The organism is Pseudomonas sp. R38(2017) (assembly GCF_002112395.1).
Classification (GTDB): Bacteria; Pseudomonadota; Gammaproteobacteria; order Pseudomonadales; family Pseudomonadaceae; genus Aquipseudomonas.
The window spans coordinates 56,073-169,106 of the sequence record NZ_NEHN01000008.1 but is presented as its reverse complement, the minus strand read 5'-3'; the positions used below and the strand labels follow the sequence as shown (position 1 = coordinate 169,106).

General features: G+C 60.9%; 107 protein-coding genes and 1 pseudogene (1 of these 108 cut by a window edge). 64 read left to right on the top strand and 44 right to left on the bottom strand.

What is annotated here, in order from left to right; genetic code table 11:
- From CAF87_RS21140 to CAF87_RS21130, 3 genes are all read left to right on the top strand, one after another.
- Window positions 1-674 carry the 3' end of an acyl-CoA dehydrogenase family protein gene (locus CAF87_RS21140; RefSeq protein WP_085732935.1) on the top strand. The gene continues 976 nt to the left of window position 1, outside the view, so the window shows 674 of its 1,650 coding nt (coding positions 977-1,650); its start codon lies off the left edge, out of view; the stop codon is at window positions 672-674.
- 129 nt (window positions 675-803) lie between these two features.
- Window positions 804-2,303, top strand: coding sequence for an AMP nucleosidase (gene amn / locus CAF87_RS21135; RefSeq protein WP_170929638.1), 1,500 nt, complete (start codon window positions 804-806; stop codon window positions 2,301-2,303).
- 72 nt (window positions 2,304-2,375) lie between these two features.
- On the top strand, window positions 2,376-3,011 hold the full coding sequence (locus tag CAF87_RS21130) for a pseudouridine synthase (protein ID WP_085732933.1): 636 nt from the start codon (window positions 2,376-2,378) through the stop codon (window positions 3,009-3,011).
- Here the strand turns inward: CAF87_RS21130 and CAF87_RS21125 are convergent.
- Window positions 3,006-3,215: a DUF2788 domain-containing protein gene (locus tag CAF87_RS21125; RefSeq protein ID WP_003228500.1), complete on the bottom strand. Its 210-nt coding sequence runs from the start codon at window positions 3,213-3,215 to the stop codon at window positions 3,006-3,008. The two genes, CAF87_RS21130 and CAF87_RS21125, sit on opposite strands and share 6 nt — an antisense overlap.
- Before the next feature lie 106 nt (window positions 3,216-3,321).
- Entirely contained in the window at window positions 3,322-3,801 is a 480-nt protein-coding gene (locus CAF87_RS21120) for an Lrp/AsnC family transcriptional regulator (protein ID WP_007909658.1), read from the bottom strand.
- Between the two features lie 456 nt (window positions 3,802-4,257).
- On the opposite strand from CAF87_RS21120, the gene CAF87_RS21115 reads away from it, so the two are divergent.
- A complete protein-coding gene (locus CAF87_RS21115) occupies window positions 4,258-5,310 on the top strand; it encodes a DUF6515 family protein (protein ID WP_085732931.1) in 1,053 nt (350 codons plus the stop codon).
- On the opposite strand, the gene CAF87_RS21110 is transcribed toward CAF87_RS21115, so the two are convergent.
- Window positions 5,304-6,200: a cation diffusion facilitator family transporter gene (locus CAF87_RS21110; protein WP_085732929.1), complete on the bottom strand. Its 897-nt coding sequence runs from the start codon at window positions 6,198-6,200 to the stop codon at window positions 5,304-5,306. The two genes, CAF87_RS21115 and CAF87_RS21110, sit on opposite strands and share 7 nt — an antisense overlap.
- Window positions 6,201-6,215: 15 nt before the next feature.
- Window positions 6,216-6,635, bottom strand: coding sequence for a polyribonucleotide nucleotidyltransferase (locus CAF87_RS21105; protein ID WP_085732928.1), 420 nt, complete (start codon window positions 6,633-6,635; stop codon window positions 6,216-6,218).
- A gap of 108 nt (window positions 6,636-6,743) precedes the next feature.
- On the opposite strand from CAF87_RS21105, the gene hrpB reads away from it, so the two are divergent.
- A complete protein-coding gene (hrpB, locus tag CAF87_RS21100; protein WP_085732926.1) occupies window positions 6,744-9,263 on the top strand; it encodes an ATP-dependent helicase HrpB in 2,520 nt (839 codons plus the stop codon).
- A 3-nt stretch (window positions 9,264-9,266) separates the two neighbouring features.
- Here the strand turns inward: hrpB and CAF87_RS21095 are convergent, their stop codons facing one another.
- Window positions 9,267-10,181: a LysR family transcriptional regulator gene (locus CAF87_RS21095; RefSeq protein ID WP_085732924.1), complete on the bottom strand. Its 915-nt coding sequence runs from the start codon at window positions 10,179-10,181 to the stop codon at window positions 9,267-9,269.
- 238 nt (window positions 10,182-10,419) lie between these two features.
- Between CAF87_RS21095 and CAF87_RS21090 the strand changes: the two genes are divergently transcribed.
- The 5 genes from CAF87_RS21090 to CAF87_RS21070 all read left to right on the top strand — a co-directional run bounded on the left by CAF87_RS21090 (window position 10,420) and on the right by CAF87_RS21070 (window position 16,230).
- Entirely contained in the window at window positions 10,420-11,913 is a 1,494-nt protein-coding gene (locus tag CAF87_RS21090; RefSeq protein WP_085732923.1) for an aldehyde dehydrogenase, read from the top strand.
- Between the two features lie 32 nt (window positions 11,914-11,945).
- On the top strand, window positions 11,946-13,316 hold the full coding sequence (locus tag CAF87_RS21085; protein ID WP_085703122.1) for an aspartate aminotransferase family protein: 1,371 nt from the start codon (window positions 11,946-11,948) through the stop codon (window positions 13,314-13,316).
- Between the two features lie 298 nt (window positions 13,317-13,614).
- Window positions 13,615-14,592 (top strand): ABC transporter substrate-binding protein, encoded by a 978-nt coding sequence (locus CAF87_RS21080; RefSeq protein WP_085732921.1) that lies wholly within the window; start codon window positions 13,615-13,617, stop codon window positions 14,590-14,592.
- Between the two features lie 10 nt (window positions 14,593-14,602).
- Complete coding sequence (locus tag CAF87_RS21075) at window positions 14,603-15,406, top strand: ABC transporter permease (RefSeq protein ID WP_085732919.1); 804 nt, start codon at window positions 14,603-14,605, stop codon at window positions 15,404-15,406.
- Window positions 15,394-16,230 carry an ABC transporter ATP-binding protein gene (locus tag CAF87_RS21070; RefSeq protein WP_085687896.1) on the top strand — a complete coding sequence of 279 codons (837 nt, stop codon included), beginning with the start codon at window positions 15,394-15,396 and terminating at the stop codon, window positions 16,228-16,230. Before CAF87_RS21075 ends, CAF87_RS21070 begins: the two co-directional genes overlap by 13 nt.
- 13 nt (window positions 16,231-16,243) lie before the next feature.
- Here the strand turns inward: CAF87_RS21070 and CAF87_RS21065 are convergent, their stop codons facing one another.
- Together CAF87_RS21065 and CAF87_RS21060 are read right to left on the bottom strand one after the other, a co-directional pair.
- Window positions 16,244-17,320 (bottom strand): endonuclease/exonuclease/phosphatase family protein, encoded by a 1,077-nt coding sequence (locus CAF87_RS21065; RefSeq protein WP_085732918.1) that lies wholly within the window; start codon window positions 17,318-17,320, stop codon window positions 16,244-16,246.
- Window positions 17,321-17,393: 73 nt separating this feature from the next.
- Window positions 17,394-18,068, bottom strand: coding sequence for a YciC family protein (locus CAF87_RS21060; RefSeq protein WP_085733022.1), 675 nt, complete (start codon window positions 18,066-18,068; stop codon window positions 17,394-17,396).
- A 178-nt stretch (window positions 18,069-18,246) separates the two neighbouring features.
- On the opposite strand from CAF87_RS21060, the gene CAF87_RS21055 reads away from it, so the two are divergent.
- The 3 genes from CAF87_RS21055 to CAF87_RS21045 all read left to right on the top strand — a co-directional run bounded on the left by CAF87_RS21055 (window position 18,247) and on the right by CAF87_RS21045 (window position 20,268).
- A complete protein-coding gene (locus CAF87_RS21055; protein WP_085732917.1) occupies window positions 18,247-19,005 on the top strand; it encodes a DUF2076 domain-containing protein in 759 nt (252 codons plus the stop codon).
- Window positions 19,006-19,142: 137 nt separating this feature from the next.
- Complete coding sequence (locus tag CAF87_RS21050) at window positions 19,143-19,622, top strand: NYN domain-containing protein (protein ID WP_007958730.1); 480 nt, start codon at window positions 19,143-19,145, stop codon at window positions 19,620-19,622.
- Between the two features lie 40 nt (window positions 19,623-19,662).
- Window positions 19,663-20,268: a PolC-type DNA polymerase III gene (locus tag CAF87_RS21045; protein ID WP_085732916.1), complete on the top strand. Its 606-nt coding sequence runs from the start codon at window positions 19,663-19,665 to the stop codon at window positions 20,266-20,268.
- 40 nt (window positions 20,269-20,308) lie between these two features.
- Here CAF87_RS21045 and CAF87_RS21040 read toward each other — a convergent pair whose 3' ends face one another.
- Window positions 20,309-20,764, bottom strand: a complete 456-nt coding sequence (locus tag CAF87_RS21040) for an Lrp/AsnC family transcriptional regulator (protein WP_085732914.1) — start codon at window positions 20,762-20,764, stop codon at window positions 20,309-20,311.
- 163 nt (window positions 20,765-20,927) lie between these two features.
- Between CAF87_RS21040 and yedA the strand changes: the two genes are divergently transcribed.
- Window positions 20,928-21,866 (top strand): drug/metabolite exporter YedA, encoded by a 939-nt coding sequence (gene yedA, locus CAF87_RS21035; protein WP_085732912.1) that lies wholly within the window; start codon window positions 20,928-20,930, stop codon window positions 21,864-21,866.
- A gap of 66 nt (window positions 21,867-21,932) precedes the next feature.
- Window positions 21,933-23,273 carry a DEAD/DEAH box helicase gene (locus CAF87_RS21030; protein WP_085732910.1) on the top strand — a complete coding sequence of 447 codons (1,341 nt, stop codon included), beginning with the start codon at window positions 21,933-21,935 and terminating at the stop codon, window positions 23,271-23,273.
- 38 nt (window positions 23,274-23,311) lie between these two features.
- Here the strand turns inward: CAF87_RS21030 and CAF87_RS21025 are convergent, their stop codons facing one another.
- Together CAF87_RS21025 and CAF87_RS21020 are read right to left on the bottom strand one after the other, a co-directional pair.
- Window positions 23,312-24,553 carry a TIGR03862 family flavoprotein gene (locus CAF87_RS21025; protein WP_085732909.1) on the bottom strand — a complete coding sequence of 414 codons (1,242 nt, stop codon included), beginning with the start codon at window positions 24,551-24,553 and terminating at the stop codon, window positions 23,312-23,314.
- A gap of 175 nt (window positions 24,554-24,728) precedes the next feature.
- Window positions 24,729-25,649 carry a histone deacetylase gene (locus tag CAF87_RS21020; RefSeq protein ID WP_085732908.1) on the bottom strand — a complete coding sequence of 307 codons (921 nt, stop codon included), beginning with the start codon at window positions 25,647-25,649 and terminating at the stop codon, window positions 24,729-24,731.
- Window positions 25,650-25,732: 83 nt separating this feature from the next.
- Here CAF87_RS21020 and CAF87_RS21015 point away from each other — a divergent pair.
- The 3 genes and pseudogenes from CAF87_RS21015 to CAF87_RS21005 all read left to right on the top strand — a co-directional run bounded on the left by CAF87_RS21015 (window position 25,733) and on the right by CAF87_RS21005 (window position 27,865).
- Window positions 25,733-26,300, top strand: a pseudogene (locus CAF87_RS21015) (GNAT family N-acetyltransferase).
- A gap of 105 nt (window positions 26,301-26,405) precedes the next feature.
- Window positions 26,406-27,275, top strand: a complete 870-nt coding sequence (gene tesB / locus CAF87_RS21010) for an acyl-CoA thioesterase II (protein WP_085712241.1) — start codon at window positions 26,406-26,408, stop codon at window positions 27,273-27,275.
- Window positions 27,272-27,865 (top strand): HAD family hydrolase, encoded by a 594-nt coding sequence (locus tag CAF87_RS21005; RefSeq protein ID WP_085732906.1) that lies wholly within the window; start codon window positions 27,272-27,274, stop codon window positions 27,863-27,865. The genes tesB and CAF87_RS21005 overlap by 4 nt, the downstream gene beginning before the upstream one ends.
- 28 nt (window positions 27,866-27,893) lie before the next feature.
- Here CAF87_RS21005 and CAF87_RS21000 read toward each other — a convergent pair whose 3' ends face one another.
- The 4 genes from CAF87_RS21000 to CAF87_RS20985 form a co-directional block, all read right to left on the bottom strand.
- Window positions 27,894-28,847 carry a hypothetical protein gene (locus CAF87_RS21000; RefSeq protein WP_085732904.1) on the bottom strand — a complete coding sequence of 318 codons (954 nt, stop codon included), beginning with the start codon at window positions 28,845-28,847 and terminating at the stop codon, window positions 27,894-27,896.
- Window positions 28,848-29,732, bottom strand: coding sequence for a neutral zinc metallopeptidase (locus CAF87_RS20995; RefSeq protein ID WP_085732902.1), 885 nt, complete (start codon window positions 29,730-29,732; stop codon window positions 28,848-28,850).
- Between the two features lie 202 nt (window positions 29,733-29,934).
- Window positions 29,935-30,768, bottom strand: coding sequence for an aldo/keto reductase (locus CAF87_RS20990; RefSeq protein WP_085732901.1), 834 nt, complete (start codon window positions 30,766-30,768; stop codon window positions 29,935-29,937).
- Window positions 30,752-32,488 carry an FAD-dependent oxidoreductase gene (locus CAF87_RS20985; protein WP_085732900.1) on the bottom strand — a complete coding sequence of 579 codons (1,737 nt, stop codon included), beginning with the start codon at window positions 32,486-32,488 and terminating at the stop codon, window positions 30,752-30,754. The genes CAF87_RS20990 and CAF87_RS20985 overlap by 17 nt, the downstream gene beginning before the upstream one ends.
- A 177-nt stretch (window positions 32,489-32,665) precedes the next feature.
- Between CAF87_RS20985 and CAF87_RS20980 the strand changes: the two genes are divergently transcribed.
- From CAF87_RS20980 to CAF87_RS20965, 4 genes are all read left to right on the top strand, one after another.
- On the top strand, window positions 32,666-33,442 hold the full coding sequence (locus tag CAF87_RS20980) for an IclR family transcriptional regulator (RefSeq protein ID WP_085732899.1): 777 nt from the start codon (window positions 32,666-32,668) through the stop codon (window positions 33,440-33,442).
- Between the two features lie 116 nt (window positions 33,443-33,558).
- Window positions 33,559-34,620: a Gfo/Idh/MocA family protein gene (locus CAF87_RS20975; RefSeq protein ID WP_085732897.1), complete on the top strand. Its 1,062-nt coding sequence runs from the start codon at window positions 33,559-33,561 to the stop codon at window positions 34,618-34,620.
- Window positions 34,621-34,622: 2 nt separating this feature from the next.
- A complete protein-coding gene (locus tag CAF87_RS20970; protein ID WP_085732895.1) occupies window positions 34,623-35,438 on the top strand; it encodes a sugar phosphate isomerase/epimerase in 816 nt (271 codons plus the stop codon).
- A gap of 66 nt (window positions 35,439-35,504) precedes the next feature.
- Complete coding sequence (locus tag CAF87_RS20965) at window positions 35,505-36,383, top strand: DMT family transporter (protein WP_085732893.1); 879 nt, start codon at window positions 35,505-35,507, stop codon at window positions 36,381-36,383.
- Between the two features lie 42 nt (window positions 36,384-36,425).
- Here CAF87_RS20965 and CAF87_RS20960 read toward each other — a convergent pair whose 3' ends face one another.
- Window positions 36,426-37,763 carry an MFS transporter gene (locus CAF87_RS20960; protein WP_085687864.1) on the bottom strand — a complete coding sequence of 446 codons (1,338 nt, stop codon included), beginning with the start codon at window positions 37,761-37,763 and terminating at the stop codon, window positions 36,426-36,428.
- 274 nt (window positions 37,764-38,037) lie between these two features.
- Here CAF87_RS20960 and quiC point away from each other — a divergent pair, with 274 nt between their 5' ends.
- Window positions 38,038-39,939 carry a 3-dehydroshikimate dehydratase QuiC gene (gene quiC / locus CAF87_RS20955; protein ID WP_085732891.1) on the top strand — a complete coding sequence of 634 codons (1,902 nt, stop codon included), beginning with the start codon at window positions 38,038-38,040 and terminating at the stop codon, window positions 39,937-39,939.
- Between the two features lie 102 nt (window positions 39,940-40,041).
- Window positions 40,042-40,719 (top strand): TetR family transcriptional regulator, encoded by a 678-nt coding sequence (locus tag CAF87_RS20950; RefSeq protein ID WP_085732890.1) that lies wholly within the window; start codon window positions 40,042-40,044, stop codon window positions 40,717-40,719.
- A 33-nt stretch (window positions 40,720-40,752) separates the two neighbouring features.
- On the opposite strand, the gene CAF87_RS20945 is transcribed toward CAF87_RS20950, so the two are convergent.
- The 3 genes from CAF87_RS20945 to CAF87_RS20935 form a co-directional block, all read right to left on the bottom strand.
- The gene (locus CAF87_RS20945; RefSeq protein ID WP_085732889.1) at window positions 40,753-41,607 is read right to left on the bottom strand and encodes a shikimate dehydrogenase; all 855 of its coding nucleotides are present in this window, start codon (window positions 41,605-41,607) and stop codon (window positions 40,753-40,755) included.
- 5 nt (window positions 41,608-41,612) lie between these two features.
- The gene (aroQ, locus tag CAF87_RS20940) at window positions 41,613-42,053 is read right to left on the bottom strand and encodes a type II 3-dehydroquinate dehydratase (protein ID WP_085732888.1); all 441 of its coding nucleotides are present in this window, start codon (window positions 42,051-42,053) and stop codon (window positions 41,613-41,615) included.
- 140 nt (window positions 42,054-42,193) lie between these two features.
- Window positions 42,194-43,105, bottom strand: a complete 912-nt coding sequence (locus CAF87_RS20935) for a LysR family transcriptional regulator (RefSeq protein WP_085732886.1) — start codon at window positions 43,103-43,105, stop codon at window positions 42,194-42,196.
- 204 nt (window positions 43,106-43,309) lie between these two features.
- On the opposite strand from CAF87_RS20935, the gene CAF87_RS20930 reads away from it, so the two are divergent.
- Window positions 43,310-43,738: a DUF4160 domain-containing protein gene (locus tag CAF87_RS20930; protein WP_085732884.1), complete on the top strand. Its 429-nt coding sequence runs from the start codon at window positions 43,310-43,312 to the stop codon at window positions 43,736-43,738.
- The gene (locus CAF87_RS20925) at window positions 43,735-44,181 is read left to right on the top strand and encodes a hypothetical protein (protein WP_085732883.1); all 447 of its coding nucleotides are present in this window, start codon (window positions 43,735-43,737) and stop codon (window positions 44,179-44,181) included. Before CAF87_RS20930 ends, CAF87_RS20925 begins: the two co-directional genes overlap by 4 nt.
- Window positions 44,182-44,236: 55 nt before the next feature.
- On the opposite strand, the gene trmA is transcribed toward CAF87_RS20925, so the two are convergent.
- Together trmA and CAF87_RS20915 are read right to left on the bottom strand one after the other, a co-directional pair.
- Window positions 44,237-45,316, bottom strand: a complete 1,080-nt coding sequence (trmA, locus tag CAF87_RS20920) for a tRNA (uridine(54)-C5)-methyltransferase TrmA (RefSeq protein ID WP_085732882.1) — start codon at window positions 45,314-45,316, stop codon at window positions 44,237-44,239.
- A complete protein-coding gene (locus CAF87_RS20915; protein WP_085697559.1) occupies window positions 45,313-46,608 on the bottom strand; it encodes an NCS2 family permease in 1,296 nt (431 codons plus the stop codon). The genes trmA and CAF87_RS20915 overlap by 4 nt, the downstream gene beginning before the upstream one ends.
- Window positions 46,609-46,828: 220 nt before the next feature.
- Here CAF87_RS20915 and CAF87_RS20910 point away from each other — a divergent pair, with 220 nt between their 5' ends.
- Window positions 46,829-47,278: a DUF4879 domain-containing protein gene (locus CAF87_RS20910; RefSeq protein WP_085732881.1), complete on the top strand. Its 450-nt coding sequence runs from the start codon at window positions 46,829-46,831 to the stop codon at window positions 47,276-47,278.
- Window positions 47,279-47,345: 67 nt separating this feature from the next.
- The gene (locus CAF87_RS20905) at window positions 47,346-47,897 is read left to right on the top strand and encodes a DJ-1 family glyoxalase III (protein ID WP_085733021.1); all 552 of its coding nucleotides are present in this window, start codon (window positions 47,346-47,348) and stop codon (window positions 47,895-47,897) included.
- A gap of 5 nt (window positions 47,898-47,902) precedes the next feature.
- Here the strand turns inward: CAF87_RS20905 and CAF87_RS20900 are convergent, their stop codons facing one another.
- On the bottom strand, window positions 47,903-49,141 hold the full coding sequence (locus tag CAF87_RS20900; protein WP_085732880.1) for an MFS transporter: 1,239 nt from the start codon (window positions 49,139-49,141) through the stop codon (window positions 47,903-47,905).
- A gap of 400 nt (window positions 49,142-49,541) precedes the next feature.
- On the opposite strand from CAF87_RS20900, the gene CAF87_RS20895 reads away from it, so the two are divergent.
- From CAF87_RS20895 to CAF87_RS20885, 3 genes are read left to right on the top strand one after another with little or no spacing between them, the layout of a single operon-like run.
- A complete protein-coding gene (locus tag CAF87_RS20895) occupies window positions 49,542-50,978 on the top strand; it encodes a cytochrome ubiquinol oxidase subunit I (protein ID WP_085732879.1) in 1,437 nt (478 codons plus the stop codon).
- A 3-nt stretch (window positions 50,979-50,981) separates the two neighbouring features.
- A complete protein-coding gene (gene cydB / locus CAF87_RS20890; RefSeq protein WP_085732878.1) occupies window positions 50,982-51,989 on the top strand; it encodes a cytochrome d ubiquinol oxidase subunit II in 1,008 nt (335 codons plus the stop codon).
- A 57-nt stretch (window positions 51,990-52,046) separates the two neighbouring features.
- On the top strand, window positions 52,047-52,214 hold the full coding sequence (locus CAF87_RS20885; protein ID WP_007950992.1) for a DUF2474 domain-containing protein: 168 nt from the start codon (window positions 52,047-52,049) through the stop codon (window positions 52,212-52,214).
- 69 nt (window positions 52,215-52,283) lie between these two features.
- On the opposite strand, the gene CAF87_RS20880 is transcribed toward CAF87_RS20885, so the two are convergent.
- Both CAF87_RS20880 and CAF87_RS20875 read right to left on the bottom strand, forming a co-directional pair.
- Complete coding sequence (locus CAF87_RS20880) at window positions 52,284-53,408, bottom strand: class I SAM-dependent methyltransferase (RefSeq protein WP_085732877.1); 1,125 nt, start codon at window positions 53,406-53,408, stop codon at window positions 52,284-52,286.
- Between the two features lie 173 nt (window positions 53,409-53,581).
- Window positions 53,582-54,289, bottom strand: a complete 708-nt coding sequence (locus tag CAF87_RS20875) for a LuxR C-terminal-related transcriptional regulator (protein ID WP_085732876.1) — start codon at window positions 54,287-54,289, stop codon at window positions 53,582-53,584.
- Window positions 54,290-54,596: 307 nt separating this feature from the next.
- Here CAF87_RS20875 and CAF87_RS20870 point away from each other — a divergent pair, with 307 nt between their 5' ends.
- Complete coding sequence (locus CAF87_RS20870) at window positions 54,597-55,373, top strand: ferredoxin--NADP reductase (protein ID WP_085732875.1); 777 nt, start codon at window positions 54,597-54,599, stop codon at window positions 55,371-55,373.
- Between the two features lie 32 nt (window positions 55,374-55,405).
- On the opposite strand, the gene mscL is transcribed toward CAF87_RS20870, so the two are convergent.
- Window positions 55,406-55,819, bottom strand: coding sequence for a large-conductance mechanosensitive channel protein MscL (gene mscL, locus CAF87_RS20865; protein WP_085712217.1), 414 nt, complete (start codon window positions 55,817-55,819; stop codon window positions 55,406-55,408).
- 284 nt (window positions 55,820-56,103) lie between these two features.
- On the opposite strand from mscL, the gene katB reads away from it, so the two are divergent.
- Window positions 56,104-57,645 (top strand): catalase KatB, encoded by a 1,542-nt coding sequence (katB, locus tag CAF87_RS20860; protein WP_085732874.1) that lies wholly within the window; start codon window positions 56,104-56,106, stop codon window positions 57,643-57,645.
- Window positions 57,646-57,788: 143 nt separating this feature from the next.
- Entirely contained in the window at window positions 57,789-59,156 is a 1,368-nt protein-coding gene (radA, locus tag CAF87_RS20855) for a DNA repair protein RadA (RefSeq protein ID WP_085732873.1), read from the top strand.
- Here the strand turns inward: radA and CAF87_RS20850 are convergent, their stop codons facing one another.
- On the bottom strand, window positions 59,157-59,525 hold the full coding sequence (locus CAF87_RS20850) for a PilZ domain-containing protein (RefSeq protein WP_085732872.1): 369 nt from the start codon (window positions 59,523-59,525) through the stop codon (window positions 59,157-59,159).
- 159 nt (window positions 59,526-59,684) lie between these two features.
- On the opposite strand from CAF87_RS20850, the gene CAF87_RS20845 reads away from it, so the two are divergent.
- From CAF87_RS20845 to yjiA, 3 genes are all read left to right on the top strand, one after another.
- A complete protein-coding gene (locus CAF87_RS20845) occupies window positions 59,685-61,751 on the top strand; it encodes a carbon starvation CstA family protein (RefSeq protein ID WP_085732871.1) in 2,067 nt (688 codons plus the stop codon).
- A gap of 15 nt (window positions 61,752-61,766) precedes the next feature.
- The gene (locus CAF87_RS20840; RefSeq protein WP_003228401.1) at window positions 61,767-61,964 is read left to right on the top strand and encodes a YbdD/YjiX family protein; all 198 of its coding nucleotides are present in this window, start codon (window positions 61,767-61,769) and stop codon (window positions 61,962-61,964) included.
- An 89-nt stretch (window positions 61,965-62,053) separates the two neighbouring features.
- Entirely contained in the window at window positions 62,054-63,025 is a 972-nt protein-coding gene (yjiA, locus tag CAF87_RS20835) for a GTPase (protein ID WP_085732870.1), read from the top strand.
- Between the two features lie 13 nt (window positions 63,026-63,038).
- Here the strand turns inward: yjiA and CAF87_RS20830 are convergent, their stop codons facing one another.
- The 5 genes from CAF87_RS20830 to CAF87_RS20810 all read right to left on the bottom strand — a co-directional run bounded on the left by CAF87_RS20830 (window position 63,039) and on the right by CAF87_RS20810 (window position 71,444).
- Window positions 63,039-63,734, bottom strand: coding sequence for a GntR family transcriptional regulator (locus tag CAF87_RS20830; protein WP_085732869.1), 696 nt, complete (start codon window positions 63,732-63,734; stop codon window positions 63,039-63,041).
- 24 nt (window positions 63,735-63,758) lie between these two features.
- A complete protein-coding gene (locus tag CAF87_RS20825; protein WP_085732868.1) occupies window positions 63,759-64,463 on the bottom strand; it encodes a FadR/GntR family transcriptional regulator in 705 nt (234 codons plus the stop codon).
- Between the two features lie 49 nt (window positions 64,464-64,512).
- The gene (locus CAF87_RS20820; protein ID WP_085732867.1) at window positions 64,513-65,826 is read right to left on the bottom strand and encodes a C4-dicarboxylate transporter DctA; all 1,314 of its coding nucleotides are present in this window, start codon (window positions 65,824-65,826) and stop codon (window positions 64,513-64,515) included.
- A 276-nt stretch (window positions 65,827-66,102) separates the two neighbouring features.
- Window positions 66,103-67,356 (bottom strand): serine hydroxymethyltransferase, encoded by a 1,254-nt coding sequence (glyA, locus tag CAF87_RS20815; RefSeq protein ID WP_085655048.1) that lies wholly within the window; start codon window positions 67,354-67,356, stop codon window positions 66,103-66,105.
- A 239-nt stretch (window positions 67,357-67,595) separates the two neighbouring features.
- On the bottom strand, window positions 67,596-71,444 hold the full coding sequence (locus CAF87_RS20810; protein WP_085732866.1) for a bifunctional diguanylate cyclase/phosphodiesterase: 3,849 nt from the start codon (window positions 71,442-71,444) through the stop codon (window positions 67,596-67,598).
- 276 nt (window positions 71,445-71,720) lie between these two features.
- Here CAF87_RS20810 and ettA point away from each other — a divergent pair, with 276 nt between their 5' ends.
- Window positions 71,721-73,385 (top strand): energy-dependent translational throttle protein EttA, encoded by a 1,665-nt coding sequence (ettA, locus tag CAF87_RS20805; RefSeq protein WP_085689706.1) that lies wholly within the window; start codon window positions 71,721-71,723, stop codon window positions 73,383-73,385.
- A 193-nt stretch (window positions 73,386-73,578) separates the two neighbouring features.
- Window positions 73,579-74,913 (top strand): NADP-specific glutamate dehydrogenase, encoded by a 1,335-nt coding sequence (gdhA, locus tag CAF87_RS20800; RefSeq protein ID WP_085732865.1) that lies wholly within the window; start codon window positions 73,579-73,581, stop codon window positions 74,911-74,913.
- Here gdhA and CAF87_RS20795 read toward each other — a convergent pair.
- From CAF87_RS20795 to CAF87_RS20780, 4 genes are all read right to left on the bottom strand, one after another.
- A complete protein-coding gene (locus CAF87_RS20795) occupies window positions 74,910-75,404 on the bottom strand; it encodes a GreA/GreB family elongation factor (RefSeq protein WP_085732864.1) in 495 nt (164 codons plus the stop codon). The genes gdhA and CAF87_RS20795 overlap by 4 nt on opposite strands.
- Before the next feature lie 70 nt (window positions 75,405-75,474).
- A complete protein-coding gene (locus CAF87_RS20790) occupies window positions 75,475-75,831 on the bottom strand; it encodes a hypothetical protein (protein WP_085732863.1) in 357 nt (118 codons plus the stop codon).
- Between the two features lie 84 nt (window positions 75,832-75,915).
- Window positions 75,916-77,769, bottom strand: coding sequence for a DUF4105 domain-containing protein (locus CAF87_RS20785; RefSeq protein ID WP_085732862.1), 1,854 nt, complete (start codon window positions 77,767-77,769; stop codon window positions 75,916-75,918).
- A gap of 95 nt (window positions 77,770-77,864) precedes the next feature.
- Window positions 77,865-78,353: a DUF3015 domain-containing protein gene (locus CAF87_RS20780; RefSeq protein ID WP_007950971.1), complete on the bottom strand. Its 489-nt coding sequence runs from the start codon at window positions 78,351-78,353 to the stop codon at window positions 77,865-77,867.
- Window positions 78,354-78,674: 321 nt separating this feature from the next.
- Between CAF87_RS20780 and CAF87_RS20775 the strand changes: the two genes are divergently transcribed.
- Together CAF87_RS20775 and CAF87_RS20770 are read left to right on the top strand one after the other, a co-directional pair.
- Window positions 78,675-81,113 carry a Lon protease family protein gene (locus CAF87_RS20775; RefSeq protein WP_085732861.1) on the top strand — a complete coding sequence of 813 codons (2,439 nt, stop codon included), beginning with the start codon at window positions 78,675-78,677 and terminating at the stop codon, window positions 81,111-81,113.
- A gap of 242 nt (window positions 81,114-81,355) precedes the next feature.
- Window positions 81,356-81,685: a hypothetical protein gene (locus CAF87_RS20770; RefSeq protein WP_085732860.1), complete on the top strand. Its 330-nt coding sequence runs from the start codon at window positions 81,356-81,358 to the stop codon at window positions 81,683-81,685.
- Between the two features lie 6 nt (window positions 81,686-81,691).
- On the opposite strand, the gene CAF87_RS20765 is transcribed toward CAF87_RS20770, so the two are convergent.
- Entirely contained in the window at window positions 81,692-83,521 is a 1,830-nt protein-coding gene (locus CAF87_RS20765; RefSeq protein WP_085732859.1) for a hypothetical protein, read from the bottom strand.
- 162 nt (window positions 83,522-83,683) lie between these two features.
- Here CAF87_RS20765 and CAF87_RS20760 point away from each other — a divergent pair, with 162 nt between their 5' ends.
- From CAF87_RS20760 to CAF87_RS20750, 3 genes are all read left to right on the top strand, one after another.
- The gene (locus CAF87_RS20760; RefSeq protein WP_065257512.1) at window positions 83,684-84,172 is read left to right on the top strand and encodes a TIGR00645 family protein; all 489 of its coding nucleotides are present in this window, start codon (window positions 83,684-83,686) and stop codon (window positions 84,170-84,172) included.
- A gap of 135 nt (window positions 84,173-84,307) precedes the next feature.
- Window positions 84,308-84,613, top strand: a complete 306-nt coding sequence (locus tag CAF87_RS20755) for a DUF6482 family protein (protein ID WP_085732858.1) — start codon at window positions 84,308-84,310, stop codon at window positions 84,611-84,613.
- A gap of 126 nt (window positions 84,614-84,739) precedes the next feature.
- The gene (locus CAF87_RS20750) at window positions 84,740-85,357 is read left to right on the top strand and encodes an FKBP-type peptidyl-prolyl cis-trans isomerase (RefSeq protein ID WP_085689724.1); all 618 of its coding nucleotides are present in this window, start codon (window positions 84,740-84,742) and stop codon (window positions 85,355-85,357) included.
- Window positions 85,358-85,406: 49 nt separating this feature from the next.
- On the opposite strand, the gene CAF87_RS20745 is transcribed toward CAF87_RS20750, so the two are convergent.
- The 3 genes from CAF87_RS20745 to CAF87_RS20735 form a co-directional block, all read right to left on the bottom strand.
- The gene (locus CAF87_RS20745) at window positions 85,407-85,664 is read right to left on the bottom strand and encodes a hypothetical protein (RefSeq protein WP_039771721.1); all 258 of its coding nucleotides are present in this window, start codon (window positions 85,662-85,664) and stop codon (window positions 85,407-85,409) included.
- 206 nt (window positions 85,665-85,870) lie between these two features.
- On the bottom strand, window positions 85,871-86,212 hold the full coding sequence (locus CAF87_RS20740) for a zinc ribbon domain-containing protein YjdM (RefSeq protein WP_007950963.1): 342 nt from the start codon (window positions 86,210-86,212) through the stop codon (window positions 85,871-85,873).
- Between the two features lie 125 nt (window positions 86,213-86,337).
- On the bottom strand, window positions 86,338-87,306 hold the full coding sequence (locus tag CAF87_RS20735) for a polyprenyl synthetase family protein (RefSeq protein ID WP_007950962.1): 969 nt from the start codon (window positions 87,304-87,306) through the stop codon (window positions 86,338-86,340).
- 241 nt (window positions 87,307-87,547) lie between these two features.
- Between CAF87_RS20735 and rplU the strand changes: the two genes are divergently transcribed.
- The 5 genes from rplU (at window position 87,548) to CAF87_RS20710 (ending at window position 91,299) form a co-directional block, all read left to right on the top strand.
- Window positions 87,548-87,859 (top strand): 50S ribosomal protein L21, encoded by a 312-nt coding sequence (gene rplU, locus CAF87_RS20730; RefSeq protein WP_003228361.1) that lies wholly within the window; start codon window positions 87,548-87,550, stop codon window positions 87,857-87,859.
- A gap of 34 nt (window positions 87,860-87,893) precedes the next feature.
- Window positions 87,894-88,151 (top strand): 50S ribosomal protein L27, encoded by a 258-nt coding sequence (gene rpmA / locus CAF87_RS20725; protein WP_003228360.1) that lies wholly within the window; start codon window positions 87,894-87,896, stop codon window positions 88,149-88,151.
- 193 nt (window positions 88,152-88,344) lie between these two features.
- Complete coding sequence (cgtA, locus tag CAF87_RS20720; RefSeq protein WP_085732857.1) at window positions 88,345-89,568, top strand: Obg family GTPase CgtA; 1,224 nt, start codon at window positions 88,345-88,347, stop codon at window positions 89,566-89,568.
- Window positions 89,569-89,705: 137 nt separating this feature from the next.
- The gene (proB, locus tag CAF87_RS20715; protein WP_085732856.1) at window positions 89,706-90,824 is read left to right on the top strand and encodes a glutamate 5-kinase; all 1,119 of its coding nucleotides are present in this window, start codon (window positions 89,706-89,708) and stop codon (window positions 90,822-90,824) included.
- A 10-nt stretch (window positions 90,825-90,834) separates the two neighbouring features.
- A complete protein-coding gene (locus tag CAF87_RS20710; protein WP_085712193.1) occupies window positions 90,835-91,299 on the top strand; it encodes a CreA family protein in 465 nt (154 codons plus the stop codon).
- Window positions 91,300-91,414: 115 nt separating this feature from the next.
- Here CAF87_RS20710 and rpsT read toward each other — a convergent pair whose 3' ends face one another.
- A complete protein-coding gene (gene rpsT / locus CAF87_RS20705) occupies window positions 91,415-91,687 on the bottom strand; it encodes a 30S ribosomal protein S20 (RefSeq protein WP_003228351.1) in 273 nt (90 codons plus the stop codon).
- A 252-nt stretch (window positions 91,688-91,939) separates the two neighbouring features.
- Here rpsT and murJ point away from each other — a divergent pair, with 252 nt between their 5' ends.
- The 6 genes from murJ (at window position 91,940) to ispH (ending at window position 99,358) form a co-directional block, all read left to right on the top strand.
- Window positions 91,940-93,478 (top strand): murein biosynthesis integral membrane protein MurJ, encoded by a 1,539-nt coding sequence (murJ, locus tag CAF87_RS20695; RefSeq protein WP_085732855.1) that lies wholly within the window; start codon window positions 91,940-91,942, stop codon window positions 93,476-93,478.
- Between the two features lie 129 nt (window positions 93,479-93,607).
- Window positions 93,608-94,546 (top strand): bifunctional riboflavin kinase/FAD synthetase, encoded by a 939-nt coding sequence (gene ribF, locus CAF87_RS20690; protein WP_007959537.1) that lies wholly within the window; start codon window positions 93,608-93,610, stop codon window positions 94,544-94,546.
- 13 nt (window positions 94,547-94,559) lie between these two features.
- Window positions 94,560-97,391, top strand: coding sequence for an isoleucine--tRNA ligase (ileS, locus tag CAF87_RS20685; protein WP_085732854.1), 2,832 nt, complete (start codon window positions 94,560-94,562; stop codon window positions 97,389-97,391).
- Window positions 97,384-97,896, top strand: a complete 513-nt coding sequence (lspA, locus tag CAF87_RS20680; RefSeq protein ID WP_085732853.1) for a signal peptidase II — start codon at window positions 97,384-97,386, stop codon at window positions 97,894-97,896. The genes ileS and lspA overlap by 8 nt, the downstream gene beginning before the upstream one ends.
- 7 nt (window positions 97,897-97,903) lie before the next feature.
- Complete coding sequence (fkpB, locus tag CAF87_RS20675; protein ID WP_170929641.1) at window positions 97,904-98,341, top strand: FKBP-type peptidyl-prolyl cis-trans isomerase; 438 nt, start codon at window positions 97,904-97,906, stop codon at window positions 98,339-98,341.
- 72 nt (window positions 98,342-98,413) lie between these two features.
- The gene (gene ispH / locus CAF87_RS20670) at window positions 98,414-99,358 is read left to right on the top strand and encodes a 4-hydroxy-3-methylbut-2-enyl diphosphate reductase (RefSeq protein ID WP_038361699.1); all 945 of its coding nucleotides are present in this window, start codon (window positions 98,414-98,416) and stop codon (window positions 99,356-99,358) included.
- On the opposite strand, the gene CAF87_RS20665 is transcribed toward ispH, so the two are convergent.
- Window positions 99,330-99,884 carry a GspH/FimT family protein gene (locus CAF87_RS20665; protein ID WP_085732851.1) on the bottom strand — a complete coding sequence of 185 codons (555 nt, stop codon included), beginning with the start codon at window positions 99,882-99,884 and terminating at the stop codon, window positions 99,330-99,332. The two genes, ispH and CAF87_RS20665, sit on opposite strands and share 29 nt — an antisense overlap.
- Window positions 99,885-100,014: 130 nt before the next feature.
- Here CAF87_RS20665 and CAF87_RS20660 point away from each other — a divergent pair, with 130 nt between their 5' ends.
- From CAF87_RS20660 to thiO, 7 genes are read left to right on the top strand one after another with little or no spacing between them, the layout of a single operon-like run.
- Entirely contained in the window at window positions 100,015-100,488 is a 474-nt protein-coding gene (locus tag CAF87_RS20660) for a GspH/FimT family pseudopilin (protein ID WP_085732850.1), read from the top strand.
- Entirely contained in the window at window positions 100,485-100,934 is a 450-nt protein-coding gene (pilV, locus tag CAF87_RS20655) for a type IV pilus modification protein PilV (RefSeq protein WP_085732849.1), read from the top strand. Before CAF87_RS20660 ends, pilV begins: the two co-directional genes overlap by 4 nt.
- Window positions 100,931-101,644 carry a PilW family protein gene (locus CAF87_RS20650; RefSeq protein WP_085732848.1) on the top strand — a complete coding sequence of 238 codons (714 nt, stop codon included), beginning with the start codon at window positions 100,931-100,933 and terminating at the stop codon, window positions 101,642-101,644. Before pilV ends, CAF87_RS20650 begins: the two co-directional genes overlap by 4 nt.
- A 10-nt stretch (window positions 101,645-101,654) precedes the next feature.
- Window positions 101,655-102,134 carry a PilX N-terminal domain-containing pilus assembly protein gene (locus CAF87_RS20645; RefSeq protein WP_085732847.1) on the top strand — a complete coding sequence of 160 codons (480 nt, stop codon included), beginning with the start codon at window positions 101,655-101,657 and terminating at the stop codon, window positions 102,132-102,134.
- Window positions 102,121-105,213: a pilus assembly protein gene (locus CAF87_RS20640; protein WP_085732846.1), complete on the top strand. Its 3,093-nt coding sequence runs from the start codon at window positions 102,121-102,123 to the stop codon at window positions 105,211-105,213. Before CAF87_RS20645 ends, CAF87_RS20640 begins: the two co-directional genes overlap by 14 nt.
- Window positions 105,214-105,227: 14 nt before the next feature.
- Window positions 105,228-105,629, top strand: a complete 402-nt coding sequence (locus CAF87_RS20635) for a type IV pilin protein (protein ID WP_085732845.1) — start codon at window positions 105,228-105,230, stop codon at window positions 105,627-105,629.
- 57 nt (window positions 105,630-105,686) lie between these two features.
- A complete protein-coding gene (thiO, locus tag CAF87_RS20630; RefSeq protein ID WP_085732844.1) occupies window positions 105,687-106,787 on the top strand; it encodes a glycine oxidase ThiO in 1,101 nt (366 codons plus the stop codon).
- Here the strand turns inward: thiO and CAF87_RS20625 are convergent.
- The 4 genes from CAF87_RS20625 to CAF87_RS20610 all read right to left on the bottom strand — a co-directional run bounded on the left by CAF87_RS20625 (window position 106,784) and on the right by CAF87_RS20610 (window position 111,082).
- Window positions 106,784-108,130 carry a sigma-54 dependent transcriptional regulator gene (locus tag CAF87_RS20625; RefSeq protein ID WP_085732843.1) on the bottom strand — a complete coding sequence of 449 codons (1,347 nt, stop codon included), beginning with the start codon at window positions 108,128-108,130 and terminating at the stop codon, window positions 106,784-106,786. The genes thiO and CAF87_RS20625 overlap by 4 nt on opposite strands.
- A complete protein-coding gene (locus tag CAF87_RS20620) occupies window positions 108,127-109,716 on the bottom strand; it encodes a PAS domain-containing sensor histidine kinase (protein WP_085732842.1) in 1,590 nt (529 codons plus the stop codon). The genes CAF87_RS20625 and CAF87_RS20620 overlap by 4 nt, the downstream gene beginning before the upstream one ends.
- Window positions 109,706-109,939, bottom strand: a complete 234-nt coding sequence (locus CAF87_RS20615; RefSeq protein ID WP_085712176.1) for a PP0621 family protein — start codon at window positions 109,937-109,939, stop codon at window positions 109,706-109,708. Before CAF87_RS20615 ends, CAF87_RS20620 begins: the two co-directional genes overlap by 11 nt.
- 126 nt (window positions 109,940-110,065) lie before the next feature.
- The gene (locus CAF87_RS20610) at window positions 110,066-111,082 is read right to left on the bottom strand and encodes an outer membrane protein assembly factor BamD (protein WP_085732841.1); all 1,017 of its coding nucleotides are present in this window, start codon (window positions 111,080-111,082) and stop codon (window positions 110,066-110,068) included.
- Between the two features lie 152 nt (window positions 111,083-111,234).
- Here CAF87_RS20610 and rluD point away from each other — a divergent pair, with 152 nt between their 5' ends.
- Window positions 111,235-112,197, top strand: a complete 963-nt coding sequence (gene rluD, locus CAF87_RS20605; protein ID WP_085712174.1) for a 23S rRNA pseudouridine(1911/1915/1917) synthase RluD — start codon at window positions 111,235-111,237, stop codon at window positions 112,195-112,197.
- Window positions 112,194-112,928 (top strand): peptidoglycan editing factor PgeF, encoded by a 735-nt coding sequence (pgeF, locus tag CAF87_RS20600; RefSeq protein ID WP_085732840.1) that lies wholly within the window; start codon window positions 112,194-112,196, stop codon window positions 112,926-112,928. Before rluD ends, pgeF begins: the two co-directional genes overlap by 4 nt.
- The last annotated feature ends 106 nt before the right edge of the window (window positions 112,929-113,034 follow it).

Below are 113,034 nucleotides of genomic sequence, written 5' to 3'. Positions count from 1 at the left end.
GCGCCCATCGCAAGGTTGGCGGCAAACTGCTCAGCGAACAACCGCTGATGCAAAACGTGCTGGCCGATCTGGCGCTTGAAAGCGAAGCCGCGCTGGCCCTGAGCCTGCGCATGGGCAAGGCGCTGGATCATCTGGATGATCGTCATGAAGCGCAATTCGCCCGACTGGTGACGGCGGTGGGCAAATACTGGATCTGCAAGCGTGCGCCGGCAATGATCAACGAAGCCGCCGAATGCATGGGCGGCGCGGGATATGTCGAAGAGAGCATCCTGCCGCGGCTGTACCGCGAAGCGCCGGTGAACTCGACGTGGGAAGGCTCCGGCAACGTGCAATGCCTCGACGTGCTGCGAGCGTTGTCGAAAGAGCCGGGCGTGCTGGATGTGCTGTTCAACGAACTGGGCGACGGCCATGGCGACAAACGGTTGGCCGCGCATATCCAGCAGTTGCAGGCGTCGTTCAAGGACACGGGCGACATTCAGTACCGGGCTCGGCAACTGACCGAAGACATCGCTCTGGGGTTGCAAGCGAAGCTGTTGCTGGAGGCCGGGAATGCGGCGGTCAGTGATGCGTTTATCGCCAGTCGCCTGAACGGAGGCGGGCGGGTCTACGGCGCGTTGCCGCGCGGGCTGGATGTCGAAGCCATCGTCACCCGCTCGACGCCGCAAGGTTTCTGACTGCAATTTCCAAGCACCGAAAGGCCTTGTGGGAGCTGGCAAGCCCGCTCCCACAGGGCCCGCCTATACCTGTCAGATTGATGAATAGCCACAACGCCACTGTTTCCGTGACGCCACGATGCAGGCAAGATGAAGCTCTGCAAGTCAGAACACAGGAAGCTGATCGTGACCGAAGCGTTTATTGTCGTTCAAACCGCCGAACAAGCCGTGGATCGTCTGGCCGAGCTGCATGAGCAGGCCACCACGGCGCTGAACTCTGCGCTCAAGCGTTATCTCAAGGATCGCGTCGAGCCCGACGCCGAGCAACGTGCCCTGTTCCGTTATCCCGAACTGCGTCTGACCTACCACTGCCAGGGCGAAGTCCCGCAGACCACCCGCGCTTACGCCAAGGTGCAGTTGCCGGGCACCTACAGCGTGACCGTCACCCACCCGGCGGCGTTTCGCAAATACCTGCTGGAGCAGCTCACGCCGCTGATGCACGATTTCACCGTAACCGTGGAAGTCGGGGTCAGCGAGCAGAACATTCCGTACCCGTACGTGGTCGAGCAGGGCGATGAACTGGCCGGCTCCGGCGTCACTGCCGCCGTGCTGGCGCGAGTGTTCCCGAGTACCGACCTGTCCGCCGCCACCGATGGCATCGCCGACGGTCTCTACGACTGGGAAAACACCGATCCGCTGCCGCTGGCGCTGTTCGATGCGGCCCGCGTCGACTTTTCGCTGCGTCGTCTGGTGCATTACACCGGCAGCGACTGGCGCCATGTGCAGCCGTGGATCCTGCTGACCAACTACCACCGCTATGTCGACCAGTTCATTGTTCATGGCCTGGAACAACTGCGCCGCGACCCGCGTTTCGTGCGCATGGTGTTGCCGGGCAACGTGATCATCGAAAAAGGCATGGATCACGGCGAAGCCTCGGCCATTGCGGCCGGTGTGGTCTGGCACCGTTACCAGATGCCGGCCTATCACCTGATCGCCAGCGATGGCCACGGCGTGACACTGGTGAACATCGGCGTCGGCCCGTCCAACGCCAAGAACATTACCGATCACCTGGCCGTGCTGCGTCCGCATTGCTGGCTGATGATCGGTCACTGCGGCGGCCTGCGTCAGTCGCAGACCATTGGCGACTATGTGCTGGCTCACGCTTACATGCGTCGCGACGGGATTCTTGACCGGGTGGTGCCGCCGAACATTCCGATCCCGGCCCTGGCTGAAGTGCAACTGGCGCTGCAGCAAGCGGCGGCCAACATCACCGGCGAAAAAGGCGAAGAGCTGAAGAAACGCCTGCGCACCGGCACCGTGCTGACCTACGACGACCGTAACTGGGAATTGCGCTGGGCCCAGGAGCGACCGCTGATCAACCTGTCCCGCGCCGTGGCGGTGGACATGGAAAGCGGCACCATCGCCGCCCAGGGTTATCGCCTGCGGGTGCCATACGGCACGTTGCTGTGCGTTTCGGACAAACCGCTGCACAGTGAAATCAAGCTGCCGGGTTCGGCCAACGCGTTCTACGAGCGCGCGGTCAGCCAGCACTTGAAGATCGGCATCGAAGCAGTGGACCTGCTGCGCACCGAACTCAACTCGCTGCACTCGCGCAAACTGCGCAGCTTCGACGAGCCGCCGTTCCGCTAACGGTTAGTCGTGGTCATTTGGCGGTCGGGGCACTAGCATTGTCAGCCCCGACTGTTAGATGTTGTTTTGCCCATGTCCCGTCCCCAGCGTCCATCTTCCCGCCGCCCCGGTGCGAAGCCGTCCTCTTCAGCCCCGCGCCGTGTCGCCAAGGCACCGCCGGCCGAGCCGAAGCTGATCCTGTTCAACAAACCGTTTGATGTACTGACGCAGTTCAGTGACGGCGAAGGGCGGGCGACGCTCAAGGATTACATCGACATTCCGGGCATCTACCCGGCCGGACGGCTGGACCGCGACAGCGAAGGTTTGCTGCTGCTGACCAACGACGGCCAGTTGCAGGCGCGGATCGCCGACCCCAAGCACAAACTGGCGAAAACCTATTGGGTGCAAGTCGAAGGCGTGCCGACGGCCGAGCAGTTGCAGCGCCTGCGTGACGGCGTCGAACTGAATGACGGCATGACCTTGCCCGCTGAGGCGCGGCAACTGGATGAGCCTGAACTGTGGCCACGCAATCCACCGGTACGCTTTCGCGCAACCATACCGACAACCTGGCTGGAACTGGTAATTCGCGAAGGGCGCAATCGTCAGGTGCGGCGAATGACGGCGGCGGTAGGGTTGCCGACGTTGAGGCTGGTGCGGGTCAGGATCGGTGACTGGACGATCGAAGGGCTCGATCAGGGCCAGTGGAAGGAAGTGCCGGCGCGCTTATAAGGCGCCGGATTCGATCAGGCCGATCACTACGCTCTTGATGATGAACGCGGCCACGCCCAGGCCCAGCACGAAGAACAGAATGAACGAGCCGAAGCGCCCGGCCTTGGACTTCTTCGCCAGATCCCAGACGATGAAACCCATGAAAATGATCAGGATGCTGACCAGACCGGTCATCATCCACTCTTCAAATACTGCTGGATCCATCGGGCATCTCCGGCGCTGTTCGGCTGAAAGGGCGGGCGGGAGTATACGCCAGCGGCGAACGACGCAGCATTGACCTGCGTCGGTGTGCCGCAGTCATTCGTCGATTTCAGCTACGCAGATGAGTCAGCGGCAGTTCGGTACTGTTGAGCACCTGATTCAACACAAAACTCGACCGAACACTGGTCACGCCCTCAATCCGGGTCAGATGCCCTAACAGCAGCTTCTGATAGTGATCCATGTCCGGCACCACAACCTTCAGTTGATAGTCGGCATCCACCCCGGTCACCAGGCTGCACTCCAGCACCTGCGGCAAGGTGCGGATCGCCGCTTCGAAGTTCTCGAAACGTTCCGGCGTGTGCCGGTCCATGCCGATCAGCACGTAGGCGGTCAGGCTCAGGCCGAGCATCTTGCGGTCCAGCAGGGCCACCTGGCGCGAGATGTAGCCGTCGTCCTCCAGTTGCTTGACCCGGCGCGAGCACGGGGAGGGCGACAGACCGATGCGCTCGGCCAGTTCCTGGTTGGAAATGCGGGCGTCGCGCTGCAATTCCGCCAAAATGCTCAGGTCGTAACGGTCGAGTTTGCTCATCAATCTGTCCTTTGTCCTAACTATTGCGGCAGATTATCTATCCAGGGTTAAAAATTGCGCAAGTGGTGTTTAATTGAGCAATCTTCGCAATCATCTGTCGCGTCCTCAGGCCTATCCTTATCACCAGAATCACTGCTCGGTAACACCAGTCCACTGCGGTCCGCCCAATCAGGCCCGCCGCGGCCGCCGCCCCCACCGGGGACGTGCCGGCCCCCGAGCTGCACACTGTCCAGAAGACGGCGTGAGGTGAGCCGACGTCAAAAGCGTCGAGCCAGGACGAAGTTCTCTGGAAGGGAGGCCGACGGGTCTCCCTTTTTTCTTGCCCGCGATTTGACCTCCCTCGCTCAATAAATAAATGGCGTGACTGATAACCTGTTGCAGAACCCGGTGTGCCCATTCCCGGTCTTAGCTACAAACCCTCTTAATTACAGGGTCCGGCCCGCAGTGAGGAATTTCATGAAGTCGCGTATCTGGCGTCTGGCCAGTGTTGGTTTGCTGTGTGTGAGTGTCTGCGCGCAGGCGCTGGCCGATGAGCCGCAGAATCGCGGCCCCGACGGCGGTGGACGCGAGCGGGAGCATTGGGGCAACAATCAGGGGCACGGCGGAAACAATCAGCCCCATCCGCAAAACCAGCCGCAGCAGAATCAGCCTCGGCCGCAGAACAACGAGATCATTCGCGGCGACAACAGCCGCCAGTTCGAGCACAACGGCCAGCAGCACAATAATGGGCAGTGGCAGAACCACGACCAGAACCGTCCGGCCTACAATCCCAATCCGGTTCGCCAGCCGCCACCGCCGCCGCAACTGCCGGCCAACAGCCTGCCGATCCAGCCACGCCCCGACACCGTGCGCCAGAGCCAGGAACCGCGTCAGGGCTACTACCGCGACGAGCGTCCGCAGAATGGCTACCACCAGAACTGGCAAACCGGCAACCGACCCGATGACCGTCGCTGGCCGGGGCGTCCGGACGGGCATGGCAATGGCTGGGGCCCCGGCCCGCAATACCGGCCGGGCCACGTGATCGACCGCTTCCCGGATCGTGACTTCCGCGTGCCGTATCGCGGCCAGGATTACTTCTACTCCGGCGGCTACTGGTATCGCCCGCAAGGTCCGCGATATGTCGTGGTTCAGCCGCCACGGGGCATCCGCATCCAGTACCTGCCGGATTACGCGCGCGAAGTGTGGATCGGCGGTTCGCTGTTGTTCCTGGCGGCAGGTTCGTACTACGCCTATCAGGAAGCGACTCAGGATTACGTGGTGGTCGAGCCGCCGGTGCAGCAACCTCCGCAACCGGCCAGCAACGGTTATGACGTCGAAGCGTATCCCGCCAACGGCCAGTCGCCGGAGCAGGTCCAGCAGGACGGTTACCAGTGCTATCAGTACGCGGTGCAGCAAAGCGGTTTCGATCCGCGCACTGCGACCTACCAGCCTGCACCTGAAGTGGTGCAGGCCTACCGCCAGGCCCAGGGCAATTGCCTGAGCAGTCGCGGTTATCAGGTCAACTACTGAGCCCGGGCGGCTTTCACCACTTCCTGCGGGTCGGCGTGCACCAGCACTTCGGCCCGCGGGTAGGCTTTGTGAATCGCATCGGCGGCCTGATCGCTGATGCCGTGAGCGACTGACAGCGTCAGCTCCCCCGGCAATTCCAGGTGCAACTGGACGAACCAGTGGTTGCCGGAAATCCGTGTGCGCAGATCATGTGCGCCCAAAACGCCCGGCACACCGCACGCCAGCTCGAGCATGTGCTGACTGACATTCACCGGCAGCTCTTCATCCATCAGCACCGAAAAACTCTCTCGGGCGATCTGGATCGCGCTCCACAGGATGTACACGGCAATCCCCAGACCGAACCAGGCATCCAGTTGATGAAAGCCCAGACCCGCCAGGATCAGGGCGATCAGGATGCTGCCGTTGAGCAGCATGTCCGAACGGTAATGCAGCGAGTCCGCGCGCACAGCATTGGAGCCGGTCTGTTTGATCACCCGGTGCTGCAACATCAACAGCGCCGCTGTCAGCAGCAGCGAAAACACGATCACGCCGATGCTTATCCAGGGCGCGCCGAGCGGCTCCGGTTGCTGGATGCGCTCATAAGCCTGAAACGCAATGAGCAGCGCACTGCCGCCAATGAACAGCGCCTGCGCCATGCCCGCCAGGGATTCGGCCTTACCGTGACCATAACGGTGATCGTCATCCGCCGGGCGCAACGCGTAGTGCACCGCCAGCAGGTTGAGCAACGAGGTGACGCCATCGAGGGCCGAGTCGGTGAGGCCGGCGAGCATGCTCACCGAACCGCTCAGCCACCAGGCGATGGCTTTGGCGATGATCAGCGTACAGGCCACCGCCACCGAGGCGCGGGTCGCCAGCCGCAGCAGGCGGGCGTGTTCGGGGCTGGAGGTCATGGGTACGTCTATTCCTTATGCGGCAGGTTGCAGGCCAAACATCGCCAGTTGCTGGGTGCTGCCCTTGTGCCGGATCAGGCGCGGGTCATCCAGCGGCAGGTTGCGGCCCAGTTCTGTTTCGAGAATAGCCTGCAACTTGAGGTTATCGACTTGACCGTCCGGGCCGATGGCTTGTTTGAGCTTGGCCGGATCGACTTGCGCCGTGCGGCCCGGTTCGAAATAGATCGCGCCGGTGGTGAAGTCCACGGCAAACGCGATCACGCCGGGAAGGATATAGAACAACAGGCCCACGGCATCGAGCACGGCAATCGCCGGGTCGATCTTGCCGTCGATCTGGCCGCGCCGGTCGGGATAGAAAATCGAACCGCACGCGGTGATCTGAGTGAGCAGGGTGGCAACCAGTACACCGCCGATCAGGCGAAAAAGTAAGCGCATGGGAATCTCCTGAGTCATCTGTTAACGAAGCGTCGTCGTGTGAAGTTAAGACCCTGACGAACGCCTGGCAGTTCGCCGTTATACTCGGCCCTCTGTTTTGGAGCCAGCATGAATTTTTTGCCGATCGACGATGTTTTACCCGCCCTGCGTGAAGCCCTCGCGACACGCCATGAAGCCGTGCTCGAAGCACCGCCCGGCGCCGGTAAAACCACCCGCGTGCCTTTGGCCCTGCTCAATGAAGCGTGGCTGAACGGGCAGACCATTCTGATGCTCGAACCGCGTCGGCTGGCCGCCCGCGCAGCGGCGGAACGGCTGGCCAGCGAGCTGGGCGAGAAGGTCGGTGAAACCGTCGGTTATCGCATCCGCCTCGACAGCAAGGTCGGTCCCGCCACGCGCATCGAAGTGGTCACCGAAGGCATCCTCACCCGGCGCTTGCAGGACGACCCGGCGCTGGAAGGCGTGGGTCTGCTGATCTTCGACGAATTCCACGAGCGCAGCCTCGACGCCGATCTGGCGTTGGCCCTCAGTCTGAACGGTCGCGAGCTGTTTCGAGCTGAACAGCCGCTGAAGATTTTGCTGATGTCCGCCACCCTCGAGGGCGAACGTCTGGCCGGCCTGCTCGACGACGCGCCGATCCTGCGCAGCGAAGGCCGGATGTTCCCGGTGACGATGCGCTGGGGCCGGCCGTTCCAGCCCGGCGAATACATCGATCAACGCGTCACGCAAACGGTACTCGAAGCCCTGCACGATGAAACCGGCAGCCTGTTGGTGTTCCTGCCGGGGCAGGCGGAAATCCGGCGTGTTCATCAGCAACTGTCGGACGCCATCGGTGAAGGCAGCGACATCCTGCTCTGTCCGTTGCACGGCGAACTCGACCTGAATGCGCAACGCGCTGCCATCGACCCGGCGCCCGCAGGCCAGCGCAAAGTGGTGCTGGCCACCAACATCGCCGAGACCAGCCTGACCATCAACGGCGTGCGCGTGGTGATCGACGCCGGGCTGGCGCGGGTGCCGCGTTTCGACCCGGGCAGCGGCATGACCCGTCTCGATACTCAACGTATCTCCAAAGCCAGTGCCACCCAGCGAGCAGGCCGGGCCGGGCGTCTGGAGCCGGGCGTGTGTTATCGCCTGTGGTCGCAGGATCAGCACGAACAACTGGCGGCTTATGGCAGTGCGGAAATTCTTTCGGCGGATCTGGCCGGGCTGGCCTTGCAACTCGGACGCTGGGGCGTGGCGCCGAGTGATTTGATCTGGCTCGACGTACCGCCAACCGCCGCGTATGCACAGGCTCAGGATTTGTTGCTGCGCCTCGGTGCGCTGGACGGTGAAAGTCTCAACCGTCATGGTCAGGCCATGGCTGAATTGCCGGCCCATCCGCGCATCGCCCATTTGCTATTGCGCGGTCAGGCGCTGGGGCTGGCGGACATGGCGTGCGACGTTGCCGCGTTGCTCGGTGAGCGCGACATTTTGCGCGGTGCCGGAGCGGATCTGCACAGTCGTCTGGTGCTGCTGTCCGGCGAAGAGCGCGCGGCGCGCAGCGCCCAGGGTGGGGTGCAGCGCGCCCGGCAACTGGCGCGGCAATATCGCGGCTACCTGCGCGGGCAGCCGAGCGAACCGGTGGCCGACCCGGATCACCCGCGCTGGCTTGGCGCCTTGCTGGCGCTGGCCTATCCGGATCGCGTCGCCCAGCAGCGGCGTGCCGGTGGTGCCGAATATCGACTGGCCAACGGCCGTGCGGCGCTGTTCGCCGAAGCCGACAGCCTGATGAAGGAGCCGTGGATCGTCATCGCCGACCTCGGCAGCCGTCAGGGCCAGCGTGAGGAACGGATTTATCTGGCGGCGGATTTCGATCCGGCGCTGTTCGATTCGGTGCTGACCGAACAGGTGCACACCGTCGATCAACTGGATTGGGACGAACGTGAAGGCGTGCTGCGCGCCGAGCGTCAGCGCAAGGTTGGCGAACTGATCCTCAGCCGCGAGCCGCTGACCGGTCTCGACGAAAATGCTCGCAGCCAGGCATTGGTCAATCTGGTGCGGCGCAAAGGTCTGGAACTGCTGCCGTGGACACCCGAACTGCGCCAATGGCAGGCGCGAGTCGCGTTGCTGCGTCAGCTCGATCTGGACACGAAGAGCGACAGCCAATGGCCAGATGTCAGCGACGCCACGCTGCTGAAAACCCTTGAAGACTGGCTGATGCCTTATCTGGACAAGGTCTCGCGGCTCAGCCATTTCGCCAACCTCGACCTGTCGAGCATCGTGCGCAATCTGCTGCCATGGCCCCTGCCGCAGCAGCTCGACGAACAGGCACCGCATCACCTGAGTGTGCCGTCGGGTTCGTCGATTCGCCTCGACTACAGCGAACAACCACCGATTCTCGCCGTGCGCTTGCAGGAGTTGTTCGGCCTCGCCGACACACCGCGCATTGCCGGCGGCCGGCAAGTGGTCAAGCTGCACCTGCTATCCCCGGCTCGGCGCCCGGTGCAGGTGACGCAGGATCTGGCCAACTTCTGGCGCAGCACCTATGCCGAAGTGAAGAAAGATCTGAAGGGGCGGTATCCGAAGCATTACTGGCCGGACGACCCACTGGTGGCCGAGGCCACTGCTCGGGCCAAACCGCGCGGTACGTGAGGGTCAGTGACTGGCCTTCGCCGTCAGTTGCTCCCGGCAATAATCGGCAAACAACTGCGCCGGTTTGGTCAGTTGCCCGCGTTTGAGCCACGCCGCCACCAGGCCTGAGCCGGTGACGTCCTCGACGATGTCCACGCACACGACTTTCTTGCCGTCGTAGGTGCATTCCGAATGCGGGCGGGTCACCAGGATCGAGAAGCCGAAACCCTGGCCGACCATGCCGCGCACCATTTCGATCGAGGGCGAGCTGAACTCGATGCGTGGTGACAGGCCGAGTTCTTCGAACAGGCTGACGAAGTAGGTGCGGCTCGGTTGTACGTCGAGCAGGATCATCGGCTCCAGGCACAAATCCCGCAGCGAAACCTGTTTGAGCTGGGCGAAGCGGTGATCTGCAGGGAGCAGCGCGTAAGGCCGTTGCGCCGGCATCAAGGGTTCGGTTTCGATGGTCGCATCGAGGTCGTGCTTGTACAGGATTGCCAGATCGAAGGTGCCCGAGGTCAGGCCTTGCACCAGTTCCTGTTGTTCGCCGTCGCGGATGCGGATCTTGACCCCCGGATACAGCGCCGAGAACCCGGCAATCAGTTGCGGCAGGTACAGCGGCGCGACCGTTTCAAAACAGCCGATATCGATCTGCCCGGCCACCACGTCGTTGTCGGCGAGGGCGTTCTGTTCGAACTCCTTGGCCATGCGCAGCAGTTCCTGGGCCTTGCGAAAGAACCGCGCGCCGCTCGGCGTCAGGGACACGCCCTGGGCGTGATGGCGGATCAGCAGTTGCACGCCGAAGCTGTCTTCCAGCCCCTTGATTGCCGTGGAAATCGCCGGTTGCGCGATGTACAGCTTGCGCGACGCTTCGGCGACGCTGCCGCATTCGACGGTAGTGATGAAGTATTTCAGCTGACGCAGGTTGTAAGCGGCCACGGTGAACCTCAAAGCGAACGGATTTCACATCCAAGCAATTTGTAAGCCGCCGGCCTCCGTTCTGTCGGCGGTTTTTTTGTCCCTGAACAATAGCCCCATACGCGCGCGAAGGGGCTGTCGGCTGGTTACCTTTTTTATTGTCTGCGAAGACATTTTTACTGGTTTTAGCGCGCGCAGGCCTGAGCGACTATCGACAGAAGCTGTTTATAAAAGAACAAAAGTCCAAGGAGCATCCACCGTGTTCGAACTTGCAGACTGGCAGCGCAAGGCCGCTGCGTTGAGCTATCCGTACCAGGCCGTGATCGACGGCAAACTGCGTGTGGCGCAGTCGGGGCAGACCTTTGCCGCGATCAACCCGGCCACCGGCCAGTTGCTGGCCAACGTCGCCGCGTGCGGGGAAGAAGACGTCGACACGGCAGTGAAGAATGCGCGGCAGGTGTTCGAAGCCGGCACCTGGGCCGGGCGTTCGCCCACCGAGCGCAAGCAAGTGCTGTTGCGTCTGGCGGATCTGATTCTGGCCCATCGCGAAGAGCTGGCGCTGCTCGATTCGCTGAACATGGGCAAGCCGGTGATGGACGCTTACAACATCGACGTGCCGGGCGCCGCCGGGGTGTTCCGCTGGTACGCCGAAAGCCTCGACAAGCTCTACGATCAGGTCGCGCCGAGCGCCTCGAACGTGCTGGCGACCATCACTCGCGAAGCGCTGGGCGTGGTCGCGGCCGTGGTGCCGTGGAATTTCCCGCTGGACATGGCCGCGTGGAAACTCGCACCGGCGCTGGCGGCGGGCAACTCGGTGATCCTCAAACCCGCCGAGCAATCACCATTCTCTGCATTGCGTCTGGCTGAGCTGGCGCTGGAAGCAGGGTTGCCGGCCGGCGTGCTGAACGTGCTGCCGGGGCTCGGCGAACAGGCCGGCAAAGCCTTGGGCCTGCACCCGGATGTCGATTGTCTGGTGTTCACCGGCTCGACGCAGGTCGGCAAATATTTTATGCAGTACTCCGCGCAGTCGAACCTCAAGCAGGTGTGGCTGGAGTGCGGCGGCAAGAGCGCCAATCTGGTGTTCGCCGACTGTAAGGATCTGGACCTGGCGGCGCAGAAAGCCGCGTTCGGGATCTTTTTCAATCAGGGCGAAGTCTGCTCGGCCAACTCGCGGTTGCTGGTGGAGCGCTCGATTCACGACGAGTTCGTCGAGCGTCTGAAAGCTCAGGCAGAACGCTGGCAACCGGGCGATCCGCTGGACCCGGCGAGTGTGGCCGGGGCGATTGTCGACAGCCGTCAGACCGAAAGCATTCTGCGCTTCATTCATCAGGCCGCGCGTGAAGGCGCGACCCGCGTCTGCGGCGGGCGGCAGCTGAGTTTCAACGGTTCGGGCAACTTCGTTCAGCCAACGATTTTCACCGACGTGCAGCCGCACATGACCCTGTTTCGCGAGGAAGTGTTCGGCCCGGTGCTGGCGGTGATTGCGTTCGATGACGAGGCCCACGCCTTGCAACTGGCCAACGACAGCGTCTACGGTCTGGCGGCGTCGCTGTGGACTGACGATCTGCACCGCGCACATCGAGTGGCGCGGCAATTGCGAGCCGGCACGGTGTCGGTCAACAGCGTCGATGCGCTGGACGTGACCGTGCCGTTCGGCGGCGGCAAACAATCCGGTTTCGGCCGCGATCTGTCGCTGCACTCGTTCGACAAATACACCCAGTTGAAAACCACCTGGTTTCAACTGCGCTCATGACAGCCGCTCACAACAAAAAAGGAGATCCGGCGATGACCACCTCACGTGAAACCCGCGACTACCAGGCCGCCGATGCAGCGCACCACATTCATGCGTTCGTCGACCAGAAGGCCCTCAACGACGAAGGCCCACGGGTGATGGTGCGCGGTGATCGTCTGCACCTGTGGGACAACGACGGTCGGCGCTACCTCGACGGCATGTCCGGGCTGTGGTGCACCAACCTCGGTTACGGTCGCAAGGACCTGAACGCGGCGGCGAGCCGGCAACTGGAGCAGTTGCCGTACTACAACATGTTTTTCCACACCACCCACCCGCAGGTGATCGAACTCTCCGAGCTGCTGTTCAGCCTGCTGCCGGGGCACTACAGCCACGCGATCTACACCAACTCCGGCTCCGAAGCCAACGAGGTGCTGATCCGTACCGTGCGCCGTTACTGGCAGGTGCTGGGCAAGCCCGAAAAGAAAATCATGATCGGCCGTTGGAACGGTTACCACGGTTCGACCCTGGCGGCGACGGCCCTCGGCGGCATGAAATTCATGCACGAAATGGGCGGGATGATTCCCGACATCGCGCACATCGACGAGCCGTACTTTTTCGCCCACGAAGGCAACCTGACCCCGGCGGAATTCGGTCTGCGGGCGGCGCAGCAGCTGGAAGCGAAGATCCTCGAACTGGGCGCCGACAAGGTCGCCGGCTTCATCGCCGAACCGTTTCAGGGCGCGGGCGGGATGATCTTCCCGCCGGAAAGCTACTGGCCGGAAATCCAGCGCATCTGCCGCAAGTACGACGTGCTGTTGTGCGCCGATGAAGTGATCGGCGGCTTCGGTCGTACCGGTGAATGGTTCGCTCACGAATACTTCGGTTTCGAGCCGGACACCCTGTCCATCGCCAAGGGTTTGACCTCCGGTTACATCCCGATGGGTGGTTTGATCCTGTCGAAGAAAATGGCCGACGTGCTGGTGGAACAGGGTGGTGTGTTCGCTCACGGCCTGACCTATTCCGGGCACCCGGTGGCGGCGGCGGTGGCGATTGCCAACCTCAAGGCATTGCGCGATGAAGGCGTGGTGACGCGGGTCAAGGATGACATCGGGCCGTACCTGCAACAGTGCCTGCGCGAGGTGTTCGGCAATCACCCGTTGGTGGGCGACATTCAGGGCACGGGCATGGTCGCGGCGTTGCAACTGGCCGAAGACAAGGCCACGCGCAAGCGCTTCGCCAATGAGAACGACATCGCCTGGCGCTGCCGCACGATCGGTTTTGAAGAGGGGGTGATCATTCGCTCGACACTGGGGCGGATGATCATGGCGCCGGCGTTGATTGCCAGCCGTGAAGAGATAGATGAACTGGTGGGCAAGACCTTGAAAGCGCTGGATCGTACGGCGCAGGAATACGGTCGGCTCTGATCTGCAAGCAGCGTGAACCGCTAAAAACCGCAGCCTTTGGCTGCGGTTTTTTTTGGCTTTGCACCCACCTCGGGCGTCCCCGCCCGACGCGCCCTTTCGCGGTGCGCACTACCCAGTTTTTTCATCGTTCGCGTCTAACTATTTCCTCGTTTTCCTGACGCCAAGCCTGGGTCAACATCGATTTCGCCAGCCAAGGCATTGCCCGCCAGAGTCCGACAGAGACCGCAGCGTGCAATCGCGAGACCCCGGCTGGCCGTACTGCCCATGACAACTAAATCAACAGCGTTGGGAGTGCTCCATGAACAAGTCCTTGTTTACCCGTCTTGCATGTCCTCTGGCGATTTCCGCCCTTTCAGTCACCGCCGCCCAGGCCGGCACCTTGTCGATCGGCCACACCACGTGGGTCGGTTACGGCACCCTGTATCTGGCCCAGGATCTGGGCTACTTCAAGGAAAACGGCCTGACCGTCGAATTGCCGGTGGTCGAAGAGGCGTCGATGTACATGGCCGCCCAGGCGTCCGGGCAATTGTCCGGCTCGGCCTCGACCATCGACGAAGTGCTCAAGTACCGCCCGCAGTTCTGCTTCAAGGCCGTGGCCGCGCTGGATGACAGCCATGGCGGCGACGGCGTGCTGGTCGGCAAAAACGTGAAGAGCCTGCAAGAACTCAAGGGCCAGGCCGTGGCCGTCAACGAAGGGTCGACCTCGCAGTTCTGGCTCTCGTACCTGCTGAAAAAGAACGGCATGAGCATGAGCGACATCACCGTGCAGAACATGACCGCCGACGATGCCGCCACCGCGTTCATCGCCGGTCGCGTGCCGGCCGCCGTGACCTGGGAGCCGCATCTGTCGATGGTGCGCGACAAGCAGCAGGGCAAAGTGCTGATCGACAGCAGCAGTACGCCTGGCGTGATCGTCGATGTGGTGGCGCTCAACTGCACGGTGATCGAGAAGCAGCCGGAAGACGTCAAGGCGCTGGTCGCCGGTCTCTACAAAGCGGTGCAGTACACCAAGGATCATCCACAGAAGGCCTACGAAATCATGGCCAAGGGCGTCGGCGGTTACCTGTCCGATCCGAAGGAACTGGCCGCCGCCGCGCAAGGCGTGCGCTTCTACGATCAGGCCATGAGCGAGAAGCTGCTGGGCAAACCGGGCGCGCCGGGTGACAGCGCACCGCTGATCAAACTGGCCAACGAAACCGCCAGCGAATTGCAGGGCAAGCCCTACAACGTCAGCAACGACGATCTGGTGGATAACCGTTTCGTCAGCCCGCTCTAGGAGACTGGTCATGTTCAAGCGCAATTCATGGCTGAGCCGCTGCATCACGCCGAAGACCGGATTGCCGGTGCCGGTAGTGTGGAGCGCCAGCGGTCTGGCTTGGGTGTTGCTGGTCGGCCTGTGGGCCGGATTGTCCTACGGCGGCATCGTGCCGGGGATGTTCCTGCCGACGCCCGGCGCGGTAGTTGAGGCCGCCGTGCGCCTCAGCCGCGACGGCACTCTTGGCCAGCATGTCTGGGCCAGTGTCGAAGTGGTGATGGTCGGTTTCATCGTGTCGTCGCTGGTGGCGGTGCCGCTGGGCTTGTTGATGGGCAGCTTCCGCATCGTCCAGGCGTTCCTCGAACCGCTGGTCAACTTCATCCGTTACCTGCCGGTGACCTCGTTCGTGCCGCTGTTCATCCTGTGGATCGGCATCGGTCTGGAGCAGCGGGTCTCGGTGATCATTTTCGGTGTGTTCTTCCAGCAACTGGTGATGGTTGCGGACGTGTCCAAAGGCATCTCCAAGGACTTGATCAACGCCTCCTACACCCTCGGCTCCAACCGGCGTGACGCGGTGCTGCATGTGATCGCCCCGGCGTCGTTACCCGGCGTGCTCGACACCTTGCGGGTGACCATGGGCTGGGCCTGGACCTATCTGGTGGTCGCCGAACTGGTCGCCGCGTCCAGCGGCCTCGGCTACTTGAGCCTCAAGGCCATGCGCGGCTTTCAGGTCGATGTGATTTTTCTCGCCATCGCGATCATCGGCCTGTTGGGCCTGGTCACCGATCAACTGTTCCGCTTCTTGCGTTTGAGGATTGCCGCATGGGCTCAGTAACCGCTGCCAACCGTCGTTTCATCGAGCCGGTCGCCGCACCGGCACACGCCGCGCCAAGGTTGCAGGTGGACAAGGTCAGCCTGCGCTACAGCAAACCGGGTGGCGGTACATTCACTGCGCTGGAAGAAGTGTCGTTCGAAGTGCCGGATCAGCAATTTGCAGTGCTGGTCGGGCCGTCGGGCTGCGGCAAGTCGAGCCTGCTGTACCTCACCGCCGGCCTCGCCGAGCCGACCTCCGGCGAAATCTACGTCGGCGGCCAGCAAGTGCAGGGCCCCGGCGCGGATCGCGGGATGGTGTTCCAGAGCTACACGCTGTTCCCGTGGCTGACGGTGCGGCAGAACGTCGAGTTCGGTCTCAAGCGCCGGGGCATGCCGGCAGCGAAACGCAAGGAGATCGTCGATCACTATGTGCACGAAGTCGGCCTGTCGGGATTTGCCGACAACTACGCCAAGCAGTTGTCCGGCGGCATGATGCAGCGGGTGGCTATTGCCCGGGCGCTGGCCAACGATCCGCAGATCTTGCTGATGGACGAACCCTTCGGCGCCCTCGACAGCCAGACCCGCCTGCAAATGCAACAGCTGTTGCTGCGGGTGTGGGGCAACAGCAAGAAGACCGTGCTGTTCGTTACCCACGACATCGACGAGGCGATTCTGCTCGGCGACCGGGTGTACGTGATGGGCGCCAGGCCGGGACGGATCAAGCAGATTCTCGACGTGCCGATCGAGCGGCCACGCACGCTGGACATGGTGATGGAGCGCTCGTTCATCGACATGAAACGGCAGATCTTCGGGCTGTTGCACGACGATCTCGAAGAGGCCCATTGAGTTACGGCGGCAATCAGTTGGGTGGCAGGAGGAATTTCGCAATCACCGGCAAATGATCGGAAATGCGCAAGGTATCGTCCTGACGCACGGTGGCCTCGACCCGTTTGATCTTCGGGCTGTAGAACAGGTAATCGACCGTGCGATCCGGGCCGTTGAGGCCGGGGTCGTTGGGGTAATGGGTCAGCCACTTGGCGCGGTCGATGCCGCCGGCTTCGTTGTTGGTCGGGATCATCGGGTATTTGTCCCACAACAGATGCAGCGCGCTGTCCACGGAGTAGGGCGTGCGCTGTTCGCTGGGCAGGCGCCGGTACTGGCCGAGCGGCAACAGGTTGAAGTCCCCTCCGATCAGCCACGGCGTGCCGTGGCTTTCGTGTTTGTCGAGAACCTTGGCCACCGCCGTCACTTGCGCCTGCAAGGTTTCGTCCGGCTGCATGGCGCGATCCAGATGGGTGTTGAACACCACCAGTTGCCCGCCATTGCTGAACGGCAGAGTGGTGGCGAGCAGGGCGTTTTTCGGCTGGAACTGGCGGCTGATGATATTCAGCGGCTGCACCGGCAATTGCAGGCGTTCGGCGTGTTCGATACGAAAGCGGCTGAGGGTCGCGAGTTGCCGGCCGACACTGCCGAAGATATGCGGATCCGGGACGAAATCGGCCTTCCAGTCGAAGGCATGGGCGCTGCACGGATAGAGGTCGGTGAGGCGTTCCTGCAACAGCTTGAGCTGGTTCTGATAGTCGCTGGCCTTGGCGCCGTCATCCAGTTCCTGGATCAGCACCACATCGGGCTGCTCGTCGCGGATCACCCGGGCCACTTCGTCGAGGCTGAACGCCATGTCTTCCGGGGTCGGGGCTTCATCGTCGCCTTGCGCCAGGTCATTCCAGAACACGTAGCGCTTGCCGGCCAGGTACTGCACGTTCCAGGTCATGACCTTCAGCGCCTGGCCGGGCACCAGCGTCGGCGGCTGCCCGGTGCAACTGACCGGCAGGGTCTCCCGGGCGTCGGGGCGCCAGGTCAGGCTGAAAATCATCACGCCGATCAGGGCGATGGCAAGCAGCACAGGCAGCAGGATGTAGCGCAGTAGACGGGTCATGGCTCGGCTTATAGCGATACGGAAGTGGTCCCGAGCATACCCGAGACCCCCGCATCACCCAAGCGCAGAGCGGTCAGACTATTCCGTCACGTTTGTCGGGCAATTCGCTGATCAACATGAACAGGCGGAACAGCACTACGCTGGTGAACAGCTGCAGGAAGCTGTGGCCACTGTCGATCAATATGGCGATCAACGGATTCTGCGGATCGGGGTAGACCTGCAGGGTCAGACCTTTGAGCAGCCACAACGGCCCCATCACACAGAGGATGCACACCAGAATCCGCAGGAAATGCCCACGGCTCAAGCGCAGGCTTTCCTTCATGGCCTGCAACGGGCCATAGCCGCGCAGCACCAGCAGGTATTCACCGAAGGCCAGGGTGACCATCAGCCACAGGCCTGGCAGGAAATACAGGGACAGACCGAGCAGGATCAACAGCGTGTTGAGCGCGGTGAGCACGGCAAAACGCGGCCACAGGCGCGCCGCCATCGCCAGCAAGTCGAGGGTTTGCGGGGATTCGCCACGGGTGCGGGCGTCGAGAAACAGGATCAGCGCGGCGGTGTACAGCGGGTAGACCAGCAGGCCGACGATCACACTGATGGCCGAATAACCGTCCGGGTCGCTGGCGTGATCCACCACTTGTTGCAACGCGGCTTCGAAGATCACCAGCGGCAGGCACAACTGGACGATCCGGGCCAGATTGCGTTTAAAGAAATACAGTGAGTCACGCAGCACATCGAAGGCATTCATCAGTCGGTATCGCAGGTCAAAAACAGTGGCCCACTTTAACCGATGATGTGCCGCCGGGGACAAACGTAAACGTTCGGTAAAGATCATTGAAACATTCTGTCACTGCCTCCATTACGGAGATGCACCTTGTCCACCGTGGACGAGGGCAACGTTATCCCCGGCAATCTACGAGGTCGCCATGAACAGCGAAGAGCAAACCCTGATCGATGGACTGTTTTCCCGGCTGCAACAGGCCGAAACGGAGGCAGCCCCGCGCGACGCACTGGCTGAAGCGCGGATCAAGGAACACCTGACGCGCCAGCCGGCCGCAGGCTATTTCATGACCCAGGCGATTCTGGTGCAGGAGGCCGCGATCAAGAGCCTCGACGAACAGAACAAACAACTGACTCAACAGGTCCAGCAACTGCAGGCCGAACTGCAATCGGCCAAGGCGCAAAGCGCAGCCCCGGCGTCGAGCGGCGGCGGTTTCCTGTCGAGCATATTCGGTGGCAGCAGCCCGCGCCCGGCTCCGACCCAGAGCGCCCCGGCCTCCACTGGCGGCTGGCGTGAACCGGCTCCGCAGCAAAACTTCGGTGCTCCCGCGCCACAACAGAATTTCGGCGCGCCACCACCGGGTTATGGCCAGCAACCAGCGGCCCCGGCGGCCGGTAGCAGCTTCCTCGGCGGCGCCCTGAAAACCGCCGCCGGTGTGGCGGGTGGCGTGATGCTGGCACAAGGCATCAGCAGCCTGTTCCATCACAACCAGCAGCCGGAAGAAATCGTTGAGGTGATCAAGGAAGAACCGGCCCAGGTCAACGATCAGGGTAACAACGGTTGGGGCGATGACCAGCGCATGGCCAACAACGACTCCTGGGGCAACAACCAGGGTGGCTTCAGCGACACCGACTACAGCGATGACAACTCATCGTTCTTCGATGACGACGATTCCTTCGTCTGATTCACCATTCGTCCGGGGCGCCTGAGCGCCCCGGGCCGATTATTCGCGGAACCTTCCTTCGGGCTGGCATACTGAGCGCCTTTTTCGGGCCTGGTGCCTGATCCGGCTCATGCGCGTCAGCGCTTACAGGAACTCCGGTGAAAAAAATCGCAGTGTTCGCCGATGTGCAGAACCTCTACTACACCGTGCGTCAGGCCTATGGTTGCCACTTCAACTACGCAGCGCTGTGGGCTGATGTCAGCCAGCACGGGCAGATCGTCGAGGCCTACGCCTATGCGATCGACCGGGGCGACAGCAAACAGCAGCAGTTCCAGCAGATCCTGCGCAACCTCGGTTTCACCGTGAAACTCAAACCCTACATCCAGCGCAGCGACGGCTCGGCCAAGGGCGACTGGGACGTGGGCATCACCCTCGACATCATGGATGCCGCCGACCACGTCGACGAAATCGTCCTGGCCTCCGGTGATGGCGACTTCGACATGCTGCTCGAACGCATCATCAACAAACACGGCGTGCAAGCGGTGGCCTACGGCGTTCCCGGCCTGACCGCCAACTCGCTGATCCGCGCCGCCAGCCGTTATGTGCCGATCGAAGGCGCACTGCTGTTGAAAAACTGAGCGTTGCTCAAGAATTGATTTGAACGGAGTTGAACCCGGTTTGGAACGCATTGCAGTCATCGACTTTGAAACCACCGGCATTTCGCCGAGCAGCAGTTGCCGGGCCACGGAAATTGCCGTGGTCATGCTGGAAAACGGCCGTATCGTCGAGCGTTACCAGAGCCTGATGAGCGCCGGCGTGCGCGTCCCGGCCTTCATCGAACAACTCACCGGCATCAGCAACGCCATGCTGCGCACCGCTCCGTCGGCCGAACAGGTGATGAACGAAGTCAACGAATTCGTCGGCTGCACGCCCTTGCTGGCGCACAACGCCGCGTTCGACCAGAAGTTCTGGGACTTCGAACTGGGCCGGATCAAACGTACCCGCCTGCAGAACTTTGCTTGTTCGCTGTTGTTGGCCCGGCGTTTGATGCCAGCGGCGCCGAACCACAAGCTCGGCACGCTCACCACCTTTGCCCAATTGCCGCATACCGGCCAGGCGCACAGGGCGATGGCGGATGCGGAGATGGCGGCGAATTTGCTGGCGCATCTGACAGATGAGTTGCGGCACAAGCATGGCGTGCGGGAGCTATCGCACGACCTGCTGTGCAAATTGCAGAAAGTACCGGCCGCCAAGGTCGGCGAGCACTTGCAGCGCTATCGCTGATTTTCAGGCAAACACATTTCCCATAGGGATCACTATCGCCTCAGGATTTGCCGTTACCTTCGATATGCCCCAACGGCACCCGCTTCTCTATCGCACTCGACAACACGATCGACGTCTTGCTGAAGCCGAATTTCGCCACCTGGTTGATCAAGTCCTCCAGCTCCGGCATCGAACCCACCGCGGCCTTCATGATCACGCACGGATCGCCCGTCACTCGAAAGCACTCGGTCAGTTGCGGAATCTTCACCAGTTCGTCGTAGACCCTTTGACTGCCGTTCTGGTGGAGGCGCAATTCGATCACGCACTGGATCGGCAAGCCGATTTTCGACAGGTCGATGTTCGCCTGATACCCGGTGATTACTCCGGCCGCCTCGAGTTTGGCCACGCGTTCGGCGACGGCTGGGGCGGAGAGGTTCACTTTGCGGGCGAGGTCGGCGTAGGACGCGCGACCGTTTTCGAGCAGGGCGCCGAGCAGCATGCGGTCGTATTTGTCCAAGGTCGGACTCCTGAAAATGCCAGACTTTCGAAATGACGGTTTCAGCCGTCGATCTCCGTGTTTTCAAAAGTGTACCGGCGCTATAAACAGGTTTTGTAACTTATTTTTAGCGGTTGGCCTTTCTAGAATAACCAATCCCCTGAGTCTGACTTTCGAGCTGCCCATGTCTGCCTTGCGCCGTTTTTCCTTGCCGTTGATCGCTGCGTTTTTTGCGTTGTACGTGATTTGGGGATCGACCTATCTGGTGATCCGCATCGGTGTCGAATACTGGCCGCCGCTGATGCTCGGCGGCGTGCGCTTCGTGATTGCCGGCACTCTGATGTACGCCTTCCTGCGCTGGCGCGGGGCACCGGCGCCGACCTGGGCGCAGTGGAAAGCGGCGGGGATCATCGGGATTCTGTTGCTGAGTTTCGGTAACGGCGCGGTGACGCTGGCCGAGCATAGCGGCGTGGCATCGGGTGTTGCTGCACTGGCGGTGGCGACGGTGCCACTGTTCACTTTGCTCTGCGGTTATTTCTGGGGGGCGCGCAACACCCGTCTGGAATGGGCCGGGGTGGCGATGGGGATTATAGGCATCGCGATGCTCAACATGGGCTCCAACCTGCAATCGAGCCCGCTGGGCGCGGCGCTGCTGATTTTTGCCGCGGCGAGCTGGGCGTTCGGTTCGGTGTGGAGCAAACACCTGCCATTGCCCCAGGGCGCGATGGCCAGTGCCGTGGAAATGCTGGTGGGCGGCGTGGTGCTGCTGATCGGCAGCGCGGCCAGCGGCGAACACTTGCAAGCCATGCCGCCGCTGGAAGGCTGGCTGACGCTGGCTTACCTGATCTTCTTCGGCTCGATCATCGCCTTCAACGCCTATATGTATCTGTTGAAAAACGTTCGCCCGGCGGCGGCCACCAGTTATGCCTATGTGAACCCGGCGGTGGCGGTGTTGCTGGGGATCGTGTTTGTCGGCGAGACCATCGGCATCGAAGAGGCGCTGGCGATGCTGGTGATCATCGGCGCGGTGGTGCTGATCGGTCTGCCGCAGTGGCGGCGCCCACGGCAGCTGCCGGTGGTCAGCGAGCCGGCTGCCATAGCGACGGAGCAGCGTGCGAATTAGGGTAAACTGCGCGCCATCGCATACTCGTTTTGCACAATCTGCTCTGATTTTTCCTACGGTACTCCCATGACTTTCGCCACCCTTGGCCTGATCGAACCCTTGCTGCGCTCCCTCGAGAAGCTCGGCTACCAGACCCCGACGCCGGTGCAGGCGCAAGCCATTCCGGCCGTGCTGGCCGGTCGCGACCTGATGGCCGCGGCCCAGACCGGCACCGGCAAGACCGCCGGTTTCGCCTTGCCGCTGTTGCAACTGCTGGCGATGGAAGGGCCGAAGGTCACCGCCAACTCGGTGCGTGCGCTGATTCTGGTGCCGACCCGCGAGCTGGCCGAACAAGTCCATGAAGCCGTGCGCCAGTACGCTGAAAACCTGCCGTTGCGCACTTACGCGGTGTACGGCGGCGTCAGCATCAACCCGCAGATGATGAAGCTGCGTGGCGGCGTCGATCTGTTGGTCGCGACCCCGGGCCGTCTGCTCGACCTGTTCCGCCAGAACGCGCTGAAGTTCAGCCAGCTGCAAACCTTGGTGCTGGACGAAGCCGACCGCATGCTCGACCTGGGCTTTTCCGAGGAACTGGCGAACATTTACCGCGCGCTGCCGAAAAAACGTCAGACGCTGCTGTTCTCCGCGACCTTCTCCGATGACATCCGCCTGCTGGCCGGGCAGATGCTCAACGATCCGCTGAGCATCGAAGTCAGCCCGCGCAACGTGGCCGCCAATACCGTCAAGCAGTGGATTGTCACGGTGGACAAGAAGCGCAAGCCGGAACTGTTCGTGCACCTGATGCGCAAGAACAAGTGGAAGCAGGTGCTGGTGTTCGCCAAGACCCGCAACGGTGTGGATGCGCTGGTCGAGAAGCTCCAGGGCCTGGGCGTGAACGCCGACGGCATCCACGGCGACAAGCCGCAGGCGACCCGGCAGCGGGCGCTGGACCGTTTCAAACTGAGTGAGGTGCAGATTCTGGTGGCCACCGATGTGGCTGCTCGTGGTCTGGATATCGAAGACCTGCCATTGGTGGTCAACTTCGATCTGCCGATCGTTGCCGAGGATTACATTCACCGTATCGGCCGGACTGGCCGCGCGGGTTCGACCGGTGAGGCGATTTCGCTGGTGTGTGCGGATGAAGTGAACATGTTGTCGGCGATTGAAATGCTGACCCGCAGCACGTTGAAGCGTGAAATTGAGCCGGACTTCGTGCCGGAGCACCGCGTGCCGGACACCGATGCCAGTGGCCAGGTGATCAAGAAACCGAAGAAACCGAAAAAGCCGAAGGCTTCCGGTGGTGGCGGTGGCAAGCGCAATCTGGGCAAGTGGGTGGACAGCGGCGAGACTCAGGCGCCGGAGCCTTCGATCAAGCCTGTGCGCAAGGTACCGGTGTTCAATACCGGACCGCGCAAGCGTAAGCCTTAAGCGTCAGATCGGATCGTTCCCGCGCAATGCGGGAACGATCAATTGCGCTGTTTCAACCAGTCCAGCATTCCAGCTCCGGCCGCCCGGCCACTGGCAAAGCACGCCGTCAGCAAATACCCGCCAGTCGGCGCTTCCCAATCCAGCATTTCCCCCGCACAGAACACCCCCGGCAACGCCTTGAGCATCAGCCGCTCATCCATCGCCTCGAACGTCACGCCACCGGCACTGCTGATCGCTTCGTCCAGCGGACGGGGTTTCACCAAGGTCAGCGGCAAGGCCTTGATCGCCCGGGCCAGCAGCGCTGGATCGGCAAACGTTGCGGCGTCAGTGAGTTCTCGCAGTAACGCTGCTTTCACCCCATCAATTCCGACCTGACTGTGCAGATGCTTGGCCATCGAGCGTGAACCCCGTGGTTTGCTCAAAGCCGCGTGCAATTTATCCACAGGTCGGCCGGGCAGCAGGTCGATGTGAATGGTCGCGGCACCGTGCACATTGATCGCCTCACGAATCGGCGCCGACAGCGCATAAATCAGACTGCCCTCGATGCCGGTAGCGGTGATCACGCATTCACCCAAGCGCGGAATATCGTCGTTCAATCCGATGGCGATATTTTTCAGCGGCGCGCCGGCGAATTTGCTGACCATCACTTCGCTCCAGGCCTGCACCTCGAAGCCGCAATTGCTCGGCTGCAATGGCGCCAGTCCTACGCCGCGTTGCTCCAATGGCAGCATCCACGCGCCGTCGGAACCCAGCCGCGACCAGCTGCCGCCACCGAGGGCCAGCAGGGTGGCGTCGGGGTTGAGGGTTTTCTCGCCTTCCGGGCTGTCGATGCGCAATGCGCCGCTTTCATCCCAGCCGAGCCAGCGGTGGCGGGTGTGGATAACCACGCGGCTGTCGCGCAGGCGCTTGAGCCAGGCGCGCAGCAATGGAGCGGCCTTCATATCGGTGGGGAATACCCGGCCGGAGCTGCCGATGAAGGTTTCGATGCCCAGCTCGTGAATCCACCGGCACAGTGCGTCGGCATCGAAGGCGCGCAGCAGCGGGGCGATGTTCGGGGCGCGTTCGGCGTAGCGCGAGAGGAAGGCCGGCCAGGCTTCGGAGTGAGTGATGTTCATGCCGCCAACCCCGGCCAGCAGGAACTTGCGGCCCACCGAGGGCATGCCGTCGTACAGATCGACACGGACTCCGGCCTGGCTCAGCACTTCGGCGGCCATCAGGCCGGCGGGGCCACCGCCGATGATGGCGACGTGAGCGGGAAGGGCGGCGGAAGTCTGGGTCATGGCAGCGGCAATAGCGTGGCGGAATAAGCCGCGCATTCTAGCAGCAGCGGCTATCGTCAGGCCTGATCAAAAAACAACCAGCGCGCTGCAGGCCATGTTCAGCTTGGGCTGTAGTCCCTTTCGCTCAGGTTATCCACAGGCCGTTCCACAGCCATTGTGGGTAACGCAGCACAACTCAATGACAACCCGATGACTGCCAGACGCGCTGCGCACTGTGATGCAGGATGCCGTGGCGGCGGGCCAGGGCCTGGCGATCCTTGCTGTAGCCACCGCCGATCACGCCGACCACCGGGATGTCGCGGCCCAGGCAATGGCGTATGACGCTTTCATCGCGGGCGGCGACGCCGTCGTCGGTCAGTTGCAGGTAACCGAGGGCGTCGTCCTTGTGCACATCGACGCCGGCGTCGTACAGCACCAGATCCGGCTGATACAGCGGCAGCAGATAGTTGAGCGCATCGTCGACGACTTTCAGGTAATCGGCGTCGCCCATGCCGTTGGGCAGCGGAATGTCCCAGTCGCTTTCGGCCTTGCGTGCAGGAAAGTTCTTTTCGCAATGCAGGGAAACGGTGATCGCTTCCGGGGTGTTGTGCAGAATCCGTGCAGTCCCGTCGCCCTGATGCACGTCGCAATCGAAGATCAGCACCCGGTTCACCCGGCCGCTTTGCAACAGGTAGTGGCTGATGATCGCCAGGTCATTGAAGATACAGAAGCCGGCGGGGTAGTCGTAATGCGCGTGATGGGTGCCGCCGGCAAGGTGACAGGCCAGGCCATGTTCCAGCGCTTTTTCCGCTGCCAGAATCGAACCGCCGACGGCCCGCACCGTGCGCCGGGCCAGCGCTTCGTTCCACGGCAGGCCGAGGCGCCGCTGGTCTTCGCGGGACAACTCGCCACTCATGTAGCGTTCGATGTAGCTGCGATCATGGGCCAGGGCAAGGATATCGGCAGGGCACAGTTCAGGGCGCAGCAGGTCTTCATCGCGGGTCAGGCCGCTGTCCACCAGGTGATCGCGCAGCAGGCGGAACTTGTCCATGGGAAAGCGGTGATCCGCCGGAAACTCGGGGCTGTAGTCTTCGTGGTAGATCAACGGCAATGGCATGGCGGACTATTCATAAAGGCTGTAGGAAAGAGTGCAAAGCCTACCAGCGATGTAGACTGGCGGCATGGAAACGGAGGGGCACTATGGAGCCGATACTGCAGCTGGAAAGCGCGAGACTGCTGATGCGTCAGTGGCAGGACGCGGATTTGCCGGCATTTGCGGCGATGTGCGCCGATCCGCAGGTGATGCGCTATTTTCCCGCGCTGTTGAGCCGGCTGGAAAGTGCCGCAATGATCGGCCGTGTGCGCGGATTTCGCCGAACACGGCTTCGGCCTGTGGGCGCTGGAGCGCAAGGACACCGGCGAATTCATCGGTTTTACCGGGCTCGGCGTAGTCGGTTTCGAGGCGCCGTTCACCCCGGCGGTGGAAATCGGCTGGCGTCTGGCGAAGGAGCACTGGGGCCTGGGATATGCCAGCGAGGCGGCGTGGACCGCGCTGCGTTGCGGCTTTGACCGGTTGGCGCTGAAGGAGATCGTGGCGTTCACCGCGCAGAGCAATCTGCCGTCGGAAAAAGTCATGCAGGCCATCGGCATGCATCACGACCCGGCCCATGATTTCGATCATCCGAAACTGGCTGTCGATCACCCGTTGCGTCGACATCTGTTGTACCGAATCACCAGGGAGCAATGGCTGCAGACCCTGCATGGCTAAGCCGACACGGACGTTTACAATGGCGCGATCATGGCTCGCGCCAGAACCTGAATTTTCCGCCGCAGCCAAGACTGCGCGGCATAGCGTTGTGTGAGGAGAGTCTGAATGAGCCAAGTGTTGGAAGATCTGGTGGATCTGCTGACCCTCGAACCGATCGAGGAAAACCTGTTCCGTGGTCGCAGTCAGGATCTGGGCTTTCGCCAGTTGTTCGGCGGCCAGGTGCTCGGCCAGTCGCTGTCGGCGGCCAGTCAGACGGTTGAAGAAACGCGCCATGTGCATTCGATGCACGGTTATTTCCTGCGTCCGGGCGATGCCAAGTTGCCGGTGGTCTACTCGGTTGACCGCGTGCGCGACGGCGGCAGTTTCAGTACTCGCCGCGTGACCGCGATCCAGAAGGGCCACCCGATTTTCACTTGCAGCGCTTCGTTCCAGTACGACGAGGAAGGCTTCGAACACCAGAGCCAGATGCCGCAAGTGGTCGGCCCGGAAAACCTGCCGTCGGAGCTGGAACTGACCCAGCAACGCGCGCACCTGATCCCGGAACACATGCGTGAAAAGCTGCTGTGCCCGAAGCCGATCGAAGTGCGCCCGGTCACTGAAAAAGACCCGTACAACCCGCAACCGGCGGACCCGATCAAGTACGTGTGGTTTCGCGCCGACGGTGCGTTGGCCGACATTCCCGCATTGCACAAATACCTGCTGGCCTACGCCTCGGACTTCGGCCTGCTGACCACCTCGATGTTGCCTCACGGCAAATCGGTCTGGCAGAAAGACATGCAGGTCGCCAGCCTCGACCACGCCTTGTGGTTCCACAATGACCTGCGCGCCGATGACTGGTTGCTCTACGCCATGGACAGTCCGTGGGCCGGCAACTCCCGCGGATTTTCTCGTGGCAGCGTGTTCAACCGCGCCGGGCAACTCGTAGCGTCGGTGACCCAGGAAGGCCTGATCCGTCATCGCAAGGACTGGGCATGAGTCTGGCGGAGGTGCGGCACTGGGTGTTCGACATGGACGGCACCCTGACCGTGGCCGTGCATGATTTCGCGGCGATCCGCGTGGCGCTGGCGATCCCGCCGGAGGACGACATCCTCACCCACCTCGCAGCATTGCCTGCCGAAGAAGCGGCGGCGAAACATGCGTGGCTGCTGGAGCATGAGCGGGATCTCGCGCTCGGCTCGACCCCGGCAGCCGGTGCGGTGGAGCTGGTGCGCGATCTTCACGCGCGGGGTTATCGACTCGGCATCCTGACCCGTAATGCGCGGGAGCTGGCCCATGTGACGCTGGAGGCCATCGGCCTCGCGGACTGCTTCGCGGTGGAGGATGTGCTGGGCCGCGATGAAGCACCGCCGAAACCGCATCCGGGTGGCCTGCTGAAACTCGCCGAGGCCTGGCAAGTGCCGGCGAGCGAGATGGTGATGGTCGGCGATTACCGCTTCGACCTCGATTGCGGTCGGGCGGCGGGCACCCACACGGTGCTGGTGAACCTGCCGGATAATCCGTGGCCGGAGCTGACCGACTGGCATGCGAAGGATTGTGTGGAATTGCGGCGGATCTTGTTCGCTTGAAAAAAACGGGGGCTTCGGCCCCCGTTTTTTATTGGTCGAAGATTGCTTTCTGACCTTCCGGAGAGGTCAGCATGCCGTCGCCGTTATGCCCGACGCCGGGCACTTCCACCAGTCGCTGATTCACCCCTTCCGGATGCCGACGCAGCAAATAGCTGAAGAACATCTTCCCGCGCATCAGGCGATAGGCACCTTGCGCTTCGGCGGCGCAACTCTTGTCCAGCGCCGGGTGTTGCGGGTCGGTGTCCTGCTGGCCCAACAGATAAATCACCTCGCGTTTGACGTAACGGCCTTCAAGCTGTGCGGGCGTTTGTCCACCGGAGTAGATCGGCGGATCCACCAGACCGTACTTCCAGCGGTTGAATCCCGGACACTGCGCGTGATCGAACGCCACGGGCCGTTGTTCATTGAAATAAGCGTACGACGACGGGTTGGCCACCACGTAGCGCAAGCGAATGCCTTCAGCCTTGAGCGCCGGTTGTTCGCGGGCGAGCAGGGCATAGCGCTGCACCACCTGACCGCCGCCGGAGTGGCCGAAGATCACGATCTGCTTCACGTCCGGAAACTGCTTGCGATCACTCAGCCGCCCGACGATTTCGTCCAGTGCAGCGTAGGAACTCAGCGGATTCGGCCCTATGGATAATCCGCCGCCCATCCAGTCGTTGCCTTGCCAGCGCAGCACGCTGGCGGGTAACGAGTAGAGCGACACATCGCTTTCGTTGAGAAACTGCGGGGCGATCACCAGGGTGTTGGCGGTTTGTCCGGCCAGTTCGGCAGCGCTTTCGCCACTCTTGCGATAGGTCTCGGCGTTGCGCAGCTTGCCATGAATGACGATCAGCACCCGCTCGATTTTCGCCGGCGCCGGGCCGATACCCACCGCCATTTCGCCGGCCTGCAATTGCAGGCGCCCGGGGCTGATCGCGTCGACGCCGGCCGCTTGTGCGGTGCCGCCGATGAACAGTAAAGCCAACAGCCATTTATGCATTTACAGGTTTTTCGCCGTAAAGGTATCGCACTGGCCAACCTGGCCCTGGGCGAATCCGGTTTTGAACCAGCGCACCCTTTGCGCCGACGTACCGTGAGTAAACGAGTCCGGCACCACACGGCCCTGACCCTGTTGTTGCAGGCGATCATCACCGATGGCGTTTGCCGCGTTCAAGGCCTCTTCGATGTCGCCCGGCTCCAGCCAGTTCAGGCGCTTCTGCGCGTGGTAGGCCCAGACGCCCGCCAGGCAGTCGGCTTGCAGTTCCTGGCGCACCAGCAGACCGCCGTCGCCTTGCATCTGCCGACCTTGCTGGCGGGCGGCCTGAATTTTCGCCGAGACGCCGAGAAGCGTCTGCACATGGTGTCCGACTTCGTGAGCGATCACGTAGGCCTGTGCGAAGTCGCCCGCGGCCTTGAAGCGTTGGGCCATCTCCTGGAAGAACGCCATGTCCAGATAGACCTTCTGGTCTGCCGGGCAATAGAACGGGCCGGTGGCCGAGGTTGCCAGACCACAGGCAGAATTGACGCGGTTGCTGAACAGCACCAGGGTCGGATCCTTATATTGCCGGCCCGCCTGCTGGAAAATGGCGCCCCAGGTGTCTTCGGTGTCGCCGAGGATCGAGCGCACGAATTCGGCCTGTTCATCGTTGGCCGGAGGGGCGTGACGGGTTTGCGTAGAAGGGGCCGATTGCTCGGTCATCTGCCCGGTTAATTGTCCGAGTATCTGCAGCGGGTCCTGCCCGGTAATCCAGCCAATACCGACGATCAGCAGAATCGCCCCGAGGCTCAGGCCCTTGCCGCCACCGAAACGCATGCCACCACCGCCCATGTCATCGCCACGGGCATCGACGACGTTGTCACTGCGTCGGCCTTTTCTCCATAGCATGTGGGAATCCTCTATCTGATCGTGGTGATGAGTGTTGCTGGTGAGTGTTGCTGGTGAGTGAGTGTGGCGCCAGTCCGGTCGTCCGTCCATTCGCACACAAACCAACAGGCCCGACCTCGCGGGGCGAAGTCGGGCCTGTTATTGACGAGCATGAGCGTCGGGAATTCAATCCGGCGCCGGATTTCTTTTGCTGGGTCAGGGCTCAGCGGTCGAAGGCATCCCACACCGGCGCGAAGTCCGGACTCACCTGGCGCTCGCGTTTGGACAGTGTCGCAATCAACGCGCGGTCGTCATCATCAAGGCAAACGTTCAATGAGGCCAGGTTGGCCAGTTGATTGGTTTTGCTGCTGGCCTTGGGAATCGCCGCGACGCTGTCCTGATCCAGCAGCCACTTCAGCGCAACCTGAGTTGGCAGCACGCCGTGTTTTTCGGCGATCTGCTGAATCTGTGGAATCTCCGAGACTTTGTTACGCGCCAGCGGCGTGTAGGCCGTCAATGCCAGATCGTGTTGACGGGCGTAGTCGAGCAGCGCGTTTTGTCCGAGCAGGACGTGGTATTCGACCTGGATCGCTGACAGAGGAATGCCGTAGTCCTCGACGACTTTTCGCAGCAACGGTAGCGGAAAATTCGCCACGCCGATGTTGCGAGCCAGACCTTGCTCCTTGAACGAGGCGAGGGTCTCGAGAGTGCGCGGCAGGTCCCAATCCGTGGTCGGCCAATGGATCATGAACAGGTCGACGTACTCGCTGCGCAACGCTTTGAGGCTGCGGTCCAGCGAGTGGCGCATGGCATCCGGTTGCAGCTGGTCCCACCAGACTTTGGTGGTGACGTGGATCTGCTCGCGGGGTGTCGACGTATTCGCCAGCGCCTGTCCGACTGCGTCTTCGTTGTTGTAGGCGGCTGCCGTGTCGATGTGCCGGTAACCGACTTCCAGCGCTTGCTCCACGGCGCGGGTGCATTCCTCGCCAAGCATCGGCCAGGTGCCGAGGCCGAGTTTCGGCAGGTTCAGTCCTTGTCTGTTAACGATGTGCTGCATGGTCGATCTCCTGTTCGAATGCCGAAATGCCGGCAATGTGCCGGGCCGCGATGTAACCGAAAGTCAATGCCGGGCCGAGGTTGATCCCGCCTGCCGGGTAATGCCCGCCCATGATGCTGGCCATGTCACCACCTGCAGCGTAGAGCCCGGCGATGGGTCGGTCTTCGGCGTCGAGCACTTGCGCGTGCGGGTTGACCTTGAGCCCGGCGAAGGTGCCGAAGCAACCTGGCTGCACCTTTACGGCGAAGAACGGGCCATGTTCGAGGGGGGCCACGCACGGGTTGGGTTGTTGCTTCGGGTCTCCCTGTTTGCGGTTGTAAGGGGTCGAGCCGCGCCCGAACAGCGGGTCATCGCCGTGGCGGGCGTGGTGGTTGTAGTCATCGACGGTGGTGCGCAGGCCCTTTGGGTCGATACCGCAAGCCGTGGCCAGTTCCTCAAGGGTATTGCCGGTTTTCAGATAACCGCTGCGGATAAAACCTGACACCGGAACCGGAAACGGCCGGGACATGCCGAGCCCGTAGCGCCGTTGGAAAGCTCGGGTACAAATCAGCCAGGACGCGACCTCTTCGCCTTCGGGAGTTGCGGCGACCATGGCGCTGACGTAGTCGTAATAACCGTTGGCTTCGTTGACGAAGCGCTGGCCGCTGCGCAGCACGCCGATGATCCCCGGTTTGCCGCGCTCGATGATGTGTGGGAAATGGCCGATGCTGCCGTCTGAATGCGGCACTTGCGAGACGGGTGCCCACGCGACTGGCGAGACCACATCGGTGTTGACCCGGCCTCCGACGTTTTCACCCAGCCGCAGGCCATCGCCATTGACGGCCAACGGAGGCAGCGCCCAATGTTCATGACCGGTGGGCGTGCGAGGGAACAAAGCCCTGCGCCGTTCGATGTCGTTGGCGAACCCTCCAGCCGCGAGCACCACGGCTTTGCGTGCGTGGACATTGACCGGGCCTTTTGCGGTATTCACGCGAGCGCCGGTGATGCGTGAGTCGTCGCGCAGCAGCTCGGTCACCGGCGCTGACTCCCACAGCAGTACGCCGAGGTCTTCGGCGGATTTCGCCAGCCGCGCCACCAGCGCAACGCCGTTGACCAGTTGCATCGCCCGACCGTGCAGCGCCAGATCCAGAAGGTGGCGGGTGAAACGCCGGGTCACGTGCCAGGCCGCCGACAACGAGCGAGTCAGATTGAGAAAGGCCGACAGGTCCGCGCCGGCCATGATCGGCATGCCCATGAACGATGTTTCGCGCATGGTTGTACGAAGGCGCTTGAGCAGGCGCCCGACCTTTCGTCCGTCATAGGGAGCGGCAATGACCGAACGTCCGCCGGTTCCTGCACCTGGGGTTTCACCGTGGATGTCGGCGATGGCGTTGCCGTCGGCAAATTGCAGGGCGGTGTGTTGTTCGAAGAACGCCACCATGCGAGGGCCGGCCTCAAGGAAGGCGTCAATCATGGCTGGATCGTAGTGCTTGCCGAGTTCGTGGCGCAGATAGGTGCGCGGCAATTCCACGTCTTCCACGATCCCGGCGCGCCGGGCCAGTGGATTGCACGGCACCCACGCCCAGCCGCCGGACCAGGCGGTGGCGCCGCCGAACACCGGATCCTTTTCCACCACGATGACCTTCAAGCCATGCCAGGCAGCGGTGACGGCGGCCGACAAACCGGCGGCGCCGGAGCCGACCACCAGAACGTCACAGTCGATATCGGGAAGGGCAGGCATCAGGAAGGGCTCCAGCAATAAGTTATTTTTAGAATCAGGTTCCAGAAAATAACCAGTGCTGACGAAGTAGATCAACCGGCTGACGTGCAAACCGGGCGGTAATCGGACACAGGGTTCCAGATTTCGCATTCCTTGGCATGTCTTCTAGAATCGGTGGAATTTAACCGGGAGCTCATCATGGCCGGCAGTCAAATCGAACGGGTTTTCAGCGTGCTGGAAAGCCTCACCAGTGATCCGCGCGGGCTGCCGATGCAGACGTTGGCCGAGCAACTGGACATTCCGAAGAGCGCGACTCATCGCCTGCTCGCCGAACTGATCCGCCTGGGTTACGTGCGGCAGAACCCCGAGACACTGCGCTATCACCTGTCGACCAAACTGGTGGCGATGGGCTTCCAGTACCTGTCGAGCAGCGGTGCCGACATCGTGCAGCCGGTGCTCGATCGCCTGGCCGAGGAAACCGGTGAGTTGGTGCGCCTGGGGGTGATCGACGGCGAGCGCCAGACCTGGATTGCCAAGGCCCAGGGCGCCCGCACCGGCCTGCGCTACGACCCGGACATGGGCCGCGATGCGCCGCTGTTCTACACCGCCTCGGGCCATGCGTGGCTGGCGTGCATGAGCGACGCCGAGGCGTTGTCGCTGGTTGAGCGCCAAGGGGCGGAAGTGCCGGCGGATATCGGGCCCAACGCGCCGCGCTCCAATATTGAACTGCTCGAACGCCTGCGGGTGGCCCGAGAACAGGGCTATGCCTGCGTGGAAGAAAGCTCGGCGGTGGGCACTTCGGCAATCGCCGCCGTGGTCAAACATCCCGCCGATGGCCGGGTGATTGGCGTGCTCAGCATCGCCGGGCCAAGCGCACGGATGCCGGGGGCACGATTGCATGAGCTGGGGCCGCTGTTACTGACGTTTACCGAGGAGTTGTCGGCGGCCAGCCTGGCCTCGGAGCTGTTCGTTTAAGCAAAGCTGTGCGCTGTTCGCCCACTTTTCAGCCAGGTGGGTGTGAGAATATGGAACTGGGTTCTAAATTGTTTGTGGAGTGACTTTTCCCACAACAATTACAAGAGGATCGCACCTTGAACCCGTCCCTTCGAATCGCCCTGATCGGCGCCGGCAACATGGGCCAGCAGCATTACCGGCACCTGAAACATCTCACTGAGGCCACGTTGTGCGCCGTGGCCGATCCCGGCCCTCTTGCACCGGCCTTGGCGGCGGAGTGGGGTGTGGCGCATTTCGCCGATCACCGTCAGATGCTGGAGCAGAACCGGCCAGACGCAGTCATCGTCGCCAATCCGAATAATCAGCACGTCAGCACCGCGCTGGACTGCCTGGCCGCTGGCATTCCGGTATTGCTGGAAAAACCGGTGGGCGTAAACCTTGATGAAGCGCGGGAACTGGTGGCAGCGGTGAAGCGCAGTGGTGTGCCGGTGCTGGTCGGCCATCATCGGCGGCACAATCCGTTGATCGTGCGCGCCCATGAGCTGGTTAAGGGCGGGGCATTGGGACGGTTGACTCTGGTGACCGCGTTGTTCCAATTGCGCAAACCCGACCATTATTTTGAAACGGCGTGGCGGCGCGAAGAGGGCGCGGGCATGCTGCTGACCAATTTGATTCACGACCTCGATCTGCTGCGTCATTTGTGCGGTGAAGTGCGTTCGGTGCAGGCAATCACCGATCGTTCGGTGCGCGGGTTCGCCAATGAGGACAGCGCGGCGATCCTGCTGCAATTCGATGGCGGAGCGCTGGGCAGCCTGACCGGTTCCGATGCGGTGGCGGCGCCGTGGAGCTGGGAGTTGAACTCCGGGGAAAACCCGGTCTATCCGCGTCAGGCCGATCAGCCTTGTTACTTGCTGGCGGGAACGGCCGGGGCCTTGAGCCTTCCGCAACTCAAGTGCTGGCATTACAGCGCCGATCAGGTGGACGCCGGTTGGCATGAGCCGTTGCTGTCGGTCGATGAAACGTTCACGCCTGACGAAGCCGGGCGGTTGCAGTTGCAGCATTTCGTCCGCGTGGCGCGGCGGGAAGTCGAACCGCTGGTGAGTGCTGCCGACGCCGCCCGCACGCTGGCGCTGGTCGAGGCCATTCGTGACGCAGCGGCCAGCGGACGCACCACCGAACCTGCGCAGATGGAGGCCTGAACATGGGCGAGCGAATTTTGTCCCTGGCCAGCCTGACCGTGCTGGAGTTGTCGCCACCCGACATGGTCGAGGTGGCGGCGCGTGCCGGTTATAGCCATGTGGGTCTGCGTCTGGAGCCGGCGACGCCTGACGAATATCACTTCCCGCTGGTGGCCGATGCCGGCCTGCGTCACCAGACACTGGCGCGTTTGCGTGACACCGGCATCGGCGTGCTCGATGTGGAGATCCTGCGTTTGAAACCGCAGACGGTCGTCTCCGATTTCGAGAAACTGCTCAGCGTCGGTGCGGAATTCGGTGCCAGCGAGTTGCTGGTCGCCGGTAACGATCCCGACGAGCTGCGACTCACCGATCATTTCGCGGCACTGTGTGATTTGGCAGCGCCTTATGGCTTGCATCCGCATCTGGAGTTCATGCCCTGGACCGATGTGCGCAATCTTGAGCAGGCGGTGCGCATTGTCGATAACGCCGGGCGTGACAACGGTGCGGTACTCGTGGATGCGTTCCACTTTGACCGGTCGGGCTCGCGGCTGGAGGATCTGACCGACGTGCCGGCTGCGCAGTTGCGCTATGCACAGTTGTGCGATGTCGCCGGGCCGAGACCGACGGACATGGCCGAGATCTTGCGTCAGGCCCGCAACGAGCGACGGTTTCCCGGCGAGGGCGATTGTGATCTGCCCGGGTTGTTGCGCGGCCTGCCGGCTAACCTGCCATTGAGTCTGGAAATTCCTACGGTCAAATTGCTTGAGCAAGGCGTGAGTGGATTGCAGAGGGCGCAAATGGCAATCGACCGGACGCGGGAATTGTTGGCCCGGCTTTAAGTCTGCTTCAAGGGGTGAGGGCGTATGTGTCCTCACCACTGTTTATTTTTCATTCAGAGATAGCCAATGACTGTCAGCACTCCGCTTTCCGGTTTCAACCAGCCCTTCAAAGGGATCTTGCTGATTGTCGTGGCAACCTTCCTGTTCTCCAGTCACGACGCGCTGTCGAAATACCTCTCGGGTTTTTATCCGATCATCATGGTGGTATGGGCGCGCTATCTGGTACACACGCTGCTGATGGCGGGAATTTTCCTGCCGCAGTCCGGGCTGCGCGTACTGCGCACCAAACGTCCGTTGTGGCAGTTGGCGCGGGCGTTGTGCCTGCTGGGCACCAGCCTGTTTTTCACCACGGCACTGTTGTATATCCCGCTGGCCGAAGCCACGGCCGTCAATTTTCTCGCACCGGTGCTGGTCACGGCGCTGTCGGTGCCGTTGCTCAAGGAGCGGGTGACGCGGGGGCAGTGGATCGCGGTGATTTGCGGGTTCATCGGCGTCTTGATCATCGTTCATCCCGGCGGTGAACTGTTCACGCCGGCGGTGCTGTTGCCATTCTGTTCCGCACTGTTTTTCTGCTTCTATCAACTGCTCACCCGCAAACTCGCGGAAGTGGACAGCCCGACCACCAGCAACTTTTTTGCCGGGTTGTGCAACACGTTGGTGATGAGTGCACTGGTGCCGTTTTTCTGGCAGACGCCGAGCCTGAAGCATGGGTTGTTGATGCTGGCGCTGGGCAGCTGCGGAATGACCGCTCACCTGTTTTTGACCCAGGCGTTCCGCCATGCCGCCCCGGCCTTGCTGGCGCCGTTCGGCTATTGCCAGATTGTGTTTGCGGGGTTGTTGGGCTGGCTGCTGTTCAATCACACACCGACCCTGATGACGGTCATCGGGATCGCGGTGATCTGTTGCAGCGGACTGGCGGCAGCGTGGCAGCAGAGCCGGCGCTGAAGACGTGACCGGCCTGAAATCAGGCCGGCCGGTGCAGGAGGGTTACTCAGTGACGGTAGGAATCTTGCGCGGTGCCACGAAGTACATCCACGTCAGGGCAATGAAGTACATCGCCGGGATCAGGGTGAACAGCACGGTGTAGTTGTTGTTGGTGACGGTCAGGATGTGGCCGACGATCTGGGTCATGAACATCCCGCCGATTGCCGCGCACATGCCGCCGAAACCGAACACCGTGCTCATCATGTGCTTGGGCGTGTAGTCCATTACCAGGCTCCAGATGTTGGCGGTCCAGGCCTGGTGCGCGCCGATGGCCAGGGAGATGGCGGCCACTGCGATCCACAGGTTGGCGGAACCGGCGGCCATGACCACGCCGATGATGCAGCAGGCGAACAGGAACATCGACAGCAGCCGCGCCTTGATCGAGTTCATGCCGCGACCGATCAGGAACGAAGACAGAATCCCGCCACCCACGCTGCCGAAGTCAGCAGTGACGTAAATGATGATCAGCGGAATGCCCATCTGGGTGACGTTGATGCCCAGGTTGTATTGCTGATTGAGAAACGGCGGCAGCCAGTACAGGTAGAACCAGAACACCGGCGCGGTCAGCGCGTAGGCGAGGGCGAAGGCCCAGGTGCCGCGCATGCGCAGGATTCGCGAGAACGGCACGCGGGCCTGTTCCGGTTCGACTTCTTTCTGAATGTAGTCCAGCTCGGACTGCTTCACGCTCGGGTGATCTTCCGGATTGAAATACTTCAGGCCCCAGAACAGCAGCCAGATCCCGCCCAGTGCCGACATGCACAGGAACGCGGCCTGCCAGCCCCACACGTGAAGGATCAGCGGCAGCAGCATCGGGGTGAACATCGCGCCGACGTTGGTGCCGGCGTTGAAGATGCCGGTGGCCACGGCGCGCTCGCCGGCCGGGAACCACAGGCGCGTGGTCTTCACGCAGGCCGGGTAGTTGGCCGCTTCGGTCAGGCCGAGGATGAACCGGCAGACCATGAAGCCCACCGCCGAGGTTGCCAGACCATGGGCGCCGGTGGCCAGGCTCCAGAGCAGCACCGCGCAGAAGAACACGCGTTTGACGCCGACCCGGTCGATCAGCCGTCCTTGCAGCACGAAGCCGATCGCGTAGCCGACCTGAAACCAGAAGTTGATGTTGGCATAGTCCATCGCCGTCCAGCTCATTTCCTTGGCGAGGATCGGCTGCATGACGCCGAGGGCGGCGCGGTCGATGTAGTTCAGGGTGGTGGCGAAAAACACCAGCGCCAGCATGCCCCAACGGGTCTTGCCGACGGCCATGGCGCCGCGGATCTTGTCGCCGATGCCACCCGTGGCAGTGCTCATGGCCGGAGCCATGCGGGAAGTCTGTGAAGGAATCATGTGTTCCACCCGTTTTTGGATTTGTTATTTGGTGTGCTTGCTTTTTTGCACGCTGCGACCGGTGGTTAAGTTCCGGACTCAAGGTGAGACGGATGTTGGGCAGTGGGCGAAAAATCGTCAATTCGCCAAACCGGCATTGTGTTCGATAATCGCACGCAAAACTAACCGGGTAGTACAGTTTAAATTGCTCAATGAAAAACCGGGACCAATAATTCGCTCACTCTATAAAAGCGGCGCAATTTCCGTAGCCGACGTCTCCACCGGGAGTTGAAACATGCAGCGATCCATTGCCACCGTTTCCTTGAGCGGAACCCTGCCGGAAAAACTCGAAGCCATTGCCGCCGCCGGGTTCGACGGGGTGGAGATTTTCGAGAACGATCTTCTGTATTACGACGGCAGTCCCCGGGAAATCCGGCAGATGTGCGCCGACCTTGGAATCGCCATCACCCTGTTCCAGCCGTTCCGCGATTTTGAAGGCTGCCGCCGCGATCGTCTGGAGCGCAATCTGGAGCGGGCCGAGCGCAAGTTCGACCTGATGCAGGAACTGGGCACCGACCTGGTGCTGGTCTGCAGCAATGCCTCCCCCGACAGTATCGGCGATCAACAGATCCTCATCGACGACCTGCGTCTGCTGGCCGAGCGCGCCGGCGCCCGTGGCCTGCGCATCGGTTATGAAGCGCTGGCCTGGGGCCGTCACGTGAACACTTATCAACAGGTCTGGGACATCGTGCGTCAGGCCGATCATCCGGCCCTCGGCGTGTTGCTCGACAGCTTCCACACACTGTCGCTCAAGGGCGATCCGCGGGCGATTGCCGAGATTCCCGGCGACAAGATTTTCTTCGTGCAAATGGCCGACGCGCCGATCCTGGCGATGGACGTGCTGGAGTGGAGCCGGCACTTCCGCTGCTTCCCGGGACAGGGCGAATTCGATTTGCCGGGCTTCCTCGCGCCAATCATCCAGAGCGGCTACACCGGGCCGCTGTCGCTGGAAATCTTCAACGACGGCTTCCGCGCCGCGCCGCCTCGGGCCAATGCGGCCGACGGTCTGCGTTCGCTGCTGTACCTGGAGGAGAAAACCCGCCAGCGTCTGGAGCAGGAAATCCGTCCTGTGGATAACCGCGACATCCTCTTCGAAACGCCGAAGGCCAGCGAATACAACGGCATCGAGTTTCTTGAGTTCGCCGTGGATGAAAGCCTGGGCGCCAAGCTGTCGAACTGGCTGGAACGGCTGGGTTTCGTCAAGGCCGGCCAGCATCGCTCCAAGAGCGTCAGCCTGTTGCGTCAGGGCGATATCAACCTGATCCTCAACTCCGAACCCTATTCGTTCGGCCACAGCTTTTTCGAGGCTCACGGCCCTTCGCTGTGCGCCACTGCCGTGCGGGTCAAGGATAGCGCCAGTGCGCTGGCCCGTGCTGTCGCTTATAAAGGTCAGCCGTATCGCGGACTGGTCGGCCCCAACGAGCTGGAACTGGCGGCGGTGCGTGCGCCGGACGGCAGCCTGATTTATCTGGTGGATCAGGAGGCGGATGTCTACGGCACCGACTTCAACCTGCTGCCGGATGCAGTGGCGCGCGGCGGCCTCAAGCGCATCGATCACATGGCCATGGCGCTGCCTGCAGACAGCCTCGACAGTTGGGTGCTGTTCTACAAGAGCCTGCTGGATTTCGAGGCAGATGACGAAGTGGTGCTGCCGGATCCGTACGGGCTGGTGAAGAGTCGCGCGTTGCGCAGCCGCGACAGTTCGATCCGCCTGCCGCTGAACATTTCCGAGAACCGCAACACTGCGATCTCACACGCGCTGTCGAGTTATCGCGGCTCCGGGGTGCATCACATCGCCTTTGATTGCGACGATATCTTCGCCGAAGTCAGCCGGGCGAAAGAGGCGGGGGTGCCGCTGCTGGACATCCCGCTGAACTATTACGACGACCTCGCGGCGCGTTTCGATTTCGATGACGAATTCCTCAGCGAGCTGGCGTACTACAACGTGCTGTATGACCGCGACGCTCAGGGCGGCGAGTTGTTTCACGTCTATACCGAGCCGTTCGAAGGGCGCTTCTTCTTCGAGATCATCCAGCGCAAGAACGGTTATGCCGGTTACGGCGCGGCCAACGTTGCGGTGCGGTTGGCGGCGATGGCCAAATCACGCAGTGGCGCAGTTCGCCAGGCGAAGTTGTAGGAAATTCGTAAACGCGGGATTAAACCCGGGTCGCGCGGCTTCCTTCACTGTGCTGCGCGGCCCATAATCGCCAGCCTGTGCAGTGATGGCCGTGAGCCCGCAATGACAATGACTTCAGAACTTTCCGCAGCCCCCGTTTCATCAGCGGTAGAGCCGCGCAAGAGTCGCAAGAACAACCCGGAAAAAACCCGCGAGAACATCCTGCAGGAGGCGATCGTCGAGTTCGTCCAGCAGGGGCTGTCCGGTGCTCGCGTGGACGCGATCGCCGAGCGTATCCACACCTCCAAACGCATGATCTATTACTACTTCGGCAGCAAGGAGCAGTTGTATGTCGAGGTGCTGGAGAAGCTCTACGGCGATATCCGCAGCACTGAAAACCGTTTGCATCTGGCCGAGCTGCCGCCGGTGGAGGCGATCCGGCGCTTGGTGGAATTCACCTTCGATCACCACGACCGCAACGTCGATTTCGTGCGCATCGTCTGCATCGAAAACATCCACAACGCCGAGTACGTGAAGCGTTCCGATGCGATCAAGGCGATGAACAACACGATCCTCGATTCGCTGGGCGAGATCCTGGCGCGCGGCGCCGCTGAAGGTGTGTTCCGCGCCGGGCTCGACGCGCTGGATGTGCATCTGCTGATCAGTTCGTTCTGCTTCTATCGCGTATCGAACCGCCACACGTTCGGTGAGATCTTTCAGATCGACCTGCCGGACGAGACCATCAAGCAGCGTCATCGCGAAATGATTTGCGAGTCGGTGCTGCGTTACCTGCAGGCCTGATCGGTATCGAGGGGGCGTCGCCCCCTCACGGTTTTATCCATTCATGCTTTGAAAATGCGCCAGCATTCGTTGCGCATCCGGCGCCACACCGCTGAACAGTTCAAACGCCTTCACTGCCTGAAACACCGCCATGTTGCCACCATCCAGGGTTCGGCAACCCAGGGCGCGGGCGTTGCGCAGCAGTTCGGTTTCCAGCGGGAAATACACGATCTCCGCCACCCACAACTCGGGCCGCAGCAATGCCGCCGGCACGGGCATGCCGGGTAATTTGGCCATGCCCATCGGCGTGGTGTTTACCAGGCCGTCGGCCTGACTCAACGTGCTCGCCAGATCATGCCCGGCAACCGCCCGACCGGCACCAAAATGCTGGTTGAGGTTGTCGGCCAGACATTCGGCGCGCTCCACGTCCACATCAAAAATGCTCAGTTGCTGTACGCCTTCGCTCAACAAGGCGTGGGCCACTGCCGCGCCTGCGCCACCAGCGCCCATCTGGACTACACGTTCGCGGGCGACGTCTGGCAGGCCGCGACGAAAACCTTCGGCGAAACCCAGGCAATCGGTGTTGTGGCCGACGCGTTTGCCGTCCTTCAGCACCACCGTGTTCACGGCACCGATGCCTCGGGCTTCCGGGGACAATTCATCGAGCAGCGGGATGATTGCCTGCTTGCAAGGGAAGGTGATGTTCAGCCCGGTGTAGTTCATCCGCTCGGCGGCCAGCAGCAGGTCGGGCAGGGCGTTGCTGTCCAGTTGCAATTGATCGAGATCGATCAAGCGGTACAGGTAACGCAGGCCCTGTTCGTCGCCTTCGTGCTCATGCATGGCCGGGGTGCGGGAGGCCTGAATGCCAGCGCCGATCAGTCCGGCGAGTATCACGTTGTTGCGATTCATGCGGATCACCCCTTCAGCCGCTGGCTGAAATGTTCCAGGGCCAGGCGATAGCCGTGGCTGCCGAAGCCGCACATCACTGCCGTGGCGATGGCCGAGACGAACGAGTGATGACGGAACGGCTCGCGGGCGTGAACGTTGGACAGGTGCACTTCGATCACCGGCAGTTCGCTGGCGATCAGGGCGTCGCGGATCGCGACCGAAGTGTGAGTCCAGGCGGCCGGATTGATGACGATGCCGGCGCAGCGCTGACGGGCGCCGTGAATCCAGTCGAGCAGTTCGCCTTCGTGGTTGGTCTGGCGAAACTCAACGGCCAAGCCGAATTCTTCGGCAGCGCGACCGCACAGGGCAGAGATGTCGGCCAGGGTTTCGTGACCGTAGGTCGCCGGTTCACGGGTGCCGAGAAGGTTCAGGTTCGGGCCGTTGAGCACCAGAACGATAGGGGGCATGGGGCAAACTCCACTTATTGTTTTTGGCTTGGGTCGAGGGTTTCGACCTGTGGAGTTAAATTGTACTAGCTGGTTACTTTAAGCAATGGCTCTGCATCGACAGTCCTGTTTTGTGTGCGGTGATCGCACACTGGCGAAACTCAATTCGGCAATTGCTCCACCAGAAAATCGATGAAAGCCCTGACACGCAGCGGCATGTGGCGATTCTGCGGGTACAGCAACGTGAACGGTCGCGAGCGTCCGCTGTAGGGTTTGAGCACTTCTATCAGCGACCCGTCGGCCAGTTCTTTTTCGACGATGAAGCGATAGGTCTGGAACAATCCGGCGCCGTGTCTGGCCAGGGTCACGCCGCCCAGCACGTCATCGGAACAACAGAAATTGCCCTCGGCGAGGATTTCCCGTGGCGCGTCCTCTTCGTAAAACAGCCAGGTGATCCGCCGTCCGCTGCTGGGCAGTTCGTACTGGATGCATTCGTGCTGTTCGAGGTCTTCGAGTGTCTGCGGCGTGCCAGCACGTTTCAGGTAGTCGGGGCTGGCGACCATCACCAGCGCCGCGTCTTCCAGATGGCGGGCGATCAGGCCTGAGTCTGGAATCACTCGCACACGGATCGCCATGTCGTAACCCTCGCCGACGAAGTCGATGTTGCGATTGCTGATGTGCATGTCGACCTTCACCTGCGGGAAGCGCGCACGAAAGGCAGGCAGCAGCGGCAGGATCCGATGATGGGCGTAGGTTGTAGGAATACTGATCCGCAGGGTGCCGGACGGTTCCTGCTGCTGGCCCATGACTTCCCGTTGTGCCTCGACCAGTTGCGCCAGTGCCTGACGGCATTCTTCGTAATAGCGTCGGCCGCTCTCGGTCAATTTCACACTGCGGGTCGTGCGCGCGAACAACCGCACGCCCAAGCGTTCCTCCATGCGCGAAACCGAGCGACTCACCGCCGCCGGCGTCACCGAAGCCGCCTGCGCCGCAGCGGTGAAACTGCCGCACTCGGCGGCCAGACAAAACAACTCGATGCTGCCCAGCTGAAGGTCGTCGAAGTGTCGCTGCATGATTGATTACACCGGGGAATGAGTCTTCGTATGTAGCAAATGCGCGGTCGCTGCGAAAGAACTGCTTACCATTTTGCGCGGGGCTTTCCTGAAACCCGCACTAGGCTCGAAAACGTAATGATCACTGGAGGGCAGCAATGCCGATGGTCGGAATTGTCAGGGAATGGCAGTTTACGAATTCTTTAACCTAACGGATGGGTTGGCATGAAAGTGTGCAGTTACAAGGGATTGTCAGTGGTGATCATGTTGCGAGACGAACATTGTCCGCCCCATGCGCACGTAGATTCAGGTGTATGGAGTGCCCGCTTCAAATTCAGCTTCTGGCACAACGGCGTGGAGTTATGGGATGTGGTGCCCCTGTCGGGTCAGCCACCGATTGCAGTGCTTGAGGGGCTGCGCCAATCGCTGCGTGAAACGAATCATCTGCGGCGGGCCCGTCGAATCTGGTGGACTCGTCTACAGACTGCCTGTCTCGATAACCAATGGTGGGACGGGGACTCGAACGAAGTGGCCGTCATGCGTGAAGTGACCGGTGAGACCTTCAGGATCGGGTCGGCGTATTACGAACCAGAAGAAAACAAAACCCTGCTGGCCCTGGTTGGTGCTCAGGAAGGTGTGGAGATCGAACTATGAAAACAGTAAAAGCCGGTTTGCATGCTGATCGACCGGTAACGGAAAAGCGTCTCGATGAGGCTGTTGAGCGGGGAGGACTGCGCCGTCGCAGCAGCCTGCAAGCCGTGTCGGTAGCCTTTCAGAAACCATGTCTGGTGATTCGCTTCGAGGACGACAGTGGCGTGCTGCTGCCAGTGAATCTCTACCGTGAATTCGATGATTTCGAACCCGAAGACTTCAGCGGGTTGAGCGTGGGCTTCGCCGGCACCGCCCTTTGCCACGACGGCAAGGACCTGCAGGTTTCCATCGCCGGCATGATCTCCGCCAGTCAGCCATTGATGGCCATGGCCGCCTCGGTGATCGCCTCCCGTAATGGCCGCCAGAGCAGCACCGCGAAAGCTGAAGCCGCACGGGCCAACGGCAGGAAGGGCGGGCGCCCGAGCAAGATCGATCCCGTGCCGTGAGCAGGTACAAAAAAGCCGTCGATGAGGACGGCTTTCTCGTATCTGGCACCTGCGATCAACGCCGGGTCAGCAACACGCCGGACTCCATGTGGTGAGTCCACGGGAACTGGTCGAACAACGCGCAACGGGTTATGCGGTGCGTGTCGTGCAGTTGGGCGATGTTGGCTGCCAGGGTCTCCGGGTTGCAGGAGATGTACAGAATGTTGTCGAAGCGACGGGTCAGTTCGCAGGTGTCCGGGTCCATGCCGGCCCGTGGCGGGTCGACGAACACGCTGCCGAACTCGTAGCTTTTCAGGTCGATACCGTGCAGGCGACGGAACGGCCGAACTTCGTTCAGGGCTTCGGTCAGCTCTTCGGCGGACAGGCGCACCAGAGTAACGTTATCCACAGCGTTTTCGGCCAGGTTGCTCAACGCAGCGTTAACCGAGGTCTTGCTGATTTCGGTGGCCAGCACTTTGCGCACGCGGGTCGCCAGCGGCAGGGTGAAGTTGCCGTTGCCGCAGTACAGCTCCAGCAGATCGTCGCTGCGATCGCCCAGTGCTTCATATGCCCAGTTGAGCATCTTCTGGTTCACGGTGCCGTTGGGCTGGGTGAATGCACCTTCCGGCTGGCGATAGCTGAAGGTACGACCGCCGACTTCCAGTTTCTCGACCACGTAATCGAGGCCAAGCACTTCGCGCTTGCCCTTGGAGCGGCCGATGATGCTGACGCCCAGATCCGCCGCCAGTTTGGTGGCCGCAGCGTGCCAGTGTTCGTCCAGCGGACGGTGATAGCACAGGGTGATCATCGCGTCGCCGGCCAGGGTAGTCAGAAACTCCACCTGAAACAGCTTGTGGCTCAGCGCCGCACTGGCCTGCCATGCCGCCTTCAATTGCGGCATCAACTGGTTGATGCGCAGGCTGGCGATCGGAAACTCTTCGATCAGGATCGGCGTGCGTTTGTCGTCCTGGGAAAACATCGCGTAGTGCCGCTCACCGCCCTCGCGCCACAGGCGGAATTCGGCGCGCAGGCGGAAGTTCTGCAGCGGCGAGTCGAACACCGTTGGCTGCGGCGCATCGAACGGGGCCAGCAGGTCACGCAGGCGCGTGACCTTGTCTTCGAGTTGTGCGGCGTAGGCCTGGGAATCGAAAGTCATGCGTTGAACCAACCCAACTTGATCACGAACAGAATCGACAGGATCACCAGCGCCGGGTTCAGCTCGCGGGCGCGACCGGACAGCAGTTTGATCGCGGTCCAGGCGATGAAGCCGAAGGCGATGCCGTTGGCGATGGAATAGGTGAAAGGCATCGCCAGGGCGGTGACCACAACCGGCGCGGCGACGGTGATGTCTTCCCAGTCTATTTCCGCCAGACCGGAAGTCATCAGCACGGCGACGAACAGCAGCGCCGGCGCGGTGGCGAAGGCCGGTACGCTGGCGGCCAGTGGCGAGAAGAACAGCGCCAGCAGGAACAGGATCGCGACGACGATGGCGGTCAGGCCGGTGCGGCCGCCGGCGCTCACGCCCGCAGCGGATTCGATGTAGCTGGTGGTGGTCGAGGTGCCCAGCAGCGAGCCGGCCATCGCAGCGGTACTGTCGGCGATCAGCGCACGGCCCATTTTCGGCATGTGGCCGTCCTTGCCCATCAGGCCGGCACGCTTGGCGACGCCGATCAGGGTGCCGGAGTTGTCGAACAGGTCGACGAACAGGAAAGCGAAAATCACGCTGACCAGACCGATGTCCAGCGCACCCTTGATGTCCAGTTGCAGGAACGTCGGGGCCAGCGAAGGTGGCATCGAAGTCACGCCGCCGAACGGGGTGAAGCCCATTACGATCGAGACGATGGTCACCACCAGAATGCCGATCAGCACCGCGCCGCGCACTTTCAGCGCTTCAAGGGCAACGATCAGGGCAAAACCGAGGGTGGCGAGGATCGGGGCCGGTTGTTTCAGGTCACCGAGGCCGACCATGGTCGCCGGGTTACCGACCACGATGCCGGCGTTGTGCAGGGCGATCAGCGCCAGGAACAGGCCGATACCGGCGGCAATCGCCGAACGTAGCGGCAGCGGAATGCTGTTGATGATCCATTCACGGATGCGGAAGATCGACAGCAGGAAGAAGCACACGGCCGAAATGAACACCGCACCCAGCGCCACTTGCCAGGTGTGGCCCATGTGCAGCACGACGGTGTAGGTGAAGAAGGCGTTCAGACCCATGCCCGGCGCAAGGGCGATCGGGTAGTTGGCGATCAGACCCATGACTGTGGAGCCAATGGCGGCTGCCAGACACGTGGCGACGAATACTGCGCCTTTGTCCATGCCGGTCTCGCCGAGGATGCTCGGGTTGACGAACAGAATGTAGGCCATGGCCAGGAAGGTCGTGACGCCCGCCAGAATCTCGGTCCGCACGTTGGTGTTGTGTGCCTTGAGTTGAAACAGCCTTTCCAGCATGTCTGCTCCCCGTGGCGCGCGTGGCGCCGTGAATGTATCGACCTCAACAGCAAAGCACAGACCGTCGCAAGCGCCTGGAAAATTGTGGTGGGCCGGAAAAAGCCGCGCATCATACCAGCAGCGTGAGGAAGATGGCGGATGTTGGTGTCGATCGTCGGCGAAGTTTTGCACCACGACCAAGTACGCCATACTGCGCGCTGTTTTTTCGGGGATGGATCGCATGACCAAGGGTTGGATGAAGAGCGCAGGATTGATGGCCTTGCTGCTGGCCGGTGCATCGGCGGCACTCGCGGCGTCGGCACCGCCATTGAGCGAGGTGAAAGTCATCAAGGTTCAGTCGTCGTCCTGTGGGCTCGAAGACATTACCGATGGCCAGGTGCAGACCCGTTGCGATCACAGCGCGCCGGGCATCAAGGTCTATGTGCTGGAAATCGGTTACGGCCAGAGCCAGCCTCAGGCAGCGCTGGACGGTTTCGAAGTGAACGGCACCCGGAGCCCGGTCTGTGCTTTTGATAACGGCAACCTGACCGAATGCACGCCAGGTGCGAAAACCGTCGGTTCGCTGTACACCTTCGATCTGGCGGCCCGTCAGGAAGGCACCTTTACCTTCAGCAACACGTCGATCAACGCCCCGCGCAACACGATGTCGACCCAGCTTTACATCAAGTAACGGCTGTAGCCGAACAGGGCAGGGCAAAGCTGACTACGCTTTAAAGATCTCCCAGCGGATGGCGCCCATGACCTTCAGAGCCCTGATTACCCTCGCCGAGGGCATCGATGATCTGCAATGCGTAACCCTGATCGACGTGCTGCGTCGGGCCGGTGTCGAAGTGGTGGCGGCCAGCATCGAGGGCCGGCGCATGCTCACCTGCGCCCGAGGCACGCGGCTGACCGCCGACGGCATGCTCATTGATGTGCTGGCCCAGACTTTCGATCTGATCGTCCTGCCCGGCGGTGCTGTCGGCGCACAACACCTTGCCGCGCACCAGCCCCTGCAACAACTACTCAAGGACCAGGCCAGCGCCGGGCGACTGTTCGCCGCCATCGCCGAATCCCCGGCGGTCGCCCTGCAAAGTTTCGGTGTTTTGCGCCAAAGGCGCATGACCTGCCTGCCCGTTACCAGCCATAACCTCTCCGGTTGCACGTTTGTTGATCAACCGGTGGTGGTGGATGGCAATTGCATCACCGCCCAGGGCTCCGGCGCCGCGCTGGATTTCTCCCTGACACTGGTCGAGCAACTGGCGGGCAAGGCCGCCAGAGCGAAGATAGCAGGGGAATTATTGGTCTGAGATCGTCAGGCCTTCACTTCTTCCACCGGCACATGCATCCGGTCGCGGTTGGCCAGGGTCGGGAACAGTTTGATCCACGTCCCGGTCACCACCAGCGTACCGATCCCGCCCATCACCACCGCTGGCACGGTGCCGAACCAGTGAGCGGTGAGGCCGGATTCGAATTCGCCCAACTGGTTCGAGGCGCCGATGAACAGGCCGTTCACCGCGCTGACCCGGCCACGCATTTCGTCCGGGGTTTCCAGTTGCACGAACGAGGCGCGGATTACCATGCTGATCATGTCCGCCGCGCCGAGCACCACCAGCACCGCCAGCGAGAACCAGAACGACGTCGACAGACCGAAGGCGATGGTGGCCACACCGAATACGCCGACGGCGGTGAACATCACCCGGCCGACGTTGCGTTCGACGGCGAAGCGCGCCAGGAACAGCGACATCATCAACGCCCCCACAGCCGGCGCCGAACGCAGCAACCCGAGGCCCCAAGGTCCGGTCAGCAGGATGTCCTTGGCGAACACCGGCAACAACGCCGTGGCGCCGCCGAGCAGCACGGCGAACAGATCCAGCGAGATCGCCCCGAGAATGTCCGGGCGACTGCGAATAAAGCGAATCCCCGCCAGCAACGAATCCAGTGTTGCCTTGCCTTTGTTCAGCGGGGTCTGTCGCGCGGGCAGGTTGAGCATCAGGGTGCAGGCAATGACATACAGAACGACCGTCGGGCCATAGACCCAGACGCTGCCGAAGGCATAGAGCAGACCGCCGAGCGCCGGGGCGACGATGGTGGCCGATTGCTGTGCCGACTGCGCCGCCGCGACCGCCCGTGGGAACAGCACGCTGGGCACGATGCTCGGTAGCAGCGCCTGGGTGGTCGGCATTTCGAAGGAGCGCGCAGCACCCAGAAGGAACGCCAGGATAAAGATCATTTCCCGGGTGACATGGTCAGTAGCGCTGCCGATGGCCAGTGCCAGGGCGATCAACGCCTGCAACGACTGACAGATTGCCGCGACCTTGCGTCGGTCGTAGCGGTCGGCAACGTGACCGGTGTGCAGCATGAACAACACCCGTGGGGCGAATTCCACCAAACCGACCAAGCCAAGGTCGAGCACGTTGCCGGTCAGTTGATAGAGGTTCCAGCCGATGGCTACGGTGAGCATCTGGAAACCGCTGGCAGTGAAGATCCGGGCAAACCAGAACGCAAGAAAGGGACGGTGGTGGCGTAACAGCAAGGGCTCTTGGCTGGGCATCTGCGGGCCGGTCTTGATCGAGGGGAATCGCGAGATTATCACCTGTCTGTAACAGGAAGTTGCTACGACAGAAAATTTAGTTAGCCAGACATCGATTTCTCCGCACTCGGACACCGTACCCGGCCAAGGATGTATTTCAGGGCGTTGCCAGGACTGTGAGGCAACTTGTCACGCGGCAAAAGACCACGCGGTTCCCCGTCGGAAATGGGACTACTCTTTCAACGTTGATTGATCCAGATCAAGACCCTTCGTGGAAACGATCGCGGACCCGTCGACAGACTCCCTGCGTCGCGATGCCTGTAAAAAGAAGAACGAATCCGAGTTCGCCGCACTCCATACCCGTGGGGGCAGTGGTTCAAGGCCGCCAGTCCTGGAACCGTTATCTGATAGAGGAAAGCTTATGTTCGGTTTAGAGGCCCTGGATCTCGCCCGAATTCAGTTCGCGTTCACCATCTCGTTCCACATCCTGTTCCCGGCGATCACCATCGGTCTTGCGAGCTATCTCGCGGTGCTGGAAGGCCTGTGGCTGAAAACCCGCAACGACACCTACCGTGACCTCTACCATTTCTGGTCGAAGATCTTTGCCGTCAACTTCGGCATGGGCGTGGTCTCGGGCCTGGTCATGGCCTACCAGTTCGGCACCAACTGGAGCCGCTTCTCGGACTTCGCAGGTTCCGTTACCGGGCCGTTGCTGACGTATGAAGTGCTCACGGCGTTCTTCCTCGAGGCCGGTTTCCTCGGCGTGATGCTGTTCGGCTGGAACAAGGTCGGGCGCGGCCTGCACTTTTTCGCCACGGTGATGGTGGCCATCGGTACGTTGATTTCGACCTTCTGGATTCTCGCGTCCAACAGCTGGATGCAGACACCGCAGGGCTTCGAGATCGTCAACGGTCAGGTAATCCCGACCGACTGGCTGGCAATCGTGTTCAACCCGTCGTTCCCGTATCGCCTGATGCACATGGCAACTGCCGCGTTCGTTGCAACGGCGTTCTTCGTTGGCTCGTCGGCGGCCTGGCATCTGTTGCGCGGCAAAGACAACCCAGCGATTCGCACCATGCTGTCGATGGCGATGTGGATGGCGTTGATCGTTGCACCGATCCAGGCGGTCATCGGTGACTTCCACGGTCTCAACACCCTCAAGCATCAGCCGGCGAAAATCGCCGCGATCGAAGGTCACTGGGAAAACGTCGGCAACGAAGCGACGCCGTTGATCCTGTTCGGCTGGCCGGACATGAAGGAAGAGAAGACCAAGTACGCCGTCGAGATCCCCTACCTCGGCAGCCTGATCCTGACCCACTCGCTGGACAAGCAAGTCCCGGCGCTCAAGGAGTTCCCGCCTGAAGACCGGCCGAATTCGACCATCGTGTTCTGGTCGTTCCGGATCATGGTCGGCCTCGGCTTCCTGATGATCTTCACCGGCCTCTGGAGCCTGTGGCTGCGCAAGCGCGACACGCTCTACACCTCGCGGCCGTTCCTGTACCTGGCGTTGTGGATGGGGCCGTCCGGCCTGATCGCGATCCTGGCGGGCTGGTTCACCACTGAAATCGGTCGTCAGCCGTGGGTGGTCTACGGCTTGATGCGCACGGCGGATGCGTCCTCCAATCACAGCTTCCTGCAGATGAGCATCACGCTGATCATGTTCGTGGTGGTGTATTTCGCGCTGTTCGGTGCGGGTCTGGGCTACATGATGCGCCTGGTGCGCAAAGGGCCGAAGACCGACGAAGGCAAGGAAACCAACGACGGTGGCCCAGGCCAGAAACGCACACCGGCCCGTCCGTTGTCCGCTGCCGACGACGATGGCGCCGAACACGACCGCAGCCTGACCAAGGAGATTTGAATCATGGGTATTGATCTTCCGCTGATCTGGGCCGTGATCATCATCTTCGGCATCATGATGTACGTGGTCATGGACGGCTTCGACCTCGGGATCGGGATTCTCTTCCCGTTCATCCCCGGCAAGACCGACCGCGACGTGATGATGAACACCGTCGCTCCGGTATGGGACGGTAATGAAACCTGGCTGGTACTGGGCGGTGCGGCGTTGTTTGGCGCCTTTCCGCTGGCCTATTCGGTGGTGTTGTCGGCGCTATACCTGCCGCTGATCTTCATGCTCATCGGGCTGATCTTTCGCGGTGTAGCGTTCGAGTTCCGCTTCAAGGCCAAGGATGACAAGCGTCACCTGTGGGACAAGGCGTTCATCGGTGGTTCGGTGGCGGCGACGTTCTTCCAGGGTGTGGCGCTTGGAGCGTTCATCGACGGCTTGCCTGTGGTCAACCGGCAATATGCCGGCGGCTCACTGGACTGGCTGACGCCGTTCACGCTGTTCTGCGGCGCTGCTCTGGTGGTGGCGTATGCCTTGCTCGGTTGCACCTGGCTGATCATGAAGACCGAAGGCAAGCTGCAGGAGCAGATGCACAACCTGGCGCGCCCTCTGGCCTTCGTGCTGTTGGCGGTGATCGGCATCGTCAGCCTCTGGACGCCGTTGGCTCATCCTGAAATCGCGACGCGCTGGTTCAGCATGCCGAACCTGTTCTGGTTCATGCCGGTGCCGATCCTCGTGCTGGTGACGATGTACGGTCTGATTCGCGCGGTGGCACGCAATGCCAACTACATGCCGTTCCTGCTGACCCTGGTGCTGATCTTCCTCGGCTACAGCGGTCTGGGCATCAGCCTGTGGCCGAACATCGTGCCGCCGTCGATCTCGATCTGGGACGCCGCCGCACCGCCGCAAAGCCAGGGCTTCATGCTGGTGGGCACGCTGTTCATCATCCCGTTCATCCTGGGTTACACCTTCTGGAGCTACTACGTGTTCCGCGGCAAGGTCACCCATGAAGACGGTTATCACTAATGGTGATCACGATGGCGCCGACAGCGGCGCCATCTCCCTCAACCGGAGGATGCAAGCATGACCGGCAAACATTCCCTGCACGACATTGAAGAAGCCGAAAAAAAGCCGCTGTGGCAGCGGCTCGGCTGGTTGGCCATGATCTGGGTCGGCAGCGTCGGTGCATTGTTCATTGTCGCCAGCCTGATGCGCATGTTCATGAATGCCGCAGGTCTGACCACGCACTGAGACTTCCCATCCCGCTGCCTTGCGGCACGGATTTTCGACCCTCCGACCGGAGGGTTTTTTTTGCCCGGGTTATTTGCGCGCCTTGAGGATCACGAACTTTGGCGTGGCCGCGACTTGCTCGACACCCCGGAACAGCCGCGCCAGTTTGCTGTGATAACCCAGGTGACGGTTGCCGACGATGTACAGCGCACCGCCAACCACCAGTGCTTCGCGGGCCTGCTGGAACATGCGCCAGGCAAGGAAGTCGCCGACCACCTGTTGCTGGTGGAACGGCGGGTTGCACAGCACCACGTCGAGCGATTGCGCTTCCTGCCCGGCCAGACCGTCGCCGGCGCGAACGATCACTTCACGTTCACCCAGCGCCGCGCGCCAGTTTTCGGCCGCCGACTGCACGGCCATGAACGATTCGTCCACCAGCGTGTAATGCGCATCAGGGTTTTGCAGGGCGCTGGCGATGGCCAGTACACCGTTACCGCAACCGAGGTCGGCAACCCGCGCCGCGCCGAGATTCTTCGGCAAGTGCGGAAGAAAGGCGCGAGTACCGATATCCAGCCCTTCGCGGCAGAACACGTTGGCGTGGTTGAGCAGTTCGATGGCCGGCTCGTCGAGGCGATAGCGGGTCGGATAAGGCGAGGCGGCCGGAGCCTTGGCCTCAGGCGTGGCGATCAACAAGCGCGCCTTCTTCACGGCCAGCGAAGCCTGAACCGGGCCGATGTAGCGCTCCAGCAGATCACCGGCAGCGCGGGGCAAGTGTTTGACCATGGCTGCGGCTACCACCTGAGCGCCGGGTGCCAATTGGCCTTGCAGGCGAATCAGTTGTTCTTCCAGCAGCGCCAGGGTTTTTGGCACGCGGATCAGCACTCGGTCAAATGGCCCGACGAACGGCTCGCTGGCCGGCGTGCCGCGTAGCGCATCGAACACCTGGCCATTGCGCAGCAGGTTTTTCTCCAGGCCCTGAAACGCCAGGAACGAATCGCCGCTGGTGCTGACCTGCACTTTGCCGCAGAGGCTGATGGCCAGCGCGCCGAAGCTGTCGTTGAGTACCAATACCCGAGTGTTTGCCGCTGGGTTCTGCTCGGCCAGATGATTGAGCAGGTATTCGTCGGCTGCGTCGAAGGCTTGCAGCGGTTCGTTCTGCTGTTCGGGCTGGCGGATCAGATCAAGCTGGGCGAAGGGCGTATCGAGCAAAGGCATGGGGCGGGGACTCTGGGTAATCGACGGGTGTCCCGCGGCCCTGAGTGTTGTGCGGCGGAACCGACCGAGTGGACAGCGGCGTGAAAGTTCACGACATCACTCAGGAAGGTTGCAAATGGTACTTTTTTTTTGTTGGTAATACTCGTCTGATTTCAGTGCAGTGGAAGAGGGGGCTAGAGATATCCGGCCTTTGAGGCGGCGATGACGGCCGACATCTTGTTGCAGACGTTGAACTTAATGATCAGGTTCTTGATGTGATAGGTCACGGTCCGTTCGGCTACGTTCAGAATCTGGCCGATTTCCCAAGCTGTTTTACCCAAGGCGCAAAGCCTCACGATTTCGAGTTCCCGTGTGGACAATCGCACAGGGGGTGGTTTGGCCAGTATTGGGGGGAATGCAGTGAGGAACAACGCACACAAATGCTGCAAGACGTAATGCAACACGCCATATTCGTTGTACAGCTCCAGGGCAAAAATTTCGCAGTGGGTTCGTGCCAGGCTGACCGTGCAACATAAGTCGTTTTTCTCGTCGCGATACGACTGCGACCAACCATGTTGCATCCCGTGATTTTGAAGCGCATCCCACATTAGCGGAGTCTTCGAGAAGGCTTTCCTGCTCCAGAGAAACGGCAGCATGGAACGATCGCAGTAAGCTGTTATCGGGTCATCACTTTCGTAAATTTTTTCGTATTCATCGTTCCATGCCATTGGGAAGTTATTGATATTGAACGATTTGAATGACGGGTAACCAGGCCGCGAAACTTTAATGCCGCAAAATTGAAAACCGAGGTTCCTGGCAAATGTGCTCAAAATCGGGAATGCGTTCTCGATTTCCTTCGCACGCGTGATCTGCTCTATCTGGTACTCCTTCCACCTTTCCATTTTGAATGTTCTCCAAAATATTAATTCGGGGGGGCGCCATATTGGATCCAAAGTGGGTGGCACGGAGACGAGTGTAGGATGCTTCCTACGAAGCTGTTTGGATTTTTTTGTTCTTGAACAGTGGCTCTATTTGGAATATCTCTGAAAAAGTCTTTATATGTGTGAGACCATTTAAACAATTCTGATTTTCAGGTCGACTATTTTAGAGTTTTAAAACTAGTGGCACTTTGAAATTCCATCACAAACTGTCGGTGTTTTGTTGTGCAATTATGCGTAACAATCGAGTCATTGTTGATGGAGTGAATCGATGACTGCCAGCAGCGAAAAATTCAGCCGCCAGACATTACTCGATGTACAACCGCTGACCCCGAACCTGTTCACCTTGCGTACCACGCGGGATGCCGGTTTCCGCTTCCGCGCCGGGCAATTCGCGCGGATTGGCGTGACGCGCGCGGACGGCAGTACGGTGTGGCGCGCCTACTCGATGGTGTCATCGCCGTTCGACGAGTTTCTCGAATTTTTTTCCATCGTGGTGCCGGGCGGCGAATTCACCAGCGAGCTGAGCCGTCTGAAAGCAGGGGATACCTTGCTGATAGAGCGCCAGGCCTTTGGTTATCTGACGCTGGATCGCTTCATTGATGGTCGAGATCTCTGGCTGTTATCCACAGGCACGGGGGTGGCGCCGTTTCTGTCGATCCTGCAGGACTTCGAGGTCTGGGAGAAGTTTGAACGAATCATCCTGGTCTACAGTGCGCGAGAGGCGCGGGAGCTGGCCTATCAACCACTGATTGCCGAACTGACGCAGCGCGACTATCTGGTGGAATATGCGCACAAATTTCAGTTCATTCCGGTGGTCACTCGTGAGCGTTATGCCGGCGCTCTCAACGGGCGCATCACCACACTGATCGAAAATGGCGAACTGGAGAGGGTGGCAGGTGTCGAGCTGACTCCGGTGCATTCGCGAGTCATGCTCTGCGGTAATCCGCAGATGATCGATGACACCCGGGCCTTGCTCAAGCAACGCGGCATGGCCTTGAGTCTGACCCGTCGACCAGGACAGGTGGCGGTGGAAAACTACTGGTAAGAAAACGGCGCCCTCAGGCGCCGTTTCAGTCTTCAAGGCCGGTTGTTCTGGGCCTTGAGAAGATCGCGGATCTCGCCCAGCAACTCTTCTTCCTTGGTTGGCACTGGCGGCAAGGTCGGAGCGACGGCTTCTTCGCGTTTCAGGCGGTTGATGGCTTTGACGCCCATGAAAATCGCGAACGCGACGATGATGAAGTCCAGAATGCTCTGGATGAACTTGCCGTAGGCCATCACGACTGCGGGGGCGCTGCCCTCGGCGGCTTTCAGGGTTATCGCCAGATCACTGAAGTCCACTCCACCGATCAGCAGGCCGATTGGCGGCATGATCACATCACCGACAAACGACGAAACGATTTTGCCGAAGGCCGCACCGATGATGATACCGACGGCCATGTCGACCACATTGCCTTTGACCGCGAAGGCCTTGAACTCGCTGAGCACGCCCATAGTTATTTCCTTGTTACAGATGAGTTTGGTGTACGCAGTGTAAATCAGCAAAACGCGTCCTGCGCGAAACACCTTCTTACAATGCTCGTTTTTATCGACACATCAATTCGCGATTAGTTTGCAAAGTGCCACTAATCGCGCGCGATATACGCTACAAACGCCTGATTTTGAAGAAAAATTGATCAATCATGGCGTTACGATCTTTCTATTTATGTTTGGCGGGCCGAGCTTCTAGCCTCTGTTTGGCGCACCTGGATGCGCTTCAAAAAACAGAGGAGCCTGAAATGAATTCCACTCTTGGCCTCGGGGCTGTTCCCCATCGCCGTACGCTTGGCGTACTCGCCGCCAGCCTGCTGAGCTTTTCCGTGAATGCCGCACCCCTGACCCGGGATAACGGTGCCGCAGTGGGCGACAATCAGAATTCGCAGACCGCCGGTGCCAACGGCCCGGTGTTGTTGCAGGACGTGCAACTGATCCAGAAGCTGCAACGCTTTGATCGCGAGCGTATTCCCGAACGCGTCGTGCATGCTCGTGGCACCGGTGCTCATGGCACGTTCACCGCGACCAACAATCTGAGCGATCTGAGCAAGGCCAAAGTGTTCACTGTCGGCCAGGTCACGCCGGTGTTCGTGCGTTTCTCTGCTGTGGTTCACGGCAACCATTCACCGGAAACCCTGCGTGACCCACGGGGTTTCGCGACCAAGTTCTATACAGCAGACGGCAACTGGGACCTGGTGGGAAACAACTTCCCGACGTTCTTCATCCGCGACGCGATCAAGTTCCCGGACATGGTGCATGCCTTCAAGCCTGATCCGCGTACCAATCTGGACGATGATTCCCGCCGTTTCGACTTCTTCTCCCATATACCTGAAGCCACTCGTACATTGACCGAGTTGTATTCCAACTCAGGGACACCGGCCAGTTATCGGGAAATGGATGGCAACAGTGTGCACGCCTACAAATTGGTTAACGATAAGGGCGAAGTGCATTACGTCAAGTTTCACTGGAAAAGTCTGCAGGGGATAAAAAATCTCGATCCAAAACAGGTCGAGAAAGTGCAGGGTCGTGACTACAGTCACATGACTAATGATTTGGTAACTAATATCAATAAGGGAAATTTCCCGAAGTGGGACTTATACATTCAGGTTCTGAAACCGCAAGACTTGTCAAAGTTTGATTTCGATCCTCTTGATGCAACCAAGACCTGGCCCGGTATTCCAGAGCGAAAAGTTGGACAAATGGTCTTGAACCGTAATCCTTCGAACGTCTTCCAGGAAACTGAACAAGTGGCCATGGCACCTTCGAATGTTGTGCCGGGAATCGAGCCATCTGAAGATCGTCTGCTGCAAGGCCGGATATTTGCCTATGCCGACACCCAGATGTATCGCCTTGGCGCCAATGCTCTGCAGTTGCCGATCAATGCTGCAAAAGTACCGGTCAACAATGGTAATCAGGATGGCACGATGAATGCCGGTGCGAGTCACTCGGGTGTCAACTATCAGCCAAGCCGCCTGCAACCACGTGAAGAAACGCAAAGCGCGCGTTATAGCCAGACCGCTCTGCAGGGCAGCACACAACAGGCGAAGATTCAGCGTGAGCAGAACTTCAAGCAGGCCGGTGATCTGTATCGCTCGTTCAGCAAGAAGGAGCGTCAGGATCTGATCGAGAGCTTCGGCGGGTCGCTGGCAAGCACCGATGACGAGAGCAAGCACATCATGCTGTCCTTCCTCTATAAGGCGGATCCGGAATACGGCACCGGTGTGACCAAAGTCGCCAAGGGCGACCTGAATCGGGTCAAGGCCCTGGCGGCCAAACTGGTCGACTGACAGCGACCCTTTCAATCCCCGGCAATTGTCGGGGATTGACCGGCAGCAGCGCCGCGCGTCAGGCCAGCGGGGAAATCCGTACCGCGGCGCCGCGCTGATCGGCGAAGGCTGCGTTATCATCGCGGTTTTTGTCGGGGGTTCTGATGGCCAAGGCCAAGCGCATGTACGGCTGCACCGAGTGCGGCGCAACCTTTCCCAAGTGGGCCGGGCAGTGCGGCGAATGCGGCGCCTGGAATACCCTGACCGAAACCATGGTCGAGAGCGGCGGTGCCGCCGCCCCGAGCGGGCGCACTGGCTGGGCCGGTCAGCAAGCACAAATCAAGACCCTGGCCGAAGTCAGCATCGAAGAGATACCGCGTTTTTCCACAGCTTCCGGCGAACTGGACCGAGTGCTCGGCGGCGGTCTGGTGGACGGCTCGGTAGTGCTGATCGGCGGTGATCCGGGTATCGGCAAGTCGACAATTCTGCTGCAGACCCTGTGCAACCTCGCCAAGACCATGCCGGCGCTGTATGTCACCGGTGAGGAATCCCAGCAGCAAGTTGCCATGCGCGCGCGTCGCCTTGGGCTGCCGCAGGATCAACTGCGGGTGATGACCGAAACCTGCATCGAAACCATCATCGCCACCGCCCGCCAGGAAAAACCCAAGGTGATGGTGATCGACTCGATCCAGACGATCTTCACCGAACAACTGCAATCAGCACCGGGCGGCGTGTCCCAGGTGCGCGAAAGTGCGGCGTTGCTGGTGCGCTACGCCAAGCAAAGCGGCACGGCGATTTTCCTGGTCGGCCACGTGACCAAGGAAGGCGCACTGGCCGGCCCGCGCGTTCTGGAGCACATGGTCGACACCGTGCTGTATTTCGAAGGCGAGTCCGATGGCCGGTTGCGCCTGCTGCGGGCGGTGAAAAACCGTTTCGGCGCAGTCAACGAGCTGGGCGTTTTCGGCATGACCGACAAGGGCCTGAAAGAAGTTTCCAACCCTTCGGCGATTTTTCTTACACGCGCTCAGGAAGAAGTCCCGGGCAGTGTGGTGATGGCAACGTGGGAAGGCACCCGGCCGATGCTGGTGGAAGTCCAGGCGCTTGTGGATGACAGTCACTTGGCCAATCCGCGTCGGGTCACCTTAGGCCTGGATCAGAACCGTCTGGCGATGTTGCTGGCGGTACTGCACCGGCATGGCGGCATTCCGACCCACGATCAGGACGTGTTCCTCAACGTGGTCGGCGGGGTGAAGGTGCTGGAAACCGCATCCGACCTGGCGTTGATGGCCGCCGTCATGTCGAGCCTGCGCAACCGTCCGTTGCCTCATGATCTGCTGGTGTTCGGTGAAGTCGGCCTGTCCGGCGAAGTGCGTCCGGTGCCGAGCGGTCAGGAGCGGTTGAAGGAAGCCGCCAAACACGGCTTCAAACGCGCGATCGTGCCCAAGGGCAACGCGCCAAAAGAAGCGCCGGCAGGGTTGCAGATCATTGCGGTGACGCGTCTGGAGCAGGCGCTGGATTCACTCTTCGAGTAATCAGAGCTCCATCAGCGCGCCAAGCTCCCGTTCGAGCTCGGCCTCATCCCCGAGGTTGAGTTCGATCAGGCGGCGCAGGCGCTGGATCGATTCCAGGCTGATGTGCCGGCACTGGAAGCCCAGTTGGCCGTGATCATCGTGTGCCAGTTGCACGTCCATCTGGATGTCGGTGTCGTCGCTCAGGTGAATGTCGACGTTGAAGTCCTGCGTTTCATCCCCCAGCCACGGATCCGGCCGCTCGATCAACAATCCCTTGAGCGACAGGTCGATCAGCTTCACCGGCCAGATGTACTCGCCCTGGCTCAATTCGGTTCTGGCATCGAACGCGATACGTTTGAAGCGGCGACGCTCGGACGGGTGCTCGCTCATGGCGCAATCCTCTGGACGGTTCGCTGACTATAGACCCGCCACGTCGAGTGTTGCCAGTCAGGCAGGGCGTCCGACCAATGTCGGGGTATGGCCTTTGCCGCCAGTAGCGCTAAACTCGGGGTGGCTGTCTTTCTTGTCCACCCTGGCTGGAATAATAAAATGAAAAATAATAATAGCCCGCTGCGCCACTTACCCTGGCTAGTGCTGGCAATCGTAGGAGCGTGCGCCCTGGGCGTAGTGGCATTGCGCCGAGGCGAGGCGATCAACGCCTTGTGGATCGTGGTCGCCGCGGTGGCCATTTATCTGGTTGCGTACCGTTACTACAGCCTGTTCATCGCAAACAATGTGATGCAACTCGATCCACGCCGGGCCACCCCCGCCGTGCTCAACAACGACGGTCTGGACTACGTTCCGACCAACAAACACATTCTCTTCGGACACCACTTCGCGGCCATCGCCGGCGCGGGGCCTCTGGTCGGTCCGGTATTGGCTGCGCAGATGGGCTACCTGCCCGGCACGCTGTGGCTGATTGCCGGTGTGGTGCTGGCGGGCGCGGTGCAGGACTTCATGGTTCTGTTCATGTCGACCCGTCGCAACGGCCGTTCGCTCGGCGACATGGTGCGTGAAGAAATGGGCCGTATCCCCGGTACCATTGCGCTGTTCGGCTGCTTCCTGATCATGATCATCATCCTCGCGGTGCTGGCGCTGATCGTCGTCAAAGCCTTGGCCGAGAGCCCTTGGGGCATCTTCACCGTGATGGCGACCATCCCGATTGCGATGTTCATGGGCATCTACATGCGTTACATCCGCCCGGGTCGCATCGGCGAGATCTCGGTGATCGGCGTGGTGCTGCTGCTCGGTTCGATCTGGCTGGGCGGGCAGATTGCCGCTGATCCGGTGTGGGCCAAGGCCTTCAGCTTCACCGGCGTGCAAATCACCTGGATGCTGATCGGTTACGGCTTCGTTGCCGCTGTGTTGCCGGTCTGGCTGATTCTCGCGCCACGTGACTATCTGTCCACGTTCCTCAAGATCGGTACCATCATCGCACTGGCGATCGGCATTCTGGTCACCATGCCCGAGCTGAAAATGCCGGCGTTGACCCAGTTCGTCGACGGCACCGGTCCGGTGTGGAAGGGCGGTCTGTTCCCGTTCCTGTTCATCACCATCGCTTGCGGCGCGGTATCGGGCTTTCACGCACTGATCTCGTCCGGCACCACGCCGAAACTGCTGGATAACGAAACCAACGCCCGTTACATCGGTTACGGCGGCATGCTGATGGAATCGTTCGTGGCCATCATGGCCATGGTTGCCGCTTCGGTGATCGAACCTGGCGTGTACTTCGCCATGAACAGCCCGGCTGCCGTGGTCGGCGGTGATGTGGTGGCGGTTGCGACTGCAGTCAGCAACTGGGGCTTTGCGATTACCCCGGATGCTCTGCAGGCCGTGGCCCATGACATCGGCGAGACCACCATTCTGGCCCGTGCCGGTGGTGCCCCGACCCTGGCGGTCGGTATCGCGCAGATCCTGCACAGTGTCCTGCCGGGTGAAAACACCATGGCGTTCTGGTACCACTTCGCGATCCTGTTCGAAGCGCTGTTCATCCTGACCGCTGTGGACGCCGGCACCCGTGCCGGGCGCTTCATGCTGCAGGATCTGCTCGGTTCCTTCGTGCCGGCGCTGAAACGTACCGAATCCTGGACCGCCAACCTGATCGCCACCGCCGGTTGTGTGGCGATGTGGGGTTGGTTGCTGTATCAGGGCGTGATCGATCCGCTGGGTGGCATCAACACCTTGTGGCCGCTGTTCGGTATCTCCAACCAAATGCTGGCCGGTATCGCGCTGATGCTCGGCACCGTGGTCCTGATCAAGATGAAGCGTCAGCGCTACATTTGGGTCACCCTGCTGCCGGCGGCCTGGCTGCTGATCTGCACCACGACCGCAGGCTTCATCAAGCTGTTCGACGCCAACCCGGCCGTCGGCTTCCTGTCGCTGGCCAAGAAGTACAGCGATGCACTGGCCGCAGGCCAGGTGATCGCACCGGCCAAGAGCGTCGAACAGATGCAGCACGTGATCTTCAACGCTTACACCAACGCAACGCTGACCGCGCTGTTCCTGTTCGTGGTATTCAGCATCCTGTTCTATGCACTCAAGGTCGGCATCGCCGCCTGGGGCAAAAAAGAGCGTACGGATAAAGAATCGCCGTTCCAGGCTCTGCCGGACGCGTAACCAGAGGATTGCACCATGTTCAATGACCTGAGTCGCCTCGGTAAATACCTCGGTCAGGCCGCGCGCCTGATGGTCGGCATGCCCGACTACGACACGTACGTCGAGCATATGCAAACCAAACACCCGGACAAACCGGTGATGAGCTACGAGATGTTCTTTCGCGAACGTCAGGAAGCCCGTTACGGTGGCAAGGGTGGGCCGAAGTGCTGTTGAGCCGCTGATCGCGGTTCATCAGAGGTGAGGTGGGAGCAGGTCTTTCGACCTGCTCCCATTTTTATTTGTGCAATTGAAGGAGATCGAGTTTGTCTTCTCCCATCCCGGTCACGGTGCTCAGCGGTTTCCTCGGCGCCGGCAAGACCACCTTGCTGCGTCATCTGTTGAAAGCCGAGCACGGCCTGAAAATCGCCGTGATCGAAAACGAATTCAGCGACGCCGGCATCGACACCCAACTGCTGGGCGACGAGCCGGTGCAAGTCATGACCCTGGCCAACGGCTGCGTCTGCTGCACCATTCACACCGACCTGACCAAAGCCCTGTACCTGCTGCTCGAACGGCTGGACAGCGGTGAAATCGCCTTTGATCGGCTGGTCATCGAGTGCACCGGCCTGGCAGACCCGGCGCCAGTGGCGCAGACGTTTTTCATCGACGAAGAACTGCGTGAACGCTACTTGCTCGACGGCATCATCACCCTCGTCGACGCGGCCCATGCCGAGCTGCACCTGACCCAGACCATCGCCCAGGCACAGATCGGTTTTGCCGACCGCTTGCTGGTGAGCAAGACCGATCTGGTGGACGAGGCTGCGTTCACCACGCTCAGTGAACGCCTGACCCGCATCAACCGCCGTGCGCCGATTCGCGTGGTCGAACACGGAAACATTGATCTGGCCGAATTGCTCGATGTGCGCGGTTTCAACCTCAATGCCGATCTCGGCGGTGGAGTGAGCCTGCGACCGGTCAGCAAGGCGCCGTCCATCGACCGGATTTCCAGTCTGGTGCTGCGTACCGATCAGCCGCTGGATATCGATCAGCTCAGCGAGTTCATGAACGAATTGCTGGAAGAGCACGGCAAGCAATTGCTGCGCTACAAGGGCGTGCTGAACATTGCGGGCGAAGATCGTCGGCTGGTGTTTCAGGGCGTGCTGAAACTCTACGGCTTCGACTGGGACACCGAGTGGGCCGAAAGCGAGGCGCGGGAAAGCGTGATCGTGTTTATCGCCGACGATTTGCCGGAAGAGAAGATCCGGGCGGGGTTTGCCAGGGTGGCGGCGAACTGAGTCCGCCGCTGTCTCAGTGCGTGGAACCGCTGAGAATCGTCTGTTCCAGATGATCCAGATGACGGTTCATCAGCGACACGGCCTCGGCGGCGTCATCACGCTCGATCGCCTCGACGATCCGGGCGTGGTCCTGCCAACCGCAACAGCTGTGCGCTCTTTCAATGCAACGCGCAATCGCCAGTGAGGTCAACGGCACCAGCGTGCCGAGAAAATGCGCCAACGGTGCATTCCCGGCCATTTTCGCCAACTGCAAATGAAACTCCCCGGACAGGCGAATCGCCGCACCGCGTCGGTCTTTATCCACAGCCTGACGTTCGCATTCGATCAACGCGCGCAGGCGTTTCAGATCCTCAGCCTGCGCATGCTGACAAGCCAGTCGCACCAGCGTGTTCTCGGCCAGACGCCGGGCGTGCAAGGCCTGACGGGTCTGCTCGGCGTCCGGCGCAGCAACCCGCGGCCGATGGTTGGCCCGCAGCACGATGATCTGCTCGTGGGACAGCTGGGTCAGCACCCGACGCACATCGGCGCGGCTGACACCGAACATGTGCTTGAGACTCTCTTCTGTGAAACGGCTGGCGGCATCGAGGCGCTGTTCGAGGATCGCATCAAGCAGGCGCGGATAGAGATCGTCCACCGGCGCTTGCAGGCGGGAGAAGGGCAGGGCCGCCGAGGTCGGGCGAGGGTTCGACGGCGTGGCAAGACTGTTCATGGCCGGTCTCCAGTGTGAGGTGTTTCAGGTGTTCAGGTTGTCATCCGGAATGTTCAGTTCGATGCCCATGCGCTGGCCTTCACGCAGGATGTGCCGGCGCATTTCGGCACTGGCCTGAGCGCTGTTCTTGCTGCGGATCGCACGTACCACGGCTTCGTTTTCCTCAAGGCGTTCGGCCAGGTGTTCCGGTGAATTGCGCAGCACTTCGGCGCTCTGCTTGAGGGCGTTGCTGGTCTGCTGCACCACGCTCTGGAAAATCGGGTTCGAGGTCAGGGTGAACAGTTCTTCGTGGAAGGCGATATAGGCGCTGACCCCGGCCTCGCTGTCACCTGCTTCGAGGGCTTCGCGCATGTCCATCAAGGTCAGGCGCAGTTGCCCAACTTCCTTGCTGCTGATCGACTGCGCCACCAGACCGACGATGAACGGCTCGAGGGTGTAGCGCAGTTGCAGCACGTCTTCGAGGCTGGCGCCGGCTACCGCGCTGTCGTGGCTTTGGTTGTCACTGGCCTGCGCGTCGAGCACCACTACGCCTTTGCCCGGCATCGAGCGCACCAGACCCAGGGTTTCCAGCACGATCACCGCTTCGCGCAGGCTCGGGCGGCTGATGCCCAGTTGCTCGGCCAGTTCGCGCTGGCCCGGCAGCATTTCGCCGGAGCGCCACTGGCCACGGGCGAGGGCGGCCCGGAGTTTTTCTACCACTGAGTTGACGACGGTTGATGTAGTAATCACGTGTTTGCTCCACGAGCCGTGCCTGCAGGTGCGCAGGCACGGCGCTCATTCAGAATTCTTTGGCCGCCGCTTGAGCGGCCGTTTTTCTCGGCTGAAAGTTATAGCCCTGCTCGCCGTTGAGCACCTTGTTCGCCCGCTGCACGTCGATGTCCTTTTCCCAACGGGCGATGGCCACGGTGGCGACGCAGTTGCCGATCAGGTTGGTCAGTGCCCGGCCGATGCCCATGAACCAGTCCACCGCCAGTACCAGCACCAGACCGACCACCGGAATCGCCGGAATCGCAGTCAGCGTGGCCGCCAGAATCACCAGCGCAGAACCCGGAATGCCGTGGGCTCCTTTGGAGGTAATCAGCGACACCAGCAGAATCGTCAGCAGATCGGTCATGGCCAGCGGTGTGCCGGTGGCGTTGGCGATGAACACGATGGCCAGGGTCAGGTAGATCGAAAATCCATCGAGATTGAACGAGTAACCGGTGGGAATCACCAGCCCGACGGTGGAGCTGCCGATGCCCAAGTGTTCCAGTTTGCGCATGATCTGCGGCAGCACGGCGTCGGAGGACGCGGTACCCATGACGATCAGCAGTTCTTCGCGCAGGTACTTGAGCAGCGGCCACATGCGCAGGCCGGAGGCACGCATCACCAGACCGAGAATCACGCTGACGAACGCGATGCATGTCAGATAAAACAGGCCGACCAGACTGCCCAGATGTTGCAGCGAATCCAGGCCATATTTGCTGGTGGTGAAGGCGATGGCACCGAACACGCCGATCGGCGCCAGACGCACGATCATGCCCATGATCCGGAAAATCACATGGCTCAGTTCGTTGATCAGTCGAGAGATGCCGGAAGCGGCTTCGCCGACCAGATTCAGCGCGCTGCCGAACAGCACCGAGAACAACAGCACTTGCAGGATGTTGTTGTCAGCGAAGGCGCCGAGTACCGAGGTCGGAATCAGATCCATAAGGAACTGAGTGGTGGTGTGCATGTGCTGGCCGCGCTCGGCGATGTCGCCCATGTCGGCGGCGGACAGCTGCTCCAGATGGATGTTGGCGCCGCTGCCGATCCCGGTGCTGAAGGCGAACACCAGACCGATCACCAGAGCGATGGTGGTCAGCACTTCGAAGTAGATCACCGACTTGAGGCCGATGCGCCCGACCTTTTTCAGGTCGCCGGCGCCGCTGATGCCGCTGACCACCACGCAGAACACGATCAGGCCGATGAGCATTTTGATCAGTTTGATGAAACCGTCGCCGAGCGGTTTCAGCTGGGCCGAGTATTCAGGAAGGGTCAGCCCGCAGACGATGCCGAGCACCAGTCCGAGAACCACTTGGAGGAAGATTGAACGCGAGCACCATCTGAGCATGGGAGGAATCCTGGTCGGTGTCCTGGCTGCCGTGCGCGGGGCGCATCAGATTCAGGACTTAATTATTGTGGTCTTACCGGTATGTCCAGTGCGGATGCAGTCTAGGCGCTGTTTTTTACGGATCGCAAGTGAAAAATGACGAATTGGCATGACCGGTCTTACCAGTTATGCGCCAGGCCCCGACCTTGAGCCATTCGGGGTTGAAAACTTTTTCGCAGACGAAAAAAAACCGGCCATCACTGGCCGGTTTTTCATGCTGCGGGTTTAACGTCGCGATTAAGCGCCGTATACCGGCAGTTTCTTGCAGATGGCTTTGACTTTCTCACGAACGGCGTCGATCACCGCTTCGTTGTTCAGATCAGCCAGGATGTCGCAGATCCAGCCGGCCAGCTCTTTGCACTCTGCTTCCTTGAAGCCGCGAGTGGTCACAGCCGGAGTACCGAAGCGCAGGCCGGAAGTGACGAACGGGGAGCGTGGGTCGTTTGGCACGGAGTTCTTGTTCACGGTGATGAACGCTTTGCCCAGAGCGGCGTCGGCGTCTTTACCGGAGATTTCCTGCTTGATCAGCGACAGCAGGAACAGGTGGTTTTCAGTACCGCCGGAAACCACGTCGAAACCGCGCTCGATGAACACGCCGGCCATGGCCTGGGCGTTTTTCACCACTTGTTGCTGGTAAGCCTTGAACTCAGGCTGCAGTGCTTCCTTGAAGCAGATCGCTTTGGCGGCGATCACGTGCTCCAGCGGGCCACCCTGGGCGCCCGGGAAAACAGCGGAGTTCAGCTTCTTCTCGATGTCGGCGTTGGCGCGAGCCAGGATCAGGCCACCACGAGGACCACGCAGGGTCTTGTGGGTGGTGGTGGTCACGACGTCAGCGAATGGAACCGGGTTCGGGTAGACGCCAGCGGCGACCAGACCGGCCACGTGAGCCATGTCGACGAACAGGTAGGCGCCAACCTTGTCGGCGATGGCGCGGAAGCGCGGGAAGTCGAGGATCTGCGAGTAGGCAGAGAAACCGGCCACGATCATTTTCGGCTTGTGCTCAACCGCCAGACGCTCGACTTCGTCGTAGTCGATCAGGCCGTTGGCGTCGATGCCGTACTGGATGGCGTTGTACAGCTTGCCGGAGGAGGAAACGCTGGCGCCGTGGGTCAGGTGACCGCCGTGAGCCAGGCTCATGCCCAGGATGGTGTCACCGGCCGACAGCAGGGCCAGGTAGACAGCGGCGTTGGCTTGGGAACCAGCGTGCGGCTGAACGTTGGCGTAGTCGGCGCCGAACAGTTCCTTGGCGCGGTCGATGGCCAGTTGCTCAACAACGTCGACGTACTCGCAACCACCGTAGTAGCGCTTGCCCGGGTAGCCTTCGGCGTACTTGTTGGTCAGAACCGAGCCTTGAGCTTCCATCACCGCTGGGCTGGTGTAGTTCTCCGAAGCGATCAGCTCGATGTGTTCTTCCTGGCGCTGGGCTTCTTGCTCCATGGCGGCAAAAAGATCGGCGTCGTACTTGGCAATAGTCAAATCACGGCTGAACATGGCGGTCCTCAAGGATCGGGGGCAGAAAAGGGGGGCATTCTAACCCATCGGGTTTTGGATGGCATATGAAACGACATCATGTCGCAGACAAGTGGCGTTCATGACCAGATGTGTGGCGTCCGTGCCGGCCTTTTCCTGGCCAGCCGGTTCGCACAATAGCCGGGTTGGCGGCAGGATTGCGTGATCGACATCAATCCCTGTGGGAGCGAGCCTGCTTGCGGAGGCCACCCCACCGATCTTCAGTCGAACATGAACAGCGCGTCATTGCTGAACTGCGCCTCGAAGCGGGTGGCCGGCATCGGCCGCCCGAACAGATAACCCTGAACCTCGTCGCAGCCATGCTCGCGCAGGAAGTCCAGTTGTTCATGGGTTTCCACGCCTTCTGCGATCACCGCCAGATTGAGGCTGTGGGCCATGGCGATGATCGCCCGGGCGATCTGCGCATCCTGTTCGCCGGAAGGCAAACCGTCGACGAAGGTGCGGTCGATCTTCAGCACGTCGATCGGGAATTGCTTGAGATAGTTCAGCGATGAGTAGCCGGTGCCGAAGTCGTCGACCGCGATGCTCAGGCCGAGGTTCTTCAGGCCGGCAAGGATCTGCATCGCTTCGCTGACTTCACGCATCAGGATACTTTCAGTCAGCTCCAGCTCCAGGCACGCCGGCGGCAGACCGGTTTCCTTGAGGATGGTGGCGATCCGCGTGCCGAGCTGGCCGTCGGAGAACTGCCGGGCGGAAATGTTTACCGAGACTTTCGGTACGCGCACACGGCTCTGGTGCCAGGTCTTGAGCTGGCGACAGGCTTCGCTGATCACCCAGTCGCCGACGTCCACCACCAGCCCGAGTTCTTCAAGCACCGGGATGAAGTCCCCCGGCGGCACCAGCCCGCGACGCGGATGACGCCAGCGCAGCAGGGCTTCGGCACCGGTCAGACGTTTACCGTCGCCGCTGAACTGCGGCTGGTAATACAGCACGAATTCGTTCTGCTCGAGGGCGTGGCGCAGGTCGCTTTCCAGTTCCAGGCGCTCCAGCGCGCTGGCGTTCATGTCGGCCTGATAGAACTGGAAGTTGTTCTTGCCGCGCTCCTTGGCGTGGTACATCGCGGTGTCGGCGTTCTTCATCAACTGACTGAGTTCGTTGCCGTCCTGCGGGCTCAGGGCGATGCCGATACTGGCGGTGACGAAGAATTCGCGACCTTCGAGCACGAACGGCCGAACGAGGCTGGCGAGGATCTGCTCGGCCACGTGGATCGCACGGTTCAGCGCCATATCGCGGCTGGAACGATGTTGCAGCAGCAGGGTGAATTCGTCCCCGCCCATCCGCGCCACGGTGTCGTCATCGTCGACACAGGCCAGCAACCGCGTGGCCATGTCCTTGAGCATGCGGTCGCCGGCAGCATGACCAAGGGAGTCGTTGATCGGTTTGAAACGGTCGAGGTCGAGGAACATCAGTACCACCCACGACTTCTGCCGGTCGGCCGATTGCAGCGCGGTGTGCAGACGATCCTGGAACAGCGTGCGGTTCGGCAGGTGGGTCAGGGCGTCGTAGTAGGCGAGACGGTGAATGCGCTGCTCGCTGGCCTTACGCTCGCTGATGTCGCTGAAGAAGCACACGTAACTCGCCAGATCGCCCTCGTCATCGAGCACCGCAGTGATGCCGACCCACGCCGGGTAGTGCTCGCCGTTGCGCCGCTTGAGCCAGACTTCGCCTTCCCAGGTGCTGTGCTGATGCAATTGCTTGAGCACGTAGCGCAGGTGCGCATCCTGTTGTTCGTCGACGGTGAGCATGTTCGGCAACTGGTCGAGCACTTCGCTCACCGCGTAACCGCTGACACGACTGAACGCTTCGTTGGCCTGAACGATGTAACCGGCCGGGTCGGTGATCAGGATCGCCGAGGTCGAGTGCTCGAATACCGTGGCCGCCATGCGCAGGTCTTTCTCGGCGCGGCGCTGTTGGCTGATGTCACGACCGACCCCGAGCACGCCTTCGAACGCACCGTGCTCGTCCCACACCAGCACCAGACGCAGTTCGATCGGGATCTTGCGGCCATCGGCGCGCAGGCAGTCGAACAGGAACAACTGGGTCTGTACCTGGCTACGCAAAATCACCAGTTGCTCGGGTTTGCCCAACGCTTTGCTGACCCGATCCATCAGGAGATAGATGCCGCTCAATTGCTGCGGATTAGCGATGGTCGACTGCCAGCCGTTCTGGAAAATCCACTCGGCGTCGTAGCCCAGCACCGCTTGCACTGACGGGCTGACGTAGTTGAGCGAGAGCTTGCTGTCGGTGGAGAAGATCACATCACTGATGCTTTCGGCGAGCATCCGGTAGCGCTGTTCGCTGTCACGCAGGGATTCGCTGGCCTCTATCTGCTCGGTGATGTCCTTGGCCACGCCGATGATCCGCGTGACCTGATCGTGCTTGTCCCGGGCCAGCGCCTGTTCGCGGATATCGAAGCGCCGCCACTTGCCGTCGCGATGACGGAAACGCAACTGGCATTGCAGCAACTGGCTGTAACCTGCATGACGCTGCATTTGCCGCGAGCGGTGGTAATAGTCGGCGTCTTCCGGGTGCAGGAGGATTTCCCAGAAGTACTCGCCCATCTGGTGCAGTTCGGTGCGGTTGTAGCCGAGGGTCTGGCCCAAATGGTGGTTACTGAAGATCATTCGCTGGCTGATCACATCCTGCACGTACAGATGATCCGGCACGGTACGCACCACGTCCGACCAGAAGCCTTCGCGCTCCAGCAGCGACAGTTCGATCAGCTTGCGGCTGGTGATGTCATTGATGCTCAGGATCACGGCTTTGTAGTCGTGCTGTTCGTGAGGCAAACGCAACACCAGCCACAGGTGCTGGTCGCGGCCGTTGATGTCCGGCAGTTTGATTTCCAGTTCCAGCTGCTTTTGCTGCTGGAGTACGGCATCGAGCACTTGATTGCCGATCGCGCACTGGCTGTGCGGATGACCGTCGATCAGCAGTTGCCAGGCGTGCTCGCAGGAATTGACGTTGAGCAGTTGCAACGCCACCTGATTGACCTCGGTGACTCGTAGTTCCTGCAGCAATTGCTGGCGTTGCTGTGGCTGGTCGAGCCAGGCCTTGAGCTGGTCGCTGGTCTGGATCTGGGTCTTTTCGAAAACCTGTTTCAATCCCGAAAGATCCAGCACACACAGCGCCACACCGGTGCCTTCGAAAATGTCCTGATAACGACGTCGTCCTTCATGCACCTGGCGCTGGCGGCGGCGCATGTTCAGCAAGGCAATGAACGGCAGCAGGGACAACGCCAGGCCCAGCAGGCATTTGCCGATGAACGCCGGCAGCAATTCTTCGAGCACGTGTTGCCGGTCGAACAGTCCGCGCAGTTGCCAGTCGCTGCTGCTCAGCGGCACGGTCAGCACGCTGTTGGCCAGATCGTCAGGCGTCAGGGTGCTGGTCTTGGTGGTCGGCTGGGCTTCGTCGCGGCTGATGATCTGATGGTTGATGCGGTTTTCCACCAGCCACAAAGGGCGGATTCCGCTGTCACCCTGTTTGGTCAGCGAGGCAAAGAAAGTCGGGGTGAGGCGCAGTGCCCAATAACCGCGAGTGCTGCCGCTGGCCTGATGCAGCAACAGATGCACCACCGAGCCGTCGTCGGCGTTGCTGAAGTAATGTGCCTGGGCGTGACTGCGGCGGACCAGGTCGCTGAGGTAGTCGGCGTCCTTGCTGTCGGTGGCGCTGTCGCTGAGGATTTTTCCCGACGGGCTGAGCAAAGCCATGCTCTGCAGATCAGGCAGGGATTTCTGCAGCTTGCGCAGCAGCGTCTGCTGTTCGTCGGTGGACTGCGGCTGTTCGACGATCGGTAGCAGATTGAGGGCGATCTGCGCGTTCAGCGACATGTTCAGGCTGACTTGCGAGGCGAGATCGGCGGTGTAATCGATGGTGTACTGGCGCTGGTTTTTCTGGGTTTCACGCAACTGATCGAGCAGTTGCCAGAACAGCAACGCCAGCAGCAACAGCACCAAAGTCGCCAGCGCGCCTTTCAATGTTCCGCGCAGGGACGAGCCGGGCGCCGGTTGGGTGCTGCTCACAGAGGCTGGCGGAGTGACATTGGACAAGCTGTAATCCTGCGGTTTGGCTGGACTGGCGCGACGTGCACTATAAGCCGGACGCCCAAAGGGCGGCTAGCATGCCTTGAGTTGTGGCGAAGTGCCAGCCCCGCTCGGCTGGACTGCCTTCTGTCATTCAGGTAGCTTTGCCGGTTACGCGGGAGCGTTCCAGCTCCTAGACTTTCCGCGCGCACGCATTGATATCCTCCAGTGAACGACGCGCACGGTCTGGCCAGGCATTGCCTGTGTCCCAATCATTCATCAGTCACTGACCCAAGGTTCTCCATGGCTCAATACGTCTTCACCATGCATCGGCTGGGCAAAGTTGTTCCGCCGAAGCGGGAAATCCTGAAAAACATTTCTCTGTCCTTCTTCCCGGGCGCCAAGATCGGCGTACTCGGCCTCAACGGTTCGGGTAAGTCCACGCTGCTGAAGATCATGGCCGGCGTCGACACCGAATTCGAAGGCGAAGCGCGCCCGATGCCGGAACTGAACATCGGTTATCTGCCGCAAGAGCCGCAACTTGATCCGACCAAGACCGTGCGTGAAGTGGTCGAGGAAGCGGTCAGCGTGATCAAGGATGCGCAAGCGCGTCTGGACGAGGTCTACGCCGCCTACGCCGACCCGGACGCCGACTTCGACAAGCTGGCCGCCGAACAGGCCAAGCTCGAAGCGATCCTGCAGGCCAGCGACGGTCACAACCTGGAGCGTCAACTGGAAGTCGCCGCCGATGCGCTGCGTCTGCCGGCCTGGGACGCCAAGGTCGAACACCTGTCCGGTGGTGAAAAGCGTCGTGTGGCCCTGTGCCGTCTGCTGCTGTCCGCCCCGGACATGCTGCTACTCGACGAACCGACCAACCACCTGGACGCCGACTCCGTTGCGTGGCTCGAACACTTCCTGCACGACTTCCCGGGCACTGTGGTCGCGATCACGCACGACCGTTACTTCCTGGACAACGTCGCCGGCTGGATTCTGGAACTCGACCGCGGCGCGGGCATTCCTTACGAGGGCAACTACTCGGGTTGGCTGGAAGCCAAGTCCGAGCGTCTGGCCCAGGAATCCAAGCAGCAATCGGCTCACGAAAAAGCCATGAAGGAAGAACTGGAGTGGGTGCGCAAAGGCGCCAAGGCCCGTCAGTCGAAATCCAAGGCTCGTCTGCAACGCTTCGAAGAAATGCAGTCGCAGGAATTCCAGAAGCGTTCGGAAACCAACGAGATCTACATCCCGGCCGGTCCACGCCTGGGCGACAAGGTCATCGAATTCAAGAACGTCACCAAGGGCTATGGCGATCGTGTACTGATCGACAACCTGTCGTTCTCGATGCCGAAAGGCGCCATCGTCGGCGTGATCGGCGGTAACGGTGCCGGTAAGTCGACCCTGTTCCGCATGCTGATGGGCAAGGAAACTCCGGACTCCGGCAGCATCGAGATCGGCGAAACCGTGCAACTGGCCTGCGTTGACCAGAGCCGCGAAGACCTGGACGGCAGCAAGACCGTTTTCCAGCAGATCTCCGACGGTTCCGACCAGATCCGCATCGGCAACTACGAGATCCCGTCGCGTACCTACGTCGGTCGCTTCAACTTCAAGGGCGGCGATCAGCAGAAGTTCGTCAAGGACCTGTCCGGTGGTGAGCGCGGTCGTCTGCACCTGGCGCTGACCCTGAAGGAGGGCGGCAACGTCCTGCTGCTCGACGAACCGTCCAACGACCTCGACGTTGAAACCCTGCGTTCCCTGGAAGAAGCCCTGCTGGACTTCCCGGGCGCCGCCATTGTGATCTCTCACGATCGGTGGTTCCTTGACCGCGTCGCGACGCACATCCTGGCTTACGAAGACGACTCGCAAGCGGTGTTCTTCGAAGGCAACTACACCGAGTACGAAGCCGATCGCAAAAAGCGCCTCGGCGAAGCAGCGGCCCAGCCACACCGGGTACGCCACAAGAAACTGGCCTGATTTCAGGTTGGTTGCATGAAAAAGCGGAGCCTTCGGGCTCCGCTTTTTTTTGCCGGCGATCCGCCGTGATTTATAACGTGTGTACTGTTTGTTTTCATAAATGCGACATTTTTGTCTGTTGCTGTGTACATGTCGTTTGTTACAGTCCGGCTCAATCTCCTCCAATGACAACAAATTTGCCGAGACTTTTCCCATGATCGAATCCGTCGAATCCTTCCTCGCCCGTCTGAAAAAACGCGATCCGGATCAGCCCGAATTCCACCAGGCCGTCGAAGAAGTCCTGCGCAGCCTGTGGCCGTTTCTCGAAGCCCATCCGCACTATCTGACGTCGGGAGTTCTGGAGCGCATCTGCGAACCGGAACGGGCGGTGGTGTTCCGGGTGTCGTGGGTCGACGATCAGGGCAAGGTCCAGGTCAACCGCGGTTTCCGCATCCAGATGAACAGCGCCATTGGCCCGTACAAGGGCGGTTTGCGCTTCCACCCTTCGGTGAATCTGGGCGTGCTGAAATTCCTCGCCTTCGAGCAGACCTTCAAGAACTCCCTGACCTCGCTGCCCATGGGCGGCGGCAAGGGCGGTTCGGACTTCGATCCGAAGGGCAAGAGCGACGCCGAAGTCATGCGTTTCTGCCAGGCGTTCATGAGCGAGCTATACCGCCACATCGGTGCCGACGTGGACGTGCCGGCGGGCGATATCGGTGTCGGTGCACGGGAGATCGGTTTCCTGTTCGGCCAATACAAGCGCCTGAGCAACCAGTTCACCAGCGTGCTGACCGGCAAGGGCATGACCTACGGCGGCAGCCTGATCCGCCCGGAAGCCACCGGTTTCGGTTGCGTGTATTTCGCCGAGGAAATGCTCAAGCGCCGCGAGCAGACCGTCGAAGGCAAGCGCGTGGCGATCTCCGGTTCCGGCAACGTTGCCCAGTACGCGGCTCGCAAAGTGATGGATCTGGGCGGCAAGGTGATTTCCCTGTCCGATTCCGAAGGCACGCTGTATTGCGAGGCCGGCCTGAGCGAAGAGCAGTGGCTGGCGCTGCTGGAGCTGAAAAACGTCAGGCGTGGACGGATCAGCGAACTGGCGGCGTTTGGCCTGGAGTTCCGCGCTGGTCAGCTGCCATGGTCGTTGCCGTGCGATATCGCGTTGCCATGCGCCACCCAGAACGAACTCGACGCCGAAGCTGCCCGCACCTTGCTGCGCAACGGCTGCATCTGTGTGGCCGAGGGCGCGAACATGCCGACCACTCTTGAGGCTGTGGATATCTTTATCGAAGCCGGCATTCTGTTCGCGCCGGGCAAGGCATCGAATGCCGGCGGCGTGGCGGTCAGCGGTCTGGAGATGTCGCAGAACGCCATGCGCCTGCTGTGGACGGCGGGCGAGGTGGACAGCAAGCTGCACGGGATCATGCAGTCGATCCACCATGCCTGTGTGCATTACGGTGAGGAAAACGGGCGGATCAACTACGTCAAAGGCGCGAACATCGCCGGTTTCGTCAAAGTCGCCGACGCGATGCTGGCGCAAGGCGTGGTTTAAGGCAGATCGATTCGGATCACTTCGATCAGTTGATTGCCGGCCGGGCGCTGCCACAGCACTTCGTCGTTGAGCCGGGCACCGAGCAGTGCACGGCCTAGCGGTGAGGCCCAGTTGATCAGGCCGTTGGCCGCATCGGCCTGATCTTCGCCGACCAGTTGCACCCGGCGCTCGGTGGCGTGTTCATCGGCGTAAGTCACCCAGCTGCCGATCTGCACCTTGTCGGTCGAGGTCGGGGCGAGCGCGACCTGGGCGCTGCCGACCCGCTGATTGAAATAGCGCAAATCCCGTTCGAGATCGGCCAGTCGCTGCTTGTCGGCTTGCTCGCCCTTGGCAGACTGTTCGGCGTGCAACGTCTGCAGTTCGGCGACTTTCGTCTGCAACTGGACAAGCCCTTGCGGCGTGACGTAATTGGGTTGAGTGCTGACCTGCCGTTCGACTGGCTGATCGGCCTGCGCGGCGGCGTTGTCTTCGTTGACGAAAGCACGGCTCATGGTGACCTCCTGTGACAACCGTTGGGCCATGTTCGCAGGCAATGAGTTTCACTGGATGTCTGGAAACGACCTACTGCGAGCGATAAGCCCGCGCGGCGCCCTGATCCTTCTGTTGCTGCCAGGCCCGTTCGCGCTCGTCCCAATGTTCGTTGCGATAGTCTTCGCGATCCCGGTTTTCCAGCATCGCCTGACATTGGCGGAAACCGTCGCTCCAGCCCTCGGCGTATTGCTTGTCCTTAAGGTAGCGCGGCACATTCTTGCGAAACTCGCCGCTGATCGAGCCGGCCGCCTGACGACCGCTGATGCAACCGTCATCGAAACCGTCGGCGAACGCCGGTGGGTAACCCTTGGCAATCAGATCTTCGTGGGTGCTTTGACAGCCACCCAGCATCAGCAACACGCCCGCAAAAACCGCATACCGCCACATCACACTCTCCCGCGCCGTTATCCGGCTGATAGGGAAAGTCTAGAAGCGGATTCGTCGATGAGGCGTGAAAGAAAGATCAAAACCTCAGTAGTGATACCACTTCACCTCAAGCATCACCTCGGTCTCAGGTGTTGCCAGATGGCTGAATTCACGCTGGGCGCTGAGGCGCAGGCCGAGATTGCGGGATAACTCCCACTGCTGGTTCAGGCTCAGGCTGCGGCGCACTTCGCCATTGAAGAAGTAATCGCCCTTGGCCTCCACACTGAGATTGCCCAACGGGTTTTTCCACAACACGCCGGTGTTGAAACCGCCTGCGGGGGAAACGAATTCGGCGAAATCATTGTTGTGTTCAACGCGCACGGTGCCGAGGGCAAAACCCAGTACATCGTCACCCAGCGCCCAGGTTCCACCGCCGCCACCGTTGACATGGCTGACCAGCGTCTCGTCGTCATGCTTGCCCGGCACCCGCTCCAGACCTCCGGTGACTTGCCACGACAGTGGCTGCAACAGCGCATTGCGCGGCGTCAGTGAGCGGATGGTCGCCAGATCCAGTTGCTGGAATTGCCAGTGATTGCCTTCGTACTGGCGCAGCTTCATTTGCAGGATTTCGATCTGCGCGCCGAGGGGGAAACTCTCGGCGTTGTCGTTGAGATCGTGGTAGGCCATGCGCAAGCCGTACTCGCCGAACGCGCGGTCACCGCGGGTGCCGAGACCGGCCTGCCAGGTGCGGGACTCGTGCCCGTCCTCGGGCAGCCCCGGCTGCGGGATTTGCAGCTCCGGTGCCGGGTTCTTGTTGATCGCCCGCAGCAGTTCGAAACTGCGCTGCGCTCGCTGCGGATCACGCTCCTGGCCGTTGGCGCGGTAACGTTCCAGTCGATACGCGGCGTCGACGATGAGCGCTTGCCGGTCACGGGGCAGGGCCTTGAAGGCCGGGTCCTGCAATTGTTGCTGGTCGGCACTGACTTTCAGCACCCAGTCCTGTTCTTGGCCGGTCAGGGGTTCGGCGCGGCTGAGCAATTCACGCTCGCGGGACGGGCGGTATTCGATGTGCTCGACCAGTCCGGCTTCCTTCACGGCTTTGACGGTGTCGGTCGGGATCGCGGTCAGCGGGAATTGCTCGGTCAGGCGCAGGCTCGGACGGGCGACCTGCAACAGTTCGAGCAGACGATAGGAGCAGTTTTCATCGAAGAAAAAGTAGTCGAACTGAATCTGCTTCAGCTCCCACACATGCTCGACCATGCGTGCGGTTTCGGCTTGCGTCAGGTTGAGCCGGTATTCCCACAGGTCGCGGTTTTCCAGGCTGCGGTATTCCGAGAGTTTTTCCTGATACGGCACCAGCGCGAACAGTCCCGGATAGCCACCCATCAGGCCTTTCCAGGCGTACAGGATGCTGTTGTCCGAGCCTTCGATGTAGGCGCCGAAGTTGATCGCGTAACTGAGCAGCGAAGTCTTGTCGCTTTGCACGTCAGCCTGGTCGATGCGCAGCAGGGTGTGGCCGAACATCGACGACGGGCTGTTGAGGTAGGCCGCCGGGAAAATCATCACCGCGCTGTGGGGCGAGACGTCCTTGAACCATTTCTTGAATTCGGAGCAGTCCGGCGATGGCAGGTCGGTCAGGTTGAGCTGATCTTTCAGCCAGCGGGTGCGCGCCGGGTAGACGCACTGGGCGTGTTGCCCACCGAGACTGACCGGGGCATACAGCGCCTGGACGGTGGCGGCCAGTTCGTGGTCGGGGTGCTCGTTGCCGTCGGCGGCCAGGAAGAACTTCTTGTCGCTGACGTAACTGCGCCAGCCGCCGAGCTTGGCGGTTTCGTAGTGGCCGAGGGAAATCCAGAAGCGATCGTTGGCCAGTTGCTGCAAACGTTGAGGGTCGATGTGGGGCGCGGCGGATAGCGGGGCGCAGACACACAGCGCCAGCCAGGCAAGGCGTTTGAGCATAGGTGGCAACTTAAGTCGAAAGAAACAAAAGACCCAAAGAGGGACGGGCCGAAAAAACAAAACCCGCTTCCCGAAAGAAGCGGGTGGGGTCGAGCTTAAGCCTGAGTCGCGTACTTGGCCAGACGAGGGTCTGCTTTCAGAACGGCCAGGGTGTTGGTATGCACGTCTTCGGCGGTCACGTCAGCCTTGCTGAAGATCTGCTGGAAGTGCTCGTGAGTGACGGCGGCGAAGTGCGCACGGTCTTCCGGCGCCACGCCCAGTACCACGGCATAGGTCGTCAGCGCTTCGCCGTTGCCTTTTGCCATGTCTTCGGACAGCTCGTTCATCATGCCATTCATGGCAAACCAGGATTTGCCGCCATAGGTCAGCGAGGCGTTGGTGGAGCAACCGTTGGTGCCGGACGTCATGCCGAACGTCGCGTTGCCGGAGGTGCCGTTGGTGGTGGATGCCAGGAAGTGAGCCGGGGTGCCACGCTGACCTTCGAACAGCATGTTGCCCCAACCGCAATCCGGGCCGCCTGGCGCCTGAGCCATGGCGTTGATGGATACAGCGGTGAAGAGAGTACCGAGAAGAATCCGTTTCATAGCTTTGTTCTCTTTGTGTGCATACCAATGGACAGGGTTCTGGCCCCGATTCTCTACCAAACAAGCCTCATGGCGAGTTTTCGTACAGACCTTGTGGTGCCAGTGGGCCGGTATTAGTTCCAGCCGCGCAGTTTGGAGTTTAGGCACGTTCCAAGGGTTCCGTGACTTTTTGCACAATATTTGGAATAAACCCCGGTTTTACAGGGCCGGACCGGGGACAGGCCGGTTGTCTATGCTTTGTCGTATGGCGCGCCTTGCCAGTGGGGCTCGGGCAGCGCCAGAATGCCGCTATCTGCCCCGCCTGATTGTTAAGGAAGCCCGATGCCTGATCCTGTTGCTGCCAGCTTGCGTCTAGCGCCCGAAGCGCTGACCCGTCCGTTTTCCGCTGAACAGTTCAGCTTCACTACCACCAATGATCTGGAGCCCTTTCGCGGTGTGCTTGGCCAGGAACGTGCGGTCGAAGCCTTGCAGTTCGGTGTGGCCATGCCACGCCCCGGTTACAACGTATTCGTCATGGGCGAGCCCGGCACCGGCCGTTTCTCGTTCGTCAAACGCTACCTGAAGGCAGAAGGCAAACGCCTGCAGACCCCGGCGGACTGGGTCTACGTCAACAATTTCGATGAACCGCGCGAACCCCGCACCCTGGAGTTGCCGTCGGGCACCGCCGGTGCGTTCATCGGTGACATCAACGGCTTGATCGACAACTTGTTGTCGACTTTTCCCGCCGTGTTCGAACACCCGTCCTACCAGCAGAAGAAAAGCGCCATCGACCGCGCCTTCAACCAGCGTTACGACAAGGCGCTGGACATCATCGAGCGTCTGGCCCTGGAAAAAGACGTCGCCCTGTACCGCGACAGCAGCAACATCGCGTTCACCCCGATGCTCGAAGGCAAGGCGCTGGACGAGGCTGAATTCGCCCAGTTGCCGGAAGCCGAGCGTGAGCGTTTCCACGAAGATATTTCCGGTCTCGAAGAGCGCCTGAACGAAGAGCTCGCCAGCCTGCCGCAGTGGAAGCGTGAATCAAGCAACCAGTTGCGTCAGCTCAACGAAGAAACCATCACCCTGGCCTTGCAGCCGTTGCTTTCGCCGCTGTCGGAAAAGTACGCAGAAAACGCGGCGGTCTGCGGTTACCTGCAAGCGATGCAGGTCTACCTGTTGAAAACCGTGGTTGAGCAACTGGTGGACGACAGCAAGACTGATGCAGTGGCGCGCAAACTGCTGGAAGAGCAATACTCGCCGAGCCTGATGGTCGGGCATCCATTCAGCGGCGGTGCGCCAGTGGTGTTCGAGCCGCATCCGACCTATGAAAACCTGTTCGGCCGCATCGAATACACCACTGATCAGGGCGCGCTCTACACCACGTATCGCCAGTTGCGTCCGGGGGCGTTGCACCGCGCCAACGGTGGGTTCCTGATCCTTGAAGCGGAAAAAATGCTCGGCGAGCCGTTCGTGTGGGATGCGCTCAAGCGCGCCCTGCAATCGCGCAAGCTGAAAATGGAATCGCCACTGGGCGAGATGGGCCGTTTCGCGACCGTGACGCTCAATCCGCAGTTCATTCCGTTGAATGTCAAAGTCATCATCATCGGTGCGCGGTCGCTGTATTACACGCTGCAGGACCTCGATCCGGACTTCCAGGAGATGTTCCGTGTCCTGGTGGACTTTGACGAAGACATCCCGATGGTCGACGAAAGCCTGGAACAATTCGCCCAGTTGCTGAAAACCCGTACTTCGGAAGAAGGCATGGCGCCGTTGACCGCCGATGCGGTGGCGCGTCTGGCGACTTACAGCGCGCGTCTGGCCGAGCACCAGGGGCGTTTGTCGGCGCGGATCGGTGATCTGTTCCAACTGGTCAGCGAGGCGGATTTCATCCGGCATCTGGCCAACGATGAAATGACTGACGCCGGCCACATCGAACGCGCCCTGAAGGCCAAGGCCACTCGCACCGGCCGGGTGTCGGCGCGGATTCTCGATGACATGCTGGCGGGGATCATCCTGATCGATACCGACGGCGCAGCGGTCGGCAAGTGCAATGGCCTGACCGTGCTCGAAGTCGGCGACTCGGCGTTCGGTGTGCCGGCGCGGATTTCCGCCACGGTGTACCCGGGCGGCAGCGGTATCGTCGACATCGAGCGCGAGGTCAACCTTGGCCAGCCGATTCACTCCAAGGGCGTGATGATCCTCACCGGGTATCTGGGCAGCCGCTACGCCCAGGAATTCCCGCTGGCGATTTCCGCGAGCATCGCGCTGGAGCAATCCTACGGCTACGTCGATGGCGACAGTGCGTCGCTGGGTGAGGCCTGCACGCTGATCTCGGCCTTGTCGAAAACTCCGCTCAAACAGTGTTTCGCAATCACCGGCTCGATCAACCAGTTCGGCGAAGTGCAGGCGGTGGGCGGGGTCAACGAGAAGATCGAAGGTTTCTTCCGCCTCTGTGAAGCGCGCGGGCTGACGGGCGAGCAAGGCGCAATCATTCCTCACGCCAACGTCGCCACGCTGATGCTCGACGAGAAAGTGCTGGCCGCAGTCCGTGCCGGACAGTTCCACGTTTACGCGGTGCGTCAGGCTGACGAAGCGCTGAGCCTGCTGGTTGGCGAGCCTGCCGGTGAGCCGAACGAGGAAGGCGAATTCCCGGAAGGCAGCGTCAACGCGCGGGTCGTGGAGCGCCTGCGAGTGATTGCCGAGATGATCAGCGAAGAAGACCTGAAAGAAGCCGAGAAGGAACTGGCGCAGGAGGCGCTGGCCGAGGCCAAACCGGCTTAAACCAGGTTGCAATCAAAAAATGGGAGCCTTGTGCTCCCATTTTGTTTTGTCGCGAACGTCGGCAAAAGTGCCAGCACTCTGACGTCAATATTCACACAATGACCATTCGGCGCCTTCTGGTTCTGTGCGGCTTGCGCGGCGGACTTTTCTTCTATTCTCTGCTCAAGGACATCGACAGTATCACGGGATCGAAACAGCCCTTCAGCAAGGGCTGAACACCGGCTTTACCGAGGGTCGCCGCCATGTCGCGCAACCTCTGTCTCACCCGTCAGTGCCTGGGTCTTGTGACCCGTATCGAATGCGCCATCAAGCCGTTGGCCGGCGATAACGGCATGTGGACTTTGCTCTTCGCCGCCGGCATGGCCGGTGAGCAACCTTCCGCCATCAAGGCCCAAGGCCCATTTCACGGGCCGATCGCCGCCGAATCGATCCTCGATACCATCGTCGAAAGCCTGACGATGCATGGCTACGAACTGGCCAATGATCCGCAGATCTGGTCCCTGCACCTGCAAGCCCAGTTACGGCAGATCAACGGTGGGCGTGGGCGCAGCATCGGCGTTTTTGACCACTAGCGCCGATCATGGCGCAGCACCTTGTGTGTGGGCCTTGTCGAGTTTGACCTCAAAGCCGTATTGCACGGTGGCGAGGTCGGTTCGCTGATAGGTTTCCACGTGCGTCGGGCGACCGTAGAAATAGTGAACGCCGAACAGCGCCGGGCCTTCTGCGCTCGCGTCGTGGCTGACCGAAAGGATCTGCTTCAGGTAGTTGCCACTGTCGTCCTTGACGAAGAATCGCCATTCGTTGGCCGGGAACAGTTTGAGGTCCACCACCAGTGCGTTGTTCCTGACTTCCAGACCCTTGGGCAACGCCTTGGTCTCAAACGACTGCTTGGCCACCGTGGCCAGGAACAGCGGCATCGAACCGACGGCAATCGCCGGGGTTTCCGGGAACAGGTTCAAGTCATAGGTGATGGTCGCTTGCAGCGGATCCACCTGATATGCCTCGGCCGGCAGCTCGATCGGCTCATCAAGTTTGCCGTTGTGTTTTTCGGTGAAGAACGTCACCGGGCTTTCGCCGGGAGCCAGGTCGTCGCCGATCAATTCGTCATTGAAGGTTTTACGGTGATCGAACTCGATGCGCGCGGCGCTGGGCTCCTCCACTGACTGGCGGATATGGATGCTTTTTTTCAGCTCGTCCTCGGTCAGTGCCGCACCTTTCAGCCAGTTAGGCGCCTGGTCGTCGTAGACGGTGATCGCCAGATCCAGCGGCTGAATGGTTTTTGCCGTGGTGTGCGAATCGAACTCGCGAATCGGCAGATCCAGTGGCTTGCGGGTGACGGTCGCTTCGGAAAAGTCCAGCACGCTGACTTCGAGGGTGTCGATCGGGCCGTTGAAGTAAACCTTGTTGTAGCGGCGCGGATGCTGTTGTTCGAAGGTGCGCTGGTCGTCGTTCAGCTGCTTCTCGAGATCCTCGCTCCAGGCCTTTTGCTGTTGCAGGTACGCCAGTTGCTTCTGGTAAAAACCGACCTGTTCCGGGCTTTCGTTGATGGCGCCGGCACGCACCAGATATTGCCCGGTCGTGTCGCGGGCCTGGACGATCAGCGGATTGAGCGGCGTGTTGGCGACTTCCGGAGCAAGCGGCAGGCTGTTGCTGAATTCGACTTCGGCGTAGTTCTTTTCCAGCTTCAGCAGGGTCACGCTGAGGTTGGCGTCGGTCCGGGTCTGGCCGACGTCTTTTTTGCCCAGGTCGAAACTGTGCAGGCGTTTCGGGGCGATGACTTCCACCTGACCTTGCAGGCTCACCGGACGCGGCCGGGTTTTCTTGTCGACGTCCAGACCCTCGATGAACGGGTAGGTCACGGTCAGGTCATCGGGGTTGGTGACGTTGGAACTGGACGGGCTCAACTGAATGCCCGGATCGGTTTCCGACCATTCCGGCTGGTAGGTGATCACCCGTTTGTTGCTCAAGGTCACCGATTGCCATTCAACGCCATGGGGGAACAGGAATCCGCCGGGAATATTGAGGTTGAAGGGAAACACCGGTTGCAGGTCGGTGAGGTAATCGGAGCTGGCGTCCTTGTGTAGAACGAACAGACCGTGGATGAAGGTGTCGACCAGCGCCTGGGGCGTTGGGTAATGCTTGAGCACGCCGAGCGCGTCTTCGCCGTATTCGGTTCTGGCCGGTTTGTTGTCGAGTCGTTGCTGTGCGCGCTCCAGCAGCAGTAACGAGCCGCCGAGTTCGGTCACGGCATCCTTGAGTTTCGGGTCGGTGATGGCGTCCAGCGACTGTTCGAACTGTGCAGTCTTCTCTTCAAGGCTGAGCGGGTGTTTTTCATCAGCGGGGGAGCAGCCGCCGATCATCAAGGCGAGGCAAATTCCGGCAGTCGTTAACGGCAATCGCACATCCATTTCCAGTCGTCCTGTCCACTGTCGCTGGGCTGTCAATGGTTTGGACACTAGCAGAAAAACTTTGATACACACACGCAGGTGACGGATTTCCGGGCGGTTTCTGGCTGTCATGGGGGGCTGGTATACTCGCCGCCGATTACAACCCCCCTTGTGTGAGAGTCAATGGAACGCTTTATCGAAAATGCAATGTACGCCACGCGCTGGCTGCTGGCGCCGATCTACATCGGGCTGTCCCTCGGACTGCTGGCGCTGGCATTGAAATTCTTCCAGGAAGTGTTTCATGTCATTCCCAACGTGTTCTCCATGGCCGAGTCCGAACTGATTCTGGTGCTGCTGTCGCTGATCGACATGGCGCTGGTCGGCGGTTTGCTGGTGATGGTGATGATTTCCGGCTACGAGAACTTCGTCTCCGAACTGAACATCGACGAAGGCAAAGAGAAACTCAGCTGGCTGGGCACCATGGACTCCTCGTCGCTGAAAATGAAAGTGGCGGCATCGATCGTGGCGATTTCCTCGATCCACCTGCTGCGGATCTTCATGGACGCCAAGAACGTCGATCCCCAGCATCTGATGTGGTACGTGATCATCCACATGACCTTTGTGGTCTCGGCGTTTGCCATGGGTTACCTGGACAAGCTCACCAAGCACTGATGAGTTGTCGAAAGCTGTAACAAAACCGCCCGTCTGTTGCGAAACAGACGGGCGGTGTCGTTTGTGGCTTGTGCTTTGTAGCGCCGAGGCATATCCCTGTAAGCGTCCCGGCTCGCAACAGCGTGAGGTGCGTTCATGAACCTGCAAGAGTTGAATGCGTTTGCCATCGCCAGGAAGGTCGATGAGCTGAACCTGATCTCCATGGAGGGTGGAATCTACTTGCTCGAGGCGCGGATGCACGGCGCGGCGTACCCGTTGAGCGATCCCCAGGGCAAGATGCTGATGCTGCGTTCGGTGGAGCATGCCCGGGATGTGCTGCACAACTTTCCGGTGCTGCCGTTCAACCTGGTCCACACCTCGGTGCACGATGAAATGTGCGGTCTTGGCGCCAGCGGTGAAGAAAGCCTGAAAGTGCCGCTGGCCTGGCGTTCGGCACTGTAGGCCCGAGGGCCTGATCAATGGCGGAACATCTGTGCTAGTCTGCTCGCCCTTTTGGTTCCGGGCGCGCCTGGACGCGCTGTGTACGCACGGCAGGTCCTGAGGCCGTCCGCACAGCGGAGCAGTGTCATGTCCGAAGTAAATCTGTCCACCGACGAAACCCGCGTCAGCTACGGCATCGGCCGTCAGCTGGGTGACCAGCTGCGCGACAACCCGCCACCGGGTGTCAGCCTGGACGCCATCCTGGCCGGTCTGACCGACGCATTCGCCGGCAAGCCAAGCCGTGTGGGTCAGGAAGAGCTGTCCGCCAGCTTCAAGGTGATCCGCGAGATCATGCAAGCCGAAGCTGCTGCCAAGGCTGAAGCCGCCGCTGGCGAAGGTCGTGCGTTCCTGGCTGAAAACGCCAAGAAAGACGGCATCACCACTCTGGCTTCCGGTCTGCAATTCGAAGTGCTGACTCAGGGTGAAGGCGCCAAGCCATCCCGTGAAGACACCGTGCGTACTCACTACCACGGCACGCTGATCGACGGCACTGTGTTCGACAGCTCCTACGAGCGTGGCCAGCCTGCAGAATTCCCGGTTGGCGGCGTGATCGCTGGCTGGACCGAAGCCCTGCAACTGATGAATGCCGGCAGCAAATGGCGTCTGTACGTGCCGAGCGAACTGGCTTACGGCGCTCAAGGCGTTGGCAGCATTCCGCCGCACAGCGTTCTGGTGTTCGACGTCGAGCTGCTCGACGTTCTGTAATCCCGTTACCCTGCACAAGCCTGGCTTGTGCAGGGTTTCTCCGCCGTTCTCATACTTCGATCTTGTGATGCAGCTCACTGGTCGGGCGCAACGCCCGGGCATAGCAGAACAGGAACAGATTGCGCACCAGCTCCTTGAGCACCAACGGTTCGCTGGAACTCAGACCGCTGACGTCCAGATCCCCTTGATCCTGCAACTCGTGCAGGGCTTCTTCTTCCAGCACCGCGCAGACTTCACCGGTTTCCCGATGCAGGATCCTCAGGTACGGGTGCGGGCGATCCAGCCAGGCGTCGATCAAATAAGTCATGGTTCTCATCTCCATTGAAGGGTTTCAATGAGAATAATTCTTATTCGTCAAATAGCAAGCGCCTATTGGCGGATCGTGATTTTTTATGGGTAAAGATTGCGTAAGGTCAAAACGGCTGGCGTTTGGCTATTGTGTGGTTTTGCTGGGGATAGCGGGGGAGGGCGAAGCTCCATCCCACGACGGGCGCGGGATGGAGGACAGCAGGATCAGACTTTTCTGACGAACTCGGATTTGAGTTTCATCGGGCCGATCCCGTCGATCTTGCAGTCAATGTCGTGATCGCCGTCGCACAGACGGATGTTTTTGACCTTGGTGCCGACCTTGACCACCAGCGAGGTGCCCTTGACCTTCAGGTCCTTGATCACGGTGATGGTGTCGCCGTCCTGCAGGACGTTGCCGACCGAATCTTTCTTCACGGCATCATCGGACGCCACTTCGGCTTCGCCGCCGGCAGACCACTCGTGGGCGCACTCCGGGCACACCAGTTGGGTGCCGTCTTCGTAGGTGTATTCGGAATTGCATTTCGGGCAGGGTGGCAACGTGCTCACTAAGGCTCCTTGGAGAGGGGGTCGTTAAAAGTCGTACATTGTATAAGGTTTTAACCGCAGATGGCAGGCAACAAAAAACCGCAGGCTCCGACGGAGGCTGCGGTTTTTTTATTGCGCGGCGTTGATCAGTGCGTGCGGGCGACCGCGAACTCGCTCAGTTCAACCAGTGCATCGCGGTATTCGCTGGCCGGCAGCGCGTCGAGGCACTTGATCGCACGGGCCACGTAATCGCGGGCCAGTTGTGCGGTGTATTCCAGCGAACCGGACGCTTCCACGGCGATGCGGATGCTTTCCAGGTCTTCGATCCCACCTTTCTGGATCGCCTGGCGTACCAGTGCGGCTTGCTCTGGCGTGCCTTCGCGCATGGTGTAGATCAGCGGCAGGGTCGGCTTGCCTTCGGCCAGATCGTCACCGACGTTCTTGCCCAGGGTTTCGGCGTCGCCCTTGTAGTCGAGCAAGTCATCTACCAGCTGGAACGCCACGCCCAGGTGATCACCGAAGGTGCGCAGGGCTTCGCTCTGCTCGGCGGTGGCACCGGCCAGCGCCGCGGCGCTGTGGGTCGAGGCTTCGAAGAGCATCGCGGTCTTGCCGCGGATGACCTCCATGTAGGTTTCTTCGGTGGTGCTGGCATCGCGAACCTTGGACAGCTGCAGCACTTCGCCTTCGGCGATGATGCGCGTGGCCTGGGACAGGATCTTCATCACCGGCATCGAGCCCAGTTCGACCATCATTTCGAACGAGCGCGAGTACAGGAAGTCGCCAACCAGCACGCTCGGGGCATTGCCCCACATGGCGTTGGCGGTCGAACGGCCACGGCGCATGCCGGACATGTCGACCACGTCGTCATGCAGCAGGGTGGCGGTGTGCAGGAATTCGATGGTGGCGGCCAGCAGACGCATGTCGTCGCCTTCGCGACCCAGGGCCTTGCCACACAGCAGCACCAATAAAGGACGCAGGCGTTTGCCGCCGGCCGACGTGATGTAATCGCCGATTTTCGATACCAGCGGCACTCGGGAAGTCAGCTGCTTCTTGATGATGCCGTCGACGGCGCTAAAATCGTCCGCCACCGCGCGGTAGAAAGCTTGGGGTTGCATCAGCGACAGGTGCTCCAGAAGGGTTGCGCGGCATGCTAGGACCCACGTCCGGGCCTGTCAAGGCGCGATGGACGGCCCCTTGCATGACTTCGAAGGCTTGCGTACAATCGCGCACCCTGAACTTCCTGGGCAGCACCTGCCTTACGCAATTGCACTTGGGCCGTTCCAGCCCCATGCAGCCATGCCAGCCAATACCTCTTCTTATAAAGAGCTGGGTGAGCAGGATTATCGGAGAAATACCATGTACGCAGTAATCGTTACCGGCGGTAAGCAATACAAGGTCGCTGAAGGTGAATACCTGAAGATCGAAAAACTGGAAGTCGCTACTGGCGAATCCGTGACTTTTGACCGCGTTCTGTTGGTCGCCAATGGCGACGACGTGAATATCGGCGCACCTGTTGTTGCTGGCGCAACCGTCAAGGCTGAAGTGATCTCCCAAGGTCGTCACGATAAAGTCCGCATCATCAAGTTCCGTCGCCGTAAGCACCACATGAAGCGTATGGGCCACCGCCAGTGGTTCACCGAGATCAAAATCACCGGTATTCAGGCTTAATACAGCCTAATTCCTCACTAGGAGAATTGAACTCATGGCACACAAAAAAGCTGGTGGTAGTACCCGTAACGGTCGCGACTCAGAAGCCAAACGCCTTGGCGTGAAGATGTATGGCGGCCAGGTCATCAAGGCCGGCAACATCATCGTGCGTCAGCGCGGCACCCAATTCCACGCTGGCTACGGCGTTGGCATGGGTAAAGATCACACCCTCTTCGCGAAAATCGAAGGCGTGATCAAGTTTGAAGTAAAAGGCGCCTTCGGTCGTCGTTACGTGAGCGTTGTCGCAGCCTAACTGCGAGAGTGCTGGAGAAGCCCTGTCTTGCGACGGGGCTTTTTCGTTTGTGGGGTGAGTCTCTTGCAAAGCTGTTTGTATGGGCTGCCAGCGTGCGATGCAGGTCGTGGTTTGGGGTCGCTGCGCTCATTTTTGCAAGAGTCTTATGTCTTGATTGTTTTTCGGCTCGTCCGTACGGCGAGAGGCGTTGGTTATGAAGTTTGTTGATGAAGTATCGATCCGCGTAAAGGCTGGCGACGGCGGCAATGGTTGCATGAGTTTCCGTCGGGAAAAATTCATTGAAAATGGTGGCCCGAACGGTGGTGACGGTGGCGACGGCGGTTCCATCTTCATGATGGCCGACGAAAACCTCAACACCCTGGTGGATTACCGTTACACCCGTCACTTCGAGGCTGAGCGCGGTTCCAACGGCGGCAGCACCGACTGCACCGGCAAGAAGGGTGAAGACCTGGTCCTGCGCGTGCCGGTCGGCACCACGATCATCGACTCTGCTACACAGGAAGTCATCGGCGACCTGACCAAGTCCGGTCAGAAGCTGATGGTGGTGCAGGGTGGTTGGCACGGTCTGGGCAACACCCGTTTCAAATCCAGTACCAACCGTGCGCCGCGTCAGACGACGCCGGGCAAGCCGGGCGAGCAGCGCGACCTGAAACTGGAAATGAAAGTTCTGGCTGACGTCGGTCTGCTGGGTCTGCCGAACGCCGGTAAAAGTACCTTTATCCGTTCCGTTTCGGCCGCCAAGCCGAAAGTCGCCGATTACCCGTTCACTACCCTGGTGCCAAACCTGGGTGTGGTCAGTGTCGACCGCTGGAAAAGCTTCGTCATTGCCGACATCCCGGGTCTGATCGAAGGGGCTTCCGACGGCGCTGGTCTCGGTATCCGTTTCCTCAAGCACCTGGCGCGTACCCGCCTGCTGCTGCATCTTGTGGACATGGCGCCACTGGATGAAAGCAGTGCGCCGGATGCCGCTGAAGTGATCGTCAATGAACTGATCAAGTTCAGCCCGTCGCTGGCTGAGCGTGATCGCTGGCTGGTGCTGAACAAGTGCGACCAGATCCTCGAAGAGGAGCACGAAGAGCGCGTCAAGGAAATCGTTGAGCGTCTGCAGTGGGAAGGTCCGGTCTACGTGATCTCGGCCATCGCCAAAGAAGGCACTGAGCGCCTGACGCGCGACATCATGCGTTATCTGGAAGATCGCGCCGATCGCCTGGCCAATGACCCAGCCTACAAGGAAGAGCTGGCCGACCTTGATCAGCGCATCGAAGACGAAGCTCGTGCCCAGTTGCAGGCGCTGGATGACAAGCGTGCCCTGCGTCGCAGCGGCGTGAAGTCGGTCCATGACATTGGCGACGATGACTGGGACGAAGAAGATGTGGATGACGAAGACGGTCCGGAAATCATTTACGTGCGTGACTGATTCGTTGAAGTAAACTTAAGCGCCGCTCAATCGAGCGGCGTTTTGGTATCTGGAAATCGATTGTTGGTCACGAGTAACCACGAATAACGTCACGGGCAGCGCTGGGTCGCGCTGTCCTCAAGCTAAGGTTGAAGATGATGCGGAGCAAGGTGACAGGTGCGCAGCGTTGGGTCGTGAAGATCGGCAGCGCTTTGCTGACAGCGGATGGCAAGGGTCTTGATCGCAAGGCGATGGGCGTCTGGGTCGAGCAGATGGTGGCTTTGCATGAGGCTGGCGTCGAGTTGGTGCTGGTGTCCTCCGGGGCGGTGGCAGCCGGCATGAGCCGTTTGGGCTGGACCGCACGACCCAGTGCGATGCACGAGCTCCAGGCCGCTGCGGCAATCGGTCAGATGGGCTTGGTGCAGGCCTGGGAGTCGAGCTTTGCCGAGCATGGCCGGCACACGGCACAGATTCTCCTGACCCACGACGACCTGTCTGATCGCAAGCGCTACCTGAATGCTCGCAGTACGTTGCGTGCGCTGGTCGAGCTGAAAGTCATCCCGGTAATCAACGAGAACGACACTGTGGTCACCGACGAAATCCGTTTCGGCGACAACGACACGCTCGCGGCGCTGGTGGCCAACCTGGTCGAGGCTGATCTGTTGGTGATTCTGACGGATCGCGACGGCATGTTCGACGCTGATCCGCGCAACAATCCTGATGCGCAACTGATTTACGAGGCGCGCGCCGATGACCCGAGCCTGGATGCGGTGGCGGGCGGTACTGGCGGTGCGTTGGGGCGTGGCGGCATGCAGACCAAATTGCGTGCGGCGCGCCTGGCGGCGCGTTCCGGTGCGCACACCATTATTGTTGGTGGGCGTCTGGAGCGAGTGCTCGATCGTCTGAAGGCGGGCGAGCGCATCGGTACGCTGCTGTCACCCGAGCGCGGCATGCTGGCGGCGCGCAAGCAGTGGCTGGCCGGTCATCTGCAAACCCGTGGCACGCTGGTGCTGGATGATGGTGCGGTTTCTGCGTTGTCCCAAGGCAACAAAAGTTTGCTGCCCGTTGGTGTCAAGTTGGTGCAGGGCAGTTTTCGTCGCGGCGAAATGGTGGTTTGTGTGGCGCCGGACGGTCGTGAAATCGCCCGTGGTCTGGCTAACTACAGCGCATTGGAAGCACAAAAAATCATCGGTCAGTCGTCGGATGCGATTGTCGGTTTGCTGGGTTACATGGCTGAGCCGGAACTGGTTCACCGTGACAACCTGATTCTGGTTTGAGGAAAGCGCAATGCGCATGGCAAAAGGATTGTTGGGCCTGTTGATGGCGTTGCCATTGCTGGCCTCGGCCGAGGAAATCGGCCAGGTATCGACGGTGTTCAAGTTTGTCGGGCCGAATGACCGGATCGTGGTCGAGGCGTTTGATGATCCGAAGGTCGAGGGTGTGACCTGCTATCTGTCGCGCGCCAAAACGGGTGGCGTGAAGGGTGGCTTGGGTCTGGCCGAGGATCGTGCCGAGGCGTCCATTGCCTGCCGTCAGGTCGGTCCGATCAACTTCAAGGGTGAGTTGAAGGATGGTGAAGAGGTGTTCAAGGAGCGCACTTCGCTGGTGTTCAAGACCATGCAGGTGGTGCGTTTTCTCGACAAGAAGCGCAACACCCTGGTGTATCTGGTCTACAGCGATCGCCTGATCGAGGGCAGTCCACAGAATGCGGTGACAGCGATTCCGATTCTGCCGTGGGCGCCAGTTCATTGATTTGGACGTAAATAAAAAGAGGAGTCGGTTGGCTCCTCTTTTTTTTCGTCGTTTTTGGCAAATCACAGACAATAAAAAACCGACCCTGAGGTCGGTTTTTTAATGACTACGTCGCTTAGGCAGCTTCTTTCAGTGCCTTGACGTGGCCATTCAGACGGCTCTTATGACGAGCAGCCTTGTTCTTGTGGATGATGCCTTTATCGGCCATGCGGTCGATAACTGGCACAGCCAGAACGTATGCAGCTTGAGCTTTTTCAGCGTCTTTTGCGTCGATGGCTTTAACTACATTCTTGATGTAGGTACGAACCATGGAACGCAGGCTGGCGTTGTGGCTGCGACGCTTCTCAGCCTGTTTTGCACGTTTTTTGGCGGAAGGTGAGTTGGCCACCGTCGAGCTCCTCGAAAGACTTTTTAGGAAATAGCAAACAAAATAGGCCGCGAATCATGCCGATGAAGAGATGTCTTGTCAAGGGCGCTTGAAACGTTCCGCTAAGTGGTAGGTATAAAGAGGCGGGATATTTATTTCCGGCGCTTGACCTGTAAACTCGCGAGCTTTGGCTCTGTGCTGTTGCGGCGCGGAGTATCGCACAAGTAGGCGCATTGTTCGCCTGCTGTTTATCGACAGGCACAAATTCCTTCAATGAATCTGCTCAAATCGTTGGCCGCCGTCAGCTCTATCACGATGCTTTCCCGGATTCTCGGGTTTGTCCGCGACACGCTCATTGCGCGCACATTCGGCGCCGGAATGGCGACCGACGCCTTCTTCATCGCCTTCAAACTGCCCAATCTGTTGCGGCGAATCTTTGCCGAGGGTGCATTTTCACAGGCATTCGTGCCGATTCTTGCTGAATACAAAAGTCAGAAGGGCGAGGAGGCGACCCGTACCTTCATTGCTTATGTGACGGGGCTTCTGACCCTGGTCCTGGCGCTGGTCACCGCGCTGGGCATGATTGCCGCGCCCTGGGTGATCTGGGCCACGGCTCCCGGTTTTACCGATACGCCGGAAAAATTCCAGCTGACCTCCGATCTGCTGCGGGTGACCTTCCCCTATATATTGCTGATCTCCCTGTCGTCCCTGGCCGGTGCGATTCTCAATACCTGGAACCGTTTCTCGGTGCCGGCGTTCGTGCCGACTCTGCTCAACATCAGCATGATCGTGTTTTCGCTGTTCCTGACGCCGTACTTCGATCCGCCGGTCATGGCCCTTGGCTGGGCGGTGCTGGTCGGTGGTCTGGCGCAGTTGCTCTATCAACTGCCGCATCTGAAAAAGATCGGCATGCTGGTGCTGCCGCGACTGAATCTGCGCGACAGCGGCGTCTGGCGGGTCATGAAGCAGATGTTGCCGGCGATCATCGGCGTCTCGGTCAGCCAGATTTCCCTGATCATCAACACCATCTTCGCCTCGTTTCTGGTGGCCGGCTCGGTGTCGTGGATGTACTACGCCGACCGTCTGATGGAGCTGCCATCCGGCGTGCTGGGTGTGGCGCTGGGCACGATTCTGCTGCCGACATTGGCCAAAACCTACGCCAGCAAGGACCGTCACGAGTACTCGCGGATTCTCGACTGGGGCCTGCGCCTGTGCTTCGTGCTGGTGCTGCCGTGTGCGCTGGCGCTGGGGATTCTGGCCGAGCCGCTGACCGTTTCGCTGTTCCAGTACGGCCAGTTCAGCGGTTTTGACGCAGCCATGACTCAGCGGGCGTTGATTGCCTATTCTGTCGGTCTGCTCGGGATTATCGTGATCAAGGTGTTGGCCCCAGGCTTTTATGCGCAACAGAACATCCGTACGCCGGTGAAAATCGCAATCTTCACTCTGGTGGTCACGCAGTTGTTCAACCTGGTGTTGATCGGGCCACTGGCCCATGCCGGTCTTGCACTGGCAATCAGTGCCGGTGCGTGCCTGAACGCCGGCCTGTTGTTCTATCAACTGCGCAAACAGCAGATGTATCAACCGCAGCCAGGCTGGTTGAAGTTCAGTTTGAAGTTGTTGCTCGCCGTGGCGGTGATGTCGGCGGTGCTGTTGATCGGCATGCATTTCATGCCGGCGTGGGATCAGGGCCACATGCTGGAGCGCTTCCTGCGTCTGGGCGCGTTGGTGGTCGCCGGCGTAGTGGCGTATTTCGGCATGTTGCTGCTGCTCGGTTTCCGCCTGCGTGACTTCAATCGCAAGGCGTTGAGCTGAGGTTTCACCCTTGAAAGCCGGGCGCGGGCCGGCAGTTTTGTCGGCTCGTTCACTTTGGGTTACGGTGTTGCCTGTCGTCGGCCGTCGGGTGTGGTTATAATCGGCCACTTTATGAGCAAGAAGCGCGTTATGCAGCTGGTTCGAGGCCTTCACAACTTGCGCCCCCAGCATCGGGGCTGCGTCGCCACTATTGGCAACTTTGACGGTGTTCACCGTGGTCACCAGGCCATCCTGGCTCGACTGCGTGAGCGTGCGCTCGAGTTGGGCGTACCCAGCTGCGTGGTGATTTTCGAGCCGCAGCCACGGGAATTCTTTGCTCCGGAGACCGCGCCTGCGCGTCTGGCCCGGTTGCGCGACAAGCTGCAACTGCTGGCCGCTGAAGGTGTCGACCGGGTCTTGTGCCTGGCCTTCAACCAGCGCTTGAGCAAACTCAGCGCCAGTGAATTCGTCGATACGATTCTGGTGGATGGCCTGGGTGTGCAGCATCTGGAGGTCGGCGACGATTTCCGCTTCGGTTGCGACCGCCTCGGCGATTTCGATTTTCTGCTGCAGGCCGGGCAGGTTCACGGTTTTACCGTGGAAGCCGCGCAAACCGTCGAGCTGGACGGCATTCGTGTCAGCAGCACCCAGGTGCGCAACGCGTTGGCCGCCGCCGATTTTGCCCTGGCTGAACGCTTGCTTGGCCGCCCGTACCGGATAGCCGGTCGCGTGCTGCATGGCCAGAAACTGGCCCGCCAGCTGGGTACGCCCACGGCGAACATACAACTCAAGCGCCGTCGCGTGCCGTTTACCGGTGTTTATCTGGTCGACGTCGACATCGACGGCAAGACCTGGCCCGGCGTCGCCAATATCGGCGTGCGGCCCACGGTGCAAGGTGATGGCAAGGCCCACCTTGAAGTACATCTTTTGGATTTTGCCGGCGATCTGTATGACCGGCGTTTGACGGTGGTTTTCCACCAGAAGCTGCGTGAAGAGCAGCGTTTCGCCTCCCTGGAGGCATTGAAAACGGCGATCAGCGCGGATGTCGCCGCCGCCCGTGCACTAGCCGCACCTAGCGCCCATCGCTAATGAAGAGCCTTAAATGACCGACTATAAAGCCACGCTAAACCTTCCGGACACCGCCTTCCCAATGAAGGCCGGCCTGCCACAGCGCGAACCGCAGATCCTGCAGCGCTGGGACAGTATTGGCCTGTACGGAAAGTTGCGCGAGATTGGCAAGGATCGTCCGAAGTTCGTCCTGCACGACGGCCCTCCGTACGCCAACGGTACGATCCACATCGGTCACGCACTGAACAAGATTCTCAAGGACATGATCATCCGCTCGAAGACCCTGTCGGGCTTCGACGCGCCGTATGTTCCAGGTTGGGACTGCCACGGCCTGCCGATCGAGCACAAGGTTGAAGTGACCCACGGCAAGAACCTGGGCGCGGACAAGACCCGCGAACTGTGCCGTGCCTACGCCACCGAGCAGATCGAAGGGCAGAAGACCGAATTCATCCGTCTCGGCGTGCTGGGCGACTTCGCCAACCCGTACAAGACCATGGACTTCAAGAACGAGGCCGGTGAAATCCGTGCCCTCGCCGAAATCGTCAAGGGCGGTTTCGTGTTCAAGGGCCTGAAGCCTGTGAACTGGTGCTTCGACTGCGGTTCGGCCCTGGCCGAAGCGGAAGTCGAGTACGAGAACAAGAAGTCTTCGACCATCGACGTCGCGTTCCCGATCGCTGACGAAGCCAAACTGGCTGCCGCGTTCGGTCTGGCATCGCTGGGCAAACCTGCCTCGATCGTGATCTGGACCACCACCCCGTGGACCATCCCGGCCAACCAGGCGCTGAACGTTCACCCGGAATTCAACTACGCGCTGGTCGATATCGGCGACAAACTGCTGGTGCTGGCCGAAGAACTGGTCGAGTCCTGCCTGACCCGTTACGGCGTCGAAGGCACTGTATTGGCGACCGCTCCGGGTTCGGCGCTGGAACTGATCAATTTCCGTCACCCGTTCTACGACCGTCTGTCGCCAGTGTATCTGGCCGACTACGTGGAACTGGGCGCCGGCACCGGCGTGGTTCACTCCGCCCCGGCCTACGGTGTGGACGACTTCGTGACCTGCAAGAAATACGGCATGGTCAACGACGACATCCTCAACCCGGTACAGAGCAACGGCGTTTACGTGCCATCGCTGGAGTTCTTCGGCGGCCAGTTCATCTGGAAGGCCAACCCGGCCATCGTCGACAAACTGACCGAAGTCGGTGCGCTGCTGCACACCACCGTCATCGAACACAGCTACATGCACTGCTGGCGCCACAAGACCCCGCTGATCTACCGCGCCACCGCCCAGTGGTTCATCGGCATGGACAAGGAGCCGGTGTCCGGCGACACCCTGCGCCAGCGCTCGCTCAAAGCCATCGAAGACACCAAATTCGTTCCGGCCTGGGGTCAGGCGCGTCTGCACTCGATGATCGCCAACCGTCCGGACTGGTGCATCTCCCGTCAGCGCAACTGGGGCGTGCCGATCCCGTTCTTCCTGAACAAGGAAAGCGGCGAGCTGCACCCACGCACCGTCGAGCTGATGGAAGAAGTTGCCAAGCGCGTCGAAGTCGAAGGCATCGAGGCCTGGTTCAAGCTCGACGCCGCCGATCTGCTGGGCGATGAAGCGCCGCAGTACGACAAGATCAGCGACACCCTCGACGTCTGGTTCGACTCGGGCACCACGCACTGGCACGTCCTGCGCGGTTCGCACCCGATGGGCCACGAGACCGGCCCGCGCGCCGACCTGTACCTGGAAGGTTCCGACCAGCACCGTGGCTGGTTCCACTCGTCCCTGCTGACCGGTTGCGCCATCGACAACCACGCGCCGTACCGCGAACTGCTGACCCACGGTTTCACCGTGGACGAGTCCGGCCGCAAGATGTCCAAGTCCCTGGGCAACGTGATCGCGCCGCAGAAAGTCAACGACACCCTGGGCGCCGACATCATGCGTCTGTGGGTCGCTTCGACCGACTATTCCGGCGAAATGGCCGTGTCCGAGCAGATCCTGCAACGCAGTGCGGATGCCTATCGTCGTATCCGTAACACCGCGCGCTTCCTGCTTTCCAACCTGACCGGTTTCAACCCGGCCACCGACCTGCTGCCGGCCGAAGACATGCTGGCACTGGATCGCTGGGCGGTGGATCGCACCCTGCTGCTGCAACGTGAGCTGCAAGAGCACTACGGCGAATACCGTTTCTGGAACGTCTACTCGAAGATCCACAACTTCTGCGTGCAGGAGCTGGGTGGTTTCTACCTCGACATCATCAAGGACCGCCAGTACACCACCGGCGCCGACAGCAAGGCCCGTCGTTCGTGCCAGACTGCGCTGTTCCACATCTCCGAAGCGCTGGTGCGCTGGATCGCGCCGATCCTGGCCTTCACCGCCGACGAGCTGTGGCAATACCTGCCGGGCGAGCGCAACGAATCGGTGATGCTCAACACCTGGTACGAAGGCCTGACCGAGTTGCCGGAAGGCTTCGAACTGGGTCGCGAGTACTGGGATCGCATCATGGACGTGAAGGTGGCGGTCAACAAAGAAATGGAAATCCAGCGCGCGGCCAAGGCCGTCGGTGGCAACCTGCAAGCCGAAGTGACGCTGTACGCCGAAGACGCCCTGAGCGCCGATCTGGCCAAGCTGAGCAACGAGCTGCGCTTTGTACTGATCACCTCGACCGCCAGTGTTGCGCCGTTCGTGCAGGCTCCGGCCGAAGCTGTGGCCACCGAAGTCAGCGGCCTGAAGCTGAAGATCGTCAAATCCGCCTTCCCGAAATGCGCCCGTTGCTGGCACTGCCGTGAAGACGTCGGCGTGAACCCGGAGCATCCGGAAATCTGCGGCCGTTGCGTGGACAACATCGATGGCGCCGGCGAGGTTCGTCACTATGCCTAATGCCGTTGGCCGTTTCGGACGGCTGAGCTGGCTCTGGTTGAGCTTGCTGGTTCTGGTCATCGACCAGGCCAGCAAGTTCTACTTTGAAGGCAAGCTCGAGATGTACCAGCAGATCGTGATCATTCCCGATTACTTCAGCTGGACCCTGGCCTACAACACCGGTGCGGCATTCAGCTTCCTGGCTGACAGTTCCGGCTGGCAGCGCTGGCTGTTCGCCCTGATCGCGGTGGTGGTCAGTGCGGTGCTGGTAGTCTGGCTCAAGCGCCTGGGCCGCAATGAAACCTGGCTGGCCATCGCGCTGGCGCTGGTGCTGGGCGGCGCGCTGGGCAATCTGTATGACCGCATTGCCCTCGGCCATGTGATCGACTTCATTCTGGTGCACTGGCAGAACCGCTGGTACTTCCCGGCGTTCAACTTTGCCGACAGCGCCATCACCGTTGGCGCGGTGATGCTGGCACTGGACATGTTCAAAAGTAAAAAAACCGGAGAAACCGTTCATGACTGAACAGGTATTGGCTGAGCAACGCATCGGCCAGAACACGGAAGTCACCTTGCACTTTGCATTGCGCCTGGAGAACGGCGACACGGTCGACAGCACTTTCGACAAGGCCCCGGCGACCTTCAAGGTCGGCGACGGCAACCTGCTGCCGGGTTTCGAGGCGGCGCTGTTCGGCTTCAAGGCGGGTGACAAGCGCACCCTGATCATTGAACCGGAAAACGCATTCGGCCAGCCGAACCCGCAGAACGTGCAAGTCATTCCACGTTCACAGTTTGCGGACATGGAGCTGTCGCCAGGTTTGCTGGTGATCTTCAACGATGCGGCCAATACTGAGCTGCCGGGTGTGGTGAAAGAGTTCGATGACGCGCAAGTGACCGTCGACTTCAACCACCCGCTGGCCGGCAAGACGCTGACCTTTGACGTGGAAATCTTCTCCGTCAAAGCGTTGTAAACGCTGTTCTGCAGGGGCTGGACCGGCCCCTGCATTGATCTGAATTTTCGCGCGCAAGACACGAGGCACAGCATGCAAATCAAACTCGCCAACCCCCGTGGCTTCTGCGCCGGCGTGGACCGGGCGATCGAAATCGTCAACCGCGCCCTGGAAGTCTTCGGGCCGCCAATCTATGTGCGTCATGAAGTGGTGCACAACAAGTTTGTCGTCGAGGACCTGCGCAGTCGTGGCGCGATCTTCGTCGAAGAGCTGGATCAGGTGCCGGACGACGTCATCGTGATCTTCAGTGCCCATGGCGTCTCGCAAGCCGTGCGTACCGAAGCCGCCGGCCGTGGCCTGAAAGTGTTCGACGCCACCTGCCCGCTGGTGACCAAGGTGCACATCGAGGTCGCCAAATACAGCCGCGACGGCCGCGAATGCATCCTGATCGGCCACGCCGGTCACCCGGAAGTCGAAGGCACCATGGGCCAGTACGACGCCAGCAATGGCGGTGCGATCTACCTCGTCGAAGACGAGAAAGATGTCGCCGAACTGCAGGTGCACAACCCTGAAAAACTGGCCTTCGTCACCCAGACTACGCTGTCGATGGACGACACCAGCCGGGTCATCGACGCCTTGCGCACGCGTTTTCCTGCCATCGGCGGGCCACGCAAGGATGACATCTGCTACGCCACGCAGAACCGTCAGGACGCGGTCAAGCAACTGGCCGATGAGTGTGACGTGGTGCTGGTGGTCGGCAGCCCGAACAGCTCCAACTCCAACCGCCTGCGTGAGCTGGCCGAACGCATGGCCACGCCGGCGTACCTGATCGACGGTGCCGAAGACCTGCAAAAGAGCTGGTTCGATGGCGTCGAGCGTATCGGCATCACCGCTGGGGCTTCCGCGCCGGAAGTGCTGGTGCGCGGCGTGATCCAGCAATTGCAGGCCTGGGGCGCCACCGGTGCCGACGAGTTGGCCGGGCGTGAAGAGAACATCACCTTCTCGATGCCTAAAGAGCTGCGCGTGCGCTCGATCTGACCGCTTTATCCTTTCGACAGAGCGCCTGTTCAGCCTTTTCGCTGGCCAGGCGCACGCGACCGGTCGCCGCCAGTACCAATTGAAGCTGGCTGACCGGTTCGCGGGTCGAACAGATATGTAGTTTCCCTGCCTGAAACGCCCGCCCGGGCATCAGCGGTTGCCCCAGACTGCTGAACCGTATGTACCGACTGACGAACCAGTTACCGACAATCGGGATTCGACCATCACTGGCATGCTCGACCAGCAGTGGGTTGTTGCTGTCCTCCGCTCCTTTGCCACTGACGTCCAGAATGATCCGCCAACCCTGGCTCCAGTCTCCGTCGATGCCATGAATCACTACGCTCTGATTACGTGTGATGGCCTGGCTGCGGGCATTGCGGATTCCGCTGATCAGCGATTCTGCGACCTGTTGCCGGTGGTTCGACTCCGCCAGCGTGGAGAGCGCCGGACTGACCAGTGACAGAACAATTGCGCCGATCGCCAGTCCCATGAGCAGTTCGACCAGGCTGAATCCCTGTTGCGGCATGAGCATTTCCTCCTTGAAGCAGGGTGTCCGACGCGATCCGTGCGCCGGGCAGGGCAAATCAACCGACGCAAGCCGGCCGAATGTTCTAGGTTTACAGGGCAGGTATAGCCGACGGCAACGGAGGGCTTCGATGGATCATCGTACAAAAGGTTTCACGCTGATCGAGCTGCTGGTGGCGGTCGCATTGGTTGTGATCCTGATCACGATGGCTGTCCCGGCGTTTACCCGATCGATCCAGGGCAGCAAGGCCGACACCGAAGTCGGCGACCTGCAGCGGGCACTCAACTATGCGCGACTGGAAGCCATCGATCGCGGGACCACCATCCGGTTGCGGCCGACGGCCGGGGGCGGCGTCTGGACCGGCGAATTGTCGGTCTACGACAGTACTGGCACTTCGGCCAATGTATTGCGGGTTGTTCCAGCGATGAGCAGTGGTGCGACTCTGACGCTAACCTCAGGAGTGACCGCACTGGATTTCAACAATCTGGGTGGCCTGGCAGCACCGTCCACGGCGGTGGTGTTCAGTTACACGCTGGGAACGCAAAGCAGGACGCTGAACGTGTGTCTGAACGGACGAATTCAATCGGGTGGAAGCTGCGGATGAGGGCAGGGAGCACAGTTGCACAGGAAGGCATGTCGCTGATCGAAGTTCTGGTCGCATTGCTGATTCTGACGGTCGGGTTGCTGGGGGCCGCGGCGGTTCAGCTCAATGCGCTGAAATACACCGACAGTTCGCGCATGACCAGTCAGGCGAGCTTCATCGCCTACGACATGATGGACCGCATCCGCGCCAACTCTGGCGCCGACTACACCGTCACGCCGCCGACCTCGGGCAACCTGAGCGTTACGCGGGATCAGGACCTCTACGACTTCACCACCAACATCGTCAATTTCGGCGGTCCGAGCGCCACCGGCAGCATTACCCTCAACCAGCGGGTGTACACCATCACCATCAACTGGAGCGACTCACGGGCCGCCAACACCGCGAGCGCCCCGCGCAGCTTTGTCCTGACCAGCCGGGTCGCGGTCGATCCAGTGGCTACGCCATGAAGCGGCATAACCAGGGTTTCGGCCTGATCGAAATGCTCATCGCTTTGGCGCTGGGGCTGATCATCGTGCTGGGCGTCGTACAAACCTTTATTGCGGCGAAGAACACTTACGTTAGTCAGAACACCTCTGCTGCCATGCAGGAAGATGCGCGGTTCGTGTTGAGCAAGATGATTCAGGAATTGCGCATGGTCGGGATGTTCGGCTGCCTCGGGACCATTACCGACGCCAGCACCGGCGGCGATTTCAATGCTGCGCAGATCACGCCGATCAGTTGGGACAACACCAATCTCAAACTGACACTGGTCACCGCCGACATCGGTGCTGCGGGCGGGACGCCGACCTGGACCGTGGTGTCCGACTGCCGCAACAGTTCAACGGCTTATACGGGCGTGCGAGCACCGGCGACAGGGCAAGTCGCGTTTCCGATCCGTCGTCTGGTCTACAGCTTCAGCAACAACCAGATCCTGATGGGTACTGGGAGCGGTACGCCGACTCAGCAGGTGCTGGTGAGCAACGTCAGTGCGTTCACCGTCCTGTTTGGCCTGGCCGGCACCGCGACCGATGTGGCCGCCTCGACCTACAGCAGCAACCCCGGCGATCCTGCGCGCATCCGCAGCGTACGCCTGAGTCTGACCCTCACCGATCCGAACAATCGGGTCGCCAATCAAACCTTCAACGTGGTTGCCGCGCTGCGCAACCGCTTGCAGTGAGGGCCGGTCGATGAATATTTCTCTTCATCAGCGACGAAGCCAGCGCGGCATGGTGTTGCTGGTCAGCCTGGTATTTCTGTTGCTGCTGACCATGATCGGTCTCTCCTCGATGCAAAGCGCCAACCTGCAGGAAAAAATGGCCAGCAGCGTGAGCCTGCGCAACCAGTCGTTCCAGACTGCCGAGGCGGTGCTGCGTATCGGCGAGAGCGCAGTGCAACTGGACAGTTATTCGCTGGCTGTGTGTGCCAGCACCACGCAATGCGCACCGCCGGCAGAGTCATCGGTGGTCAGCGCGGCGGGACTCAATTCCACGTCGGGTGTTACCTGGATTGCCGCCGGTAACGGTTTCTACGGGGTGCAGAACATTGGCACCACCCTGACGGCGGTGAACGTACCGAGCAATACCTCGGCGACGCTGTACCGGGTCACGGCCGTCGGTATCGTCGGCAGCTCACGCAGTGTGGTGGAGAGCGTCTATGCGAAGTATTGAGCGGCGTTCTGGTTGGTGGGCCGGGCTCATGGGGCTGTTATTGGGCCTGTATCTGGCGGCGCCGGCGTATGCCTTCACCCCGTCTGACTCGCCACTGTTGAGCGCGGCGGCTGTACCGCCGAATGTCATGCTGTTGATCGATGATTCGGGAAGCATGAACAGCATCATTTACGCCGCCGGGTTTGATCCGACGGTGACCCGAACGCCGGCCCGACAGTGCAACGCGGTGCTTGGTTTGTGCCTGTCTTCGACGGCTATCACCGGTGACCCGGTGTTTCTGTCGAGCCTGCCGACCTCCGGCTGTTCCGGCGGTGCCTATGCGTTCTACAACAACAGCCTGACGCCGTTGTGTCTGAAACTGCCGGACCCCGTAGGCGGCGGAAACACCCGTTACTACGGGGATTACATCGCCTACGTGGTCGGCCTTGCCATCAATAACGGCACCCGCGACTTCACCACCGGGGCCATTCCCAACGACTACCGGATCAACGTGGCGCGCAACGTATCCACGGCGCTGGTGAGCAGCAACCGCAACCTGCGCATAGGCCTGTCGACATTCAACCCGGCCACCAACAACAACCCGGGCAATGGCGGGTATATCGCCCGCTCCATCAGTGACCTGGCGCCGGTCAGCGGCAGCGTGACTCAAGCCCAGGCCGACAGTAACTACAACGCACTGATCTCGGCGATCAGCGGCTTGAGCGCCGTGGCCAATACGCCATTGGCGGAAACCTATTATGAAATCACCCGCTACATGCGCGGAATGGCACCGTATTACAACAACACGCCAAACACCTACACCAGCCCGATCCAGTACCGCTGCCAGAAAAACTACGGGGTGGTGATTACCGACGGCCTGCCGACCTACGACCGCACGTTCCCTACCAACGACCCGCTGGGCGGCAGCCGATTGCCGAACTGGGACGGCATCAACAATGACGGCAACAACCTCAACGGTGACAACGAGGGCGATACGCTGTACCTGGACGACATCGCCAAATTTGCCTTCGACATCGACATGCGTTCGACCGGCACCGATGCGGCTGGCAAGAGCTGGAACGCGTTGGATTTCCCCAAGCAGAACATGAACACCTATACCGTCGGCTTCACCGCCGATAACGATATGCTGTCGGACGCGTCGGCGTATGGACAGGGCAGGTATTACCAGGCCACCGACAGCGCCGGCCTCAACTCAGCATTGTCGGCGGCACTGAGTGACATCACTTCCAAGGCGGGCTCCGGCGGTAGCGGTGTCACCAGCGGCACCACGCTGGCGAGCGGCAGCAGTTATTTTCAGACCAGTTACGATCCCAGGGACTGGCGCGGCACCATCAAATCATTCGGATTTACCTCGGCCGGGACGGTGAATACCTCAACGGTGCTATGGACAACCGACACGGCCATCGTTCCCGGCGCTGCAACGCCGACCTACCAATCATGGAATAGCGCGAACAACGCGGCAGTCACCCTGGCCTACGGCAACTTTTCGGCAACCCAGCAGACTTCGCTCAGCCAGAGCCTGCCCACCGGCATCAGTGGCAGCGATCTGGTGGAATGGAGCAAAGGTACCAACAAGACCGGGCTCAAGGTGCGCAGCGTGCTGCTGGGCGACATCATCAACTCGCCGCTGGTGCTGGCCTCGCCCTCCGACAAGACCGCCTCCGACCTGTCGGGCGACACCACCTACACCAGCTACCTGACCACCAAGGCTGCGAACATGAATGCCAACCTGGTGGTGAACGGCAACGACGGTTTCGTCAGCGTCATTAACCCGGCCAACGGCACCCGGCGTTACGCCTACATGCCGTCGAGCGTGCTGCCGTCGTTGCGATTGATCGCCGACCCCAACTACATCAACGGCGTCAGCCACAAATTTCTGGTGGACGGGCAGGTCGGTGTCTATGACGCACAGTTCGGCACAGCCTGGAAAACCCTGGCCATCGGCGGCACCGGGGCCGGTGGCAAGACGTTCTATGCATTGCAGTTGTTCGACGCCTCGGCGGGGAACATTCTCAATGCGCTGTGGGAAGTGAGTGCACCGGCCACTGCCAACACTGCGAACGCGTTCAATGATCTGGGTTATGCCTACGCCCGTCCGGAAGTGGCACGCTTGGCCGATGGGCGCTGGGCGGCTTTCATCGCCAATGGCTACGGCAGCAACTCGGGGGTAGCGGCGTTGTATGTGCTGGATGTGCGCGACGGTTCGCTGATCAAGAAAATCGTCATCGACAGTACCGAAACCACCAACGGACTGTCGTCGGTGAAGCTCAAGGTCAATTCGCAGAACGTGGTGCAGGCTGCGTACGGCGGGGATTTGAAGGGACGCCTGTGGAAATTCGACCTGAGCGCGACCACGACCGACAGCTGGGGCATAGCGTTTTCCGGCAAGCCGCTGTTCACGACGGTGGGCGGCGCGACTCAACCGATCACCGCGCAACCGCTGCTGGCGGATAATTCATTGGGGGGCAAACAGATTTTCGTCGGTACCGGCAAATTCAACGAAACCTCCGACAAGACCAACAAGGATCTGCAGGCGTTCTATTCGGTGTGGGATGCCGATGGCGGCACGGGGCAACTGACGGTCAGCAGTTTGCAGGCCCAGGCCATAACGGGCGTGTTCTCGGGCAGTTCAGGGCAATTCATTACCACGACTCAGAACGACACCACTTATCCTGCGGAGAAGGGCTGGTATCTGCCGCTGGTGTACAACAACGTATTGACCGGCGAGCGGGTAATCAATCAGGCCAGTCTGGTGCTGGGGCGCATCGTGTTCACCACGGCCAGTGTCGATACCACCGACCCGTGTTCCAGCTTCGGTACCGGCAAACTGGTCGAACTCGATGCGTTCAGCGGTAAGATGCTCAACTATGCGGTGCTCGACACCAACGCCGACGGCGTGGTCGACACCAATGACACGATTTCCAGCGGCGTGGTGTTCAGCGGCGGCATTCCGACCCTGAACGCCATCGTCAACGGCGCAACGCGCAAGATCGTGAACGATTCCAGTGGCGGTATCACCACCCTGGTGGAAAAGTCCGGCGGCGGCAGCCGTCGTATCATGTGGCGACAAATACAGTAAGCGAGAGTTGAGGCATGCGCAGATCCATCCGAGGATTCACCCTGATCGAAATCATGATCGTGATTGCGATTATCGGGATCATCATCACCATTGCCGCACCGAGCTATACCGAATACCTGAAAAAGGGCCGCCGCGCCGAAGTGGTATCGCTGCTGTCGGAGCAGGCGCAGACTCTCGAGCGCTTCTACACCAAGAACAATGTCTACACGGGCATCACCGGTCTCAGCACGGGCAATGATTTCTACACCATTACCCCGACCATCGCTGACCAGACCTTTCTGCTGACCGCGACCCGCAAGGCCGGTACGACCATGGCCGGCGACAAGTGCGGGGACTTCACCCTCACCAACACCGGTGTGCGCAGCATGATCAACGCGACTGCCGGGCTTGCCACCAAGGATTGCTGGGGCCGCTGAGCCGCTTTCATTCGGGTGCCTTTTGCGCCCGCTGTCTTTTTTACGGTTGGAACAAACATGACCAGGCAACAGCAAGTGGTGATTGTCGGTGGCGGGGTGATTGGCCTGCTGACCGCGTACAACCTCGCCTCCGAGGTGCGCAGCGTGGTGCTGCTGGATCGCTCGAACCTTGGCCAGGAATCGTCCTGGGCCGGTGGCGGCATCGTTTCTCCGTTGTATCCGTGGCGCTATAGCCCGGCCGTCACGGCGCTGGCGCACTGGTCGCAGGACTTTTATCCACAGCTGGGTGAGCGATTGTTTGCCGACACCGGCGTCGATCCTGAAGTCCATACCACCGGCCTGTACTGGCTGGACCTGGACGACGAAGCCGAAGCGCTGGCCTGGGCCGAGCGGGAAAATCGTCCGCTGCGGGCTGTGGATATCTCGGCGGCCCATGATGCAGTGCCGGTACTTGGCGGCGGTTTTTCCCGGGCGATCTACATGGCCGACGTGGCCAACGTACGCAACCCACGGCTGGTGAAGTCTTTGAAAGCCGCGTTGCAGGCACTGCCTAACGTGACGATTTACGAGCAGTGCGAGGTCAGTGGGTTTGTCCGGGAGGGCGAGAAGGTTGTCGGTGTGCAAACCTCGAAAGGCGTGATCAACGGCGATCAGGTGGTGCTGACGGCGGGGGCGTGGAGCGGCGAGCTGCTCAAGACGCTGAATCTGTCGCTGCCGGTGGAGCCGGTCAAAGGCCAGATGATTCTCTACAAGTGCGCGGCGAACTTCCTGCCAAGCATGGTGCTGGCCAAGGGGCGTTATGCAATTCCGCGTCGCGACGGGCACATCCTGATCGGTAGTACGCTGGAGCATGAAGGTTTCGACAAGACCCCGACCGAAAATGCTCTGGAAAGCCTGAAAGCGTCGGCCGTGGAGTTGCTGCCAGCGCTGGCTGATGCCGAAGTGGTGGGACACTGGGCCGGGTTGCGTCCCGGCTCGCCAGAGGGCATTCCCTATATCGGCCGGGTGCCAGGCTTCGATGGTTTGTGGCTCAACTGCGGGCATTACCGCAACGGACTGGTGCTGGCACCTGCCTCCTGTCAGCTGTTTGCCGATGTGATGCTGGGGCGGGCGCCGATCATCGATCCGGCGCCGTATGCTCCGGCCGGGCGTATTTAATCCAGGCCGAGCTTCTTGAGCCTGTATCGCATCGAACGAAATGACAGATTCAACCGCTGGGCCGCTGCGGTACGGTTCCAGCGGGTTTCCTCCAGCGCCTGCAGGATCAGTTTGCGCTCGACGTTTTCCAGATAGTCTTCCAGGTTGTCGATCTGCGTGAGATCGGCGATGCCGCCCTCGGCCGCACAGTTGCCTTCACTCAGGCGCAGGTCGTCGGCTTCAATCATGCGGTTTTCGCACAACGTGTGCGCGCGTTCGAGGACGTTCTCGAGTTCACGGACATTCCCCGGGAAGCGATAGTTCTTCAAGGCCTCGAGCGCTTGTGGATGCAGGCGGGCAGAAGGCTGGCCAGTGCCGTGGGCCAGGCGCTTGAGCATATGGGAGGCCAGCGCTTCGATATCGTCACGGCGTTCACGCAGGGACGGAACCCGCAGTTCAATCACGTTCAGCCGGTAATACAGATCCTGCCGAAAGCGCTCGGCGGCGACTTCGGCGTCCAGGTCCTTGTGAGTGGCGCAGAGAATACGCACATTGACCACGGTTTCTTGCTGACCGCCGACGCTGCGTATGGCTTTTTCCTGAATAGCCCGCAGTAGCTTGACCTGCATCGACAGCGGCAAGTCCGCTACTTCATCGAGAAACAGCGTGCCGCCATGGGCAGCCTGAAACAGGCCCGGTTTGTCCTCCACCGCGCCGGTGAAACTGCCTTTGCGATGGCCGAAAAACTCGCTTTCCATCAACTCTGAAGGAATGGCCCCGCAGTTCACCGGCACGAACGGCTGGCTGGCGCGCGGGCCTTGCTCGTGGATCAGGCGGGCGACCAGTTCCTTGCCACTGCCGGACTCGCCGCTGATGTAGACCGGCGCCTGGCTGCGGGCCAGTTTGTCGATCTGTTTGCGCAGATCGCGCATCGGTTGTGAGTCGCCGAGCAGGCGCCGATCAATCGAGGTGCAGACGCCGCCGGTCGGGGGCATGCGCAGTGCGGTGGCGACCAGCTCGCGCAGTCGGGTGAGGTCCACCGGTTTGGTCAGAAAGTCGAATGCGCCGGCTTTCAGGGCGTTGATCGCTGTTTCCAGGCTGCCATAGGCCGTGATCATCGCCACCGGTAATTGCGGGTAGCGATGCTGGATATGCTGCACCAGGTCCAGCCCGGTGCCGTCCGGCAGGCGCATGTCGGTCAGGCACAGGTCGAAGGTGTCGCGGTTCAGCAGTGCCTGGGCTTCGCCGAGGTTGCGTGCGCTGAACGTGTCGAGTTTCATCCGTCCCAGGGTGATTTCCAGGAGTTCGCGGATATCCGGTTCGTCGTCGACGATGAGGATTTTTTGCCGTGGGCTCGTGTTCAACTTTGTTTCCGTCCGTGAGCAAAGGTGATGCGAAAGCAGCCGCCGCCTTGGCGTGGTTTGTAGTCTAGGCGGGCCTGGTTGCTTTCGCACAGCTCACGGGACAGATAAAGCCCAAGGCCGGTGCCCTGGCTGCTGGTGGTGAAGAAAGGTTCGAACAGATGCGCCTGCTGATCCAGCGCCACGCCGGGGCCATTGTCCTGCACTTCGAGCACGGCCAGCTGGCTCTCGGGGTCGATGAACAGCCGGAGCCAGACCTGCGCCGGATCGTGCAGCAGGGCGCTGTGCCGCCAGCCGTTGCGCAACAGATTGTCGAGAATTTGCGTCAGTTGCCCCGGGTCCATCAGGGTCCGGAAATCCCCGGATTCGATGTTCAGATGAATCCGTTGGTGCTCGCTGGCCTGTTCGCGGCTTTCCTCGACGAAGTGCTCGAGCCATGGCTCGAGATCGAGTCGCTGCGGGGCGCTCTGCTGGCGGCGGGACAGTTGCAGGACGTTTTCAATGACTCGGTTCATGCGCTGGGAGTGATCCTGGATGATCTGCGTCAGACGCCGATCCGCATCGTCGAGTTCCTCGGATTCCCGCAGCAACTGTGCGGCATGACTGATGGCACCCAGCGGATTACGGATCTCGTGGGCGATGCCGGCGGTCAGGCGCCCAAGTGCGGCGAGTTTCAGTTGCTGGGCCTGTTGGGCGATTTGCGCGAGGTCTTCGAGAAACACCAGGGTCTGGCGGTTCGGGCTCTGCTCCAGGGCGATGAAGCTCGGTTGCAGTTCCAGGCCGTTGGCCGCGATTTTCAGGCTTTGAGGGCGCAGGGTGGGGTTGTTCAGCCACAGATTCAGGCGCTCGACCAGCGCGGTCGAATAGTTATCGATCAAATGGCCTTCAAGGGGCGACTGCGCCAGCAGGGTCCGGGCACTGTGGTTGGCCAGTTGCACCCGGCGTTGTTCATCGAGGACCAGAATGCCGGTGCGCATGCGTTGCAAGATCAAGGCGTTGAGGGCTTCGAGGCTGACCACTTCGCTGGCCCGTTGCTCGGCGAGGGTCTCGCTGACTTCGAGGCGGCGGATCAAGCCTTGCACCAGCAGCGCTCCGGCAAAACACAGAGCGCCGAGGGTGCCCGCCTGCAGGTATTCGTTGGCGCTCAGGGGATGGCTGAAGCTCAGCAGGAAGCTGAGACCGACAATGCCGAGTGCACCGATGGCCGCGATCAGCACGCCGATACGGCGTTTCAGTAATGTGTTGCTGATGGCTACCGAGACGATCAGCAGATTGCCGACCGGACTGGCCACGCCGCCGGCGGCGTAGAACAGCCCGCACAGCAGCAGGATGTCGACCAGGGCCAGTCCGAACAACTGGGCCGGGCGGCGGATGTTCTCCAGGAACACCACCAGCAGGATATTCAGCACCAGGTACAACCAGCTGCCATTGCGCAGCAGCTCGTCGTCGGCCGACGTCAACAGGCGGTTGTCCATGTTGCTGGAGATCAGCAGCACCAGGGTGATGCCGACGCTCAGACGGTAGAGGTGATAGAGGCGCAGCAGTCGCTGGGCCTGTTTGCGAGTGGCGTCGGTCGCCTCAGCGATCACTGGAACCGGGGCCTTGCTCGAGATGAGCCTGGCTGCAATACCACTGTTGACGAAGGCTCAGCGCGCGGTCGCGCGGCAGGTGCACGCCGCAATGGGCGCAACGCACCATGGGAGCGGCATCCTGTTCGCGGGGGGATTGCGTGGGTGCGACAGGCGCCTTGAATTTGCGCCAGAGCCAGACGGCGGCGGCGATCAGGGCGATCCAGAACAGTAAACGAAGCATGATGGGCGGCTTTTTGGCTGATGATCCGGCAGTTTAGCCAAGGTCTTGGCGGGCGCACAGCTCAATAAAACGCGGCAATAAAAAAGGGAGATCCGAGGATCTCCCTTTTTGGCATCACCGAAGTGATCAGTCGAACAGACCGAAGGTCAAGTAGCTGAAAATGGAGCGGTCGTTGTTGCTGGACTCCGGTTCCGGCGCTTCGATCACGTCGCCGTTCTCGTCTTTAGGCTTGAGCTCGTTCGGGATTGCGTCTTTCGCGTCCTGGAACTGCTTCTGCACGTCCTGGTTGGCGCGGGTCTCTCCCGGTGGCAGCGGCGGACGGGATTCGATAAGGCCCAGAGTAGCCTTGCTCAGCCACGAACGGTTGTCGGCCTCGGCGACCGACGGTACGAACTGACCGTCTTTCAGGCTCGGGTGGTTCGGGTAGTTGAGCTTCAGGGTTTCCAGGCTGGTGGCCGCCAGTTCGTCCAGGTGCAGACGCTGGTAGGCTTCGGTCATCACCGCCAGGCCGTCACCGACCGATGGGGTTTCCTGGAAGTTTTCCACTACGTAACGGCCACGGTTGGCGGCAGCTACGTAGGCCTGACGGGTCAGGTAGTAGTCGGCCACGTGGATTTCGTAGGCCGCCAACAGGTTGCGCAGGTAGATCATGCGCTGCTTGGCGTCCGGCGCGTAGCGGCTGTTCGGGTAGCGGCTGGTCAGCTGGGCGAACTCGTTGTAGGAGTCGCGGGCAGCGCCCGGGTCACGCTTGGTCATGTCCAGCGGCAGGAAGCGCGCCAGCAGGCCGACGTCCTGGTCGAACGAGGTCAGGCCCTTGAGGTAGTAGGCATAATCGACGTTCGGGTGCTGTGGGTGCAGACGAATGAAGCGCTCGGCGGCGGACTTTGCGGCTTCCGGCTCCGAGTTCTTGTAGTTCGCGTAAATCAGTTCAAGCTGTGCCTGATCTGCGTAACGACCGAACGGATAGCGCGACTCCAGAGCCTTCAGCTTGGCGGTGGCACTGGTGTAACTGTTGTTGTCCAGGTCCTTTTGAGCCTGCTGGTACAGCTCGGTTTCGCTCAGGTTTTCGTCTACGACTTCCTTCGATGAGCAAGCAGCGGTCAATGCGAGGATGGCGATCAGCAGCAGGTGTTTCACTTGCATGGCGGCTTGCGTCCCTATGACGGCCGCTGTCTTGGGCGGGGCCGTCCTGTTATGATGAGCGCCCCGTTGAAAAGCCCCGGGGCAAAAGACGCCGTATTTAACCACAAGCGCGCAGCCGAAACCAAAGGCTGTAGCCGACGCCCAGTCCGAGCATGTCCGATAAAATTGAACTTCGCGCAGAGGTGCCGTCCGAATTGGGCGGCCAACGCCTCGATCAAGTCGCCGCCCAACTCTTCGCAGAGCACTCCCGCTCGCGCCTTTCCGCCTGGATCAAAGAAGGTCGCCTGACTGTGGACGGGGCGGTCATCCGCCCGCGCGACATCGTTCATGGCGGTGCCGTCCTTGAGCTGACCGCCGAGCAGGAGGCCCAGGGTGAATGGGTCGCCCAGGACATCGAGCTCGATATCGTCTATGAAGACGACGACATCCTGGTGATCAACAAGCCTGCGGGCCTGGTAGTGCACCCGGCCGCCGGCCACGCTGATGGCACCTTGCTCAATGCCTTGCTGCACCATGTGCCGGACATCATCAATGTCCCGCGTGCCGGCATCGTGCATCGTCTGGACAAGGACACCACCGGTCTGATGGTGGTGGCCAAGACCATCCAGGCGCAGACCAAACTGGTTGCCCAACTGCAAAGCCGCAGTGTCAGCCGGATCTATGAGTGCATCGTGATCGGCGTGGTAACTGCCGGCGGCAAGATCAACGCCCCGATCGGTCGCCACGGCCAGCAGCGCCAGCGCATGGCAGTCATGGAAGGCGGCAAGCCTGCCGTCAGCCACTATCGTGTGCTGGAGCGTTTCCGTTCTCACACCCACGTGCGGGTGAAGCTGGAAACCGGTCGTACCCATCAGATCCGCGTACACATGGCGCACATCAACTTCCCGTTGGTCGGAGACCCGGCGTACGGTGGTCGTTTCCGCATTCCGCCGGCGGCGAGCCAGACCATGGTCGAATCGCTGAAGCACTTCCCGCGTCAGGCGCTGCACGCACGGTTCCTCGAGCTGGATCACCCGACTACCGGTGAGCGCATGAGCTGGGAATCGCCGTTGCCGGAAGATCTGGTGTGGCTGCTGACCCTGCTCAAGCAGGATCGCGAGGCATTCGTCGGATGAACTGGCTGACGCCGGACTGGCCCGCGCCGGCCAGCGTCAAGGCCTGTGTCACCACCCGCGAGGGCGGCGTCAGCGAGGCGCCGTTCGACAGCCTCAACCTGGGCGATCACGTCGATGACCGCCCGGAGGCCGTCGCCGAAAACCGTCGACGCCTGACCGAACACTTCTCCATAAAGCCTGCCTGGTTGCAGCAAGTGCACGGGATTGCCGTGGCGCATGCCGATCCGTCGGTGGTGGCCACGGCGGATGCCAGCTGGACGGCAACACCGGGTATCGCTTGTGCAGCGATGACTGCCGATTGCCTGCCGGCGCTTTTCTGCGATCGTGCCGGTACTCGCGTGGCAGCGGCGCACGCGGGGTGGCGTGGTTTGGCGGCTGGCGTGCTGGAAGCCACGCTGGACAGTCTGGATGTTGCCGCTGAGGACGTACTGGTCTGGCTCGGCCCGGCCATCGGTCCGCAAGCCTTCGAAGTCGGTCCGGAAGTCCGGGAAGTCTTCATCAATCAATTGCCCGAAGCCGCGACAGCCTTTGTCCCGAGCCACAATGCCGGCAAGTTCATGGCCGACATCTATAAACTGGCGCGACTGCGTCTGGCGGTTCGCGGTGTCACGGCTGTTTATGGTGGCGGTTTCTGTACCGTGACCGATCCGCGCTTCTTCTCTTATCGCCGTGCATCGCGCACTGGTCGCTTCGCCTCCCTCGTTTGGCTCGAGTCGCCCGACGCCCGCTAAGCTTGTCTGATCTGCATCAACTCCCTGACGCTTGAATCTTCCAGAATCGACCGCATCTATAGCGGTATCTGGCAGGTTTCTTTATTCAGGATGGTTTTTTAGGTCC

Bases quoted from the DNA above. Each gene is read 5' to 3' on its own strand.
- amn (WP_170929638.1), top strand. From the start codon at position 804: ATGAAGCTCTGCAAGTCAGAACACAGGAAGCTGATCGTGACCGAAGCG.
- CAF87_RS21130 (WP_085732933.1), top strand. From the start codon at position 2,376: ATGTCCCGTCCCCAGCGTCCATCTTCCCGCCGCCCCGGTGCGAAGCCG.
- CAF87_RS21125 (WP_003228500.1), bottom strand. From the start codon at position 3,215: ATGGATCCAGCAGTATTTGAAGAGTGGATGATGACCGGTCTGGTCAGC.
- CAF87_RS21120 (WP_007909658.1), bottom strand. From the start codon at position 3,801: ATGAGCAAACTCGACCGTTACGACCTGAGCATTTTGGCGGAATTGCAG.
- CAF87_RS21115 (WP_085732931.1), top strand. From the start codon at position 4,258: ATGAAGTCGCGTATCTGGCGTCTGGCCAGTGTTGGTTTGCTGTGTGTG.
- CAF87_RS21110 (WP_085732929.1), bottom strand. From the start codon at position 6,200: ATGACCTCCAGCCCCGAACACGCCCGCCTGCTGCGGCTGGCGACCCGC.
- CAF87_RS21105 (WP_085732928.1), bottom strand. From the start codon at position 6,635: ATGCGCTTACTTTTTCGCCTGATCGGCGGTGTACTGGTTGCCACCCTG.
- hrpB (WP_085732926.1), top strand. From the start codon at position 6,744: ATGAATTTTTTGCCGATCGACGATGTTTTACCCGCCCTGCGTGAAGCC.
- CAF87_RS21085 (WP_085703122.1), top strand. From the start codon at position 11,946: ATGACCACCTCACGTGAAACCCGCGACTACCAGGCCGCCGATGCAGCG.
- CAF87_RS21080 (WP_085732921.1), top strand. From the start codon at position 13,615: ATGAACAAGTCCTTGTTTACCCGTCTTGCATGTCCTCTGGCGATTTCC.
- CAF87_RS21075 (WP_085732919.1), top strand. From the start codon at position 14,603: ATGTTCAAGCGCAATTCATGGCTGAGCCGCTGCATCACGCCGAAGACC.
- CAF87_RS21070 (WP_085687896.1), top strand. From the start codon at position 15,394: ATGGGCTCAGTAACCGCTGCCAACCGTCGTTTCATCGAGCCGGTCGCC.
- CAF87_RS21065 (WP_085732918.1), bottom strand. From the start codon at position 17,320: ATGACCCGTCTACTGCGCTACATCCTGCTGCCTGTGCTGCTTGCCATC.
- CAF87_RS21060 (WP_085733022.1), bottom strand. From the start codon at position 18,068: ATGAATGCCTTCGATGTGCTGCGTGACTCACTGTATTTCTTTAAACGC.
- CAF87_RS21055 (WP_085732917.1), top strand. From the start codon at position 18,247: ATGAACAGCGAAGAGCAAACCCTGATCGATGGACTGTTTTCCCGGCTG.
- yedA (WP_085732912.1), top strand. From the start codon at position 20,928: ATGTCTGCCTTGCGCCGTTTTTCCTTGCCGTTGATCGCTGCGTTTTTT.
- CAF87_RS21030 (WP_085732910.1), top strand. From the start codon at position 21,933: ATGACTTTCGCCACCCTTGGCCTGATCGAACCCTTGCTGCGCTCCCTC.
- CAF87_RS21025 (WP_085732909.1), bottom strand. From the start codon at position 24,553: ATGACCCAGACTTCCGCCGCCCTTCCCGCTCACGTCGCCATCATCGGC.
- CAF87_RS21020 (WP_085732908.1), bottom strand. From the start codon at position 25,649: ATGCCATTGCCGTTGATCTACCACGAAGACTACAGCCCCGAGTTTCCG.
- tesB (WP_085712241.1), top strand. From the start codon at position 26,406: ATGAGCCAAGTGTTGGAAGATCTGGTGGATCTGCTGACCCTCGAACCG.
- CAF87_RS21005 (WP_085732906.1), top strand. From the start codon at position 27,272: ATGAGTCTGGCGGAGGTGCGGCACTGGGTGTTCGACATGGACGGCACC.
- CAF87_RS21000 (WP_085732904.1), bottom strand. From the start codon at position 28,847: ATGCATAAATGGCTGTTGGCTTTACTGTTCATCGGCGGCACCGCACAA.
- CAF87_RS20995 (WP_085732902.1), bottom strand. From the start codon at position 29,732: ATGCTATGGAGAAAAGGCCGACGCAGTGACAACGTCGTCGATGCCCGT.
- CAF87_RS20990 (WP_085732901.1), bottom strand. From the start codon at position 30,768: ATGCAGCACATCGTTAACAGACAAGGACTGAACCTGCCGAAACTCGGC.
- CAF87_RS20985 (WP_085732900.1), bottom strand. From the start codon at position 32,488: ATGCCTGCCCTTCCCGATATCGACTGTGACGTTCTGGTGGTCGGCTCC.
- CAF87_RS20980 (WP_085732899.1), top strand. From the start codon at position 32,666: ATGGCCGGCAGTCAAATCGAACGGGTTTTCAGCGTGCTGGAAAGCCTC.
- CAF87_RS20970 (WP_085732895.1), top strand. From the start codon at position 34,623: ATGGGCGAGCGAATTTTGTCCCTGGCCAGCCTGACCGTGCTGGAGTTG.
- CAF87_RS20965 (WP_085732893.1), top strand. From the start codon at position 35,505: ATGACTGTCAGCACTCCGCTTTCCGGTTTCAACCAGCCCTTCAAAGGG.
- CAF87_RS20960 (WP_085687864.1), bottom strand. From the start codon at position 37,763: ATGATTCCTTCACAGACTTCCCGCATGGCTCCGGCCATGAGCACTGCC.
- quiC (WP_085732891.1), top strand. From the start codon at position 38,038: ATGCAGCGATCCATTGCCACCGTTTCCTTGAGCGGAACCCTGCCGGAA.
- CAF87_RS20950 (WP_085732890.1), top strand. From the start codon at position 40,042: ATGACAATGACTTCAGAACTTTCCGCAGCCCCCGTTTCATCAGCGGTA.
- CAF87_RS20945 (WP_085732889.1), bottom strand. From the start codon at position 41,607: ATGAATCGCAACAACGTGATACTCGCCGGACTGATCGGCGCTGGCATT.
- aroQ (WP_085732888.1), bottom strand. From the start codon at position 42,053: ATGCCCCCTATCGTTCTGGTGCTCAACGGCCCGAACCTGAACCTTCTC.
- CAF87_RS20935 (WP_085732886.1), bottom strand. From the start codon at position 43,105: ATGCAGCGACACTTCGACGACCTTCAGCTGGGCAGCATCGAGTTGTTT.
- CAF87_RS20930 (WP_085732884.1), top strand. From the start codon at position 43,310: ATGAAAGTGTGCAGTTACAAGGGATTGTCAGTGGTGATCATGTTGCGA.
- CAF87_RS20925 (WP_085732883.1), top strand. From the start codon at position 43,735: ATGAAAACAGTAAAAGCCGGTTTGCATGCTGATCGACCGGTAACGGAA.
- trmA (WP_085732882.1), bottom strand. From the start codon at position 45,316: ATGACTTTCGATTCCCAGGCCTACGCCGCACAACTCGAAGACAAGGTC.
- CAF87_RS20915 (WP_085697559.1), bottom strand. From the start codon at position 46,608: ATGCTGGAAAGGCTGTTTCAACTCAAGGCACACAACACCAACGTGCGG.
- CAF87_RS20910 (WP_085732881.1), top strand. From the start codon at position 46,829: ATGACCAAGGGTTGGATGAAGAGCGCAGGATTGATGGCCTTGCTGCTG.
- CAF87_RS20905 (WP_085733021.1), top strand. From the start codon at position 47,346: ATGACCTTCAGAGCCCTGATTACCCTCGCCGAGGGCATCGATGATCTG.
- CAF87_RS20900 (WP_085732880.1), bottom strand. From the start codon at position 49,141: ATGCCCAGCCAAGAGCCCTTGCTGTTACGCCACCACCGTCCCTTTCTT.
- CAF87_RS20895 (WP_085732879.1), top strand. From the start codon at position 49,542: ATGTTCGGTTTAGAGGCCCTGGATCTCGCCCGAATTCAGTTCGCGTTC.
- cydB (WP_085732878.1), top strand. From the start codon at position 50,982: ATGGGTATTGATCTTCCGCTGATCTGGGCCGTGATCATCATCTTCGGC.
- CAF87_RS20885 (WP_007950992.1), top strand. From the start codon at position 52,047: ATGACCGGCAAACATTCCCTGCACGACATTGAAGAAGCCGAAAAAAAG.
- CAF87_RS20880 (WP_085732877.1), bottom strand. From the start codon at position 53,408: ATGCCTTTGCTCGATACGCCCTTCGCCCAGCTTGATCTGATCCGCCAG.
- CAF87_RS20875 (WP_085732876.1), bottom strand. From the start codon at position 54,289: ATGGAAAGGTGGAAGGAGTACCAGATAGAGCAGATCACGCGTGCGAAG.
- CAF87_RS20870 (WP_085732875.1), top strand. From the start codon at position 54,597: ATGACTGCCAGCAGCGAAAAATTCAGCCGCCAGACATTACTCGATGTA.
- mscL (WP_085712217.1), bottom strand. From the start codon at position 55,819: ATGGGCGTGCTCAGCGAGTTCAAGGCCTTCGCGGTCAAAGGCAATGTG.
- katB (WP_085732874.1), top strand. From the start codon at position 56,104: ATGAATTCCACTCTTGGCCTCGGGGCTGTTCCCCATCGCCGTACGCTT.
- radA (WP_085732873.1), top strand. From the start codon at position 57,789: ATGGCCAAGGCCAAGCGCATGTACGGCTGCACCGAGTGCGGCGCAACC.
- CAF87_RS20850 (WP_085732872.1), bottom strand. From the start codon at position 59,525: ATGAGCGAGCACCCGTCCGAGCGTCGCCGCTTCAAACGTATCGCGTTC.
- CAF87_RS20845 (WP_085732871.1), top strand. From the start codon at position 59,685: ATGAAAAATAATAATAGCCCGCTGCGCCACTTACCCTGGCTAGTGCTG.
- CAF87_RS20840 (WP_003228401.1), top strand. From the start codon at position 61,767: ATGTTCAATGACCTGAGTCGCCTCGGTAAATACCTCGGTCAGGCCGCG.
- CAF87_RS20830 (WP_085732869.1), bottom strand. From the start codon at position 63,734: ATGAACAGTCTTGCCACGCCGTCGAACCCTCGCCCGACCTCGGCGGCC.
- CAF87_RS20820 (WP_085732867.1), bottom strand. From the start codon at position 65,826: ATGCTCAGATGGTGCTCGCGTTCAATCTTCCTCCAAGTGGTTCTCGGA.
- glyA (WP_085655048.1), bottom strand. From the start codon at position 67,356: ATGTTCAGCCGTGATTTGACTATTGCCAAGTACGACGCCGATCTTTTT.
- ettA (WP_085689706.1), top strand. From the start codon at position 71,721: ATGGCTCAATACGTCTTCACCATGCATCGGCTGGGCAAAGTTGTTCCG.
- gdhA (WP_085732865.1), top strand. From the start codon at position 73,579: ATGATCGAATCCGTCGAATCCTTCCTCGCCCGTCTGAAAAAACGCGAT.
- CAF87_RS20795 (WP_085732864.1), bottom strand. From the start codon at position 75,404: ATGAGCCGTGCTTTCGTCAACGAAGACAACGCCGCCGCGCAGGCCGAT.
- CAF87_RS20790 (WP_085732863.1), bottom strand. From the start codon at position 75,831: ATGTGGCGGTATGCGGTTTTTGCGGGCGTGTTGCTGATGCTGGGTGGC.
- CAF87_RS20785 (WP_085732862.1), bottom strand. From the start codon at position 77,769: ATGCTCAAACGCCTTGCCTGGCTGGCGCTGTGTGTCTGCGCCCCGCTA.
- CAF87_RS20780 (WP_007950971.1), bottom strand. From the start codon at position 78,353: ATGAAACGGATTCTTCTCGGTACTCTCTTCACCGCTGTATCCATCAAC.
- CAF87_RS20775 (WP_085732861.1), top strand. From the start codon at position 78,675: ATGCCTGATCCTGTTGCTGCCAGCTTGCGTCTAGCGCCCGAAGCGCTG.
- CAF87_RS20770 (WP_085732860.1), top strand. From the start codon at position 81,356: ATGTCGCGCAACCTCTGTCTCACCCGTCAGTGCCTGGGTCTTGTGACC.
- CAF87_RS20765 (WP_085732859.1), bottom strand. From the start codon at position 83,521: ATGGATGTGCGATTGCCGTTAACGACTGCCGGAATTTGCCTCGCCTTG.
- CAF87_RS20760 (WP_065257512.1), top strand. From the start codon at position 83,684: ATGGAACGCTTTATCGAAAATGCAATGTACGCCACGCGCTGGCTGCTG.
- CAF87_RS20755 (WP_085732858.1), top strand. From the start codon at position 84,308: ATGAACCTGCAAGAGTTGAATGCGTTTGCCATCGCCAGGAAGGTCGAT.
- CAF87_RS20750 (WP_085689724.1), top strand. From the start codon at position 84,740: ATGTCCGAAGTAAATCTGTCCACCGACGAAACCCGCGTCAGCTACGGC.
- CAF87_RS20745 (WP_039771721.1), bottom strand. From the start codon at position 85,664: ATGACTTATTTGATCGACGCCTGGCTGGATCGCCCGCACCCGTACCTG.
- CAF87_RS20735 (WP_007950962.1), bottom strand. From the start codon at position 87,306: ATGCAACCCCAAGCTTTCTACCGCGCGGTGGCGGACGATTTTAGCGCC.
- rplU (WP_003228361.1), top strand. From the start codon at position 87,548: ATGTACGCAGTAATCGTTACCGGCGGTAAGCAATACAAGGTCGCTGAA.
- rpmA (WP_003228360.1), top strand. From the start codon at position 87,894: ATGGCACACAAAAAAGCTGGTGGTAGTACCCGTAACGGTCGCGACTCA.
- cgtA (WP_085732857.1), top strand. From the start codon at position 88,345: ATGAAGTTTGTTGATGAAGTATCGATCCGCGTAAAGGCTGGCGACGGC.
- proB (WP_085732856.1), top strand. From the start codon at position 89,706: ATGCGGAGCAAGGTGACAGGTGCGCAGCGTTGGGTCGTGAAGATCGGC.
- CAF87_RS20710 (WP_085712193.1), top strand. From the start codon at position 90,835: ATGCGCATGGCAAAAGGATTGTTGGGCCTGTTGATGGCGTTGCCATTG.
- murJ (WP_085732855.1), top strand. From the start codon at position 91,940: ATGAATCTGCTCAAATCGTTGGCCGCCGTCAGCTCTATCACGATGCTT.
- ribF (WP_007959537.1), top strand. From the start codon at position 93,608: ATGCAGCTGGTTCGAGGCCTTCACAACTTGCGCCCCCAGCATCGGGGC.
- ileS (WP_085732854.1), top strand. From the start codon at position 94,560: ATGACCGACTATAAAGCCACGCTAAACCTTCCGGACACCGCCTTCCCA.
- lspA (WP_085732853.1), top strand. From the start codon at position 97,384: ATGCCTAATGCCGTTGGCCGTTTCGGACGGCTGAGCTGGCTCTGGTTG.
- ispH (WP_038361699.1), top strand. From the start codon at position 98,414: ATGCAAATCAAACTCGCCAACCCCCGTGGCTTCTGCGCCGGCGTGGAC.
- CAF87_RS20665 (WP_085732851.1), bottom strand. From the start codon at position 99,884: ATGCCGCAACAGGGATTCAGCCTGGTCGAACTGCTCATGGGACTGGCG.
- CAF87_RS20660 (WP_085732850.1), top strand. From the start codon at position 100,015: ATGGATCATCGTACAAAAGGTTTCACGCTGATCGAGCTGCTGGTGGCG.
- pilV (WP_085732849.1), top strand. From the start codon at position 100,485: ATGAGGGCAGGGAGCACAGTTGCACAGGAAGGCATGTCGCTGATCGAA.
- CAF87_RS20650 (WP_085732848.1), top strand. From the start codon at position 100,931: ATGAAGCGGCATAACCAGGGTTTCGGCCTGATCGAAATGCTCATCGCT.
- CAF87_RS20645 (WP_085732847.1), top strand. From the start codon at position 101,655: ATGAATATTTCTCTTCATCAGCGACGAAGCCAGCGCGGCATGGTGTTG.
- CAF87_RS20640 (WP_085732846.1), top strand. From the start codon at position 102,121: ATGCGAAGTATTGAGCGGCGTTCTGGTTGGTGGGCCGGGCTCATGGGG.
- CAF87_RS20635 (WP_085732845.1), top strand. From the start codon at position 105,228: ATGCGCAGATCCATCCGAGGATTCACCCTGATCGAAATCATGATCGTG.
- thiO (WP_085732844.1), top strand. From the start codon at position 105,687: ATGACCAGGCAACAGCAAGTGGTGATTGTCGGTGGCGGGGTGATTGGC.
- CAF87_RS20615 (WP_085712176.1), bottom strand. From the start codon at position 109,939: ATGCTTCGTTTACTGTTCTGGATCGCCCTGATCGCCGCCGCCGTCTGG.
- CAF87_RS20610 (WP_085732841.1), bottom strand. From the start codon at position 111,082: ATGCAAGTGAAACACCTGCTGCTGATCGCCATCCTCGCATTGACCGCT.
- rluD (WP_085712174.1), top strand. From the start codon at position 111,235: ATGTCCGATAAAATTGAACTTCGCGCAGAGGTGCCGTCCGAATTGGGC.
- pgeF (WP_085732840.1), top strand. From the start codon at position 112,194: ATGAACTGGCTGACGCCGGACTGGCCCGCGCCGGCCAGCGTCAAGGCC.